This window comes from Nocardioides ferulae, assembly GCF_003660455.1.
Taxonomy (GTDB): Bacteria; Actinomycetota; Actinomycetes; order Propionibacteriales; family Nocardioidaceae; genus Nocardioides; species Nocardioides ferulae.
The window spans coordinates 338708-451009 of the sequence record NZ_QZVR01000001.1 but is presented as its reverse complement, the minus strand read 5'-3'; the positions used below and the strand labels follow the sequence as shown (position 1 = coordinate 451009).

Annotated in this window: 105 protein-coding genes, 1 tRNA gene and 1 pseudogene (2 of these 107 only partly in view); 43 read left to right on the top strand and 64 right to left on the bottom strand. The window is 72.3% G+C overall.

Going from position 1 to position 112302, the window contains the following annotated elements; genetic code table 11:
- From D6B71_RS02160 to metH, 4 genes are all read right to left on the bottom strand, one after another.
- Positions 1-583 carry the start of a sensor histidine kinase gene (locus D6B71_RS02160; RefSeq protein WP_164519499.1) on the bottom strand. It extends 722 nt beyond the left edge of the window, so 583 of the gene's 1305 nt are visible here — the first part of the coding sequence; it begins with the start codon at positions 581-583; the stop codon falls past the left edge of the window.
- Positions 584-657: 74 nt separating this feature from the next.
- Positions 658-1062, bottom strand: coding sequence for a hypothetical protein (locus D6B71_RS22560; protein WP_164519498.1), 405 nt, complete (start codon positions 1060-1062; stop codon positions 658-660).
- Positions 1063-1189: 127 nt separating this feature from the next.
- Positions 1190-1873, bottom strand: a complete 684-nt coding sequence (locus D6B71_RS02150) for an HAD family hydrolase (RefSeq protein WP_240640970.1) — start codon at positions 1871-1873, stop codon at positions 1190-1192.
- A gap of 2 nt (positions 1874-1875) precedes the next feature.
- Positions 1876-5616, bottom strand: a complete 3741-nt coding sequence (gene metH / locus D6B71_RS02145; RefSeq protein ID WP_121251887.1) for a methionine synthase — start codon at positions 5614-5616, stop codon at positions 1876-1878.
- A 211-nt stretch (positions 5617-5827) separates the two neighbouring features.
- Between metH and D6B71_RS02140 the strand changes: the two genes are divergently transcribed.
- Positions 5828-6682: a PAC2 family protein gene (locus tag D6B71_RS02140; RefSeq protein WP_121251885.1), complete on the top strand. Its 855-nt coding sequence runs from the start codon at positions 5828-5830 to the stop codon at positions 6680-6682.
- A 7-nt stretch (positions 6683-6689) separates the two neighbouring features.
- On the opposite strand, the gene D6B71_RS02135 is transcribed toward D6B71_RS02140, so the two are convergent.
- The 5 genes from D6B71_RS02135 to D6B71_RS02115 form a co-directional block, all read right to left on the bottom strand.
- Entirely contained in the window at positions 6690-7109 is a 420-nt protein-coding gene (locus D6B71_RS02135) for a VOC family protein (protein ID WP_121251504.1), read from the bottom strand.
- A gap of 77 nt (positions 7110-7186) precedes the next feature.
- Positions 7187-8425, bottom strand: a complete 1239-nt coding sequence (gene mshC, locus D6B71_RS02130; protein WP_121251502.1) for a cysteine--1-D-myo-inosityl 2-amino-2-deoxy-alpha-D-glucopyranoside ligase — start codon at positions 8423-8425, stop codon at positions 7187-7189.
- A 34-nt stretch (positions 8426-8459) separates the two neighbouring features.
- On the bottom strand, positions 8460-9239 hold the full coding sequence (locus D6B71_RS02125; RefSeq protein WP_121251500.1) for an SCO1664 family protein: 780 nt from the start codon (positions 9237-9239) through the stop codon (positions 8460-8462).
- Between the two features lie 7 nt (positions 9240-9246).
- Positions 9247-9825: a DUF3090 domain-containing protein gene (locus D6B71_RS02120; RefSeq protein ID WP_121251498.1), complete on the bottom strand. Its 579-nt coding sequence runs from the start codon at positions 9823-9825 to the stop codon at positions 9247-9249.
- 114 nt (positions 9826-9939) lie between these two features.
- Positions 9940-10659, bottom strand: a complete 720-nt coding sequence (locus D6B71_RS02115; RefSeq protein WP_121251496.1) for an MSMEG_4193 family putative phosphomutase — start codon at positions 10657-10659, stop codon at positions 9940-9942.
- Positions 10660-10728: 69 nt separating this feature from the next.
- Here D6B71_RS02115 and corA point away from each other — a divergent pair, with 69 nt between their 5' ends.
- Positions 10729-11709, top strand: a complete 981-nt coding sequence (gene corA, locus D6B71_RS02110; protein ID WP_121251494.1) for a magnesium/cobalt transporter CorA — start codon at positions 10729-10731, stop codon at positions 11707-11709.
- 15 nt (positions 11710-11724) lie between these two features.
- Here corA and D6B71_RS02105 read toward each other — a convergent pair whose 3' ends face one another.
- Positions 11725-12549: an undecaprenyl-diphosphate phosphatase gene (locus D6B71_RS02105; RefSeq protein WP_121251492.1), complete on the bottom strand. Its 825-nt coding sequence runs from the start codon at positions 12547-12549 to the stop codon at positions 11725-11727.
- Positions 12550-12611: 62 nt separating this feature from the next.
- Here D6B71_RS02105 and D6B71_RS02100 point away from each other — a divergent pair, with 62 nt between their 5' ends.
- Positions 12612-13559 carry an aldo/keto reductase gene (locus tag D6B71_RS02100; RefSeq protein WP_121251490.1) on the top strand — a complete coding sequence of 316 codons (948 nt, stop codon included), beginning with the start codon at positions 12612-12614 and terminating at the stop codon, positions 13557-13559.
- A 2-nt stretch (positions 13560-13561) separates the two neighbouring features.
- Entirely contained in the window at positions 13562-13780 is a 219-nt protein-coding gene (locus D6B71_RS02095; protein ID WP_240640958.1) for a DUF5703 family protein, read from the top strand.
- Between the two features lie 79 nt (positions 13781-13859).
- Here D6B71_RS02095 and D6B71_RS02090 read toward each other — a convergent pair whose 3' ends face one another.
- The gene (locus D6B71_RS02090) at positions 13860-14144 is read right to left on the bottom strand and encodes a TM2 domain-containing protein (protein ID WP_206051503.1); all 285 of its coding nucleotides are present in this window, start codon (positions 14142-14144) and stop codon (positions 13860-13862) included.
- 165 nt (positions 14145-14309) lie between these two features.
- Positions 14310-15662: a M20/M25/M40 family metallo-hydrolase gene (locus D6B71_RS02085; protein ID WP_240640948.1), complete on the bottom strand. Its 1353-nt coding sequence runs from the start codon at positions 15660-15662 to the stop codon at positions 14310-14312.
- A 105-nt stretch (positions 15663-15767) separates the two neighbouring features.
- Between D6B71_RS02085 and D6B71_RS02080 the strand changes: the two genes are divergently transcribed.
- Positions 15768-15853 (top strand) — tRNA-Leu (locus tag D6B71_RS02080).
- A gap of 80 nt (positions 15854-15933) precedes the next feature.
- On the opposite strand, the gene D6B71_RS02075 is transcribed toward D6B71_RS02080, so the two are convergent.
- The gene (locus D6B71_RS02075) at positions 15934-16911 is read right to left on the bottom strand and encodes a 5'-3' exonuclease (RefSeq protein ID WP_121251484.1); all 978 of its coding nucleotides are present in this window, start codon (positions 16909-16911) and stop codon (positions 15934-15936) included.
- Positions 16912-17044: 133 nt separating this feature from the next.
- Between D6B71_RS02075 and D6B71_RS02070 the strand changes: the two genes are divergently transcribed.
- Entirely contained in the window at positions 17045-18001 is a 957-nt protein-coding gene (locus D6B71_RS02070; RefSeq protein WP_121251482.1) for a hypothetical protein, read from the top strand.
- Between the two features lie 64 nt (positions 18002-18065).
- Here the strand turns inward: D6B71_RS02070 and D6B71_RS02065 are convergent, their stop codons facing one another.
- Together D6B71_RS02065 and D6B71_RS02060 are read right to left on the bottom strand one after the other, a co-directional pair.
- Positions 18066-18479 carry a hypothetical protein gene (locus D6B71_RS02065; RefSeq protein WP_126688177.1) on the bottom strand — a complete coding sequence of 138 codons (414 nt, stop codon included), beginning with the start codon at positions 18477-18479 and terminating at the stop codon, positions 18066-18068.
- Between the two features lie 104 nt (positions 18480-18583).
- Complete coding sequence (locus D6B71_RS02060; protein WP_121251478.1) at positions 18584-20419, bottom strand: AMP-dependent synthetase/ligase; 1836 nt, start codon at positions 20417-20419, stop codon at positions 18584-18586.
- A gap of 370 nt (positions 20420-20789) precedes the next feature.
- On the opposite strand from D6B71_RS02060, the gene D6B71_RS02055 reads away from it, so the two are divergent.
- On the top strand, positions 20790-21836 hold the full coding sequence (locus D6B71_RS02055; protein ID WP_240640947.1) for a zinc-dependent alcohol dehydrogenase family protein: 1047 nt from the start codon (positions 20790-20792) through the stop codon (positions 21834-21836).
- A 15-nt stretch (positions 21837-21851) separates the two neighbouring features.
- On the opposite strand, the gene D6B71_RS02050 is transcribed toward D6B71_RS02055, so the two are convergent.
- The gene (locus tag D6B71_RS02050; RefSeq protein WP_164519497.1) at positions 21852-22775 is read right to left on the bottom strand and encodes a universal stress protein; all 924 of its coding nucleotides are present in this window, start codon (positions 22773-22775) and stop codon (positions 21852-21854) included.
- A 229-nt stretch (positions 22776-23004) separates the two neighbouring features.
- Between D6B71_RS02050 and D6B71_RS02045 the strand changes: the two genes are divergently transcribed.
- Both D6B71_RS02045 and D6B71_RS02040 read left to right on the top strand, forming a co-directional pair.
- Positions 23005-23709: a hypothetical protein gene (locus tag D6B71_RS02045; protein ID WP_126688176.1), complete on the top strand. Its 705-nt coding sequence runs from the start codon at positions 23005-23007 to the stop codon at positions 23707-23709.
- A gap of 221 nt (positions 23710-23930) precedes the next feature.
- On the top strand, positions 23931-24848 hold the full coding sequence (locus D6B71_RS02040; protein ID WP_121251473.1) for a universal stress protein: 918 nt from the start codon (positions 23931-23933) through the stop codon (positions 24846-24848).
- A gap of 22 nt (positions 24849-24870) precedes the next feature.
- Here the strand turns inward: D6B71_RS02040 and D6B71_RS02035 are convergent, their stop codons facing one another.
- Complete coding sequence (locus tag D6B71_RS02035) at positions 24871-26943, bottom strand: acyltransferase family protein (RefSeq protein ID WP_121251471.1); 2073 nt, start codon at positions 26941-26943, stop codon at positions 24871-24873.
- Positions 26944-27011: 68 nt separating this feature from the next.
- Here D6B71_RS02035 and D6B71_RS02030 point away from each other — a divergent pair, with 68 nt between their 5' ends.
- The gene (locus D6B71_RS02030) at positions 27012-27674 is read left to right on the top strand and encodes an HAD family hydrolase (RefSeq protein ID WP_121251469.1); all 663 of its coding nucleotides are present in this window, start codon (positions 27012-27014) and stop codon (positions 27672-27674) included.
- Between the two features lie 97 nt (positions 27675-27771).
- On the opposite strand, the gene D6B71_RS02025 is transcribed toward D6B71_RS02030, so the two are convergent.
- Positions 27772-29298: a YfcC family protein gene (locus D6B71_RS02025; protein ID WP_121251467.1), complete on the bottom strand. Its 1527-nt coding sequence runs from the start codon at positions 29296-29298 to the stop codon at positions 27772-27774.
- Positions 29299-29469: 171 nt separating this feature from the next.
- Here D6B71_RS02025 and D6B71_RS02020 point away from each other — a divergent pair, with 171 nt between their 5' ends.
- Genes D6B71_RS02020 through arcC form a run of 3 tightly spaced genes read left to right on the top strand, consistent with a single transcriptional unit; the run spans position 29470 to position 32657 of the window.
- Positions 29470-30696, top strand: coding sequence for an arginine deiminase (locus D6B71_RS02020; protein WP_121251465.1), 1227 nt, complete (start codon positions 29470-29472; stop codon positions 30694-30696).
- Positions 30697-30700: 4 nt separating this feature from the next.
- A complete protein-coding gene (argF, locus tag D6B71_RS02015) occupies positions 30701-31702 on the top strand; it encodes an ornithine carbamoyltransferase (protein ID WP_121251463.1) in 1002 nt (333 codons plus the stop codon).
- Between the two features lies 1 nt (position 31703).
- On the top strand, positions 31704-32657 hold the full coding sequence (arcC, locus tag D6B71_RS02010) for a carbamate kinase (protein WP_121251461.1): 954 nt from the start codon (positions 31704-31706) through the stop codon (positions 32655-32657).
- 78 nt (positions 32658-32735) lie between these two features.
- Here the strand turns inward: arcC and D6B71_RS02005 are convergent, their stop codons facing one another.
- From D6B71_RS02005 to D6B71_RS01995, 3 genes are all read right to left on the bottom strand, one after another.
- The gene (locus D6B71_RS02005) at positions 32736-33245 is read right to left on the bottom strand and encodes a universal stress protein (protein ID WP_121251459.1); all 510 of its coding nucleotides are present in this window, start codon (positions 33243-33245) and stop codon (positions 32736-32738) included.
- Between the two features lie 126 nt (positions 33246-33371).
- Positions 33372-35141, bottom strand: coding sequence for a sensor histidine kinase (locus D6B71_RS02000; RefSeq protein ID WP_240640946.1), 1770 nt, complete (start codon positions 35139-35141; stop codon positions 33372-33374).
- Between the two features lie 134 nt (positions 35142-35275).
- The gene (locus D6B71_RS01995; protein WP_121251457.1) at positions 35276-35950 is read right to left on the bottom strand and encodes a response regulator; all 675 of its coding nucleotides are present in this window, start codon (positions 35948-35950) and stop codon (positions 35276-35278) included.
- A 239-nt stretch (positions 35951-36189) separates the two neighbouring features.
- Between D6B71_RS01995 and D6B71_RS01990 the strand changes: the two genes are divergently transcribed.
- The 5 genes from D6B71_RS01990 (at position 36190) to cydD (ending at position 44154) form a co-directional block, all read left to right on the top strand.
- Entirely contained in the window at positions 36190-36786 is a 597-nt protein-coding gene (locus D6B71_RS01990; RefSeq protein WP_121251455.1) for a CBS domain-containing protein, read from the top strand.
- 271 nt (positions 36787-37057) lie between these two features.
- On the top strand, positions 37058-38044 hold the full coding sequence (locus tag D6B71_RS01985; RefSeq protein ID WP_121251453.1) for an Acg family FMN-binding oxidoreductase: 987 nt from the start codon (positions 37058-37060) through the stop codon (positions 38042-38044).
- A gap of 207 nt (positions 38045-38251) precedes the next feature.
- A complete protein-coding gene (locus D6B71_RS01980; RefSeq protein WP_121251451.1) occupies positions 38252-39700 on the top strand; it encodes a cytochrome ubiquinol oxidase subunit I in 1449 nt (482 codons plus the stop codon).
- Positions 39701-39718: 18 nt separating this feature from the next.
- Positions 39719-40735 carry a cytochrome d ubiquinol oxidase subunit II gene (gene cydB / locus D6B71_RS01975; RefSeq protein WP_121251449.1) on the top strand — a complete coding sequence of 339 codons (1017 nt, stop codon included), beginning with the start codon at positions 39719-39721 and terminating at the stop codon, positions 40733-40735.
- Positions 40736-40764: 29 nt separating this feature from the next.
- Positions 40765-44154 carry a thiol reductant ABC exporter subunit CydD gene (cydD, locus tag D6B71_RS01970; protein ID WP_121251447.1) on the top strand — a complete coding sequence of 1130 codons (3390 nt, stop codon included), beginning with the start codon at positions 40765-40767 and terminating at the stop codon, positions 44152-44154.
- Here cydD and D6B71_RS01965 read toward each other — a convergent pair.
- Together D6B71_RS01965 and D6B71_RS01960 are read right to left on the bottom strand one after the other, a co-directional pair.
- Entirely contained in the window at positions 44124-47072 is a 2949-nt protein-coding gene (locus D6B71_RS01965) for a bifunctional acetate--CoA ligase family protein/GNAT family N-acetyltransferase (RefSeq protein ID WP_121251445.1), read from the bottom strand. The genes cydD and D6B71_RS01965 overlap by 31 nt on opposite strands.
- 5 nt (positions 47073-47077) lie before the next feature.
- Entirely contained in the window at positions 47078-47518 is a 441-nt protein-coding gene (locus D6B71_RS01960) for a pyridoxamine 5'-phosphate oxidase family protein (RefSeq protein ID WP_121251444.1), read from the bottom strand.
- A gap of 239 nt (positions 47519-47757) precedes the next feature.
- On the opposite strand from D6B71_RS01960, the gene D6B71_RS01955 reads away from it, so the two are divergent.
- On the top strand, positions 47758-48654 hold the full coding sequence (locus D6B71_RS01955; RefSeq protein ID WP_121251442.1) for a universal stress protein: 897 nt from the start codon (positions 47758-47760) through the stop codon (positions 48652-48654).
- 30 nt (positions 48655-48684) lie between these two features.
- Here D6B71_RS01955 and D6B71_RS01950 read toward each other — a convergent pair whose 3' ends face one another.
- Together D6B71_RS01950 and D6B71_RS01945 are read right to left on the bottom strand one after the other, a co-directional pair.
- Positions 48685-51177 carry a phosphoketolase family protein gene (locus D6B71_RS01950; protein ID WP_121251440.1) on the bottom strand — a complete coding sequence of 831 codons (2493 nt, stop codon included), beginning with the start codon at positions 51175-51177 and terminating at the stop codon, positions 48685-48687.
- Positions 51178-51316: 139 nt separating this feature from the next.
- Positions 51317-52237 carry a universal stress protein gene (locus tag D6B71_RS01945; protein ID WP_164519496.1) on the bottom strand — a complete coding sequence of 307 codons (921 nt, stop codon included), beginning with the start codon at positions 52235-52237 and terminating at the stop codon, positions 51317-51319.
- Between the two features lie 424 nt (positions 52238-52661).
- Here D6B71_RS01945 and D6B71_RS01940 point away from each other — a divergent pair, with 424 nt between their 5' ends.
- Both D6B71_RS01940 and D6B71_RS01935 read left to right on the top strand, forming a co-directional pair.
- Positions 52662-53894 carry a hypothetical protein gene (locus tag D6B71_RS01940; RefSeq protein WP_121251436.1) on the top strand — a complete coding sequence of 411 codons (1233 nt, stop codon included), beginning with the start codon at positions 52662-52664 and terminating at the stop codon, positions 53892-53894.
- Positions 53895-53977: 83 nt separating this feature from the next.
- Positions 53978-54574, top strand: a complete 597-nt coding sequence (locus tag D6B71_RS01935) for a LysR family substrate-binding domain-containing protein (RefSeq protein WP_121251434.1) — start codon at positions 53978-53980, stop codon at positions 54572-54574.
- Between the two features lie 79 nt (positions 54575-54653).
- On the opposite strand, the gene D6B71_RS01930 is transcribed toward D6B71_RS01935, so the two are convergent.
- Positions 54654-56090, bottom strand: a complete 1437-nt coding sequence (locus D6B71_RS01930) for a GuaB1 family IMP dehydrogenase-related protein (protein WP_121251432.1) — start codon at positions 56088-56090, stop codon at positions 54654-54656.
- A gap of 136 nt (positions 56091-56226) precedes the next feature.
- Here D6B71_RS01930 and galK point away from each other — a divergent pair, with 136 nt between their 5' ends.
- Both galK and D6B71_RS01920 read left to right on the top strand, forming a co-directional pair.
- Positions 56227-57402: a galactokinase gene (gene galK / locus D6B71_RS01925; RefSeq protein ID WP_121251879.1), complete on the top strand. Its 1176-nt coding sequence runs from the start codon at positions 56227-56229 to the stop codon at positions 57400-57402.
- Between the two features lie 35 nt (positions 57403-57437).
- Positions 57438-58142, top strand: coding sequence for a M23 family metallopeptidase (locus D6B71_RS01920; RefSeq protein ID WP_121251430.1), 705 nt, complete (start codon positions 57438-57440; stop codon positions 58140-58142).
- A 15-nt stretch (positions 58143-58157) separates the two neighbouring features.
- Here D6B71_RS01920 and D6B71_RS01915 read toward each other — a convergent pair whose 3' ends face one another.
- Positions 58158-59501 carry a DUF2252 domain-containing protein gene (locus D6B71_RS01915; protein WP_240640945.1) on the bottom strand — a complete coding sequence of 448 codons (1344 nt, stop codon included), beginning with the start codon at positions 59499-59501 and terminating at the stop codon, positions 58158-58160.
- 201 nt (positions 59502-59702) lie between these two features.
- On the opposite strand from D6B71_RS01915, the gene D6B71_RS01910 reads away from it, so the two are divergent.
- Both D6B71_RS01910 and D6B71_RS23010 read left to right on the top strand, forming a co-directional pair.
- Positions 59703-59990: a YiaA/YiaB family inner membrane protein gene (locus D6B71_RS01910; protein WP_121251875.1), complete on the top strand. Its 288-nt coding sequence runs from the start codon at positions 59703-59705 to the stop codon at positions 59988-59990.
- Positions 59991-60171: 181 nt separating this feature from the next.
- Positions 60172-61131: a hypothetical protein gene (locus D6B71_RS23010; protein WP_206051502.1), complete on the top strand. Its 960-nt coding sequence runs from the start codon at positions 60172-60174 to the stop codon at positions 61129-61131.
- 70 nt (positions 61132-61201) lie between these two features.
- Here D6B71_RS23010 and D6B71_RS01900 read toward each other — a convergent pair whose 3' ends face one another.
- Positions 61202-62416 carry an acyl-CoA dehydrogenase family protein gene (locus tag D6B71_RS01900; RefSeq protein ID WP_121251428.1) on the bottom strand — a complete coding sequence of 405 codons (1215 nt, stop codon included), beginning with the start codon at positions 62414-62416 and terminating at the stop codon, positions 61202-61204.
- 67 nt (positions 62417-62483) lie between these two features.
- Positions 62484-63863, bottom strand: a complete 1380-nt coding sequence (locus tag D6B71_RS01895) for an acyl-CoA dehydrogenase family protein (protein WP_121251426.1) — start codon at positions 63861-63863, stop codon at positions 62484-62486.
- 122 nt (positions 63864-63985) lie between these two features.
- On the opposite strand from D6B71_RS01895, the gene def reads away from it, so the two are divergent.
- From def to D6B71_RS01880, 3 genes are all read left to right on the top strand, one after another.
- Complete coding sequence (gene def / locus D6B71_RS01890) at positions 63986-64570, top strand: peptide deformylase (protein WP_121251424.1); 585 nt, start codon at positions 63986-63988, stop codon at positions 64568-64570.
- 5 nt (positions 64571-64575) lie between these two features.
- Positions 64576-65025, top strand: coding sequence for an NUDIX domain-containing protein (locus D6B71_RS01885; RefSeq protein ID WP_121251422.1), 450 nt, complete (start codon positions 64576-64578; stop codon positions 65023-65025).
- A 176-nt stretch (positions 65026-65201) separates the two neighbouring features.
- Entirely contained in the window at positions 65202-65795 is a 594-nt protein-coding gene (locus D6B71_RS01880) for a CueP family metal-binding protein (protein WP_121251420.1), read from the top strand.
- 36 nt (positions 65796-65831) lie between these two features.
- On the opposite strand, the gene D6B71_RS01875 is transcribed toward D6B71_RS01880, so the two are convergent.
- Positions 65832-66635, bottom strand: coding sequence for a TrmH family RNA methyltransferase (locus D6B71_RS01875; protein WP_121251418.1), 804 nt, complete (start codon positions 66633-66635; stop codon positions 65832-65834).
- Positions 66635-67861, bottom strand: a complete 1227-nt coding sequence (gene cobA / locus D6B71_RS01870) for a uroporphyrinogen-III C-methyltransferase (protein WP_121251416.1) — start codon at positions 67859-67861, stop codon at positions 66635-66637. The genes D6B71_RS01875 and cobA overlap by 1 nt, the downstream gene beginning before the upstream one ends.
- 180 nt (positions 67862-68041) lie before the next feature.
- Between cobA and D6B71_RS01865 the strand changes: the two genes are divergently transcribed.
- Complete coding sequence (locus D6B71_RS01865) at positions 68042-68572, top strand: YbhB/YbcL family Raf kinase inhibitor-like protein (protein WP_121251415.1); 531 nt, start codon at positions 68042-68044, stop codon at positions 68570-68572.
- 13 nt (positions 68573-68585) lie between these two features.
- Entirely contained in the window at positions 68586-69005 is a 420-nt protein-coding gene (locus D6B71_RS01860; RefSeq protein WP_121251413.1) for a hypothetical protein, read from the top strand.
- 49 nt (positions 69006-69054) lie between these two features.
- Here D6B71_RS01860 and D6B71_RS01855 read toward each other — a convergent pair whose 3' ends face one another.
- The 7 genes from D6B71_RS01855 to D6B71_RS01825 all read right to left on the bottom strand — a co-directional run bounded on the left by D6B71_RS01855 (position 69055) and on the right by D6B71_RS01825 (position 75193).
- Positions 69055-69546, bottom strand: a complete 492-nt coding sequence (locus D6B71_RS01855) for a DUF427 domain-containing protein (RefSeq protein ID WP_240640939.1) — start codon at positions 69544-69546, stop codon at positions 69055-69057.
- Between the two features lie 327 nt (positions 69547-69873).
- Complete coding sequence (gene lepB / locus D6B71_RS01850) at positions 69874-70269, bottom strand: signal peptidase I (protein ID WP_121251411.1); 396 nt, start codon at positions 70267-70269, stop codon at positions 69874-69876.
- A complete protein-coding gene (locus tag D6B71_RS01845) occupies positions 70269-70820 on the bottom strand; it encodes a DUF6448 family protein (protein ID WP_121251409.1) in 552 nt (183 codons plus the stop codon). The genes lepB and D6B71_RS01845 overlap by 1 nt, the downstream gene beginning before the upstream one ends.
- A gap of 65 nt (positions 70821-70885) precedes the next feature.
- Positions 70886-71548 (bottom strand): Crp/Fnr family transcriptional regulator, encoded by a 663-nt coding sequence (locus D6B71_RS01840; RefSeq protein WP_206051501.1) that lies wholly within the window; start codon positions 71546-71548, stop codon positions 70886-70888.
- A 290-nt stretch (positions 71549-71838) separates the two neighbouring features.
- Positions 71839-73110, bottom strand: a complete 1272-nt coding sequence (locus D6B71_RS01835; protein ID WP_121251405.1) for an HNH endonuclease signature motif containing protein — start codon at positions 73108-73110, stop codon at positions 71839-71841.
- Between the two features lie 281 nt (positions 73111-73391).
- Entirely contained in the window at positions 73392-74048 is a 657-nt protein-coding gene (locus D6B71_RS01830; protein WP_121251403.1) for a CE1759 family FMN reductase, read from the bottom strand.
- Positions 74045-75193 (bottom strand): LLM class flavin-dependent oxidoreductase, encoded by a 1149-nt coding sequence (locus D6B71_RS01825; protein ID WP_121251401.1) that lies wholly within the window; start codon positions 75191-75193, stop codon positions 74045-74047. The genes D6B71_RS01830 and D6B71_RS01825 overlap by 4 nt, the downstream gene beginning before the upstream one ends.
- Before the next feature lie 127 nt (positions 75194-75320).
- Between D6B71_RS01825 and D6B71_RS01820 the strand changes: the two genes are divergently transcribed.
- Positions 75321-75962 (top strand): DUF2238 domain-containing protein, encoded by a 642-nt coding sequence (locus D6B71_RS01820; protein WP_206051500.1) that lies wholly within the window; start codon positions 75321-75323, stop codon positions 75960-75962.
- A 43-nt stretch (positions 75963-76005) separates the two neighbouring features.
- On the opposite strand, the pseudogene D6B71_RS01815 reads toward D6B71_RS01820, so the two are convergent.
- The 3 genes and pseudogenes from D6B71_RS01815 to D6B71_RS01805 all read right to left on the bottom strand — a co-directional run.
- Positions 76006-76431: pseudogene (locus tag D6B71_RS01815) on the bottom strand (class F sortase); the annotation flags it as partial.
- A 151-nt stretch (positions 76432-76582) separates the two neighbouring features.
- Positions 76583-77719 (bottom strand): hypothetical protein, encoded by a 1137-nt coding sequence (locus D6B71_RS01810; protein WP_121251397.1) that lies wholly within the window; start codon positions 77717-77719, stop codon positions 76583-76585.
- Positions 77720-77988: 269 nt separating this feature from the next.
- Positions 77989-79548, bottom strand: a complete 1560-nt coding sequence (locus D6B71_RS01805; protein WP_121251395.1) for an amino acid permease — start codon at positions 79546-79548, stop codon at positions 77989-77991.
- Between the two features lie 186 nt (positions 79549-79734).
- On the opposite strand from D6B71_RS01805, the gene D6B71_RS01800 reads away from it, so the two are divergent.
- The 6 genes from D6B71_RS01800 to D6B71_RS01775 all read left to right on the top strand — a co-directional run bounded on the left by D6B71_RS01800 (position 79735) and on the right by D6B71_RS01775 (position 85847).
- Positions 79735-80481, top strand: a complete 747-nt coding sequence (locus D6B71_RS01800) for a FadR/GntR family transcriptional regulator (RefSeq protein ID WP_240640933.1) — start codon at positions 79735-79737, stop codon at positions 80479-80481.
- Positions 80482-80495: 14 nt separating this feature from the next.
- Positions 80496-81863 carry a glutamine synthetase family protein gene (locus D6B71_RS01795; protein ID WP_121251391.1) on the top strand — a complete coding sequence of 456 codons (1368 nt, stop codon included), beginning with the start codon at positions 80496-80498 and terminating at the stop codon, positions 81861-81863.
- Positions 81864-81894: 31 nt separating this feature from the next.
- The gene (locus tag D6B71_RS01790) at positions 81895-83253 is read left to right on the top strand and encodes an aldehyde dehydrogenase family protein (protein WP_121251389.1); all 1359 of its coding nucleotides are present in this window, start codon (positions 81895-81897) and stop codon (positions 83251-83253) included.
- Between the two features lie 90 nt (positions 83254-83343).
- On the top strand, positions 83344-84123 hold the full coding sequence (locus tag D6B71_RS01785) for a 3-oxoacyl-ACP reductase (RefSeq protein ID WP_121251387.1): 780 nt from the start codon (positions 83344-83346) through the stop codon (positions 84121-84123).
- Positions 84124-84130: 7 nt separating this feature from the next.
- Positions 84131-84862 carry a gamma-glutamyl-gamma-aminobutyrate hydrolase family protein gene (locus D6B71_RS01780; RefSeq protein WP_121251386.1) on the top strand — a complete coding sequence of 244 codons (732 nt, stop codon included), beginning with the start codon at positions 84131-84133 and terminating at the stop codon, positions 84860-84862.
- 34 nt (positions 84863-84896) lie between these two features.
- A complete protein-coding gene (locus tag D6B71_RS01775; protein ID WP_121251384.1) occupies positions 84897-85847 on the top strand; it encodes an alpha/beta hydrolase in 951 nt (316 codons plus the stop codon).
- Positions 85848-85899: 52 nt separating this feature from the next.
- On the opposite strand, the gene D6B71_RS01770 is transcribed toward D6B71_RS01775, so the two are convergent.
- From D6B71_RS01770 to D6B71_RS01750, 5 genes are all read right to left on the bottom strand, one after another.
- On the bottom strand, positions 85900-86256 hold the full coding sequence (locus tag D6B71_RS01770) for a hypothetical protein (RefSeq protein WP_121251382.1): 357 nt from the start codon (positions 86254-86256) through the stop codon (positions 85900-85902).
- Between the two features lie 125 nt (positions 86257-86381).
- Entirely contained in the window at positions 86382-87149 is a 768-nt protein-coding gene (locus D6B71_RS01765) for a sulfite exporter TauE/SafE family protein (protein WP_121251380.1), read from the bottom strand.
- 2 nt (positions 87150-87151) lie between these two features.
- The gene (locus D6B71_RS01760) at positions 87152-88294 is read right to left on the bottom strand and encodes an SPFH domain-containing protein (protein WP_121251378.1); all 1143 of its coding nucleotides are present in this window, start codon (positions 88292-88294) and stop codon (positions 87152-87154) included.
- 57 nt (positions 88295-88351) lie between these two features.
- Positions 88352-88813 carry an NfeD family protein gene (locus tag D6B71_RS01755; protein ID WP_121251376.1) on the bottom strand — a complete coding sequence of 154 codons (462 nt, stop codon included), beginning with the start codon at positions 88811-88813 and terminating at the stop codon, positions 88352-88354.
- Between the two features lie 111 nt (positions 88814-88924).
- Positions 88925-89719, bottom strand: a complete 795-nt coding sequence (locus D6B71_RS01750) for an ABC transporter ATP-binding protein (RefSeq protein ID WP_121251375.1) — start codon at positions 89717-89719, stop codon at positions 88925-88927.
- 54 nt (positions 89720-89773) lie between these two features.
- On the opposite strand from D6B71_RS01750, the gene D6B71_RS01745 reads away from it, so the two are divergent.
- Both D6B71_RS01745 and serB read left to right on the top strand, forming a co-directional pair.
- The gene (locus D6B71_RS01745) at positions 89774-90562 is read left to right on the top strand and encodes a hypothetical protein (protein WP_240640930.1); all 789 of its coding nucleotides are present in this window, start codon (positions 89774-89776) and stop codon (positions 90560-90562) included.
- 34 nt (positions 90563-90596) lie between these two features.
- Positions 90597-91817, top strand: coding sequence for a phosphoserine phosphatase SerB (gene serB / locus D6B71_RS01740; RefSeq protein ID WP_121251373.1), 1221 nt, complete (start codon positions 90597-90599; stop codon positions 91815-91817).
- 509 nt (positions 91818-92326) lie between these two features.
- On the opposite strand, the gene D6B71_RS01735 is transcribed toward serB, so the two are convergent.
- From D6B71_RS01735 to D6B71_RS01720, 4 genes are all read right to left on the bottom strand, one after another.
- Positions 92327-92845: a SixA phosphatase family protein gene (locus D6B71_RS01735; RefSeq protein ID WP_240640925.1), complete on the bottom strand. Its 519-nt coding sequence runs from the start codon at positions 92843-92845 to the stop codon at positions 92327-92329.
- A gap of 68 nt (positions 92846-92913) precedes the next feature.
- On the bottom strand, positions 92914-93684 hold the full coding sequence (fabI, locus tag D6B71_RS01730; protein WP_121251369.1) for an enoyl-ACP reductase FabI: 771 nt from the start codon (positions 93682-93684) through the stop codon (positions 92914-92916).
- A 69-nt stretch (positions 93685-93753) separates the two neighbouring features.
- The gene (gene fabG / locus D6B71_RS01725; RefSeq protein WP_164519494.1) at positions 93754-94497 is read right to left on the bottom strand and encodes a 3-oxoacyl-ACP reductase FabG; all 744 of its coding nucleotides are present in this window, start codon (positions 94495-94497) and stop codon (positions 93754-93756) included.
- Positions 94498-94590: 93 nt separating this feature from the next.
- The gene (locus D6B71_RS01720) at positions 94591-94806 is read right to left on the bottom strand and encodes a dodecin (protein WP_121251365.1); all 216 of its coding nucleotides are present in this window, start codon (positions 94804-94806) and stop codon (positions 94591-94593) included.
- Between the two features lie 69 nt (positions 94807-94875).
- Here D6B71_RS01720 and D6B71_RS01715 point away from each other — a divergent pair, with 69 nt between their 5' ends.
- On the top strand, positions 94876-95268 hold the full coding sequence (locus tag D6B71_RS01715; protein WP_121251363.1) for a DUF3099 domain-containing protein: 393 nt from the start codon (positions 94876-94878) through the stop codon (positions 95266-95268).
- A complete protein-coding gene (locus tag D6B71_RS01710; protein WP_121251361.1) occupies positions 95265-95480 on the top strand; it encodes an acetone carboxylase in 216 nt (71 codons plus the stop codon). Before D6B71_RS01715 ends, D6B71_RS01710 begins: the two co-directional genes overlap by 4 nt.
- Before the next feature lie 120 nt (positions 95481-95600).
- Here D6B71_RS01710 and moaA read toward each other — a convergent pair whose 3' ends face one another.
- Complete coding sequence (moaA, locus tag D6B71_RS01705; RefSeq protein WP_206051499.1) at positions 95601-96599, bottom strand: GTP 3',8-cyclase MoaA; 999 nt, start codon at positions 96597-96599, stop codon at positions 95601-95603.
- Positions 96600-96663: 64 nt separating this feature from the next.
- Between moaA and D6B71_RS01700 the strand changes: the two genes are divergently transcribed.
- The gene (locus D6B71_RS01700; protein ID WP_121251359.1) at positions 96664-97533 is read left to right on the top strand and encodes an SURF1 family cytochrome oxidase biogenesis protein; all 870 of its coding nucleotides are present in this window, start codon (positions 96664-96666) and stop codon (positions 97531-97533) included.
- Here the strand turns inward: D6B71_RS01700 and D6B71_RS01695 are convergent.
- From D6B71_RS01695 to D6B71_RS01675, 5 genes are all read right to left on the bottom strand, one after another.
- The gene (locus D6B71_RS01695; protein WP_121251357.1) at positions 97419-98174 is read right to left on the bottom strand and encodes an SDR family oxidoreductase; all 756 of its coding nucleotides are present in this window, start codon (positions 98172-98174) and stop codon (positions 97419-97421) included. The genes D6B71_RS01700 and D6B71_RS01695 overlap by 115 nt on opposite strands.
- Positions 98175-98193: 19 nt before the next feature.
- Positions 98194-100071: an ABC transporter ATP-binding protein gene (locus D6B71_RS01690; protein ID WP_121251868.1), complete on the bottom strand. Its 1878-nt coding sequence runs from the start codon at positions 100069-100071 to the stop codon at positions 98194-98196.
- Positions 100072-100104: 33 nt separating this feature from the next.
- Positions 100105-100896, bottom strand: coding sequence for an enoyl-CoA hydratase/isomerase family protein (locus D6B71_RS01685; protein WP_121251355.1), 792 nt, complete (start codon positions 100894-100896; stop codon positions 100105-100107).
- Positions 100897-100965: 69 nt separating this feature from the next.
- Positions 100966-102126 carry a glycoside hydrolase family 6 protein gene (locus D6B71_RS01680; protein ID WP_164519493.1) on the bottom strand — a complete coding sequence of 387 codons (1161 nt, stop codon included), beginning with the start codon at positions 102124-102126 and terminating at the stop codon, positions 100966-100968.
- 243 nt (positions 102127-102369) lie between these two features.
- Entirely contained in the window at positions 102370-103968 is a 1599-nt protein-coding gene (locus D6B71_RS01675; RefSeq protein WP_121251352.1) for an ABC-F family ATP-binding cassette domain-containing protein, read from the bottom strand.
- 119 nt (positions 103969-104087) lie between these two features.
- Here D6B71_RS01675 and ypfJ point away from each other — a divergent pair, with 119 nt between their 5' ends.
- Entirely contained in the window at positions 104088-105008 is a 921-nt protein-coding gene (gene ypfJ / locus D6B71_RS01670) for a KPN_02809 family neutral zinc metallopeptidase (protein WP_121251350.1), read from the top strand.
- A 598-nt stretch (positions 105009-105606) separates the two neighbouring features.
- Here ypfJ and D6B71_RS01665 read toward each other — a convergent pair.
- The 8 genes from D6B71_RS01665 to D6B71_RS01630 all read right to left on the bottom strand — a co-directional run.
- The gene (locus D6B71_RS01665) at positions 105607-106509 is read right to left on the bottom strand and encodes a phosphotransferase (protein WP_121251348.1); all 903 of its coding nucleotides are present in this window, start codon (positions 106507-106509) and stop codon (positions 105607-105609) included.
- A gap of 53 nt (positions 106510-106562) precedes the next feature.
- Positions 106563-108134 carry an ABC transporter permease gene (locus D6B71_RS01660; RefSeq protein ID WP_121251346.1) on the bottom strand — a complete coding sequence of 524 codons (1572 nt, stop codon included), beginning with the start codon at positions 108132-108134 and terminating at the stop codon, positions 106563-106565.
- Entirely contained in the window at positions 108131-109057 is a 927-nt protein-coding gene (locus tag D6B71_RS01655) for an ABC transporter ATP-binding protein (RefSeq protein WP_206051498.1), read from the bottom strand. The genes D6B71_RS01660 and D6B71_RS01655 overlap by 4 nt, the downstream gene beginning before the upstream one ends.
- Before the next feature lie 55 nt (positions 109058-109112).
- Positions 109113-109736 (bottom strand): acVLRF1 family peptidyl-tRNA hydrolase, encoded by a 624-nt coding sequence (locus D6B71_RS01650; RefSeq protein ID WP_240640924.1) that lies wholly within the window; start codon positions 109734-109736, stop codon positions 109113-109115.
- A gap of 4 nt (positions 109737-109740) precedes the next feature.
- The gene (locus tag D6B71_RS01645) at positions 109741-110133 is read right to left on the bottom strand and encodes an ASCH domain-containing protein (protein ID WP_121251344.1); all 393 of its coding nucleotides are present in this window, start codon (positions 110131-110133) and stop codon (positions 109741-109743) included.
- Between the two features lie 242 nt (positions 110134-110375).
- A complete protein-coding gene (locus tag D6B71_RS01640) occupies positions 110376-110762 on the bottom strand; it encodes a metal-sulfur cluster assembly factor (RefSeq protein WP_121251342.1) in 387 nt (128 codons plus the stop codon).
- On the bottom strand, positions 110759-111256 hold the full coding sequence (gene sufU / locus D6B71_RS01635; RefSeq protein WP_121251340.1) for a Fe-S cluster assembly sulfur transfer protein SufU: 498 nt from the start codon (positions 111254-111256) through the stop codon (positions 110759-110761). The genes D6B71_RS01640 and sufU overlap by 4 nt, the downstream gene beginning before the upstream one ends.
- Before the next feature lie 2 nt (positions 111257-111258).
- Positions 111259-112302: the 3' portion of a cysteine desulfurase gene (locus D6B71_RS01630; protein WP_121251338.1), read on the bottom strand. 216 nt of this gene lie beyond the right edge of the window; only the last 1044 of its 1260 coding nucleotides appear in the window; its start codon lies beyond the right edge, outside the window — the gene reads right to left on this strand; it ends in the stop codon at positions 111259-111261.

Here is a 112302-nt window from a genome sequence, read left to right as displayed (position 1 = left end):
TCCACCTGAAGGATGCGTAGATCTCCTCGCGCCGCTGCTCGATCTCGGAGAGGGAGTAGTCCGCCTCGAACAAGATCAGCTCCCCGCTGGGGATGCGGGTCCGGGTGTAGATCCGCACCCACTCCTCGTCGCTGGGCACGTCGCTGTTCAGGGCCAGGGCCGGGTCGACGTACTCGAACGCAGTCCTTGACTCGGGGTCGCGTCCGCGCAGCACCTCCTCCTGCACGTCGGTGAAGCCGAACTGCTGCCCGTAGACGTCGAGGTCGTAGGGGAAGGAGTAGATGACCGTGCCGTCGTCGCGCCAGAGCAGAAGGCGGGTCACCTCGGGTTCCTTAAGCCGCAGGCGCGGTGTCACCAGCCGCAGGAACTGGTCGGCGGCGCCGACGTCGAGTTGCAGCAGCGAAGCCGGGATGTCCGGGCGGGCGACCGAACGGGCCAGCACCTCGTTCGTAGCCTGGGCCTCGGCCAAAGCCTCTTGCTCGGCCGCGTGCTCCGCTAGCCGGTTGGCCGTGATCACGAGTGCGATGAGCGTGACGACGCCGATGAGCAGAAACTGCACGACGGGGTTGCGGAGCGCGCGCACGCGTGAGTCGCCTTTCCCTCGGGGTGGAAAGGATAGGCGATCGGGAGCCGGCGGCCGGGGATCGGCCCGCGGCCTCAGTAGACAGCCGAGGCCCGGCAGACCTCGCCGGTGCTCAGATTCTCGGCTCGGAAGGTCGCCGAGTCCGTGCCGGGCACGTTGAACATCGAGCGCACGATCTTGAAGGACTTGTCGGCATCCTTGGCCTTGACCACGCCGTCGTCGGACAGGTCGCCCTCGTGCTTGAGCTTCCACGCCCACATGTCCGAGTCGTCACTCCATACCGTGGCGATGGCCGTGAGACGGCCGTTGCTCTCCTCGGTGAGGCGGAGGCGCACCACGCTGGACTCCTTGCACTCCTTGGTGGTGGTGTCGTCCTTCGCAGCCCCGCCATCACTCGCCTGCGCCGTGGGCGCGATCGCGAGGGCCGCTGCACTCAGCGCCAGGCTGAGCACGATGGCGGGGCCGCGTCGGACGGACATGTGGACCTGCTTCCTGTGTTCTCAGGAGGCATGTCCCCCGAGTTGTCTCAATCTTGAGGGTCGCGACGTGCAGCCCGCCATTGTCCGGTGGTACTAGGACCTCGGCCGGCTCGGAGTAGTCACTCGACTAGTCACCCCGGGTGGTGCCGACGACCGGGCGGCCGGACTCCGCCCAGACCGCAGAGACATCGACCCCGGCGAGCGTCTCGACGAACGCCCGTCCGGGCGCCGCCGGCACCGGCACGTGGTGCGGGACGACCAGGACGTGGCAGCCGGCGCTCTCGGCCGACCTGGTGCCGGTGTCGGAGTCCTCGATGGCCAGGCACTGGTCGGCGTCGACGCCCAGCAGCCGGGCCGCGGTCAGGTAGGGCTCCGGGTGCGGCTTGCCGTTGGCGACGGCATCGCCGGTGACCACCACGTCGAACACTCCGTCGGGCAGCGCGGCGAGCACCGGGTCGACGAACCGCTGGTAGGACATCGTCACCAGCGCGCACGGCACACCGGCCGCACCCAGGCCGGTCAGCAGCTCCACAGCCCCCGGGCGCCACGGCACCTCCTGCTCCACGCGGGCGACCACGCCGTCGAGCAGCAGCTCCACGATCACCTCGGGCGCCAGGTCGATGCCCATGTGCTCGCGGATGTAGCGCCCCGACGACAGCAGGTCGTTGCCGACCAGGTTCATCGCGTGCTCGTGGCTCCAGACCCCTCCGAACCGCTCGGCGAGCTCGTACTCGGTGGCGATCCAGTAGGGCTCGGTGTCGACCAGGGTGCCGTCCATGTCCCACAGGACGGCGGCCGGCCCGGAGGTCACGCTCAGTCCTCCGGGTCGTAGGCGAGGTTCGACGACAGCCACCGCTCGGCCTCGGCCAGGGTCCAGCCCTTGCGGCGGGCGTAGTCCTCGACCTGGTCGCGTCCGACGCGGCCGACCACGAAGTACTGCGACTGGGGATGGGAGAAGTACCAGCCGGAGACCGCCGCGCCCGGCCACATCGCCATGCCGTCGGTGAGCTCGATCCCGGTGTTGGCCTCGACGTCGAGCAGCTCCCACAGCGTCCGCTTCTCGGTGTGCTCGGGGCAGGCCGGGTAGCCGGGGGCCGGACGGATGCCGACGTACTCCTCCGCGATCAGCGCGTCGTTGTCGAGCGACTCGTCGGGGGCATGGCCCCAGAACTCCTTGCGCACTCTCTCGTGCAGCCGCTCGGCGAAGGCCTCGGCGAGCCGGTCCGCGAGCGACTCGAGCAGGATCGCCGAGTAGTCGTCGTGCTGCTCCTTGAAGGCCAGGATCCGCTCCTGGCCGCCCAGGCCGGCGGTCACCGCGAAGGCGCCCACGTGGTCGGGCAGCCCGGTCTCGCGGGGCGCCACGAAGTCGCCCAGCGAGCGGTTCGGCACGCCGTCCCGGTGGTCGCCCTGCTGACGCAGGTTGTGCAGCGTCCGCAGCACCTGCGTGCGCGACTCGTCGGTGTAGAGCTCGATGTCGTCGCCGACGGCGTTGGCCGGGAAGAACCCGAGGACCGCGTTCGCGGTGAGCCACTGCTCCGCGATGATCCGGTCGAGCATCGCCTGCGCGTCGTCGTAGAGAGCGCGCGCGGTCTCGCCGGTCGCCGGGTTGTTCAAGATGTCGGGGAACCGTCCCTTCATCTCCCAGGCGTTGAAGAACGGCTGCCAGTCGATGTAGTCGCGCAGCTCGGCCAGGTCGTAGCCCGACAGCACGTGCACGCCGGGCCGTCGCGGCGCGGGCGGCTGGTAGCCGGCCCAGTCGATCGGGGTCCGGTTGGCCCGGGCCTGCTCGAGGGAGACCATCGGCCGGTCGTGCCTGGCTGCGTAGCGGGTGCGCAGCGCGTCGTAGTCCGCTGTGAGGTCGGCCAGCAGCTTGGGCCGCTGGGCGTCGCTGAGCAGGGCGGCCAGCACGGGGACCGAGCGCGAGGCGTCCTTGACCCAGACCACCGGGCCGTCGTACTTGCCGTCGACCTTGACCGCGGTGTGCGCCCGGGACGTCGTCGCACCGCCCACCAGCAGCGGGATGTCGAGTCCTCGCCGCTGCATCTCGGCGGCGACGTTGACCATCTCGTCCAACGACGGCGTGATCAGGCCGGAGAGACCGACCGCGTCGGCGCCCACCTCCACCGCCGTGTCGAGGATCTTCTGGGCCGGCACCATCACGCCGAGGTCGATCACCTCGAAGTTGTTGCACTGCAGCACCACGCCGACGATGTTCTTGCCGATGTCGTGCACGTCGCCCTTCACGGTGGCCATCACGATCGTGCCGTTGGTGTCCTTGGCGGTGGCGAACTCCGGCTTGTCGAGCTTCTCCTGCTCGATGAACGGGATCAGGTAGGCCACGGCCTTCTTCATCACCCGGGCCGACTTCACCACCTGGGGCAGGAACATCTTGCCTGCCCCGAACAGGTCGCCGACGACGTTCATGCCGTCCATCAGCGGCCCCTCGATGACCTCGATCGGCCGGCCGCCCCGTGCCTCGATCAGGGCCCGCAGCTCCTCGGTGTCGGACTCGGCGTAGGCGTCGATGCCCTTCACCAGCGCATGGGTGATCCGCTCCCCCACCGGCAGCGAGCGCCACTCCTCGGTGGCGGCCTCGGTGCGGCCGGCGGCACGGTTGTGCTCCTCGGCGATCTCGAGCAGCCGCTCGGCGGCGTCGGGGCGCCGGTTGAGCACGACGTCCTCGATGCGCTCGCGCAGCAGCGGGTCGACCTCGTCGTAGACGACGAGGGCCCCGGCGTTGACGATGCCCATGTCGAGGCCGGCCTCGATCGCGTGGTAGAGGAAGACCGCGTGGATGGCCTCGCGCACGGGGTTGTTGCCCCGGAACGAGAACGACACGTTGGAGACGCCGCCCGAGACCTTGGCGCCCGGCAGGTTCTGCTTGATCCAGCGGGTGGCCTCGATGAAGTCCAGGCCGTAGGAGGCGTGCTCCTCGATGCCGGTCGCCACCGCGAACACGTTCGGGTCGAAGATGATGTCCTCGGCCGGGAAGCCGACCTCCTCGGTGAGGATCCGGTAGGCCCGCTCGCAGATCGCGGTACGCCGCTCGAGGTTGTCGGCCTGGCCGTCCTCGTCGAAGGCCATCACCACCGCCGCCGCGCCGTACTTGCGGCACAGCCGGGCCTGCTCGACGAACTTCTCCTCGCCCTCCTTCATCGAGATGGAGTTGACGATCGGCTTGCCCTGGACGCACCGCAGGCCGGCCTCGATCACCTCCCACTTGGAGGAGTCGATCATCACCGGGACCCGGCTGATGTCGGGCTCGCCCGCGACCAGCTTGAGGAAGCGGTCCATCGCGGCGACGCCGTCGATCATGCCTTCGTCCATGTTGACGTCGATGACCTGCGCGCCGTTCTCGACCTGCTGGGCCGCCACCGACAGGGCTGCGTCGTAGTCGGCGTCCTTGATCAGCTTGCGGAAGCGCGCCGAGCCGGTGATGTTGGTGCGCTCGCCGACGTTGACGAACAGGCTCTCGGCGGTCACGTTGAACGGCTCCAGCCCGGAGAGCCGCAGTGCGGGCTCCGGGCGGGCCGGCACCCGCGGCGCCACCTCGGCGACCGCCGCGCCGATCGCGGCGATGTGCTCGGGCGTGGTCCCGCAGCAGCCGCCGACGACGTTGACCAGTCCGCTGGTGGCGAACTCCCCCACCGTGGCCGCCATCTGCGCGGCCGACTCGTCGTACTCGCCGAACGCGTTCGGCAGCCCGGCGTTGGGGTGGGCGGAGACGAAGCAGTCGGCGACCCGGCTCAGCTCGGCGACGTACTGGCGCAGCTCGGCGGCCCCGAGCGCACAGTTCAGCCCGATCGTGAGCGGCCGGGCGTGGCGCACCGAGTTCCAGAACGCCTCGGTGGTCTGGCCGGACAGCGTGCGACCCGAGGCGTCGGTGATCGTGCCGGAGATCATCACCGGCCAGCGGCGTCCCTGCTGTTCGAAGAGCGTCTCGAGCGCGAAGATCGCCGCCCGTGCGTTCAGCGTGTCGAAGACCGTCTCGATCAGCAGCAGGTCGGCCCCGCCGTCGACCAGGCCCCGCGCCTGCTCGAGGTACGCCGCGACCAGCTGCTCGTAGGAGACGTTGCGGGCACCGGGGTCGTTGACGTCCGGCGAGATCGACGCGGTGCGGTTGGTCGGTCCGAGGGAGCCGGCGACGAAGCGGGGGCGTTCGGCGGTCGCGACCGCGTCGCACGCCTCCCGGGCGACCCGGGCGCCGGCCAGGTTCAGCTCGTAGGCCAGCGCCTCCATGCCGTAGTCGGCCTGGGCGATCGAGGTCGCGGTGAAGGTGTTGGTCTCGACGATGTCGGCACCGGCGTCGAGATACCGGCGGTGGATCGAGCGCACCATCTCGGGCTGGGTGAGGTTGAGCAGGTCGCTGTTGCCCTTGACGTCGTGGCTCCAGTCGGCGAACCGGTCGCCGCGGAACTCGGCCTCTCCGGGCGCGAAGCCCTGGATGAGGGTGCCCATGCCGCCGTCGAGGACCAGGATCCGCTCGCCCAGCATCCGGGTCAGCTGCTCGGTGGCGTCCGGGCGGTGGCCGCTCGGCGGCACGTGCGTCGGCATGGTCGTCGGGGCCGGCTCCGGTGCGGGCTGGCTCACTGGCACTCCTCTCCGGCCGTGGGCCGGCAGCGGTCGTCGCCTCCAGCGTAGGAGGACGTCCACAGCGTGGACAGGCTGCCCGCATCGTGACATTCCAGCGGCGGACGGGCCGAATCGCCGCGGGTGTGCCCTCCTGCACACGGTGGGCGTCGGGCGCGGTGACTACGCTGGGGAGGTGATCGAGATCGACGACGTCCCGGACCTGGTGGATCCCGTGGTCATCGCGGCCTTCGAGGGCTGGAACGACGCCGCCGACGGGGCGTCCTCGGTGATCGACCACCTGATGACGGTCTGGGGCGGCCGCGTCGTGGCGGCCCTGGACCCCGAGGACTTCTACGACTTCCAGGTGAACCGGCCGATCGTCGGCACCGACGCCCGCGGCCACCGCAGCATCACCTGGCCCAGCACCCAGATCGCCGTGGCCTCGCCCCCGGGGCTGGACCGCGACGTCATCCTGGTGCGCGGCATCGAGCCGAACCTGCGCTGGCGCCAGTTCTGCGCCGAGCTGCTGGCCACCATCGACGACCTGGGCGGGCAGCTGGTCGTGACGCTCGGCGCGCTGCTGGCCGACACCCCGCACACCCGCCCCATCCCGGTCTCCGGCACCGCCACCGAGCCCGATCTCGTCGATCGGCTCAAGCTCGAGACGTCCTCCTACGAGGGCCCCACCGGCATCGTCGGCGTCTTCCAGGACGCCTGCGGCAAGCTCGACATCCCCGCGGTGTCCTACTGGGCCGCGGTCCCCCACTACGTCGCCCAGCCGCCGTGCCCCAAGGCCACGCTGGCGCTGCTCGGCCAGCTCGAGGACCTCCTCGAGGTGTCGATCCCGCTCGGCGACCTCCCCGAGGACGCCAAGGCGTGGGAGCGGGGCGTCGACGAGCTCGCCGAGGAGGACGAGGACGTCGCCGACTATGTGCGCAGCCTCGAGGAGACCCGCGACACCGCCGACCTGCCCGAGGCGTCCGGCGAGGCGATCGCCCGCGAGTTCGAGCGCTACCTGCGACGCCGGGGCGAGGGCGGGCCCCTGTAGGGCTGGTTCAGTCCCCGGTCATCCCGAGCTCCTCGGGGCCGAGCGTGACCGGGGTCTGCAGGAGCCACTGGACGCCGAAGGGGTCGCGCACCCGGCCGCCGCGGGCGCCGTACGGCTGGTCCTGCACCGCGAAGACCGTCTCCGCGCCGGCCGCCACCATCGCGGCCGCCAGCGCGTCCGGCGCGTCGGTCACCACGTCGAGGATCGGCCCCGGGCGGCCCGGGCCGGGTGCCGGGTCGTGCTCGTCGGCGTCCTTGAGGGTGAGCCGGGTGCCGAGCACGTCGACCTCGGCGAAGACGATCCGGTCGCCGGCGGCGTAGCGCACCACCTCGGTGGCGCCCAGGGTGGCGGTGTAGAAGGCGATCGCCCGGCCGGCCCCGTCGACCGCGAGCTTCGGACGGACCGCGTTGCTTGGCGTGTCGTTCATGGGTCCACCGTGGCACGAGCGCCCGCGCCCGCTCTTGAACGATTGGGAGATGGGCCTGGCCACCCGCCCGGGCAGGGTCAGACGGTCAGGCCCAGCGCCGCGTCGAGCGCCGGGAGCAGCGCGGCCGCGGCCTGCGGGTCGCTGGTGTCGGCCAGCCCGCCGGAGCCGAGCGTCGCCGCGGCCCACCGGTCCACCGCCGCGACCGCTCGCGGGGCGTCCAGGTCGTCGGCGAGGGCGGCCAGCACCTCCTCGACCACGGGCGCCGCGGGAGCCCCCGCCCCGAGCGAGAGCGCCTTGCGCCAGGTCGCCAGGTCGTCGACCGAGCGCCACAGCTCGGTGTCGGTCCACTCCCAGTCGTCGCGGTAGTGGTGGCGCAGCAGCGTCAGCCGGATCGCCATCGGGTCGACGTCGCTGTTGCGCAGCGCCGAGACGAAGACCAGGTTGCCCCGCGACTTCGACATCTTCTCGCCGTCGTAGCCGACCATGCCGCCGTGGGAGTAGACCCGGGCGAACGGGGTGCCGGGCTCGACGACCTGGGCATGGCCCGCGCACATCTCGTGGTGCGGGAAGACCAGGTCGCTGCCCCCGCCCTGGACGTCGAACGCGCCACCGAGGTGGTGTCGCGCGATCGCCGCGCACTCCACGTGCCAGCCGGGCCGGCCGGGGCCGAAGGGGCTCGGCCAGGACGGCTCGCCCGGCCGCTCGCCCCGCCAGACCACGCAGTCGAGCGGGTCTCGCTTGCCGGGCCGGTCGGGGTCGCCGCCGCGGTCGGGGAAGATCCGCAGCATCGCGTCACGGTCGAGGTTGGACGCAGCCCCGAAGTCGGGGTCGGCGGTGACCGAGAAGTAGAGGTCGGTCTCGACCTGGTAGACCGCGCCCTGGGCCTGGAGCTGCTCGATCAGCTCCACCGCCAGCGGGATCGACTCGACCGCCCCCACGTAGTGGTCCGGCGGCAGCACCCGCAGCGCGGTCATGTCCTGGCGGAACAGCTCGGTCTCCCGCTCGGCCAGCGCCGTCCAGTCGACCTTCACCTTCGCGGCCCGCTCCAGCAGCGGGTCGTCGACGTCGGTGACGTTCTGCACGTAGGTCACGTCGTGCCCGGCACTGCGCCAGGCCCGGTTGAGCAGGTCGAACGCGACGTAGGTCGCGGCGTGCCCCATGTGGGTGGCGTCGTAGGGGGTGATCCCGCAGACGTAGAGACGGGCGGTGCCACCGGGATCGGTGGTCACCCGGCTGCCGCTGGCGGTGTCGTGGAGCACCACCTGGGGTCCGGTCACGGGGAGGGAAGGGATCTCCGGGGACGGCCAGGCACGCATGTCCGCAGCCTAGTGGTGGCCTCCAGGACGCCGGTCAGAAGGGCGGCCAGGGAATGGCCGGGTAGTCGCCGCGCGGGTGCGGCAGGGCCCCCCGCGTCAGCAGCCGCTCGAGCCGGCCGACCAGCGCCTCCAGCTCGACGTCGGTCAGGTGCTCGGCGAGCCCGTCGTACGCCGCTCCGGTCACCGCGGCGCTCACGCGCTGGAGCGCGGCGAGCTCGTCGTCGGTCAACGGCTCTCCCGACCACCCCCACAACACGGTGCGCAGCTTGTGCTCGGCGTGGAAGGTGAGCCCGTGGTCGACGCCGTAGCGGTGACCCCCGGGCATCTCCAGGACGTGCCCACCCTTGCGGTCGGCGTTGTTCACCACCACGTCGAAGACGGCCATCCGGCGCAGCGCGGGGGTGTCCTCGTGCACCAGCGACACGGGCTGGTCGTGGTTGTCGACCCCGTCGAAGACGTGCCGATAGCCGGCCGGCAGCTCACCGCCCGGCACCAGCGTCACCGCGGCCTGGGTCTCGTCGGGCTCCTGCCACCGTTGCACCATGCCGACGCCGTGCGGGCCGTCGCGCAGCCACGTCTCGGGGACCACGTCCCAGCCGAACAGCTGCGAGAGCAGGTAGGCGGCGACCTCGCGGCGCGCCAGGTTGCCGTCGGGGAAGTCCCATAGGGGGCGCTCCCCCGCCACCGGCTTGTAGACGACCCGGAGGTCGCCGATCTGGCCGAGGAAGGTCGCGTTGGAGGCCGGCATGATCCGCCCGTGCAGCACCAGCTCGCCCTCGAGGAGCTCGCCGTCGCCTGTGGCGGTGTCGCTCACCGACGGCTCACGGATCGCGTCGGCGGAACCCGTTGGCGCGCACGCACAGGTGGCCGTCGGGGTCGATCGGGTTGCCGCAGAACGGGCAGCTCGGACGGCCGGCCTCGAGCACGCGCTCGGCGCGCTTGGCGAAGGAGCGGGCGTGCCCGGCGTCGAGCCGGACCAGCAGCACCTCGTCGGGCTCGGGCTCCTCGAAGTCCTCGTCGATCTGTTCCGGGGAGACGACCGCGGCCTCGGTGTAGGGGAACACCTCGATGACGATGCGTTCGTCGGTGGGGTCCCACGACAGCGTCATGGTGCCGGCCCGGAACTCCTCCTCGATGGGCTGCTCGAGCGGTGCGTCGTCGTCGAGGCCGAGGGGGGCGACCGCCGGGATCAGCGCGTCGGGCTCGCCGCTGGCCATGACCTCGTCGAGCAGCTCGTCGACGCGCTCGGCGAGGGCGGCCACCTGCTGCTTCTCGAGGGCGACCGTGACGAGCCGGGTGCCGGAGCGCGCCTGCAGGAAGAAGGTGCGGGAGCCGGGCGGGCCGACGGTGCCCGCGACGAAGCGCTCGGGCGGGTCGAATCCGTGGACCAGGGGTGCCATGGACCCCACCTTAGGGCCGCGGCCGAAGGCGCCCGATCCGAGCCCGGCTGCGGACCGGCTGGGGATCGGCTGGGGATCGGTGGACCCGCTCACCGCCGGCGGGCGGGTGATCGCTCAGGCTGTCGGCTCGGGACCGGCACCCCCTCCGACGACCGCGTCGACGTTGCGGCGCGGTGCCCGCCGCCCCCGGCTCGGCTTGGGCGCGAGCCAGGCGAGGTCGCCGGCATGGCTGTTGGTCGCGAGCACGTAGGGCCGGGCGCCGGTGTAGCGAACGATGGAGGCCGAGGCGGGGTCGACGTGGAGCCGCTGGAAGAGGTCGAGGTGCATGCCGAGGGCGTCGGCCAGCACCGCCTTGATGATGTCGCCGTGGCTGACGGCCACCCAGACCGCGCCGGCACCGTGCGCGGTCTCCACGGCGGCGTCGTGGCGGCGTACGGCGGCGACCGCGCGGGCCTGCATGGCGGCCAGCGACTCGCCGCCGGGGAAGGCGGCCGCCGAGGGCTGGGACTGCACGGTGGCCCACAGCTTCTCGCGGGCCAGGTCCTTCAGGGCGCGGCCCTGCCACTCGCCGTAGTCGCACTCGGTGATGCCCCGCTCGCTGGCGATGGCCAGGGGCCCGGCCTGGGCCCGCATGATCGCCTTGGCGGTCTGCCGGCACCGTTCGAGCGGGCTGCTCACGATCGCCGACAGCGGCACCGCCGCGATCCGCTCCGCCGTCCGGTCGGCCTGCGCCTGGCCCGTGGCGTCGAGCCGGACGCCGGGCAGACGACCCGCCAGGGTGCCCGACGCGTTCGCGGTCGTCCGGCCGTGGCGCACCAGGATCACCGTTGCCATGCTCGGAGCCTAGTGGCATCCGCCAGCGCGTCGGCGCCGCCGGCAGCGCAGAGGCACTAGCCTGCGAGCGTGATCGTGGACGGTGCGCTCTACCGGGGCGGTGCCCGGGTGGCCACCGACTGCGGCGCCCGCGACTACCGGACCCTGCGCTCCCTGGCCGACCAGCCCGGCGACTTCGTCTGGGTCGGCCTGCACGAGCCGACCCATGCCGAGCTCACCGACGTCGCCGAGGCCTTCGACCTGCACCCGCTGGCGGTCGAGGACGCGGTCAAGGCGCACCAGCGGCCCAAGCAGGAGCACTACGGGCAGAGCCTGTTCGTGATCCTCAAGACCCTCTGGTACGTCGACGAGGAGGACGCCGTCGAGACCGGCGAGATCGGCCTGTTCGTCGGCCACGACTTCGTGGTGACGGTCCGGCACGGGCAGGGATCGGAGCTCGGCAGCGCGCGCCGGCGACTCGAGGCGGATCCGGCGGTGCTCACCCACGGCCCGTCGGCGGTGCTCTACACGGTCAGCGACGTCGTCGTCGACCAGTACGCCGAGGTGATCGACGCGCTCGAGGTCGACGTCGACGAGGTGGAGGCCTCGGTCTTCTCCGAGGACCGCACCGACGACGCGGCGCGCATCTACCGCCTCAAGCGCGAGATCGCCGAGGTGCGCCGGGCGGTGCTGCCCCTCCGGGAGCCGATGAGCCGCCTCGCCGGCGGTGAGCTGCGCGGCATCGACGGCGAGGCGGGGCCGTTCTTCCGCGACGTCGCCGACCACCTGCACCGGGCGTCCGAGGTGGTGGACACCCTCGACGGGTTGCTGTCGACGGCGTTCGACGCCCACCTGGCCCAGATCTCCATCCGCCAGAACGACGACATGCGCAAGATCTCCGCCGGGGTCGGGCTGGTGGCCGCGCCGACGCTCATCGCCGCCGTCTACGGCATGAACTTCACCCACATGCCGGAGCTGCATTGGCTCTTCGGCTACCCGTTCGCGCTGCTGCTGATGGCGCTGGCTTCGAGCACCGTGTGGGTGTTCTTCAAGCGTTCCGGGTGGCTGTAGCCGCTCGGTGAGAGGTCAGGCCGTCAGCACGCCGGTGCCGACCAGCAGCAGGGTGGCCGAGCCGAGCAGCACCCGGTAGACCACGAACGGTGCGTAGGAGCGCGTCGAGACGTAGCGCAGCAGCCACGCGATCGCCGCGTAGCCGACCAGGAACGAGACCAGGGTGGCGACGATCGTGGGTCCCCACCCGTAGGTGTTGTCGCCGTGCGGGATCTCCTTGAGCTCGAACAGGCCTGCCCCCACCACCGCGGGGATCGCGAGCAGGAACGCGTAGCGGGTGGCGGCCTCGCGCTCGTAGCCGAGGAACCGGCCCATGGAGAGCGTGGCGCCGGACCGGGAGACGCCGGGCACCAGCGCCATCGCCTGGGCGAAGCCCATCAGGATCGCGTCGCGCGGCCCGATCTGCTTGATCGTCTTGGTGCTCGACCCCAGCCGGTCGGCCAGGCCCAGCACGAGCCCGAGCACGATCAGTGTCGTGCCGATGATCCACAGGCTGCGGAAGTCCTCCTCGATGACGTCCTTGAGGGCGATGCCGAGCACCACGATCGGCAGCGAGCCGAAGATGATGAACCAGCCCATCCGGGCGTCGAGGTGACCGCGGTACTCGGGCCGGAACAGCGAGCGCAGCCAGGCGGTGGCGATCCGCCAGATGTCCTTGCGGAAGTAGAGCAGCACCGCCAGCTCCGTGCCGATCTGGATCACCGCGGTGAACGCCGCGCCCGGGTCTCCCCAGCCGAACAGCTCCGGGTAGATGCGCAGGTGCGCGCTGCTGGAGATGGGGAGGAACTCGGTCAGCCCCTGGATGGTGCCGAGCACGACGGCTTGGAGGAGATCCCACACGGGTGGCGATCCTACGGAGTGCCGTCGAGCGACGCGGCGGCGCGGGCGGATACCTTGTCGCCATGCAGCACAGGTCCCTCGGCCGCACCGGCCTTCAGGTCTCCCGGCTGGGGCTCGGCACGATGACGTGGGGCCGGGCCACCGACCAGCACGAGGCCCGCGACCAGCTGATCGCGTTCGCGGAGGCGGGGGGCACGCTGGTCGACACCGCCGCCGGCTACGGCGACGGGGCCTCCGAGGAGGTCCTCGGATCCCTGGTCGGCGACGTGGTCGCCCGTGACGAGGTGGTGCTGGCCACGAAGGCCGGCATCGTGCGGCGTGGCGACACCCGACGCCTCGACACCTCGCGCGGCCACCTGCTGCCGACGCTCGACGCGTCGCTGCGGCGGCTCGGCACCGACCACGTCGATCTGTGGCAGGTGCACGTGTGGAGCGACGGCGCCCCGCTGGAGGAGACCCTCTCCGCGCTGGACGTCGCGGTGTCGTCGGGCCGAGCGTCGTACGTCGGCATCTCCAACTACTGCGGCTGGCAGACGGCCCAGGCCGCGACCTGGCAGCGCGCCGTCCCGGGGCGCGCGGTGCTCGCCTCGACGCAGGTGCAGTACTCCCTCCTGCACCGCGACCCCGAGGACGAGGTGCTGCCCGCGGCCCAGGCTCTCGGGCTGGGGGTGCTGCCGTGGTCGCCGCTGGCGGGCGGGGTGCTGACCGGCAAGTACCGCACGGGCACGCCGGCCGACTCCCGCGCCGCCGACCCGGCGTTCGCGGGGCGGGTCGAGAGCTACCTCGACGACGACAGCCGTGGCGTGGTGGAGGCCGTGATCCGGGCCGCGGACGGGCTGGGCTGCACGCCGACCGAGGTCGCCCTGGCCTGGGTCCGCGACCGCCCGGGCGTGACCGCCCCGATCGTGGGCGCCCGCACCGCGGGACAGCTGCGCGCCGCCCTCGCGGTCGAGGAGATGACGCTGCCGCCCGAGATCGCCTCGGCCCTCGACGACGTCTCGGGAGGCTGAGGATGAGCCGAGCCCACCGGCGCCCGCCGAGCCCGGGGGTGGAGTGGGAGTACCACAAGGTGACCTTCTCGCGGGAGTTCTCCCGCAACGTCGTCACCAAGCTGCTCGTGGAGCGCGCCGAGCACGGCGGCTGGGAGCTGCACCAGGTGCGTATCGGCCCCGACGGCGTACGCCGGGTGGTGCTGCGGCGCAAGATCATCCGGCAGCTGCGGGCCTGCTGACCCACGGGCCATCCGGTCCGGAATGCAGCGGCGCGCCGGCCCCGAGGGGGCCGGCGCGCCGTCGTGCAGGGAGGACAGGTCAGCCCTGGAGCGTCCTGCCGTCGGCGTCGGTGGTCCAGCCGTCGGAGCCGATGAGGTAGAGGATGCCCTCGATGAAGCCCCAGATGGCGCCGATGCCGCAGGTCACGAGCGTGACCACCAGCTGGATCACGCCCTTCTTGGTGTTGCCGAGATAGAACTGGTGGACACCGAAGCCACCGAGGAAGATGCCGAGCAGACCGGCGACGATCTTGGACTTGTCCGACATCTGGCCCGGCTGCGGGACTCCAGGCTGCTGATTGGGGGGCGGGGTGGGGTAGGACACGAGCGCTCCTGGCAGGTGGCGAAGGAAGGTGCGGTTGCCGCACCGATGCCGTCCCGGTCGGGACGGCAGATGTGGGCCAGTCTGGCCCCACAGGTCGAGCTCCGGCAGCAGGATGGCAGATTCGGACCCGCGTTGCACGAAACCCGCACGGCGCGGCCGATCCGCCTACACCTGGTCGAGGAACCGGTCCAGCACCCGCGCCCCGAACTCGAGGGCGTCGACCGGGACCCGCTCGTCGACGCCGTGGAAGAGCGCGGTGAAGTCGAGGTCGTCGGGCAGCCGCAGCGGCGCGAAGCCGTAGGCGCGCAGACCGAGACGGTTGAAGTGCTTCGCGTCGGTGCCGCCGCTCATCAGGTAGGGCGCCACCACCGCGTCGGGGTCCTCGGCCAGCAGCGACCGGGTCATGGCGTCGACCAGCGCGCCGTCGTACGGCGTCTCCCATGGTGCCTGCTTGGAGACGTAGTCGATCGAGACGTCCTCGCCGCACAGCTCGGCCAGCGTCGCGAAGAACTCGTCCTCGAAGCCCGGCAGGAATCGCCCGTCCACGTGGGCGGTCGCCTCGGTCGGGATGACGTTCACCTTGTAGCCGGCGCCGAGCATCGTGGGGTTGGTGGTGTTGCGCAGCACCGCGCCGAGCATGCGGGCGGCTCCCCCGAACTCCGAGATCAGCGCCTCGGCGTTCTCAGGGGTGGCTTCGACGCCGGCGATCTCCCCCACCGCCGCGAGCAGCGTGCGCATCGTGGGGGTGAGGCGCACCGGCCAGTCGTGCGCGCCGATGCGGGCGACGGCGGCCGCGAGCGCGCTGACGGCGTTGTCGTCGTTGAGCATCGACCCGTGGCCGGCCCGGCCCCGGGCAGTGAGCCGCATCCAGGCCATGCCCTTCTCGGCCGCCTCGATCAGATAGACGCGCCGACCGCGCACCGTGGCGCTGAACCCGCCGACCTCACCCACGGCCTCGGTGACGCCCTCGAACTCGTCGCGATGACGATCCATCAGGACCTCGGCGCCGTGGTGGCCGCCGGCCTCCTCGTCGGCGGTGAAGCAGAGGACGACAGGGCGCTCCGGGGCGCGGCCGGCCCGGGCCCGGGCGCGCACCACCGAGAGCAGCATCGCGTCGAAGTCCTTCATGTCCACCGCACCGCGCCCCCAGACGTAGCCGTCGCGGACCTCCCCGGAGAACGGGTGCACCTGCCAGTCCTCGGCAGCGGCCGGGACGACGTCGAGGTGGCCGTGCAGCAGCAGCGAGCCCCGCTCGTGGGTGGCGCCGGGGGTGCCGCCCCAGTGCGCGACCACGTTGGTCCGGCCCGGACCGGACTCGTGCAGCCGGCACTCGATGCCGACCTCCTCGAGCAGCGCGGCGACGTGCTCGGCGGCCTTGCGCTCTCCGGGGCCCTCGTCGTCCCCGTAGTTGGAGGTGTCGATGCGGATCAGGTCGCGGCACAGCTCGACGACCTCGGCCGCCGGGTCGTGGGCACCGCGATCGGCGGGGAGGCTGCTGACGGGCTCGGCTGGCGTCACGGCTGGCTTCTCGGCTGGCTCCCTCATGGGGCCAGCATGACACTCGGGGTGAGGGCTCCCGATGTGAGGATTCGGCCCGCGCTTTGCTACAGTTCCGACGCACTCGTCCGGGTGGCGGAATTGGCAGACGCGCTAGCTTGAGGTGCTAGTGCCCGTATTAGGGCGTGGGGGTTCAAGTCCCCCCTCGGACACCGGGAAACACCCGCTTGACCAGCGGAAACGCACCGAGACCCCCGGCCCACAGGGCCGGGGGTCTCGTGCGTCGCGGCCGTTACTCCCGTTGCGGCTCCTGGGTGAGCACGCGCAGCGCCAGGTCCGTGGTCGCCGGGACGCCGAGGTAGCCCACGACCTGGGAGATCCGGTCGGGATCGAGCGGCAGCAGGCCCGGGCTGCCCGGCACGTCCGGGGTCAGCCCGAGGTCGAGGTCGGTGCGGCCCGACATCATCGCCAGGTTGAAGTCGAACCGCTCCCGGACCCCCGGCGCGAGCAGCTTCTTCAGCACGCTCGCCCCCATGCGCGGGCGACCGGCCTCCTCGCACCAGGAGTCGAGCGTGGCGACCAGCGTCGCGCCGTCGCAGTGCTCGATGTCGGCCCACACCGCGTCCATCGACCCCATCTGCTCCAGCAGGACCGCCGCTGTCTTCTCGCCGAAGCCGGGCACGCCCGGCAGGTTGTCGCTGGCGTCACCGCGGAGCACGGCGTACTCCAGGTAGTGCTCGGCCCGGATGCCGTACATCGTCCGCAGCCGGGCCGGGTTCAGCAGCGGTGAGCCGTCGATGCCACCGTTGATGAGCCGCAGCACCTGGGTGTGCTCGCTGATATGGGCGAAGGCGTCGCGGTCGGAGGTGACGAGCACGCAGCGCCAGTCGTGCTCGACGGCCCACGTGGCCGCCGTCGCGTTGACGTCGTCGGCCTCCAGCCCTCTCGGCGTCACCGTGAGCATGCCGAGCGCGTCGAGCAGCGCGCCGGCGCGCTCGAGCTGGTCGACGAGCGCGTGGTCCTTCTCGGCCCGGCCTGCCTTGTAGGCCGGATAGCGGTCCTCGCGCACCGACGACGTCCGGTCGTCGAGCCCGAAGAGCACAGCGTCCGGGGCGAACCGGTCGATCGCCTGCAGGATCTGGCGCAGCATCCCGTGCAGCGCCCACGCCGGTCGGCCGCCGCGGTCGCGCAGTCCGGACTCGGCGCGGGCATGGTGGTTGCGATGGAGCAGCGACGGCGCGTCGACGGCCAGCAGCAGCGGGCGGGTCATCGCGGCAGCCTCCGGTGCAGGGCCGGTATCTCGCCCGCGGCGCGGTCGTGACGCCGGTGCGCGCCGACCTGGTGCTCCGCGCCGACGAGCGCATTCTGCCTCCGACCCACGGCGACCAACCTAGTCTGGGCGGATGCGTCTGCTTCTCGGTGCCTTCCTGCTGGCTCTCGTCGCTCTCACCGGGTGCGGCGCTGACGAGACCGCACCGTCGCCGGACCCGGCGGCTGCGCGGCCGCTGGACCAGGCCTGGGAGCACGACCTGGTGCTCCCGCCGAACTCCTACACCGACCCCCTCGCGGTGGCCAAACGGCACTGGCTCGCGTCCGGGTCGTTCGACAACTCGCCGGGGACGACCAACCCCACCCCGAACGTGCCGCTCCCCTACACGATCGGCGACAGCCGCACCGGCGACGTCACCCCCCTGCCGTCGCTCGGCCTCGGCCCGGTCCAGGCCATCCCCGGCACCCGGTTCTTCGTGGCCGTGGCCGACGGCAAGGTTGCGGTCATCGACCCGGCGAAGCCGGCGTTCGTGTGGACGAAGCCGGCCTCGATCGGCACCGAGGTCGTCGACATGTCCGCGACGCGGATCTGGATGGGCCGCACGACCGACGACGGCCACCCGATCTGCTTCACCGTCGCCACCGGCCGCGTCGTCGAGCAGGACGCCCAATGCCTGGCCGCCGACATCGACCCGCCGAACGTCATCGACGGGGTGAGCTGGTGGCCGAACCCGCGGATCGTGGAGGTCCCCGGCGGGGGCCGACTGGAAGTCCCGGTGGTCGACGCCCACGACGTCGAGACCAGGCAGCCGCTGTGGTCCTTCGGAGATGTCGACGTGCGGGTCGAGGACGACACCGCCGCCCTGGCGTACTCCGCGTTCGCCGGCTCCGCCCTCGGGCTGGCGCGGATCGACTACGCCGCCGACCGCGCGACACTGCGCCTGGTCGACGTCCGGACCGGCGACGTGACCCAGACCCTCGGCCGCGTCGACGCGGGCACGCTGGTCGGCTTCTCCGGCAAGGTCGCGGTCTTCGAGGAACGCCACCCCGACCGCGCGCCGCGGATCACGGGATACGTCGTCCGGCGCTGAATCGTCGCCGCCGTGTCGGTGCGCTCGGCTCTCGTGCGTCTGATCGGGGCGCTCCCCCGCCCGATCAGCGGGCGTCGAGCAGGTGCGCGGAGAGCGTGGCGGCGAAGCTGCGTGACTGGTCCTCGCTGGTGAAGTCGAGAGTCACCGGACCGCCACGCAGCACCTCGGTGAGCAGCGCCACCCGGTGGCCGTGCAGCCGGACACCGTCGATCAGCCGCCAGGGCAGCACGAAGACCTGAGGGTTGTCCGCGTCGCCGGACCTCTCGAGGTCGAGCACGACCACGCCGCGCGGCGAGGCCTCGACCACCAGCACCGCTTGGCCGGCGTGGTTGGACCTCCGCGCCCCGACGCGTCCCTCGCCGCCCAGGGCGCTGTCGAAGAAGCCGGGAAGCCAGTCCGGGAGCTCGTCGGCGTCGGTCATGGTCACCACCCGTTCTGGTCGCTGGTCACGCTGGCCCGCGGTTGCCGGCCTGGTCATCGTGCCCGATCCCCTATCGGCCGCACAGCACCCGCCGCTGAGGAACCCCGGCGCAGCGGGACCCGGCGCACGCGTCCCGGCCTCGAGCCGAAGGGCCGTCGCGGTCAGCGCCGCGGCCCCGGCCCGGCGTACATCGACTCCAACAGCGAGTGGTGCTTGCTCTCCACGACGTTGCGCCGCACCTTCATGCTGGGGGTGAGCTCGCCGGACTCGACCGAGAGATCGTGGTCGAGGATGCGGAAGTCCTTCACGGTCTCCCACCTGTTCAGCCGCCCGTTCACCTGGTCGAGTGAGGACCTGACGTAGTCGTGGACCGCGGGGTGGGCTGCGAGCGAGCGATAGTCGGAGGCGTCGAGCTGTCGGGCGGCGCCCCACTGGGTCAGCGCGTCCGGGTCGAGGGTCACCAGCGCGGTCGCGTAGTGCCGCCCCTCGGCGTGGACGACCATCTGGCTGGCGAGCGGGCACAGCGCCTTGAACAGGGTCTCGATGGCCTGCGGGGCGATGTACTTGCCGCCGGAGGTCTTCACCAGGTCCTTCTTGCGGTCGGTGATCCGCAGCTGCTCGCGATCGTCGAGCTCGCCGATGTCGCCGGTGGCGAACCAGCCGTCGGCGTCCAGCACCTCGGCGGTCGCCTCGGGCAGGTTGTGGTAGCCGCGCATCACACCGGGGCCGCGCACGAGGATCTCGCCGTCGGGTGCGATCCGCACCTCGGTTCCCGGAAGCGGCGGGCCCACCCGGCCGAACACCGGGTCGCCGGGTCGCACGATGCACACACCCGCGCTGGTCTCGGTCAGGCCGTAGCCCTCGAGGACCAGCAGTCCGGCGCTGTGGAACCAGCGGGCCACGTCCGGTGAGAGCGCCGCGCTGCCGGAGAGCATGAAGCGGATCCGGCCACCCAGCCTCGCCCGGATCTTCCTGAGCACCAGGCGGTCGGCCAGCGCGTGCTCCACCAGGTCCCGGCGCGAGACCTCGCGCCCCTCCAACCGGGCGGTGGCGACCTGCTCCCCCACGGTGAAGGCCCAGGCGAAGAGCCGGCTCTTCACTCCGCCCTCCTCCTCGATGGTCTGCACGATCTTGCCGTGCACCTTCTCGAAGATCCGGGGAGGTCCGGCCATGAAGGTGGGGCGCACCACGGCGAGGTTCTCGACGATCTTCTCCATCCGGCCGTCGACGGCCGTGGTGAACCCGATCTGGAGCTGGACCGCCTGGAGCATCTTGCCGAACGAGTGGGACAGGGGCAGCCAGAGGTACTGCAGGTCGTCGATGGAGAGGATGTCCAGCGACTCGGCGCCCACGCCGATGTAGGTCCAGCAGCGGTGCGGCAGCTCGACGCCCTTCGGCTGCCCGGTCGTACCGGAGGTGTACATCAACGTGGCCAGGTGCTCCGGCCCGATCCGCGCGACCGACTCGTCCACCGCGTCCGGGTGCTCGGCGAGGTGGGCGCGACCACGCTCTCGGAGGTCGTCGAGCCCCAGCACCCAGTCACCGTCGGCCGCGCCGTCGAAGGTGACCACCCGGGTCACGTCGGGCAGCCGGTCGCGGTGCGCGCGCAACTTGGCGACCTGGGCGTCGTCCTCGGCGAACACCACCCGAGAGCCGCTGTCGCCGAGGATGTACGCGACGTCCTCACTCCCGGTCGTCGGATAGACCGCCGTGGTGGCTGCCCCGGCACAGACCACGGCGAGGTCGGCATGGATCCACTCGATGCGGGTGCTGCTGGCGATCGCCACCCTGTCCTCGGGCCCGACACCGAGCGACAGCAGGCCGGCGGCCAGGACACGCACCGTCTCGCCTGTCTCTCTCCAGGTCTCCGACTCCCACTCCGTCCCCGATGGGTAGCGGTAGGCCTCGCGGTCGGGTGTGGCGGCGACCCGGTCCCAGAACATGCGCGCCAGCGATACGGCGGCGGTCGGGGCGAGCTCCGGCTGGACGGTGGACATGTGAGACCCCCTCGTGGACAACGTGTCCACACTCCCGCCGCCACCGCCGCGTCGCTAGAGAACTAGGTCCCGGGGTTCGGGCGCGGAGACCCCGGTCCGTCGGCTCCGGGTGGCCGTGGCGGTGCCGGCCACGGCCACCCGGTGCGTCCGCCGCGGCGGTCCTGGTCGCGAAGCGTGTTCGCGAACCCCTGTGCTGCTTGACGATCGGGGATTCATCAGGAGCCCGTCCAAATGCGTGGACGCAGCCAGGGTCGCCGTCCCGCTGCGCCGCCGCCAGGGACTTTCGCCCCGGTCCAGTCGGGACCTTCGACGAGGCGGCCGGACCGTCGATCGGTGGGCAGAATGGGCGGCAGCGACCCGGGAGGACCACATGGACGCACCGCTGACGCCCGGAACCACCATGCGCGCCTGGGCCGTCGAGCGGCCCGCGCCCATCTCCCACCGGCCCCTGGTCGAGGTCGTCCGACGGGTGCCCGCACCGGGACCCGGCGAGGTGCTGGTCCGGGTGCGCACCTGCGGCGTGTGCCGCACCGACCTGCACCTGGCGGAGGGCGACCTCGCCCCGCGGCACGCCGGCATCGTCCCGGGCCATCAGGTCGTCGGGGAGGTCGTCGCCCGCGGCCGGCGCGCCGAGCGGTTCCAGATCGGGGACCGGGTGGGCATCGCCTGGCTCCGCTCGACCTGCGGCCAGTGCCGCTGGTGCCGCTCCGGAGCCGAGAACCTGTGCCCGGCCTCGAGCTACACCGGCTGGGACGCCGACGGCGGGTTCGCCGAGTACGCCGTGGTCCCCGCCGCGTTCGCCTACTCCCTGCCGGCCGGTGTCGACGACGTGAGCGCGGCGCCGCTGCTCTGCGCGGGGATCATCGGCTACCGGGCGCTGCGGCGGGCCGCCCTCCCTCCGGGCGGGCGCCTGGGCATCTACGGATTCGGATCGAGTGCCCACCTGACCGCGCAGATCGCCCTCGCCGAGGGCGCCGAGCTGTACGTCATGACCCGGGGCACGGCGGCCCGTGCCCTCGCCGAGGAGCTGGGAGCCGCCTGGGTGGGGCCAGCGGACGCTGCGCCACCGCAGCAGCTCGACGCCGCCGTCGTCTTCGCTCCCGCGGGCGAGCTGGTCCCGGTCGCCCTCGAGGCCCTGGACCGCGGCGGCACCCTCGCTCTCGCGGGCATCCACATGTCACAGGTGCCGGCACTGGACTACGAGCGGCACCTCTTCTACGAGCGCGACCTGCGCTCGGTCACCAGCAACACCCGGGCCGACGGCGAGGAGCTGCTCCGCCTGGCGGCGCGGCTGCGCCTCGACGTCCGCACCACCGTGCACCCGTTCGGGCAGACCGACACGGCCCTGGCCGCCGTCGCGGCAGGTCAGGTCGCCGGTTCGGCGGTGGTCCGGGTGTCGGAGTCCTCGCGGGAGTGAGCCTCGCCGGTCGGGCTACTTCTGCATCGTCCCTTCGTCCTCGAGGACCAGGCCGGGGGTCTCGGCGGCGACGGCCTGTGGCGGCACGATCGCCACCGGGCACACCGAGTCGCGCAGCAGGGTCCGCGCCACCGATCCCAGGTGGACCGCGGCCGGGAAGCCGTGGCTCTTGCGCACCAGCACCATCAGGTCGGCCTCCTTGGAGGCCTCGCGGAGCGCATGCGCCGGGTGGTCGTGCAGCACCCGGACCTCCACCTCGACGTCGGGGTAGCTGCGGTGCCAGTCCTCGAGCAGCGGGTCGATCTCCTCGTGCGCGGCCCGCGCCCATTCCTCGGCGTGCACGCGCCCCTCGACCACGTCGTCGTACGCCGTCGGCAGCCGCCAGGCGTGCATGACCACCAGCTTCGCCTTGCGCGCCGACGCCGCGGCGAACGCACGCGCCAGCAGTTCGCCGGAGTGAGCGGCACCCTTGAAGCCGGCGATGACCAGCCCGTGCTCGACCTCGGGGTTCCAGGTCGCGGGGACCGAGACCACCGGGGCGGTCGCCCGCGCCGCGACCCCGGTGGTGGTGGTGCCGGTGCTGAGCCGGGTCATCATCGACGCGTGCCGGTGCCCGAGCACGATCATCCGGGCTCCCCTGCCCGCCTCGCTCACCGCGCCGACCCGACGGCCGACCCGCAGCAGGGACTGCACGGGGGCGTCCGGCGCCCAGCGGCGCAGGGTCTCGGCCGACTGGTCGAGGATGTAACGGCCCTGTTGCTCCATCTCGCTCATCGCCACCGGGTACATCGCCGCGATCGGCACGTAGTCCGGGGTGACGTGGACGAGCGTGATGCCGCAGCCGGCTCGCGCGGCCTCCAGCGCTCCGTAGTGCAGGGCCCGTTCGCTGTCGGGCGAGCCATCGGTGCCGATGACGACGGTGGGCACATGACCGGACATGGCAGGTCCTCTCGTCGGTGCGGCGGCCCGTGGGGTCGGCGGGTCCGCTCCACCTCGAGTCTGCTGACCAGGGACCGCGGCGACGAGGGCCTTTCCTCCCCGGGGACCGGGTCCAGGGGCCCGGAAACGCGCACCCTGCCGGGCAGGTGGGTGGGCGGGGACGCAGGGCCCGGCCGCTGGTGACCTGGGTCCCTGCCGCGGGGGCCGACGCCTCCGCTTGCCTGGTGGCATGAGGATCTACCGTCGCTGCTGGCTCGTGGTCGCCGGCGCCGTGCTCGGCGTGGGCGTGGCCGCCGGCCTGTCCACGCTGACCTGGCAGTCCGGTCTCGCGCTGGTGCTCCCGTTGGCCGGTCTCGGCGCGCTCTACGGCTTCTTGTGGGCTCCGTTCCTGCCGGGCATCCGCCGCCCGGCCCTGGACGGCGCGCTGCTGGGCGCCACCGCCGGGCCCGCCCTGGTCGGGATCTTCGGCCTGCTCGGTCCGATCGCGGCACTGCTCCTGGGCATGCTGTTCCTCGCCCACCCGGCCTCGCTGCCCTGGCTGACCGGACGCGGCCGACGCGCCGCGAACCCGGCCGGCGCGATCGCCGATCGCTCCACCACCGGGGTGCCCGCCCGGGCAGCGACGGCGGACCGCCGGGCGGCGCCTGTCGCGGCCGGGCGCATCGACTTCGGCAAGGACGCCGACAGCGTCCGCGCGGCGCTCCGGTCGGCCAGCGACGACGAACTGCGCCAAGCGTGGCTCACCACCAACGACTCCCTCGGCTTCTCACGCAGCCCCGACCGGGCCATGGAGCTGGCGCAGGTGCGCGCTCTCGTGCTCGACGAGTTCGAGATCCGCGACCCGGCGTCGTTCCAAAACTGGCTGTGGGCGGCCCCACGCCCCTCGGCCGGACCCGCGCTGCACGGTCGCCACCGTCACTCCTCGGGCCGCTGAGCTCGTGCGCCTCCGTTGCCACGCCGACGGGCGACCCAGGTCGTGGGACTGCGGTCGGTGCCGGCTGCGTGCCACCTCGATCCTGATCCGATCGGGGCCTTCGACCCTGCCGGTGAGCGGCGGTGCACGCCAGACTGGCAGGCGAGCCGGGCGCCGCGCCGCCGCCGGCAGGCCGACGGTGGGGCGTTCCGGGCCGATGCGCACTCCGAGGAGGTCCGCACATGTCCGACCGACCGACCCGGATCGTCGTCGCCGTCGGTGACGGGGACGCCGAGCCGCTGCTGCGCTTCGCCGCCGGCGAGGCACTGAGAAGCGGCAGCCCCCTGCACCTGGTGCACGTCCTGCACATGCCCCCGAGCGGCCCGGAGTCGTTCGTGATGGCCTTCGAGGCCGCCCGAGAGATCGGCACCCGGCTGCTGTCCCGGCACGGGGCTCGGGCCCGCGAGCTGGTCGGGGGCCGACTCGCGGTCACCACCGAGCTGCTCGAGCACAGCAACGGCACCGTCGGCGACATCCTCGAGCTCAGCTCCGATGCCCGCCTGGTCTGCCTCGAGCACCGCCAGCTGCACTGGCTGCGGCGGCTCGCGTCGGGGTCGACCACGCTGGGAGTCGCAGCCCGCTCCCTGGTGCCGGTGGTCTCCGTCCCGGAGGGGTGGGACGCGACGCAGGAGGCCCGTGGCCTGGTCAGCGTCGGTGTCGACGACCCCGTGAACTCCGACCCGGTGCTGCGCGCCGCCTTCGAGAACGCCGCCGAGCGGGGGGCTCGCCTCTGCGTGCTGCATGCCTGGTGGCTGGCCAACGGCTACGACGACGTGGTCGTGGACAACCGGATGCGCGAGGACTGGAGCCGCCGCCTCGAGGCCGCCATCGAGCCGGCCCTGGACAAGCTGCGCGTGGAGTTCCCGCAGGTCGCGGTCGAGCTGGTCGTGCGGCACGCGCCGATCGCGCTCGCCCTGACCGAGCTGTCCGCCGAGTCCGACCTGCTCGTGCTCGGCCGACGCCACGCCCACCTGCCCTTCGGCAGCCACCTCGGTCCGGTGGTGCGCACCCTGGTCCGCGACAGCGCCTGCCCGGTCATCGTGGTCGAGCCGGTGGACCCACCGCCCCTGACGCGGCGGGACCTCGCCACCCCCGAGTGAGAACGCGGCGGCTCAACCTGGATCAGCCGAACGCCCCGGCCTTTCGCAACGTTCGCCAGAGATGGTCACGTCGCGCGTGGGCGTACGTGGCCGTCACATGTGCCTGGTCGGCCCACACGATCTCGCCGTCGACGACCGGCGCGGCCACCGGGAAGTCCGGGAACAGAGCCTGGTTCAGATCCACGGAGTGCACCCCGTCCAGGTCAGCCGCGAGGGAGTCGAAGAAGCCGTTGCTGACCGCCGGCTCGCTGGGCATCGCGACCACGCACTCGACCAGCCGCTCCGCCTCCGCGAGGCACTCGAGCGGATCCCAGCTCTCGGCCATGGCGATCTGCTTCACCAGAACGGCCTCGGCCCCGGCCGCTCGGACCTTCTCGACCGTATCCCTGGTCGCGCGGAGCGTGGCCCGCTCCAACGACTGTTCGCGGCTGTCACGTCGGGTCACGTGGCGCGCCCAGTCCTGACCGTCACGCGGACGCGCGATCAACACCACGACATCGGGGTCCAGCTCGGGAAGGACCTCGTCGTACCACCCGACCCGGGCCCGCTCGCACTGAGCCTGCAGGGTCTCGCCGAACTTGGCGTTGCGCAGTCCCTCCTGCCACGGGCACGACGCGACGACGTTCATCGACAGCGTCCAGTCGTGTTCCTCGGCCAACGCCTCGAACGCCTCCGAGAGCATCATGGCGTGGCTGTCGCCGACCACCACGACATGGCGGCCCGCCCCTCGGGCCACCACGCAGTCGCGCACGTCGTCGCGGGTGCACTTCACGGAGAAGCCGGTGTCTTCCTCGACGGCCTTCCAGTCGACGTTCTTCGGCGGGCGCTCACGCTGGAGCCGCGCCCGGACCCCGCCGGCCCCGGCACGCCCGGTGCGCTGCCGCTCGGCCTCGTCGGCAACCAGGGTGGCGTCGACCTCCGAGGCCGTCTGCCGGCTGGCCGCGAGCACCGGCCGGCGGTCGCTCTCGAGGATCCTCGGGACGACGACCGCGGCGGCGACCAGGCAGCCGGCCACGCCGACGGCGACGACCGGCCAGGCGAAGGCGTCCAGCCGCCGGGCCCGGCGGACCGGAAGCTCGACCAGCTCGTTCGAGGCCGCGGCGAGCGCCGTGGCGAGCACGGCCACGAGCACCGCCAGCACCTCCGGCCGGACCACGAGGATCTGGGCCAGCACCAACACCAGCGGCCAGTGCCACAGGTAGGTCGCGTAGGTGATCTTGCCCAGATAGACCGGTAGTGGCCGGGCGAGCAACCGGCCCAGTGGCTGCCGCTCGGCAGCCATCAGCCCGGCGATCATCGCCAGGATCGCGGCGGTGGCGACGAACCCACGAGCGGACTGCGACACGGTCACCAGCGACGTGGGGGTGAGCGCGAGGAAGACGACGAGCCCGCCGCTGGCCAGGGCGACCGCCCAGGGGCGGGGGATCGACCGTCCGGTGGCGGCCAGACGCCGGAAGGCCAGGGCCAGCAGTGCCCCGGCGAGCAGCTGGTAGGCCCGGGCGTCGGTGCCGTAGTAGGCGTGGATCGGGTCGACGAACCCCCAGTACGTCTGCGCGGCCACCGACAGGACGAACAGCCCGGCCAGGCCAGCGGGCAGGGCCCAGCGGCGTCCGGTCCGCACCAGCAGCAGCACCACGAGGGGGAACAGGATGTAGAACTGCTCCTCGATCGACAGCGTCCAGTAGTGCAGGAACGGGCTGGGATCGTCACCGACCGCGAAGTAGTCCTCGGCCTCGGCGATGTAGCCCCAGTTCGCGACGTAGAGCAGCGCGGCCTGTGCGTCGCCGACGACCGCGGCGCGGCGCACCGCGGACGCGACCAGCAGGAACACCAGACTGGTGCCCACGATGGCGACCAGGGCGGCCGGCAGCAACCGGCGCACCCGTCGGGCGTAGAAGCGGCGCAGGCTGAGCCGGCCGGTGCGTTCGAGCTCCTCGAGGATCACCTGGGTGACCAGGAAGCCCGACAGGACGAAGAAGAGGTCGACTGCGACGAACGAGCCGCGCAGCCAGGGAACGCCGGCGTGGAACAGCACGATGAGGTACATCGAGAGCATCCGCAGGCCGTCGAGCGAGGGCCGGTAGGTCCACGTCATGTGAGGCGAGTCTAGGCCTCGCCCGCCGGGAGCTCAGATCCCGGCCCTCACCGGCCGAAGAGAACGGCATGGACGCGGTGCTGTTCGACTTCGACGGGACCCTCGTGGACTCCGCCCCGGTCTGGCTCGCCGCACGGCAGTGGCTGGCCCGCCGGATCCAGATCCCCTGGGCCGACGAGCTGGCCACCGTCGGCATGTGCGGGAGCCAGCGCGACGCCGTCGAGGCCTTCGTCGCCGCGTCGGGGCGCTCCGTGGCCGACGAGCAGCCCTGGGTGGACCGGCTGACGCGGGAGTACGTCGTCGCGGCGTGCGAGCTGCTGCGTGAGCACGGTCCCCGGCTGGTGCTACCCGGCGTCCGGGAGCTGCTCGTCGAGCTCAGCGAACGCGGCGTACCGACCGCCCTGGTCTCCGCGTCGACCCGAGCGTTCGTCGAGACCGGGGCCGCGGTCCTGGCCGACCTGGGTCTGCCCCCCTTCGAGCTCGTGCTGGCCAGCGACGACGTGACCGTCGCCAAGCCCGACCCCGAATGCTATCTGCGGGCCGCCGCCGCGCTCGCGGTCGAACCGGGGCGCTGCCTGGTCGTCGAGGACTCCTGGCACGGCGCCCGGGCCGGCTGGGCCGCCGGCTGCTCGGTCGCTCTGGTGGGCCCGCACGGCACCGGGGCGCCGGTGCCCCCGCCCGGCCGCTTCTCCGACATGCACGCGGTGGCCGGCCTCCTGTTCGCCGCCTGACGCCGCCGCGATCGACACGACGCAGCGCGAAGGGCCCGAGCCGATCGGCTCGGGCCCCTCGCCCGCTTCGTCCGTCGGTGGACGTCTCCGGATGCCCTTAGAGGGCCGAGCCCACCGCGATGAACGCGGTGCAGAGCACCAGCAGGATGCCCACCAGCGGCAGCACGAACTTCAGGTACTGGTCGTAGCGGACCTTGGCCAGGGCCAGGCCACCCATCACGACCGCCGAGGTCGGGGTGATCAGGTTGATGATGCCGGAGGCCGACTGGAACGCGGTGACGACCATCGCCCGCTCGACGCCGGCGAAGTCCGCCAGCGGCGCCAGGATCGGCATCGCCAGAGCCGCGTGACCCGACGTCGACGGCACCAGGAACGCCAGCGGCAGGTTGATCAGGAACATGACCGCGCCGAACACCCCGGACGAGGTGTCGTTGACGATGCTCTCCATCGAGTTGAGGATCGTGTCGGTGATCTCCGCGTTGTTCATGATCACGGTGACGCCACGCGCCAGGACGATGATCAGGCCGACGCCGATGAAGTCGCCCGCACCCTTGACCAGGGTGTCGGTCATGCCCTTCTCCCCCAGTCCGCCGATCAGGCCGACGACGAGCGACATGACCAGGAACAGGGCGGCGAGCTCGGGGAAGTACCAGTCGAGCTGCCATCCGTAGGACGCCGCGTCAGGGCCGTTGATGACCTGCGCCCACGGGACGATCGCGTAGATCATGAACGCGAACGTGACGCCGACGATGGACAGCACGGTCTTCTCGCGGCCGGTGAGGGCCTGCACGTCGCGCAGCCCCTGCAGCTTCAGCTCGTCGTCACCCTCGACGTGTCCGACCATCGAGCGGCTCGGGTCGGCCTTCACCTTGCGGGCGTAGCGGGTGACCCACCAGATGCCGACCGGGACCAGCACCAGGTACATCAGGAACCGGAAGGCGATGCCGTCGCCGATCGAGATGTCGGAGGCGCCGGAGGCGACGCCGGTGGCGAACGGGTTCACGGTGGAGGCCAGCACGCCGATGCCGGCGCCGACCAGGATCGTGGCCGCGGCGACCATGCGGTCGTAGCCGAGGGCCAGCATCAGCGGGATCACCAGAGCGTAGAAGCCCAGGGTCTCCTCGGCCATCCCCTCGGTGGTGCCGCCGATCGAGAACAGCACCATCAGGACCACGATCAGCATCGTGCCCTTGGCGCTCATCCGGTGGGCGATACGGGCGATGCCGTTGTCGATCGCGCCGGTCTGCATCGACATCGTGATGAAGATGCCGATCGCGATGACGAACATGAACACGCCGGCTGCGCCGTAGAGGTCACCGGTCTCGTAGGGGCCGATGAAGCCGGTCTCGCCGCTCATCACACCGTAGAGGCCGTTGATCGGCGACAGGAACAGGTCCATGACCCGGTCGCCGAACGACATCGCGCTGTCGGTTCCCTCGTAGCTGCCCGGGATCGGGCGACCTGACTCTGCGTCGGTCTGGTAGCTGCCGGTGGGGATGATGAAGGCCAGGAGCCAGACGCCGATGGTGACGGCGAACAGCACCGAGAAGGCGCTCGGGAACCGGAAGCCCTTCTTCTCGCTCTTCCGAGCCGCGGGTCTCGCGGCTGCTTGGTGGTTGGCCATGGGTGGTTGCCTCTTTCACGTTGGTGTCACAGCGGGCCGATCCCAAGGAACCATCTGGCGCTCCCCTGGCAGATGTGCCAATGGGCACCTGGTCAGAGGACTTTCTCCCCCTGCTTCTATACCGCGCGCGCGAGGCACACTGAGGTCACCTAGAGAAAGGCGGAACATGACATGACCACCCTTCATGTCGACTCCGAGGTCGGCCGTCTGCGACAGGCGATCCTGCACAGGCCCGACCTCGAGCTGAAGAGACTGACCCCGACGAACAAGGACGAGTTCCTCTTCGACGACGTCTTGTGGGTCAAGCGGGCCAAGCAGGAACACGATGCCTTCGCAGAGACCCTGCGGGACCTCGGCGTCCAGGTCCACCTCCTCGACGAGCTGCTCCGCGACACCGTGGCGATCCCCGAGGCACGCAAGCACATCCTCACCGAGTCGCTCGACGAGCGCGTCTACGGCCCGATGGCCATGGACGCCCTCTACGAGCTGTTCGCCAACATGGACGACGCCGAGCTGACCGAGTTCCTCATCGGCGGCATGACCAAGCGTGAGCTGCTCGAGTACATCGAGGAGCCGCCGTCCGTCGTCGTGCACGCCCTCGGCCTCGACGACCTGCTGCTTCCGCCGTTGCCCAACCACCTGTTCACGCGGGACACCTCCGCGTGGGTCTTCGACGGCGTGTCGATCAACTCGATGCGCAAGCGCGCCCGGATGCGCGAGACGATCCACTACGAGGCGATCTACCGCTGGCACCCCTACTTCACCGGCACCGAGTTCAACGTCTGGGGAGACGGCTCCGCCAACGGCTACGCCACCACCGAAGGCGGTGACATCCTGGTCCTCGGCCGCGGCGCGGTCCTGGTCGGGATGAGCGAGCGCACCACCCCCGCGGGTGTCGAGCGCCTCGCCCGCCGGCTCTTCGCCTCCGGCAGCGCCACCAAGATCGTGGCCCTGTCGATGCCGCAGAAGCGCGCCTTCATGCACCTCGACACCGTGATGACGATGGTCAACGAGGACACCTTCACCAAGTACGTCGGCCTCGGCATGCTGCCGTCGTACACGATCGAGCCCAACGGCAGCGAGTACGAGCTGAAGGTCACCGCCCACGCGCCCGAGCAGATGCACCAGGCCATCGCGGACGCACTCGGCATCGACCACATCAACGTGCTCACACCCACCCAGGACGTGCACGCCGCCGAGCGCGAGCAGTGGGACGACGGCAACAACGTGCTGGCGGTCAGCCCCGGCGTGGTCGTGGCCTACGAGCGCAACGTCACCTCCAACACCTTCCTGCGGAAGAATGGCATCGAGGTCGTCACCATCCAGGGCAACGAGCTCGGACGCGGCCGCGGCGGCCCGCGCTGCATGAGCTGCCCCATCGAGCGGGAAGGGATCTAGAGCCGTGGCGTTCAACCTGCGCAACCGCAGCTTCGTCAAGGAGGTCGACTTCACCCCCCAGGAGTGGAAGTTCCTGCTCGACCTCTCCGCGGACCTGAAGTCCGCCAAGTACGCCGGCATCGAGCGGCCCCGCCTGAGCGGCAAGAACATCGCCCTCATCTTCGAGAAGACCTCGACCCGGACGCGCTGCGCGTTCGAGGTCGCGGCCTACGACCAGGGCGCCCAGGTGACCTACCTCGACCCGAGCGGCTCGCAGATCGGCCACAAGGAGTCGATGGCCGACACCGCCCGCGTCCTCGGCCGGATGTACGACGGCATCGAGTACCGCGGCTCGGCCCAGACCAACGTCGAAACCCTGGCCGAGTACGCCGGCGTCCCGGTGTGGAACGGCCTGACCGACGAGTGGCACCCGACCCAGATGCTGTGCGACATGCTCACGATGCGCGAGCACAGCGGCAAGCGCGACGAGGACATCGCCTTCGCCTACCTCGGCGACGCTCGCAACAACGTCGGCAACTCGCTGCTCATCTCGGGCGCGATGATGGGCATGGACGTGCGGATCGTGGCTCCCAAGGAGCTGTGGAACGACGAGCAGGTCATCGCCCAGGCCCGGGAGATCGCCGACCGCACCGGTGCGCGCATCACCCACACCGAGTCGGTCGCCGACGGGGTCGCGGGCGTGGACTTCCTCTACACCGACGTGTGGGTCTCGATGGGTGAGCCCAAGGAGGTCTGGGACCAGCGCATCGAGCAGCTCAAGCCCTACCAGGTCAACATGGACGTCGTGAAGGCGACCGGCAACCCGCAGGTCAAGTTCATGCACTGCCTCCCCGCCTTCCACGACCGCAACACCAAGGTCGGCGAGGACATCTTCCAGAAGACCGGCATGGAGTCGCTCGAGGTCACCGACGAGGTCTTCGAGTCGCCGCACTCGATCGTCTTCGACCAGGCCGAGAACCGGATGCACACGATCAAGGCCGTGCTCGTGGCCACGCTGGGCGCCTGAGATGCGGATCGTCGTCGCCCTCGGCGGCAACGCCCTGCTCGAACGCGGGCAGAAGCCGGACGCCGAGGTGCAGGAGGCGAACGTCGACCGCGCGGTCAAGGCGTTGGCACCACTGGCCGAGAAGCACCAGCTGGTGATCACCCACGGCAACGGGCCGCAGGTGGGGGTGCTGGCGCTGCAGAGCGCCTCGGACCCCAACCTGACCACGCCGTACCCCTTCGACGTGCTCGGGGCACAGACCCAGGGGATGATCGGCTACTGGCTGCTGCAGTCGCTGCAGAACGCGATCCCGGGCAGCCAGGTCGCGGCCATCGTCAACCAGACCCTCGTGGAGGCCAGTGACCCGGCCTTCGACAACCCCACCAAGTTCGTGGGCGAGGTCTATGACGAGGAGACCGCGAAGCGGCTGGCCGCCGAGCGCGGTTGGGTGGTCAAGCCCGACGGGCAGCACTGGCGTCGGGTGGTGGGTTCGCCGGTCCCCCGACGGGTCGTCGAGACGCGCCTGATCCGGCAGCTCCTCAACCTCGGCGCGATCGTGGTCTGCGCCGGCGGCGGTGGGGTGCCGGTCATCCGCAACGAGGACGGACACCTCGAGGGCGTCGAGGCGGTGGTCGACAAGGACATGACCGCCTCGGTGCTCGCCGAGACGCTCGAGGCGGACGCGCTGCTGGTGCTCACCGACGTCCCGCAGGTCGTGCGGGGCTTCGGGACACCGGACGCGGAGCCGATCCCGCGGGCCACCCCCGCCGCGCTGCGCCGGGAGGACTTCCCGGCCGGCTCCATGGGGCCGAAGGTGGAGGCGGTGTGCCGGTTCGTCGAGCTCACGGGCGACATGGCCGCGATCGGCCGCCTCGAGGACGCGCTGGCGATCCTCGAGGGCAAGGCCGGCACGATCGTCACCCCCGGTGGCGACTACGGCGGTCCGGGCGACCTGAGCCCGCGGCACGAAGGCTGATCAGGATCCACGAGGCCGGTCCCGCAGGGGGCCGGCCTCGTGGCATGCCGAGGACCGGACCGGCAGCCTCGTCCCGGCTCAGTCGGGCATCTCCACCAGGACGTCGTGGGCGGCCTCGTCGCCGTGCGCCGCGCCCGAGTCCGTCTCGGCCTGCCAGCCCTCGGGCACCGAGACCACCGGGGCGTGTGCTCGGGCCACCAGGCCGTGGGTCACCGAGGCGGAGATCAGCCGCTCCAGCGGTCGGTGCGAGCGGCGCTGCAGCACGACCATCGAGGCCCGTGCCGACATCTCCGCCAGCGTGCGGACCACCGGCCCGAACACGAGCTCGGTGGTGACCGGCAGCTCCGCGGGCAGCTGGTGTTCCAGGCGACGCGCGGCGTCGGCCAGCACCCGGTAGCCGGTGTTGGAGAGCTGGTCGTCGGTGATCCGGACCTCACCGGCCGCATCGCCGACCAGCTTCGACACCACGTGCACCAGATGCACGCCGCAGCCACGGCGGCCCGCCTCCTGGGCCGCGAATGCGGTCGCGGCCACCGCGTCGTTCGGGCCGAGCGCCACGAGGATCTTGCGGGGCTTGGTGGTCAGCATGGCGAGCTCCTCTCCCGTCGCCTCTCCTCCCACGATCCCGCGGCAAGGCCCGGACCAACAGGGACTTTCGGCCCGTGCGGACAGCCTGTACCGGCGGCCGCGGTCGAGCCGCAGAGGTCGCGCCGGTCAGGACAGCGGAACAGCCCAGCGGACGACGGTGCCCTCGCCGGTGCCCGACTCCACCTCGCAGTGCCCACCGAGTGCCTCGGCGCGGCGCCGCATGTTGCGCAGGCCGCTCTCGGCGACCTCCTCGGGGATGCCCCGCCCGTCGTCGGCGACGGTCAGGACGACCTCGTCGTCGACCGAGAGCTCCACCTCGACGGTGTCGGCCTCCGCGTGGCGCGACGCGTTCGACAGCGCCTCACCGAGCACGGCCAGGATGTCGGGGGCCACGGCGGGGCTGATCCGGCTCCGGACCGGGCCCTCGAACCGCAGGCTCGGCCGGAACTTCAAGGTGCCGGCAGCGCGGTCCACCATGCGGGTGACCTCGGCCTGGATGTCGGCCGCGTGGTCCATCGAGCCCAGCGCGAAGATCGTTCGCCGGATGTCCTTGATCGTCGCGTCGAGGTCGTCGACCGCGGCGGTCAGCCGCTGTCCGACCTCCTCGACCTGCACGTGCCGCACCGCCCCCTGCAGCGAGAGGCCCACGGCGAAGAGCCGCTGGATCACCAGGTCGTGGAGGTCGCGGCCGATCCGGTCGCGGTCCTCGAAGACCGCGAGCCGCTGTTGGTCCTCGCGGGCGCGCGCGACCTGCAACGCCAGGGCGGCCTGCTCGGCGAAGCTCGCCGGCAGGCTCGCGTCGACCGCGTGGAACGAGTCGACCCGATCGGGTGTCCAGGCCAGGGCGAGGACGCCCTCGGTGCCCGAGGCGTTGCGCAGCGGGACCACGATCGCCGGCCCGAGCTCGGGGCCGTCCCAGCCGCTGTCGAGCAGCCCGCTGGCCAGGCGCTCCACCGAGATCGGGGTGCCGGTGCGGATCACCCCGCGCACCTGGGACCCGTCGAGGGGGATCTGCCGACCGCGACGCAGGTCGGCGGTCGTCCCGGCCACGACCTGTACCTCGAGATCGCCCTCGGGAGCGCCGGTCATGATCCACGCGACGTCGGCTCCGGCCACCTCGCGTGCCCGGTCCGCCACCGCCTGCAGCGCCTCGTGCCCGGCGGCGGAGCCGGAGAGCAGGCCGGTGATCTCGGCCGTGGCGGCCAACCAGCGCTCACGCCTGGCCGCCTCCTCGTAGAGCCGGGCGTTCTCGATCGCGACGCCGGCGGCCGCAGCGAGGGCCACCACGATCCGCTCGTCCTCGGCGGTGAAGTCGCCGCCACCCAGCTTCTCGGTGAGGTAGAGGTTGCCGAAGACCTTGTCGCGGGTGCGCACGGGCACCCCCAGGAACGAGCTCATCGGCGGGTGATTGGCCGGGAACCCGACCGAGGCGGGGTGCTCGGCGATGTCGTGCAGACGGAGCGGCTCGGGTCGGTCGATGATGAGCCCGAGCAGGCCGAAACCGTGCGGAAGGTCGCCGATGTCGAGGACCTTCTCGGTGGTGATGCCGTGGTGGATGAAGGTGCGAAGCCGGCGCTGCGGCCCCACGCCGAGGACGCCGAGCGCGGCGTACTTCGCGCCGGCGAGGTCGGTGGCGATCTCCACGATCCGGGCCAGGAGGCCGTCGAGGGAGAGGTCGGCGGCCATCGTCACCACGGCCTCGAGCAGGAGCTCCCAGCGCTGGCGCTCGTCGAGCACCCCGTGGACCCGGTTGAGCACCTCGCGCAGCAACGCGTCGAAGTCGGTCTCGGCCAGCGTCTGCTCGCTCTCGGACCCAGGCCCGGTCACCGAGTGCGATCGCACCAGGGGGTCGGCCTGCTCGGCCGGGCCGTCGGCCCGCCTCGGGGGCATGCTCATCCTTCGACTCCTCGTCGTCCGCCCGGGGGCATCGCGGACGACCATGACGCTAGCAACTCAGGCACCCGTCCGGGACCAAAGTCCCGGGTCAGACGTCCCACCGTAGGCCCACTGTCGGTGAGCGGCCCCGGGCGTCAGTCTTTCAGGTGCTTGTTCGCGAAGATGGCGGCCTGGGTGCGGGACTCCAAGTTGAGCTTGGAGAGCATCGAGGAGACGTAGTTCTTCACGGTCTTCTCGGCCAGGAACAGCGTCTCGGCGATCTGCCGGTTGGTCATGCCCTGCCCGATCAGCTCCAGGATCTTGTGCTCCTGGGAGGTCAGCTGCTTCAGCGAGGGGTCGACCTTGGGGCCGCTGCGCAGTCGCTCGAGCACCTGGGCGGTGACCGCCGGGTCGAGCATCGACTGGCCGGCGGCGACCCGGCGCACCGTGTCGATGAAGTCGTTGCCCCGCACCTGCTTGAGGATGTAGCCCGCCGCTCCCGCCATGATCGCCGAGAACAGCGCCTCGTCGTCGTCGTAGGAGGTGAGGATCAGCGCGGCGATCTTGGGATCGCGCGAGCGCACCTCACGGCACACGTCGATGCCGGAGCCGTCGGGGAGCCGGCCGTCGAGGATCGCGACGTCGGGGCGCAGGGCGGGGATCCGCCTCGCGGCCTCCTCCGCGAGACCCGACTCACCGATCACGGTGATGTCGCCCTCGCTCTCGAGCAGCTCCTTGATGCCCCGGCGCACGATCTCGTGGTCGTCGAGGAGGAACACGCGGATCGGTCCGGTCGCGCCCTCGGCCTCTGCGGGTCCCTGGTCTGACATGGGCACCAAGGTACCCGGTCCGCGCCCGTGCGGCGGCAACGACTCGGCCCTTCCGCGTCGAGGGCGGGCCCCCGCCCGGCCGGCGCCGGTCGCCCGCCCCGCCGAGACGCTGCCGCTCGCGCGTGCGCCGCCCGGTACCCGGCCTGCGCGACGCGGGACTTTCGTCCCTGCCCCCGGACCAGCCTCAGGCCGCACGCTGACCCCAAGAGCTACTGGGGCCGTCGAGGAGGAGAGCCACCATGCTGGTGCAGGACGTGATGACACCGCATCCGGTAACCGTGCGCACCGGGACGACGATCAAGCAGGCGCTCACGCTCATGGCGCGCTACCGCGTGACCTCGCTCCCGGTCGTCAACGGCGCCGGCCGGATCCAGGGCGTGGTCAGCGAAGCGGACCTGATCCGCGACTCGGTCGCGCCGGATGCACGCTCGGCCGCCCCCGGAGCCGATGCCGACGTCGACTCGATCACCCCGCCGCGCGTCGTCGACGAGGTGCTCACCCGGCACGCCGTCACGGTGGAACCGCACACCGACCTCGCCGTGGCCGTCGACGTGATGACCTCCACGAGCGTGAAGAGCCTGCCGGTCGTCGACCGCCACGAGCGGGTGCTCGGCATGGTCAGCCGCAGCGACGTCGTCCAACTGCTGGCGCGGGCCGACAGCACGCTGGAGCACGAGATCGACCAGCTCCTCAACCAGCTCGGCCACGCCGACTGGCTCGTCGAGGTCCGCGAGGGGGTCGTCGAGGTCAACGGCCCTGCCTCCCACGAGGACCGCTCGCTCGCCCAGGTCGCGGTCAGCACCGTCCCCGGCGTCGTCGGGGTCCGCATCACCTGACCGGTCGCGCCGCCACCCGCGCCTCGGCGATGGCGACGCCGTCGCGGCCGGGGACCTCCACCGCGCGGCGCGGCACGGTCATCTGGGCTCCCGGCCGCTGGCGCCATTGGTCACCCGGCCAACAGGACGTACGGCCCTTGGGCGACACGCCGCCGGGAGCGACCGTGGACGTGACCAGGCACTGCACAGACACCGCACAGGCAGATCCGACCAGGCAGATGTGACCAGGCGGTCCGGCTCCGGCCGGACGCACATTCAGCGAAGGAAACCGATGAACGTCCAGTCGATGCCCGTCGAGCACGTGCTCACCGAGCAGGCTCGCCGCGTGGTCGAGCTCGCCTGCCTGGCCCCGAGCATCCACAACACCCAGCCCTGGCTGTGGCGGATCGACGGTGACCGCCTGACGCTGCGTGCCGACCGCAGCCGGCAACTGCCGGTCGCCGACCCGCAGGGCCGGAACCTGATGATCAGCTGCGGGACCGCGCTGCACCACGTCCAGGTCGCCGCGGCCGGACTGGGCCTGGCGGCCGAGGTGACCCGGCTCCCCGACCCGGACGACGAGGACCTGCTGGCTGTCATCGATCTCTCGCCCGGCCACCGGACGCCCGCGGCCGTGGATCGGCTCGCCGCCCTGGAGCAGCGCTGCACCGATCGCCGCCGGTTCACCTCGTGGCCGGTGCCCGTCGAGCGGCTCGACCGTCTCGCCGCAGCGGGCGAGGACTGGGGCGCCGAGGTGCTCCCGCTGACCGATGTGACCTCGCGGTTCCGCGTCGAGCTCCTGGTCAGCCGGGCGATGACCCGGCAGGAGGCCGACGAGCGCTACGCCGCCGAGGAGGGCCTGTGGATCGACCACAGCCGCGAGGACGGCATCCCCTCCGGTGCGGTCCCCCGGGTCGACTACTACCCCCGCAACCGACGGGCGCGCTTCGGCCACGGTCTCTACCCCGACGCCCACCAGGAGTTGGTCGAGAGCTCCGACGGACTGCTCGCGATCTGCACCGGATCCGACACCCCGCTGGCGTGGCTGCGTGCCGGGGAGACGCTCAGCGCCGTCTGGCTGCAGGCGACCTACGACGGACTGTCGGTGGTGCCGCTGAGCCAGGTGATCGAGGTCGAGGAGACCCGGCTCGCCCTCTACCACGAGGTCTTCCGCAGCATGAACGCCCCGCAGATCCTGGTCCGCATCGGGTGGCAGGCGATCGGCAGGAGCACCCTGCCACGCACCCCGCGGCGACCGGTCGACAGCGTCTTGGCCTGACCCGGGACGCCCTCACCAAGGCGCGTCCCACCTGCGTTCCCGGGGGCGCTGTGAGCGACACCACGACGGCGCCGGGTTCGCCCGGGCCGAAGGTCCCGGCCCGCGGGACGTTGGTCCTGCGGGCTTCGGGTCGGCGGACCGTGCCCGCCCTCCGCGAACTCTCTTAGCGTCAAGACATCTGAGCAATCCCTGCTGTCAGGAGACTCCGTGGACCCCCTCGACATCGCCCGGTGGCAGTTCGCCATCACGACCGTGTACCACTTCATGTTCGTGCCGATCAGCATCGGGCTCTCGGCGATCGTGGCCGGCTACGAGATCGCCTGGCTCCGCACCCGCAACCCCATGTGGCTCCGGCTCACCAAGTTCTTCGGCAAGCTGTTCTTGATCAACTTCGCCATCGGTGTCGTCACCGGCATCGTGCAGGAGTTCCAGTTCGGCATGAACTGGAGCGACTACTCCCGCTTCGTCGGCGACATCTTCGGCGCACCTCTGGCCATCGAGGGCCTCCTCGCGTTCTTCCTCGAGTCGACGTTCCTCGGCCTGTGGATCTTCGGCTGGGACCGACTGCCGGGCAAGCTGCACGCGGCCTGCATGGCCATCGTGCACGTCGGCACCCTCTTCTCCGCCTACTTCATCCTGGCGGCGAACTCCTGGATGCAGAACCCGGTGGGCTACGAGTTCAACCCCGAGACCGGACGCGCGGAGATGAACGACTTCGCGGCGGTGCTGTTCAACAAGGTGCAGCTCGTGACGTTCCCGCACACCGTCCTCGCGGCGTACATGACCGGCGCCGCGTTCGTGATCGGCTTCTCCTACTGGCACCTGGTGCGGCAGAAGACCAAGCCCACCGACAAGCCCATGTACCGCACCGCGGTGCGCACGGCCGCGTGGATCGTGCTGGTGTCGGGGCTCGGCGTCGCGGTCTCCGGCGACGTGCAGGGCAAGATCATGACCGACGTGCAGCCGATGAAGATGGCCGCCGCGGAGGCGCTCTACGACACCGAGGAGTCCGCGCCGTTCTCGATCTTCACCTACGGGACCCCCGACGGGAAGACCGAGAAGTTCTCCATCGAGGTGCCGAACCTGCTGTCGTTCCTGGCCACGGGCACCACCGACGGCGAGGTGCAGGGCATCAACGACCTGCGCGAGAAGTACCAGGAGACCTACGGGCAGGACCCGGGCGAGAAGTACTACTCCCCCGGTGACTACACGCCCTACATCCCGCTGACCTACTGGACCTTCCGGCTGATGATGGGCCTCGGCTTCGTGGCCGCGTTCGCCGCCGCCTGGATCCTGTGGGCCACGCGCAAGGGGCGGACGCCGACCAGCACGGTCCTCTTCTGGCTCGCGGTCACGCTGCCGTTCATGCCGTTGTTCGCGAACTCCTTCGGGTGGATCTTCACCGAGATGGGCCGCCAGCCGTGGGCCGTGTTCGGGCTGATGACGACCGCGTCGGCAGTCTCCCCCGGGGTCAGCGCCACCGAGATGATGATCTCGCTGATCTCGCTCACGGCGGTCTACGGCGTGCTCGCGGTGGTCGAGGTGAAGCTGATCCTGCACTTCGGCCGCAAGGGCGCCGACGAGATCGCCGACGAGGACCTCCCACCGGACCGTCCGGACAACGACCCCGACCGCCCGCTGGCGTTCGCCTACTGAGCGACCGGAGACCCCATCATGGAACTCACCACCGTCTGGTTCATCCTGATCGCCGTCCTCTGGATCGGCTACTTCACCCTCGAGGGGTTCGACTTCGGGGTCGGCATGCTGCTGCCCGTGCTCGGCAAGAACGAGCGCGAGCGGCGCGTCATGATCAACACGATCGGCCCGGTCTGGGACGGCAACGAGGTGTGGGTGCTGGTCGCCGGCGGCGCCACGTTCGCGGCCTTCCCCGAGTGGTACGCCACGCTGTTCAGCGGGTTCTACCTCCCACTGCTGCTGATCCTGCTCGCGCTGATCGTCCGCGGCCTGGCCTTCGAGTACCGCGCCAAGCGGGACGACGACACCTGGCGCGCACGCTGGGACGCGGCGATCATCGTCGGCTCGTTCGTGCCCGCGCTGCTGTGGGGCGTGGCCTTCGGCAACATCCTGCGCGGCGTCGCGATCGACGCGGACATGGAGTACACCGGCGGCTTCTTCAACCTGCTGAACCCCTACGCCCTGCTCGGTGGCGCGACCACGCTGCTGCTCTTCCTGACCCACGGCGCGATGTTCATCGCCCTCAAGACCGACGGCCCGATCCGCCGGGAGGCCCGTGCCCTCGCCGGTCGCATCGGTCTGGTGGCCGCCGGCGTCACCGTGGTGTTCCTGGGCTGGACCCAGTACTCCACCGGTGACGCCTGGTCCGCGGTGGCGTTCCTGCTGGCCGCCGTGGCGCTGGTCGGCGGACTGGTGGCGGTGGCCGCCGGTCGCGAGGGCTGGGGCTTCCTCGGCACCTTCGTGGCGATCGCTCTCGGGGTCGCCGGCCTGTTCCTGGCCCTCTTCCCCGACGTGATGCCCACGACGCTCGCCGACGGCGTCAGCCTGACCACGACCAACGCGTCGGCGACCGACTACACCCTGAAGATCATGACCGTGACCGCGGTCATCTTCACCCCGATCGTCCTGCTCTACCAGGGTTGGACCTACTGGGTGTTCCGCCGCCGCATCTCGGTGCACCACATCCCCGAGCCGGTGCTCGCGGGAGATCGCTGAGCGCCCGCGGTGAGATCTCGGGAGGCCGCGTGAAGCCCACCGACCCACGGCTTCGCGAGCAGCTGGCGCCTGCCTGGCGCCAGCTGCTCGGCGTCGGTGCCGCCGGCGTCGTCGGCGCCGTGCTGGTGATCGTCCAGGCGTGGGTCGTCACCGGCCTGGTCGTGGCGGTCGTCGAGCAGCGGCCCTTCGAGGACTGGGCCGGTCTGGTGCTGATCGTCTTCGCCGCCCGCGCCGCCGTGGGCTGGGTCGGCGACGTGCTGGCCGCCCAGGCCGCCGCGCGGGTCGGCACCCGGATGCGCCGCCGGATCATCGCGGCCATCCTGCGCAACGGCGCCGGCGGCAGGTCGGCGTCCACAGGGGAGCTGTCGGTGCTCGCCACGCGCGGGGTCACCGCCGCCGAGCCCTACCTGACCCGCTATCTGCCGGCCCTGGTCCTGGCGGGGGTGCTGCCGCTCCTGACGCTGGCGGTGATCGCGAGCCAGGATCTGCTCAGCTTCGTGATCGTCGCCTCCACCCTGCCCCTGGTGCCGGTCTTCGGGGCGCTGGTCGGGCTGGCCACCCGGGACCGCGCCGAGGAGCAGTGGCGGGCGATGGCGTCGCTGTCGGGCCACTTCGTCGACGTCGTCCGCGGGCTACCGACGCTGGTCGCGCATCGGCGCGCCGGCCACCAGTCACGCACGATCCGCGACATCACCGACCGCTATCGCATCGCCACGCTCCGCACCCTGCGCATCGCGTTCGCCTCCTCCGCGGTGCTGGAGCTGGTGGCGACGCTCAGCGTGGCCCTGGTCGCCGTCGTCGTCGGCGTCCGCCTCGCCGACGGCGGCCTCGACCTGCAGACCGCCCTGCTCGTGCTCCTCCTCGCCCCAGAGGCCTACTGGCCGCTGCGCCGGGTCGGCGCGGAGTTCCACGCCGCCGCCGAGGGCATCGCGACCTTCGAGGCGGTCGACGCACTGGCCGTGGGGGGACCCGACCTCGCCGGGCCGGGAGGAGCGGCGCGGGCGGCCGGGGGCCGTCCGGACGTGGACGCCCCGCTGGTGGTCCGCGATCTCACCGTGACCTATCCGGGCCGCACCAGCCCCGCCGTCGAGAAGGTCGACGCGCTCGTGCTCCCGCGCGGCGTCACCGTGCTCACCGGGCCGTCCGGCTGCGGGAAGTCCACCCTGCTGGCCGCGTTGGCAGACCTCCTCCCCCACGACGGCACGGTCAGCGTCGACGGGGTCGAGGTCGCGGGCGACGCCTGGCGCCGCCGGATCGGCTGGTTGCCCCAGCGCCCGGTCTTCGTCGCCGGCAGCATCGCGGCGAACCTCCGGCTGGCCGCGCCCGACGCCTCGGAGCAGCGACTGTGGTCGGCACTCCGGGCCGTGGCGCTGGAGGAGCGGGTGCGCGGCCTCGACGGTGGTCTCGAGGCGCCCCTGGGCGAGGACGGCGCCTCGCTGTCCGCCGGCGAACGGGCTCGGCTCGCCCTGGCCCGGGTGGTGCTGGCCGACCGGCCCTGGGTCTTCCTGGACGAGCCCACCGCGCACCTCGACGAGCTGACCGAGCGCGTGATCGCCGACACGATCGTCGAGCTCGGGCGCACCCGCGGGGTGCTGGTCGTCGCCCACCGTCCCACGATCGTCGACCTGGCCGACCACGTCGTCGAGCTGCCCGGCAGGGGCACTCCCGCGGTGCCTGCCCCAGCGGTCCACCCGACGGCGTCCACGGTGACGCGGCGCGCCGTGGCCGCCGAGTCGGTCGACACGCCCGGGCCCGCGCGGTCGACCACCTCCTCGCGCTCCCTGTGGGGCAGCACCGCGGTGGGCGCCCTGGCCTCCGCGTCCGGCGTCGCGCTCACCGCCACCGCCGGCTGGCTCATCGTGCAGGCCTCCACCCACCCGCCCGTGCTCACGCTGATGGTCGCGATCGTCGGGGTCCGCACCTTCGGCCTGGCCCGGCCCGTGCTGCGCTACGCCGAACGGCTGCGCTCCCACGACGTGGCCCTGCGGATGCTCGCCGACCGGCGCGTCGAGGTGTACGACGCGGTGGTGCCGCTCACGCCCGGCCGACTGGGCCGGCGCCGGGGCGACGTGCTGGCCTCGATCGTCGACGACGTCGACAGCGTCGTCGACCGTGAGCTCCGGGTGCGGATGCCGGTCCGCCAGCTCGCGATCGTCGCCCTGCTCGCCTCGCTGGTCGCCGCGATGCTGCTGCCGGCGGCGGCACCCGTGATCGGCGGCGGCGCGGCCCTCGGCGGTCTGGCCGCCTTCGTGCTGGCCAGGATCGGTGCCGGACGGGCCGAGCGTGCCGCGGTCGAGACCCGTGGGCGGCTGTCGGCGGTGGTGCTCGAGACCGCCCAGACCGCGCAGGAGCTGCTCATGTGGCAGGCCGACGCCTCCACGACGGACCGCGTGGCGACGATCAGCGACCGGATGGGGGCGGCCGCCGTCCGCGCGGCCGCCTGGCTGGCGACGGCGCGAGCCCTGGTGCTGCTCGTCGCCGGCGCCGGGGTGGCCCTCGTCGCGCACGTGGCCGATCCGCGTGTGGGCGACGGCACCCTCAGCGGGCCGTTGATGGCGCTGCTCGTGCTGATGCCGCTGGCGCTCGGCGACGTGATCACCCCGGCCGCCGACGCCGGCGCGCTCTCCGCCCGCACCTCGGCGGCCGCCGACCGCCTGCACGCGCTCGAAGCGACCGCCCCCGCGGTGCGCGACACGGTCACCACGACACCGCCGCACGGCAGTCTGGTGGAGGTCGACGACGTCACCGGGGGCTGGGGCCTGGACGAGCCGGCGCTACGCGGCCTCTCCATGCAGGTCCGGCCCGGTGAGCGGGTGGGCGTGATCGGCCCGTCCGGGTGTGGCAAGAGCACGCTCGCCGCGATGCTGCTGCGCTTCCTCGACCCCGCCGGCGGCGAGGTGCGTCTCGGTGGCGCCCCCCTGGACGCGCTGTCCTTCGACGACGTGCGCGGCCGCGTCGGGCTGGTCGACGACGACCCGCACGTCTTCGCCAGCACCCTCGTCGAGAACGTCCGCTTCGCCCGGCCGGGCGCGAGCGACGCCGAGGTCGAGACAGCGCTGCGGCAGGCCCGGCTCGGCGGCTGGCTCGACACCCTCCCCGCCGGCCTGCACACCTGGCTCGGTGACGGTCACGCCCATGTCTCCGGGGGCGAACGCGCCCGGATAGCGGTGGCCCGGTCGCTGCTGGCCGACCAGCCGGTCCTGGTGCTCGACGAGCCGACCGCGCACCTCGACCACGCCACCGCCACCGAGCTGGCCGCCGAGCTGCTGGCACGCGACGCCGGCTCCGGCCCGGCGCGCAGCATCGTCTGGATCACCCACAGCCCCGTCGGGCTGGACCTCGTCGACCGGGTCATCGACCTGGCGCCTCCAGCCGCGAGCGGCGTGGGTCACCGCACCGGCAGGCTCCGCCGCAGCTGACGCGGCACCCCGAGATCGAGCTGGTCCAGGGGCCCGAGCCGCACGTTGACGTCGACCAGGCAGGCGCATCCGTCGCCGACGATCACCGGGTTGACGTCGAGCTCGGCGATCTGCGGCACCTCCTCGGCCAGCTGCCCCACCTGCACGACCAGTCGCTCGAGTGCCTCCAGCTCCAGGTCCCGCTGCGGGCTGGCGTCGAGGGCCGGCCACGCGCGCAACGCCCGCAACGCACGCGAGGCATCGCCGCGGGTCACCGGTGGCACCAGCCGCACCCGGTCGTCCCACAGCTCGCTGGACAGGCCGCCGCCCGAGACCGTCACCAGCGGTCCGAAGACGGGGTCCCTGCGCACCGACAGCGCCACCTCGGTGCCCGCGACCACCGGCTGCACCCGGACCGCGATGTCCTCGTGGCCGAGCTCGCGCTCGAAGGCCCGGACCGCGGTGACCACCTCGGCGGCGGAGCGCAGCCCCACCCGGACCAGACCCCGCTCGGTCTTGTGGACGATGTCCCGACCGGCCACCTTCACCGCCACGGGGAACCCGATCTCCGTCGACGACTGGGCAGCGGTCACCGGGTCCTGCACGACGGGGCCGATCGGCGCCAGTCCGTAGTCGCCCAGCAGCCGCTCGGTCGCCTCCGGCCCGAGCCAGGAGCCCGAGTCCGGGAAGCCCAGCAGGTCGTCGGCGAGCGCGCGCGCCCGCGATCCGCGCTCGGCGTCGACGCCGGCCAGGGGCTCGCGGGCGACGCTCAGCCACTCGGCGTACCTCCAGGCACGGCCCAGCGCCCGGGCCGCGGCGCGTGCCGAGCCGAACCTCGTGACGCCGTCGAGCGGCGTCGGCACCGCCTGCAGGCCACCGATCGGCACGATCAGCACCGGAAGCTCCGGGTGGCGGCGCCGGATGCGTGGCGCCTCCTCGACGGCCGCCGCGACGTCGATGACCTGGGTCGAGACCAGCACCACGATCATGGCGTCGATCTCCCCGGAGGCGACCAGCTCCTCGGCGATCGCCGCGATCTGGCCGGCACCGGCACTGATCCCGGCGTCGACGGGGTTGCGGCTGGTGCCGAAGCCGACGGCGTCGCGCGTGATCCGCTGCCACAGCTCCTCGGAGAGCTCCGGGACCACCAGGCCCCACTCCTCGGCCGCGTCGGCGGCGAGATTGCCCAGGCCCTGGGCGTTGGACAGGATGCCGACGCGGGGGCCCCGAGGCAGCGGCTGCTGGGTCAGCAGCAGCGCGGCCTCGACCATCTCCTCGGCGCTCTGACAGGAGATCACCCCGCTCTGGGCGAACAGCGCGTCGACGCCGACGTGCTGCTTCGCCTCGACACCACCGCGCCGCACGGAGCGGCTGCCGAGCACCGCGAGGAGGGGCTTGCGCTCGGAGAACCTGCGCGCGAACCGCACGAACTTCGGCGCGTTTCCGAAGGACTCCAGGTAGAGCGCGGCGGCGGCCACGTGCTCGTCGTCGCGCCAGGCGGCCAGCAGGTCGTTGCTCGAGACGTCGACCTTGTCGCCCAGGGAGACCAGCGCGCCGACGCCGAGGCCGAGCTCACGGGCGAGGTCGTCGATGACGATCCCGACGCCTCCGGACTGGGTGGCCACCGCGAGCCCGCCCACCGGAGGCTCCTCGCCGCTGAAGGTGGCGTTGAGGCGCAGGTCGACGTGGTTGGCGATGACACCCAGGGAGTTCGGGCCGACGATCCGCATGCTGCTGGCTCGGGCCAGGTCGAGCATCCGGGCCTGCAGGCGCGCCCCCTCCTCCCCCATCTCGGCGAAGCCGGACGTCACCACCACGGCCGCTCCCACGCCCGCCGCGGCCGCGTCCTCGAGGGCGGCGATGACGTTCGCGGCCGGCACGGCCACCACCACGAGGTCGACGTGCTCGGGGATCTTCGTCACGGAGCGGTACGCCGGGACGCCGGCGATCCGACGCCCCCTCGCGGCCCGCGGGTGCACGACATAGACGGGTCCGCCGAAGCCCGATCCCGCGATCGTGCGCAGGGCTGCCGCACCGACCCCGCTGCCGTCGGCGCGGACTCCCGCCACGGCGACCGACCGGGGGTAGAGCAGCGGCCGGAGCGACCGGGTCTCGGCTCGCGCCTCGCGCTCGTCCGCCGCCGCGACCGCCCGGGCCGAGGCCACGGTGTCCATCTCGACGTGGACCTCACCGGCCTCGGGATGACGTGTGGTGGTGAAGCCGGCGGCGAGGAACACCCCGAGCATCGCGTGGTTCTCGGCCAGCACCTCGGCCTCGAAGCGACGGATCCCGTGAGCACGGCCGAGCGCGGCGAGGTGTTCGAGCAGCAGGCTGCCCAGGCCACGACCGTGGTTGGAGTCGTCGACGAGGAACGCGATCTCGGCGACCTCGGGGCCGATCGGCTCGGCGGTGCCCAGGGCGACGATCTCGCGGCCGGAGTCGCCGGCTGCCCGGGCCTCGGCGACCAGCACTAGCGGCCCCTCGTCGCGCAGCAGGTGGTCGACGTAGTCGCGCGAGGCCTTGCGGCTGGCCGAGAAGAAGCGAAGCCGCAGGTTCTCGTCGGAGACCCGGTCGTGCAGTCGGTCGAGCGCCTCCTCGTCGTCGGGGCGCAGTGCGCGGATGCGGCCGACCGAGCCGTCGCTGAGGAGCACGTCGGCGGTGGTCGACGGGTCGCCGAGCCCCTCGGCGTCGTGGGGGGCGTCCTGGGTCCTCGCCTGCTCGGCCGAGATGTCCGCGGCGATGTCGGCGGCCGACCCGGGAGCCGTCCCGGCGGGGTGATCCGGCTGTTCGGTGGGCTGGTCGGTGGCCTGGTCGACTGCCTGCTCGGTCGGCTCTTCAGCGGGCGCTGTCGCGTCGACCTGGCGGCCGGCGGCCTTGCGCTGGCCGGTCCTGGATCGCTTGGCCGTGGCCTTCCTGCGGGGTGCCTCGGGCGGGGTCATCGCGCTCAGCCGATCCGTCGGGCCGGCATCGAGGAGGCGGGGTCCCAGCCGTGGCCGATGCGGCGGCCGCTGATCCTGGTCCAGGGCAGCCGCAGCAGTCGGTCGCGGGTGCCCGACACCCACGGGCGGGGCGACCACCCGTGCCTTAGCTGCTCCAACTCACCGGGGTCGGTCACCCACTCGCCGGTGCCGTGCACGACCACGCTCCAACCACGCTGGTTCTCGTGGTCGATCTGGTCGACCTCGAACGCCAGGGGTGCGTGGTGGGCCCGGCTGCCGAGCACGCTGTCGGGGGCGGTGCGCATGAAGACCGCCTCGCCGAGCACCACGTAGTTCATCGGGAAGATCTCGGGACCGGCGGCGGTCGAGAGCGCGACCCGGCCCACGACCCCCGCGCGCAGCAGCGTCTCGCACTCGGCAGGGCTGAGCTCGCACGATTCCTGCACCGACGATCCTCCTCCTTGCCGGGCTCGCCCCGGGACGGGCCGTTGGCCCCGAGCCTAGGCGTCCGAGCCCGTCCGCGTCCCGGGTTCCCCGGCCCTGTCCGGCCTCGCACTTGAGCGCGCTCCGGTGGTCGAGCGTGCCGAGAACCCCGCCCGGGCTCTCACCCCGGCTGGACCAAGGGCCCGGCACCTGAGGACCCGAGCCGGTGGGCCGGCCCGCCGGGGCGCGCGACGATGAGCACATGGAGACCTCGCAGATCCCTGCCGGCGCTGTCGTCGTCGGCGTCGACGGCTCGTCCGGCTCGCGGCACGCTCTGGAGTGGGCCGCGGCGCAGGCCCAGCTAGAGAACCGCCCGCTGGTGCTGGTGCACGCCCTGGGGGTGCTCCCGCTGGTCGGCAGTGCCTGGATGGACCGGGCGGGCATCGACCACGGGCGGCTGATCGAGGAGGAGCGAGCCGCGGGGCACTCCGTGCTCGCCGAGGCCGCCGCCCAGGTCCTCGCCGGCCGGCCGGACCTCGCCGTCCACCAGGTGCTGCGGCAGGTCGACGCCCGTGAGGCGCTGTTGGGCGTGGCCGACGACGCAGCGTTGCTCGCCGTCGGCTCCCGTGGCCGCGGGCCGGTGGCCAGCCTGCTGCTCGGCTCGGTCAGCGTCGCGGTGTCCAAGCACGCACCCTGCCCCGTCGTCGTGGTGCGCCCGACCGACGGGGCGGAGCGCCGCGGCGTGGTGGTCGGCACCGACGGCACGGAGCGGTCCGCTCCGGCGGTGGAGTTCGCGTTCCGCGTGGCCGACGCCAGGGGCGTGCCGCTCACGGTGCTGCACTGCTTCTGGGACGCCGTCGCGGTGGTCGAGGGCACTCTCGACGTCGCCGACGACGAGACGGACTGCGACGACATGCGCGCGATGCTCGCCCAGGCCGTCGCCGGCCATCGGGAGCGCCACCCCGACGTAGAGCTGCGGCTCCAGCTGACCCGCGGCTTCGCCGACCAGCGTCTCCTCGAGGCCTCGCACGACGCCGAGCTGGTGGTGGTCGGCTCGCATCCGCGCAAGGTGCTCCAGCAGATCGTCTACGGCTCGCTCACTCCCGCCGTGGTCGAACACGCCCGCTGCCCCGTGGCCGTGGTGCCCTTCCACCCCTGAGCCTCGCCGACCCCTCTCCCGGAGGCCGGATCAGCCGGCCTCGCCCGCGTCCGGCCGGGCGGTGGTCGACGGCGACCAGCCGTGGCCGGGGTGCGCCGACGGCGACCAGGCCCACTCGCGCACCTCGGGCAGGTCCTCACCGGTCTGCCGGGTCCACTGGCGGGCCCGGCGACGGGTGTCGACCATCAGTTGCCGCACGCCCGCTGCCCGGGAGCCCAGGCCCGGCACCCGGTCGATGACGTCCATGACCAGGTGGTAGCGGTCCAGGTCGTTCATCATCACCATGTCGAACGGCGTCGTGGTGGTGCCCTCCTCCTTGTAGCCGCGCACGTGGAGGTTGGCGTGGTTGGTGCGCCGGTAGGTCAGCCGGTGGATCAGCCACGGATAGCCGTGGTAGGCGAAGATGACCGGCTTGTCCGCGGTGAAGATCGTGTCGAAGTCTCGGTTCTTCAGCCCGTGCGGGTGCTCGACCTCGTCCTGCAGCCGCATCAGGTCGACGACGTTGACGAAACGGACCTTCAGCTCCGGCAGGTGCTCGCGCAGCAGTGACACCGCGGCCAGCGCCTCCAGGGTCGGCACGTCGCCCGCGCTGGCGAGGACCACGTCGGGCTCGCCGTCGTCGTTGGAGGCCCAGTCCCAGATGCCGAGGCCGCGGGCGCAGTGCAGGTCGGCCTCCTCCGCGGTGAGCCAGTCGAACTGAGGCTGCTTGCCGGCCACGACGACGTTGACGTAGTGCTGGCTGGCCAGGCAGTGCCGCATGGTGGAGAGCAGGGTGTTGGCGTCCGGCGGCAGGTAGACGCGGACCACCTCGGCCTTCTTGTTGACCACGTGGTCGATGAAGCCGGGGTCCTGGTGGGAGAACCCGTTGTGGTCCTGGCGCCACACGTGGGAGGTCAGCAGGTAGTTCAGCGAGGCGATCGGCGGCCGCCAGTCGATCTCGCGGGTGGTCTTGAGCCACTTCGCGTGCTGGTTGAGCATCGAGTCGACCAGGTGGATGAACGCCTCGTAGCAGCTGAACAGGCCGTGCCGGCCGGTCAGCAGGTAGCCCTCGAGCCAGCCCTGGCAGGTGTGCTCGGAGAGCATCTCGACGACCCGCCCGCTCCGGCCGAGGTGCTCGTCGACTGGCAGCAGGTCGCCGGCGAAGACCTTGTCGGTCACCTCGTAGACGGCGTCGAGGCGGTTGGAGGCGTTCTCGTCGGGCCCGAAGATGCGGAAGTTGTCGGGGTTCTGCCGGACCACGTCGACGAGGTACTGGCCCAGGACCCGGGTGGCCTCGTGGATGGACCCGCCCGGCTCGGCGACGTCCACCGCGTGGGTGCGGAAGTCGGGGAGCCGCAGCGGACGCCGCAGCAGGCCGCCGTTGGCGTGCGGGTTGGCGCTCATCCGGCGGGCGCCGCTCGGCGCCAGGGCGCACAGCTCGGGCAGCAGGCGACCGTCGGCGTCGAAGAGCTCCTCGGGGCGATAGGAGCGCAGCCACTGCTCGAGCTGGGCCCGATGGCCGTCGTCGTGGCGAGTGCCCGACAACGGGACCTGGTGGGAGCGCCAGGTGCCCTCGACCAGCTTGCCGTCGACCTCCCGCGGTCCGGTCCAGCCCTTCGGCGTGACCATCAGGATCATCGGCCAGGGACGACGCTCGGTGTCGCCGTCCTCGCGAGCGGCGCGCTGGATCTCCCGGATCCGATCGTGCGCGGCGTCCATGGCCGCGGCCATCTGCTGGTGCACCGACTCGGGGTCGTCGCCCTCCACGGTGAGGACCTCGTGGCCGTAGCCGCGCAGCAGGCTCTCGAGCTCCTCGCGCGGGATCCGCGCCGGGATCGTCGGGTTGGCGATCTTGTAGCCGTTGAGGTGCAGGATCGGCAGCACCGCGCCGTCGTTGACCGGGTCGACGAACTTGTTGGCGTGCCAGGAGGTGGCCAGCGGACCGGTCTCGAACTCGCCGTCACCGACCACTGCCGCCACCAGCAGGTCGGGGTTGTCCATCGCGGCGCCGTACGCGTGGGAGAGCACGTAGCCGAGCTCGCCGCCCTCGTGGATGGAGCCGGGCGTCTCGGGCGCGACGTGGCTCGGGACCCCGCCGGGGAAGGAGAACTGGCGGAACAGCGCGCCCAACCCCTCCTCGTCGGGGCCGACGTGGGGGTAGACCTCGCTGTAGGTGCCCTCGAGCCAGGCGTTGGCGACCGCGGCCGGGCCGCCGTGTCCGGGGCCGGCGAGGAAGATCGCGTCGACGTCGCGCTGCCTGATCAGCCGATTGAGGTGGGTGTAGACGAGGTTCAGGCCCGGGGTGGTGCCCCAGTGGCCGAGCAGCCGGGGCTTGATGTCCGCGGGCTCCAGCCCGCGGCGCAGCAGCGGGTTGTCGAGCAGATAGATCTGGCCGACCGAGACGTAGTTGGACGCGCGCCACCAGGCGTCGAGGAGCCTGAGCTCGTTCTCGTCGAGCGGCGTGGGGTGTGGGTCGTCGGGCGGGGTGGTGCTGGTGGTCGAGCTGATGGGGCCGGTGCTGGTGCTGGTGTCGGTGCTGGACATGCTGCTCCTTCGGGGCGCGGGTCTCCTCGGACGGGCTGCCGACTCCTACGGTGCCCGCTGTGAGGGGAGACACACCAGGGCCACCGGTCGGTAACCCCGATCGGTGGCCTCGGTGCTGCCCCGTTCCCCCGGGTTCGTCTCACACCGCCTGGACCGGCCGGTTGTGGTCACCGCGGCCCCACGTCGCCATCCGGTGCGCCTGCGTGGGCGCGACCAGCAGCACCGGGCAGTCGGCGTCGCGCAGCACGGCGCGGGCCACCGGGCCCAGGTGGGAGCCGAGCGGGATGACCGGGTCGTGGCGTCCGACCACGATCAGGTCCGAGCGGTGGGAGGCCTCGATCAGGGCGTCGGCAGGCTTGCCGTGCCGGACGTCGATCTCGACCGGCACGTCGTAGTCGCCCTGGAGCTTGCTCAGCACCCCCTCGATCTCGTGGCGGGCCCGGGCCGACCACTCCTCCTGGACCGCGGGGCTCGGCACCTCGTCGTAGCCGGAGGGGATCCACCAGGTGTGCACGATGTTGACCGTCGCGCCGCGGGAGCGGCCGGCGTGCAGCGCCTTGCGCAGGATCGAGCGGCTGTGGTCGGGCACGTCGAGTCCGACGGTCACCCGCTTGTCGCCGAACTCGGTCCACCCGTCGGGCACCGAGACCACCGGCACGTGAGCCCGGGCGGCCACGCCGCTGGAGATCGACCGGGTGACGACCCGGCGCAGCACGTTGCTGGGCCGGCGCCCCAGCACGACCAGGCCGGCGTCGATGCTCGCGTCGACGACCGCGTCGACCGCCGATCCGTGCACGAGCGAGCTGGTCACCAGGGCCGCCCCGTCCAGCATCACCTCAGCTCGCGCGGCCGCCAGCCGCAGCGTCGCCGTGCCCAGGTGGTCGGCCCGGTCCAGTTCTTTCGGGTCCGGGCGGGGGCCACTCGGCGTCACGTCGACCGCGTGCACCAGGTGCAGGCCGCAACCTCCGCGACGGGCCTCCGTCGCGGCGAACCTCAGGGCGGACTCGGAGCCGTCACGGGCGACCGCGACGACGACAGGTCGGGGCGTGTGGTCGATCATGGTTCCTCCCGGATTGGTGCTCTCACGCTCCCGCATCGCCGAGACCGGGCGTAGGGACCAAAGTGCCCGGGTCGCGGGTCGCGGGTCACTGGGGCCGGCGCCCCTCACCAGGGGGCCACCGGGCTGCTCGCGGGCGGCAGCATGGCCATCGACCGCCGGTCCTCGGCGCCCGCCACCGGTCTAGCGCATCGCCTGTTCCACTGCGGTCGACGTCGGGTGGATCTCCCGTTTGCCCAGGTCACCACGGGCTATCCGACCCGAGGGAGAAGTTTTACTTTCTTTGTGCATAAAACCTCTCAGGTGGACTTAGGTTAAGGCGCGGATACATCCAACAGACTGCGGTGCGTGCTCGGGATCGCACCCTTCGGGGGAGGGGAACCACGTGCAAACGCGACGCGTGCACAGTAGGAAGTTCACAGGGCTGGTGGCCCTGGCTGCCGCAGTCGGCGCCATGGCCCTGCCAGGTATGACCATCAGCAGCGCCTCGGCGGCGGGGGCGCACAGCCACAACGTGATCAGCAAGGTCGAGCAGAAGTCCCTCACGATCGCCGGGCTGACGTCGAGCGGGGAACTCACGGTCGGCTGCCCGACCAACTACTACGCCATCGACGGCGGCTTCGTGCTCGACTCCGTCGACACCGGCGGCGAAGTCAGCGACGTGAACGTTCGACTCAGCGCACCGACGACGGGTTTCTCGGGTTGGCGCGTCGACGTCGTCAACGACAACCCCGTGCCCGCCCAGGGCAAGGTACAAGTCACTTGCGTCAGCAAGACCACCGCGAAGGCCGGACCGGACGGCCACGTGCACACGATGAGCATTCCGGTGCAGCAGACCTCCACGTTCTCGAGTGCATCTGTTTGGGGCCACAGCGATCCCGAGGGGACCTTCACGACGAACTGTCCGGCCAACACCATCGCCACCGGTCCGGTCTTCGAGTTCCACCAGGGTTCCGCCACTCTTAACCGGCTGAGCCTGGACGGTGCGAAGCTCACGATGTCAATGCTCGCGAACGAGGCGTCCAAGACCTTCACCGGCGCTGTCTGCGTCGACCCGGCCCTCGCGCCAGATCAGTACCTGGTCTTCGAGAATCTCGTCGTGCAGGACACGCTCACAGTTCCTGAGAACCGGTTCGCCGACATGACTCTGACCTGCCCCGATGGCGGCACCGCCGCCAGCATCGAGTTCTCCACCGAACCGGGCGTGCTCTACGTCGGCAACGACCACCGGATCAACGCCCGAGCCCCTCGGTACTACAACGACACCGATGACACGGATGTCGTCAAGGACTTCGGTGTCCTCTGCATCGGGGCCCGCACAGGCACCAGTCCCACGCCGCTGACCTTCGCGGTGTCGCCCACGGTGACCAAGGCGTCGTCGGGCAAGTACATCATCGCCAGCGTCGAATGCTCCTCGGGCTGCAAGATCAAGGCGCGCCTCAAGGGCAACCAGACCGTCGGCAACGCCGGCCCGGGCCGCTTCTACAAGGGCACCACCATCGCCTACGGCAAGGGCAAGACGACCGCCGGTGGCACCGCCACCGTGCGCCTGGTCGTGAAGTCCAGGTTCCGTGACACCGTCAAGAACAACGCGTTCTCGGCGGTCCTGCACGTCACTGTCGCCGGCGAGACGATCACCCAGACCGTGAATGTTCCCTGATCAACCGCACCACAGCGGGCCCATCCCTCCGGGGGTGGGCCCGCTGTCGCATTCCGGGCCTGTCCGCCGGATACCGTGACCCGGTGACCACTCCCCCGTCCTCACCGGCGTTCCGGGTCGGCTTCGTCACCGGCGCCACCCCCGACAAGTGGGCCGGGGTGTGGCGGGAGCGGCGGCGCGAGCCGCTCGAGCTGGTGCCGGTCGACCAGGAGCATCAGGAGGCCGGGCTGCGCGACGGCAGCCTCGACATGTGCCTGGTGCGGCTGCCGGTCGACCGCGACGGGCTGCACCTGATCCCGCTCTACGAGGAGCAGCCGGTCGTGGTGGTCGGCAAGGAGCACCTGGTCACGGCGGCCGACGAGGTCGCCCTCGACGACCTGAGCGAGGAGCAGTTGGTGCTCCCCCACCCGTCCGGGTGGACGCCGTCGGTGCCGCAGTTGGACTGGCCGGCGATGTCGGCCAAGGACGCCGTCGAGGTGGTCGCGAGCGGCACCGGGGTGGCGATCGTGCCGATGTCGGTGGCCCGGCTCTACTCCCGCAAGGACGTCACCTACCGGCCGGTGACCGACCTCCCGCCGACCACCGTCGGCCTGGCCTGGCTGGTCGAGCACGACGACGAGCGCACCCAGGCGTTTGTCGGGGTCGTCCGCGGACGCACCGCCCGCAGCTCCCGAGGCTGACCGCTCCCGGGGTTCCGCCGACCCGTCACCGATTCCCGCCGTCTCTCGGCGTGTCGGTGAACGATCGACGGCTCGGCGATCACCAGGACGTCGACAGCGGCCGGCCCTCGTGGAACCCGGCCGCGGACTGGACCCCGACCACCGCGCGCTCGTGCAGCTCACCGAGCGTGCGGGCTCCGGCGTACGTGCACGCCGAGCGGAGGCCCGAGCAGATCTGGTCGATGAGGTCCTCGACACCGGGGCGCTGCGGGTCGAGGTACATCCGCGAGGACGAGATGCCCTCCTCGTAGAGGCCCTTGCGGGCCCGCTCGTAGGCCGATTCGGTGGTGGTGCGGTTCGCGACGGCACGGGCCGAGGCCATGCCGAACGAGACCTTGAACGCCTTGCCGGACGGGTCCTGCATCAGGTCGCCGGGCGACTCGTGGGTGCCGGCGAACCACGACCCGACCATCACCGCCGAGGCGCCGGCGGCCAGGGCCAGCGCCACGTCGCGCGGGTGCCGGACGCCGCCGTCGGCCCAGACGTGCTTGCCGAGCTTCCGCGCCGCCGCGGCGCACTCGAGCACCGCGGAGAACTGCGGGCGGCCGACCCCGGTCATCATCCGGGTGGTGCACATCGCGCCCGGTCCGACACCGACCTTGACGATGTCGGCCCCGGCCTCGACCAGCGCCCGCACCCCCTCGGCCGAGACCACGTTGCCGGCCACCACGGGGACCGCGGGGTCGACCGACCGCACCGCGGCGAGCGCCTCCAGCATCCGGTCCTGGTGCCCGTGCGCGGTGTCCACGACCAGCAGGTCGATGCCGGACTCCACCAGCGCGGCGGTCTTCGCCGCGACGTCGCCGTTGACGCCGACCGCCGCCGCGATGCGCAACCGGCCCTGCTCGTCCACCGCCGGGCCGTAGAGCGTGGCCCGGAGCGCCGCGGTGCGGGTCAGCACCCCCACCAGCGAGCCGTCCGAGGCGACCGCCACGGCCAGCGGCGCCTTCGCGGAGTCCAGTGCGTCGAAGGCGATGCGGGGATCGGTGTCGGCGGCGATCGTGACCGGGGCGGGGTTCATCACCTGACGCACCTGCGCGAACCGGTCGACGTCAGCGCAGTCGTCCTCGGTCACCACGCCGACCGGCCGGCCCCCGTCGACCACCACGGCGGCCCGATGAGCGCGCTTGGGGATCAGCGCCAGGGCCTCGGCGACGGTCTGGTGCGGGTGCAGCTCGATGGGCGTGTCGTGCACCAGGTGGCGCGACTTCACCCACCGCACCACGTCTGCCACCACCGGCAGCGGGATGTCCTGCGGCACCACCACCAGGCCGCCGCGGCGGGCGACGGTCTCGGCCATCCGCTTGCCCGCGATCGCGGTCATGTTGGCCACGACGAGCGGGATCGTGGTGCCGGAGCCGTCGGCGGTGGCGAGGTCGACGTCGTGCCGGCTGCCGATGCCGGAGTGCCGCGGCACCATGAAGACGTCGTCGTAGGTCAGGTCGTGCGCGGGCGCCGCGCCGTGGAGGAACTGCACGTGGGCCGAATCTACGCGTCCGGGCACGATCGCGCCGAACCCCGGAGCAACCCGACAGTCGATGACTCCGATCACGGCAGGGGTCCGACCGGCCTGTCCCGACACCTGGCTCTCCTGGTTCTCCTACGGTGGTCCCATGGCCTTCTTGGACCCCGGTGACCCCGTCGAGCTCAGCTCCGCCACCCGCGCCGGATTCCGCGCCCGCTACGGCGCCGACGCCGCGCTCGTGGCCCGGGCCCCCGGCCGGGTGAACCTGATCGGCGAACACACCGACTACAACGCCGGGCTCTGCCTCCCGGTCGCGCTCCCCCACGCCACGTACGCCGCGGTGGCGCGCCGCGCCGACGACCGGGTGCGGGTGGCCTCGCTCGAGGCCGACGACACCTGGGAGGGCACCATCGCCGGAGCCGGGCCGGGCGGCGCCACCGGCTGGGCGGCCTACGCCGCGGGCGTGTTGTGGGCGATGCGGGAGGCCGGCCACGACGTGCCGGGCGTCGACGTGCTGGTGCACGGCACCGTGCCGCTCGGCGCCGGGCTCTCCAGCTCGGCGGCACTGGAGTGCTCGGTCGCCGTGGCCGTCGCCGCGCTGACCGGGCGCGAGCTCGACCTCGAGACCCGCCGCGCGCTGGTGCCGCTGTGCATGCGCGCCGAGTCCGAGGTCGCGGGCGCCCCCACCGGCGGCATGGACCAGACCGTGGCCCTGCTGGCGGAGCCCGGCACCGCGCTGCTGCTCGACTTCGGCGACGACTCGAACCGGGCCGTGCCGCTCGGACTCGAGGACGCCGAGCTGACACTGCTGGTCACCGACACCCGGGTCTCGCACGCGCTGCACGACGGCGGGTACGGCGACCGGCGCGCGGAGTGCGAGGCCGCCGCCGCCGCCCTGGGCGTCGCGTCGCTACGCGAGGCCGAACTGTCCGCCGTGGAGGCGCTCGACGACGATCTGCTCCGCCGCCGGGCCCGGCACATCGTCACCGAGAACGACCGGGTCGCGGCCACCGTGACGGCGTTGGGCGAAGGAGACTGGAACGCCGTGGGCCGGCTCCTGCTGGCCTCGCACGTCTCGATGCGCGACGACTTCGAGATCTCCTGCGACGAGCTCGACACGGTCGTCACCACCGCGGTCGAGGCGGGAGCGCTCGGCTCCCGGATGACCGGAGGCGGGTTCGGCGGGTCCGCGGTGTCGCTGGTGCCGCTGGCCCGGCTGGACGCCGTGATGAGAGCCGTCGACACGGCCTTCGTCGCCGCGGGCTTCCGGCCTCCGGCCCACCTGCAGGTGGACCCGGCCGCACGCGCCGAGCTGGTGCCGTAGGGGGTCCCGGCCTCGGCGCCTCCTAGAGTGGGTCCGTGCCCGAGAGGCCGCTCTCCCGTCCCGATGCCGCACCGGTCCTGCTGGCGCTGCCCTTCACCGGCCGCTGGCGGTCGATCAACAGTCCCGCACGGCGGGTACCCAGCCACGGCACCGACCTGTGGGGTGAGCGCTACGCCATCGACTTCGTCGCCGTGGACGAGGCCGGGCGCAGCGCGGCCCGCGACTGGCGCAGCAGGTGGGGCTCCGAGCCCGCCGACCGCTTCGTCGGCTTCGGCCGCCCGGTCCTGGCACCGGCCGACGGCGTCGTCGCCTCGGTCCACGACGGGGAGTCCGACCACGAGGCCCGGCGGTCCCAGCTCGCCCTGCTGCGGTACGCCGCGGGCCAGCGGGCCCGGCTGCGGCTGGGGGTCGCCGCGATCGCCGGGAACCACGTCGTCCTGGCGTTGCCCGGTCAGGCCGGCTTCGTGGCGCTGGCCCACCTGCGCGCCAGCTCACTCCTGGTGCGCCCCGGTGACCGAGTGGCTGTCGGCCAGCCGATCGCCGAGTGCGGCAACTCGGGCAACTCCACCGAGCCTCATCTGCACCTCCAGGTCATGGACGCCGTCGATCCGACCGTCGCCCGGGGGCTGCCGATCGCCTTCGCATGCTTCGTCGAGTGGCCGGCTCGACGAGGGGCCCCTGCGAATCGGTTGGCGGGGCTCCCCGGTGAAGGGTCCGTCGTCGCACCGATGTCGGGCTGAGCCTGCCGACGTGGGTCAGCCGCTGGTCGCGGCCACGCCGATCCGGCCGCTGCGGAACGCCTCGACGAAGAGCGCGTGGTCGGCGCGCACGCGCTCGGCGTACTCCACGGCGAAGTCGGCCAGCCAGTCGCGCAACTCGGCCTGCCGCTCCCCCACGGCCTCGACGATCGCGTCCTCGACCTGGAAGTCGACCAGGTCCTCCTCGCTGTCCTCGTCGGAGGCGCAGTGGACCTTGGCGGTCGCCCGGCCGAGCAGCCCGACCACCTGCCGGATCTGCTCGGGCTCGATGAGCGCGCTCCAGTCGAGGTCCACCTCGTAGGGCGACAGCTCCGAGACCAGGTAGCCGACACCGTCGATCTCGGTGTGGCCCAGGAGCGGGTCGGTGTGCGCCTGCAGCGCGCGCTGGCTCACGACGGTGCGGTGAGCCTGGTTGTCGAAGTGCTCGTCGACGGTCGTGGTGTCGACGAACCGGCTCACCGCGGGCACGCCTGCCTGCTTCATCGACAGCACCACGTCGTCGTCGAGGGCCTGGCTGTAGCCCTCGATGAGCAGGTTGAAGGCAGGCAGGCCGGCGCTGCCGATGCCGAACCCGGACTTGCCGACCACGTCGCGCAGGTCGTAGAAGAGCTCGCGCCGCATCCGCTTGGGCTCGGGGATGCTCTCGACGAAGCGTGCGTACGCCGCGACGACGGCCTCGCGCTCCTCGTCGTCGAGCCTGCGGGTGCTGCCGTCGTCGCGAAGCCTGCGAACTCCGTCGACCGGCACCGTCAGGTCGTCCAACAGGTCGGCGCGGCGCCGGCCGCGGGCCTGCACCAGCGCCTCGTGCACCGGCCCCTCGGTGTTGTCGAGGTGGAGCGCGAACTCCTGCCCGATGTCGCGGGAGGCACCGTCCGTCTCCGCCGCCGCCCGTCGGTACGCCGCCACCTGGTCGAGGTAGGCATCGACGTAGACGCCGACCAGGTCGCGGACGTCGTCTTCGGGCAGCGCCTTCTGCCAGCCCAGCACCGCCAGCGAGGCCACGAATCGCTGGAGGTCCCAGGTGAAGCGTCCCAGGTAGGCCTCGTCGAAGTCGTTGACGTCGAACACGAGCCGCCCGTCGGAGGCGAGGTAGGTGCCGAAGTTCTCGGCGTGCAGGTCGCCGTGCACCCAGATCCGGCCGGCGCGACCGGTGGCGAACGGGTCCTCACGGCCCGTGACGTCGGCGTAGAAGACGCAGGCGGTGCCCCGGTAGAACGAGTGGGGGTCGGCGGCCATCTTGCGGTACTTGCCGCGGAACGCCACCGGATCGGCCTCCTGCAGCGCGGCGAACGCCTCGGTGATCGCGGCGACCAGGAGGTCGGCGCGGTCGGTGGCGCTCACCGGGCCACCCCGCCGGTGGTCCGCCGTCGGGATCGCCGTCCCCCGGGGGCTGCTCGGTGGGTCACCGGAGACGTCCGCGTCACTCGCATGCCGCTCAGGTACCCAGGCCGGGCCGACAGGTGCGGTCTGGGTGCGGATACTCAGCCGGAGTTGGGCCGACGCACGGATCCGCCGCCGGCCGTGGCCCGGCAGGCTCGAGCCATGAGCACTCCAAACCTTCCCAAGAACACCACCGCCTTCTACGCCCAGGCCGGCATCTCCTTCGCCATCGCCCTGGTGACCCTGCTGTTCGCGATCCTCTACCTGCCGGTGGATCCGTGGATCCGGGCCTTCCTCGCGGTCAGCACCCTGTTCCTGACCACGTCGAGCTTCACGCTGGCCAAGTGCGTGCGCGACGCGCAGGAGAGCACGTCTGTGGCCAGCCGGCTCGACCAGGCACGCGTCGACAAGCTGCTCGCCGAGCACGACCCCTTCCGGGCGGTCTCCTGATCGGGCCCGACGGCCGGGCCCGGACCGTCGGGGTGCGGCGGGTCACGGCGTGCCCACGCCGGTATCGGGGTACGGACCACCGGGCGGTCGCGCACCACCGGTGCGTGCTTGACTGCATCATCGGAGCAGAACCTCCCCGGAGCCGCCCGGCCCGACAGCCGGCGGAACCCGACCCCCGCTGGTGACCTCCACGACCGAAGGGAAGCACGACGTGGCCCGCAAGAACCCGCTCGGCAAGATCAAGGACGCGGCTCTCGAGACGCTCAGGGACCCCATCGGCACCGCCGGGAAGGCGGTGGGTCAGGCCCGAGAGACCGCCGAGCTGGGCAAGTTGGTCGCCGGGCAGGTGACCAAGTCCGCCGCCGGCACCGCCGCCAAGAGCGCCGGGGTGGTCACCTCGCTGGTCCCCGGCCGCAAGCCGTCCCCCGCGCCGAGGCCGGCCGCGCCCACGCCGGCAGCCCCCAAGCCCGCGGTCCCCACCGAGGGCTCGCGCAAGGTGCACGGCGACCCGCTCGAGCCGGCCGCGCGCGCGGCGGTCGCCGACGCCGCGCCGGCCGCGGCCACGAGCAAGAAGGCCACCGCCAAGAAGGCCCCGGCCAAGAAGACGCCGCCGGCCAAGAAGGCCGCTGCGACCAAGGCGCCGGCCAAGAAGGCGACCAAGGCTCCGGAACCGGTGAACGTGACCCGCGAGTTGGGCCTCGACGAGGCGCCGGTCCAGAAGAACCCGGCCGCCAAGAAGGCCGCGAAGACCCCCGCCGAGCCCGCGACCGGCATCGACGCCGCCGCGACCGCGGTCGAGGTCGACGTGACGCCTGCCGACGTCGCCGAGCAGGTCGCCAAGAAGGCTCCCGCGAAGAAGGCACCTGCCAAGAAGGCACCCGCGAAGAAGGCTCCCGCCAAGAAGGCGGCTGCTCCGAGCAAGGCATCGACGAAGGCTCCGGCCAAGAAGTCTGCGCCCGGCGCGAAGCTGCCGCCTCGGAAGGCACCGGCCCAGCCGCCCGCCTCGCCGGCCGGCCAGCCGACGGAGCCGGCCGCCGCGGCCGGCGGCTCCACCGAGCCGCTGGTGGACCCCGCGACCACCAAGGCGGTCGCCAGCGAGCAGGCCCAGCTCAGCGCCGCGGCCGACACCGAGAAGGGCTGACCCGCCCGCACGACACACGACGAGGGCCCGGGAGCATCGCTCCCGGGCCCTCTTCGCGTCTGTTGCCGACCTACCTCAGCTCGGCGCTGGTGAGACCCAGCACCCGGCGGGCCACGATCAGCTGCTGAATCTGCTGGGTGCCCTCGAAGATGTCGAGGATCTTGGAGTCCCGGGCCCACTTCTCGAGCAGCTCGCCCTCCCGGTAGCCCACCGACCCGGCGAGCTCCACGCAACCCAGGGTGATGTCGCTGCCGACCCGGCCCGCCTTCGCCTTGGCCATCGACGCCTCCAGCGAGTTGGGCTTGCGGTTGTCGGCCATCCAGGCGGCCTGCAGCATCAGCAGCCGCGCACCCTCCCAGTCGGCCTCCATCTGCAGCAGCCGGGCGGCTGCCGCCGACTGGGTGTGTGCCGGGCGGTCGTAGTCGACGACGACCCCGGCCTGCTCGAGCAGGTCGCGGGTCAGGTCGAGCGACGCCCGGGCGCAGCCGACGGCCATCGACGCGACGAGGGGACGGGTGTTGTCGAAGGTCGCCATCGCGCCCGCGAAGCCCTGCTTGGTGTCGATCTCCGGCGACCCGAGCAGGTTCTCGGCCGGCACCCGGCAGTCCTCGAAGATGATGGTGGCGGTGTCGGAGGAGCGGATGCCCAGCTTGTGCTCCAACCGCTCCACCCGCATGCCGGGCGTGCCCTTGGGCACCACGAACGACTTGATGGCGGCGCGCCCGAGGTCACGGTCGAGGGTCGCCCACACCACGACGGCGTCGCAGCGGTCGCCGGCGGTGACGAAGATCTTCTCGCCGTTGAGGACGTAGGCGTCGCCGTCCTTGACCGCGGTGGTCTTGATGTTCGCGGAGTCGGAGCCGGTGCCGGGCTCGGTGATCGCCATCCCGGCCCAGACGCCCTCGAACCTCTTCGCCTGCTCCTCGTTGGCCACGCTGGCGATGGCCGAGTTCCCGAGCCCCTGCCGGGGCATCGAGAGCAGCAGGCCGACGTCGCCCCAGCACATCTCGGCGATCGACATGACCGAGGCCAGGTTCGAGCCGTTGCGGACGCCGCCGGCCTCGCGCTCGTCCTCTTCACGCCGCACGCCGGCCGCACCGGCCCCCTCGGCGGCGCCGGACTCGGACAGCCCGTCGATCATCGCCGCCAGCATGTCGAGCTCCTTGGGATAGGCGTGCTCGGCCTGGTCGTACTTGCGCGAGATCGGGCGCAGCATGTTCATCGCGACCTGGTGGGCCTGGCCCGCCAGCGCACGGAACTTCTTCGGGTCGTCGAGGTTGATCATGCGTGGTCCTCACGGTGTGGTGAGCGGAAGCCGCGGAGCGGCGGAAGCGGGCAGCAGCGTGGGGTGTTCACACCAGCACCGTCCCTTCCATCACGCCGATGGCCCGCAGGTCGCGGTACCACCGCTCGACCGGGTGCTCCTTGACGAAGCCGTGGCCGCCGAGCAGCTGCACGCCGTCGAGGCCGATCTGCATGCCCTTGTCGGCGCAGAGCTTGCGGGCCAGGGCCACCTCGCGGGCGAACTCCTTGCCCTGTGCTGCCCGGGACGCGGCCTTGTAGGTCAGCAGCCGCATCGCCTGCAGCTCGATGGCGATGTTGGCGACCATGAACGCCACCGACTGGCGGTGGGCGATCGGCTCGCCGAACGCCTCCCGCTCCTTGACGTAGGGCGTGACGTAGTCGAGGACGGCCTGGCCGGTGCCGACGGCCAGCGCACACCAGGCCAGGCGGGACAGCCGCACGCACTCGGCGTACGTCGTGCCGTCGGCCGCGCCGAGCAGCGCGTCGGCCGGCACGGTGGCTCCCTCGAGGCGCAGCGTGGTCATCGAGGCGGCGCGCACGCCCATCGCGGGGTCGGCCTCGACGGTCAGCCCCGGGGTCGACGACTCGACCAGGAGCAGCACGGGGTTGCCCTCGAGCTCGGCGCCGACCACGAACAGTTCGGCCTCGGCGCCACGGGGGACCAGGCCCTTCACCCCGTCGATCACGAAGCCGTCGTCGGTGCGCCGGGCCGTGGTGCTGGGGCGGAGGACGTCGAAGAGCACGGTGGGCTCGTTGAGCGCCAGCGCCGCGGCGGGGACGCCCTCGCCGCCTGGCCCGTCGCCGGTGAACGCCGGCAGGTAGGTCTGCTGCTGCTGTTCGGAGCCCCACAGCGCGATCGCGGTGGCCACCGAGCCGGGGGCCAGGATCGCGATCGCGAGGCCCATGTCGCCGCGGGCGAGCGCCTCGGCGACCAGCGTGCCGGCCATGGCCGAGCGCTCCTCGGAGATGCCACCGAGCGCCTCCGGGACCCCGAGCGAGGGCAGGCCGACCTCGAGCGCGGCCTTGAGCACGGCCTCGGGGGCGGCGCAGGCCTCGTCGGCCTCCGCGGCGGCCGGCCGGACCAGCTCGTCGGCGAGCTCGGTGACCACGTCGACGAGCATCTGCTCGTCCTCGGTGGGGGTCAGGTCGAACACGCCGCTCTTCGGCGCGGGTGCCACGCGCTCGCCCGGGGCACCGGAGCGTCCGCGCTTCGAGAACGCCCGGCTCGCCCGGGTGGCGGTGGCGAACCCGCCGCGGGTGACGGTGAAGACCGCCTGCTCGGTCTGCTTGCGCAGCCCGATCCGGTCGAGCACGTCGCTCTGGGCGAGTCGGTTCAGGGCGGCGACCGCGAGCCCGATCGGGTCGCGGCTCTCCTTGGAGGACAGGCCGTGCCGGCCTCCTGGTCTGAGGCTGCTGGTCAAGGACATGGGAGAAAATGTAACTCCTAGTTACACCATGCGCTACAGGCAGTCTCGTGGGCCGGGTCACAGCCCGTCGTTCCCGCGCCCGACCGCGGAGTCCGGCATGGGGACTTCGTTAGGCTTCCCTCATGCCGGCCCAGCCCCCTCACGCGCCCCACGGCCCGCTGCCCACCGGCGGACGCGTCCGCCCGATGACCCGCTGGGGCACCCCGGTGATGCACCGCCCGCAGCAGCGCGTGACGGCGTACGACGCGCAGCTGCGCGAGCTGGTCGCCGACATGGTGGCGACGATGTACGCCGCCGACGGGGTCGGCCTGGCCGCCTGCCAGATCGGCGTCGACCTGGCGGTGTTCGTCTTCGACTGCCCCGACGCCACCGGGGCGCACACGGTCGGGGTGGTGTGCAACCCCGAGCTGACGCTGCCCGAGGTCAGGGAGCGGCGGCTCGACGAGGACGAGGAGGGGTGCCTGTCGTTCCCGGGCGCCTTCATCGCCTGCGCGCGTCCCGACACGGCCACGGTCACCGGGACCGGCCTCAACGGCGAGCCGGTCACGTTCACCGGCGACGGGCTGCTCGCGCGCTGCCTGCAGCACGAGACCGACCACACTCACGGCGTGGTCTTCGGCGACCGGCTGCCGACCAAGGCCCGCAAGAAGCTGCAGAAGCAGCACGACAAGCTGGCCGAGGACTACCCCGCCGACTGGCCGGCCTGAGCGTCATGTGGGCCAGCTGCGACGCGGGGCACACGCATTGGGGGCGGCACGGCGCGGCCGGCGTCCTGGTGCGCCACGCGCCTGAGACCGGCCCGGCCCGCTACCTGCTGCAGCATCGCGCTCGCGGGGTGCACCACGGCGGCACGTGGGGCGTGCCGGGCGGCGCCGTCGAGCGCGGCGAGACCCCCGAGCAGGCGGCCTGGCGGGAGGCCTGGGAGGAGCTCGGGCTGCGACCCGACGGGCTCCGGCCGGTGGGCAGCCACCTCGACGACCACGGCGGCTGGAGCTACCACACGCTCGTGGTCGACTCCCCCACCGCGTTCCCGGCCCGCGGGCTCAACTTCGAGACCGGCCCCGACGGCTGCCGCTGGTTCACCGCCCACGAGGTCGGCGCCGTCACGCTGCACCCCGGTCTGGCCGCCGCCTGGCCGCACCTCATGCGCCTCGCCCCCTGACGCCGAGGAGTCACTGATTCCCGCCGTTTCGCGGCGTGTCGATGAACCGTTGACGCCTCGGTGGCACAGGACACACTCCCGGCCCATTGGGGACCTTGGTCCCCCCGTGATCCGGCACCGGGCTGCCTAGCATCGACGCGTCGGGCGCCGGGCCCGGCGAGAGAGAGGAGCCCGCCATGCGCAGACTCATAGCCGCATCCGCCCTGTTCACCCTGCCTGCGCTCGTCCTCCTGGCCGGTTGCTCCGGCGAGGAGGACGAGCCGGCCGCCGGCGCACCGCCGGCGAGCGCCGCCGACCAGGTGCTGGCCGACTACGACCTCGACGGCCTGCCCGGCGACGAGGTCGTCGACCGGCTGGACCGGATGCCGGTGAGCGAGCGACCGGGCGACCTGATGGCATCGGTGCGCGACGACCAGCTGCTCCTCAACGAGGGCGGTGACGACGAGGCGACGGTGGACCTGCCCGACGACAAGTTCTACCTCTCGGTCGCGCCCTACGTCGACCAGACCCACGACTGCTACTTCCACAGCCTGACCACCTGCAAGGGCGAGCTGGGTGGCGAGGAGGTCACGGTGACGATCACCGACGACGCCGGCGAGGTGCTCGTCGAGGAGACCACCGAGGTCTTCGACAACGGGTTCGTGGGCTTCTGGCTGCCCGACGACGTCACGGGCACCGTCGAGGTCACCTACGAGGGCCGCACCGGCGAGGTCCCGTTCGCGACCGGCGACGAGGACCCCACCTGCCTGACCACGCTGCAGCTCGCGTAGCACCCGGGCCGTACGCCGCGCCGCGGAGGCGCTGGGTCAGCGCCGGGCGGTGACGTAGCAGGCGACCGCGGTGGCGGCCGCGACGTTGAGTGAGTCGATCCCCTCGGCCATCGGGATGATCGCCCGGCGATCGGCCGACTGCTCCCAGCGTGGCGAGAGCCCGTGGCCCTCCGAGCCGAGCACGAGCGCGACCCGGTCGAGCCCGGCGACGGCCTCCTCGACGGGGGTGGCGTCGTCGGCGAGCGTGAGGGCCACGGTGGTGAAGCCGGCCGCCGACAGCGCCGGGAGCGCGTCGTACCAGTCGGGCAGGCGGGTCCACGGCAGTCGGAACACGGCGCCCATCGCGACCTTGATCGAGCGACGGTAGAGCGGGTCGGCGCAGCGCGGTGAGAGCAGCACGGCGTCGAAGCCGAGCGCGGCTCCGGAGCGGAGGATCGCGCCGACGTTGGTGTGGTCGACGACGTCCTCGAGCACGAGCACCGATCGGGCGCCGGCGAGCACGGACTCGACCGACGGGAGCGGGCGGCGTTCGAGCGAGGCGAGCGCGCCGCGGTGCACGTGGAAGCCGGTGACCTGCTCGGCCATCGCCTCGGAGAGCACGTAGCAGGGGGCGTCGGTGCCGGCCAGGACGTCGGCGAGTCCGTCGAGCCACCGGGGTGCCATCAGGAACGAGCGGGGGCTGAAGCCGGCCTCGACGGCGCGGCGTACGACCTTCTCGCCCTCGGCGAGGAAGAGTCCGTGCTCGGCCTCGAGGGTCTTGCGCAGCTCGACGTCGCGCAGGTCACGGTAGTCGGCGAGACGCGGGTCGGTGGGGTCGGTGATCTCGACCAGGTCGGCCATCAGCGGCCGTAGTGGTCGGGGTGGGCGACCGCGACCACGCCGCCGACGACGATGATCGCCGGTGGCTTCACGGCCTCGCGTTCGAGGTCGGCGGCCAGGGTGCCGAGCGTGGAGAGCACGGTGCGCTGGGTCGCCATGGTGCCGTCGCAGACGACGGCGACCGGGGTGTCGGCGGGACGCCCCCCGTCGACCAGCGCCGCCGCGATGGCGGGGGCGTTCTGCACGGCCATCATCAGCACCAGGGTGCCCTGGAGACCGGCGACGGAGGGCCAGTGGGTCAGCGACTCGGGGTGCCCGGGCGGCAGGTGACCGGAGATGACGGTGAACTCGTGGGCCACGCCGCGGTGGGTGACGGGGATGCCGGCGACGGCGGGAACGGCGACGGGGCTGGTCAGCCCCGGGATGATCGTGACCGGCACCCCCGCCTCCCGGCAGGCCTGCACCTCTTCGAAGCCGCGGCCGAACACGAAGTTGTCGCCGCCCTTGAAGCGGACCACGCGCTTGCCTGCTTGGGCGCGGGCGACGATGACCCGGTTGATCTCCTCCTGCTGGGCCGAGCGGCCGCGGGGCAGCTTCGCCACGTCGATCAGCTCGACGTCGCTGGAGAGGTCGCCGAGCAGCTCGCGGGGGGCGAGTCGGTCGGCGACGACGACGTCGGCGGCCATCAGGGCCTTGCGGCCGGCGATCGACATCAGGTCGGGGTGCCCGGGGCCGCCGCCGACGAGCACGACGCCGGGAGTGGCGTCCCGGTCGTCGTGGTCGGCGAGCTTGCCCTCCCGGAGGCACTCGACGATCTCGTCGCGGAGCCGGGCGGAGCGGCGCGGGTCGCGGCTGCCGAGGACGGCGACGGTGACACCCTCGTGGCGGCCGACGGCCGGCGTCCAGGCTGTGGCGGCCGTGGCGTCGTCGGCGCGGACGCAGAAGGTACGACGGCGCTCGGCGCCGGCGCTGACCTGCTCGTTGACCCAGGGGTCGTTGGTGGCGGCGATGACGTACCACGCGTCGTCGAGGTCGGCGTCGTCGAAGCCCCTGGCGTGCCAGGTGATCTCGCCCGCACCGGCGAGCCCCTCGATGGCGGGGGTGACCTTCGGCGAGACCACGACGACGTCGGCGCCGCAGGCCAGCAGACCTGGCACGCGGCGCTGAGAGACGTGACCACCGCCGACCACGAGCACGCGTCGGCCGGCGAGCCGGAGTCCGGAGGGGTACGGCGGGAAGTCGTCCACGCGAGCATTCTTCCCGGTCGGCGCGGGTGGGCGATGGCGCCGGACCAGGGACCGGACTAGGTTGAGCGACGCGCCTCGGGCGGGTTAGGGCACCACCGTCCGGGGCACCGTCGGATCGCTCCCGCAGCGCGGGGCACCCCGACCTCCCGACCACCGAAGCATCCGCAGCGAAGGAGCACGATGAGCACCCTCGACCGGCCGGTCCACCCGAACCCCTACGACCTGCTCCCCCAGGTCCCGTCGTTCACGGTCACCAGCGACGACGTCGCGGACGGCCAGCCGCTGAAGGGCGACCAGGTCGCCGCCGAGGGCAACACCTCCCCGCAGCTGTCGTGGTCGGGCGCACCGGAGGGCACGAAGAGCTACACGGTGACCTGCTTCGACCCCGACGCCCCGACGCCCAGCGGCTTCTGGCACTGGGTCCTGGTCGACCTGCCGGCCGACTGCACCTCGCTGCCGGCCGGTGCCGGCGCCGCGGACGCCGAGCTGCCGGGCAGCGCGTTCATGTGCCGCAACGACGGCGGCGGCAAGGCGTTCATGGGCGCCGCTCCCCCGCCCGGCGACCAGGTGCACCGCTACTTCTTCGTCGTCCACGCGGTCACCGAGGACAGCCTCGGCGTCGACTCCGACGCCTCTGCCGCGGTCGTCTCGTTCAACCTGGCGTTCAAGACCGCCGGTCGGGCGATCCTGCACGGCACGTTCCAGCACTGACCCGGGCCTGCCCGTGACGCAGCCACCGGCCGTCCCCTACGTCGACCAGCACGCGGGACCCAAGCGGGTGCTCGAGCTGGTCTGTCGACGCGGCCTGATGTCCGGCGCCGGCGTCGAGGTCTCCATCGACGGGCGGGCCTACCCGATGCCGTGGGGCACGACGCGCTTCGAGGTGCCCGCCGACCGGCCGGTGAGCGTCGGCGTCAGGCAGACGATCCGTGGCGGGGCGGGGCAGGCGCACAAGGTGCTGGCCCCACAGGAGCCTCCGGTGCTGGAGTACCGCGGTCCGGCCCACCTCTCCCAGCCGGGTGACCTGGGCGCCCCGGGGACGACCCGGAGCCGGGGCCTGGGTTGCCAGATCGCGCTGCTGGTCGTGCTCGCCTTCCTGCTGCTCCTGCTGGTCGGCATCGGCTTCGTCCTCTTCATGCGCTAGCCCACCGGCCGCTCCGGCGGCGTTGAGCGCGCGTGACAACCGACGGCGGCTACCAGCCGCGGGTGCCGGGCGCGCCCTTGAACGGGCCGGTGACCCAGCTGGTGATCCAGCCGCCGTAGAAGTCGCCCTCCTGGGCCTGCACCGTCTCGTCTTCGACCGTGCACCGGTCCATCCGCCCGGGGTAGAAGGCGACGTGAGCGACGAGCGCCTCGAAGCCGGCCGTGGGCTCCGGATAGTGCCAGGCCGCCCGTGGGAGCACCCGTCCGTCCGGCGCGACGACGTCGAAGTACGCCGCCGCCCCCTTGAACTCGCACCACGTCGCGCCGGGCACCGCGCGCAACAGGCCGGCCGCCACGTCCGCGCGCGGCACGTAGTAGACCGGCGGGTGGCTGGTCTCCAGCACCCGCAGCGAGCGCCGGGTGTCGACGACGATCTCACCGCCGAGCTCGATCACCACGTGCTCACTCGACGGCAGCACGACTGGAGGCCGGGGGTAGTCCCAGACCGACTCGGTGCCGGTGCGCTCGGCCTCGTCGTTCACCGGTCCATCATTGCTCGCACCGCGGCACGCGACTCTCGACGCCGTGGCCGGGGGACTTCGATGTCGTCGCGGCACACCGCCCAGGATGGCGCCCGCACTTTTCATCGAGCCGGTCTTCAATCGTCCTCGTGCGGGTCCTTCGGGACCCACTGGTTTCCGCTGCCCGCCAGCGTCGGCACCGAAGTCCCCGCTGGGTTCTGACGCCTGATGCAGCGGCCCGCCGACCGTTCTCCAGGACTCGCAGTCGTGACGAGCCCCGAACGACGCCCGACCAGAAGTGCACAGCCATTCCGCCGTGCGGCGTGGTTCCTCGAGGGATCGGACGGTTCAGCGCCGCACCAGCCGTCCGCGTATGGCGGCTCGGGGGGTGTAGGGGCGGCTCCAGGAGCGGCTGTCGCTGGAGCGGTCCCGGTTGTCGCCGAGGACGAGGAAGTGCCCGAGCGGCACGTCGTACGCACCGCGGAACATCGATTGGCTTGCGTAGAGCTCCGGCAGGGGCCGGCCGTCGATGCTCACACGGCCTGCGTCGAAGGTGATCTTCTCGCCAGGCAGCCCGACGACTCGCTTGACGACGAGTTGGTCCGGGTCGACCGGGGAGTCCAGGACGACAAGGTCACCCCGGCCGACTGCGTGAGCCGGTCGGAGCGATCTCGTGAGCACGAGCTGACCGTCGGTAAGGGTGGGCGCCATTGAGTCCGAGCGCACCCGTGTGAGCCACCACATCAGTGCGCGTGGGCGTACTGGTGGTCGTGGTCGTGGCCTTCGGCGTACTTGAAGAACGAGACGTACGCCTCCATGTACTCCCGCGCGGCAGCCAGGTCGTCGACGGCGAAGCCCTTGAGCGCCACCGCACGGTCGAACCTGCGCTCCAACTCGTCCCACCGCTCGTCATCCACGAGCCCGCGCAGCGGGTCGATGCGGCCCAGCGACAGCGCCTCGTCGGCGGCGACGACCTGCGGGGGCACGTCCGCGCCGGTGGGCTTGATACCGTCGAAACTGGCGCCCTCGCCGGCGCGATGGACCCGGATCAGGACGTCGAGGAAGTAGCGGTCGGCCACATCGCGTGCCTCCGGCGACAGATCACGTACGGCGACAGCGCGAGTGAACGCGGCCCGCACGTCCTCCTCTTCGTCCTGGTGGACCCACTTGAGAGCGATGTTGACGTTGCCGGTCTCCAGGGCACGACGGCCGTCGGTGACCGCGGGACCGTCCTCGGTGTCGCAGTGGGCGGACGCGGTGCGGACGAGCAAGCGGAGCAGCTTGGCGATGTTCATGGTTCCTCCTCGATCAGTGGTAGTTCGAAGGTAGGAGGAGGACCGCCGCGCCGCCTTGACGTGCGTCAAGCGCCGCGAGCACGCAGGTCGAGTCCGACTGGATCCCGAATGTCGACGTCCATACCGCGCACCCGGATGAGGCCCTCGTGCTCGAAGGCTTTGAGTCGCCGACTGACGGTCTCGGGCGAGGTTCCGAGGAAGGTCGCGATGTCCTTCTTTGCCATCGGCAGGTGCGCTGTCGCGGCGCCACGAGCGCGCCCAGTGGTGGGGCAGTCCAGGAGGTAGGCCGCCAGTCGCGCGCCCACGTCGGCGAGGGTCCTGGCCGTGAGCATCCGCTCAGCGGAATGCAGCCGGAGCGCCAGTGACCGCAACAGGGCGATCCCGACGCTCGGGAACTCTCTGACGATGGTCTCCAGCGCAGCCGGCTCGAAGACGCACATCCGCGCATCCTCCAGGGCAACCACGTCGTTCTCGGGCCGCTCGCCGGTGATGAGCCACGTCTCCCCACCCACCTCGCCCGGGCCGAGGACCTGCAAGGTCGTGCTCCTGCCGTCAGGGGTCGTGCGAGAGAGCTTCACCATCCCCGAGTGCACCACGAACAGGGGCGCCCGCCGCGCCCCGGCCCGGACGAAAGTCTCGCCGACTCCCACGGTCACCGGGCGGGCGAGGGTCGCCACATCTGCCTGCTGCTCCCGCGTCAGCCCCGCGAAGAGCGGGACCAACGACACGCAGGGCTCATCTGCCGACGACTGACCGTGGGCCATAACCCCAGTATCGCGTTCAGCCGGTCGGACTAGGGCCCGGCTGTCAATGGGGCGCTGATCTCGTATGCCCGCTTGGGCTAGGTCCAGTCGGACGTCCTCGACTCCTGCTGTGCGGTCACATCGCCCATCAGCAGGCGCCGAAGCACTCACGGTGCGTGACCGCCACCATTGGGCGGGCGCGACGAAGGGTCGCGAAGATGGCCTCCGGGTGGCAAGCCATGCGGACGCGGAATGGGGCGGAGTGGCAGGTCGAATCATCTGCGGAGTCGGGTGAAGGTGACGGTGCCGTCGGGTGCCCAGGCCTGGTCGTAGTCGCGGCCGTGGGCGCGGTGGTGGTGCCAGGGGCAGAGGAGGGCTCCGTCGGCGAGGTCGGTGTTGCCGCCTTGGGCCCAGGGGTTCTTGTGGTGGGCTTCGCACCAGGCGGCGGGGACGGTGCAGCCGCGTGCTTGGCATTGGTGGTGGACCAGGCCCATCGCGATCCGCTGCGGGCCGGTGAAGAGCCGCTGGCTGCGGCCCAGGTCGAGGACCTGGGACTCGCCGTCCAGCACTGCGGGCAGGAGGCTGTGTTCGCAGGCAAGGCGGCGGAGCTGGCTGATGGAGATCTGGTCGCCGGTCGACAAGCCCGCGGCGCCGAGGTCGTGACGCAGTTTGTCGTGGTCGATGGCGGCGACGATCTTGACCGGGGTCCGGCCTTGGGTGGGGAGCCTGTCGGTGGGGATGTGCTCCACGAGGGCGCAGAAGGCGAGCCCCAGCAGCTGGTCGTGGGGGATCCGTTCGCCGGTGTCGGGGTCGAGCCGGGGTAGTCCGTCGACGACTTCGGCGTGGTTGTCGCGGCGGGGGCTGGTGTGGGCGTGCAGCGCGCTCTTGAAGATCGCGGCGATGGCGTCGGGGATGTCGGCGACGATGCGTGTGCGGCCGTCACCGAGGGGCTTGAACACCAGCCGGGTCTTGGCTCGCGCGTGGCGTTCTTCGTCTTCGAGGCGTTTGCGTTCTTCGTCGTCGGCGACCTCGGGGGCGACGACCTCGAGGATCCGGCGGCCCAGGATCCGCAGGTCGCGGGGGTTGTGGAAGCCGGCCAACCTGACCAGCTCGGCCTCCGCGGCCCCGATGACCTCGGCGCCCAGCCGCCGCGGTAGTTCGTCGAGGGCTCGGGCGATCACGGTGACCTGGTTGCGGTTCACGCCACCGGTGGCCCAGGCGGCGGCCAGGGTGGGGTACTTGCGGTCGAGGGTCTTGGCGAGCTTCTCCTCGGCCGCGCAGCAGGCGGCCTCGTCGCGGGTCTCGACCGCCAGCCAGGAGGCCACCGACCGGGCGCCGCGGTCCTCGGCGAGGTCACCGGAGGCGGCGATGACGCGGGCCTTGAGGGCACCGAGTTGTTCGTGGGCGCGGTGGAGGTCGAGGAGGAGGTTGGCTTTGGTGTCGACGGGCAGCCAGGTGGGGTCGAGGTCGACGACGTCGGCCAGCGCCTGGGTGATCGCGGTGGCGCATGCCCGGAGCGGATGCTCCCGGGTGCTGGTTGTCGTCATGGCACTACGTTAGAGGCGACCACCGACAGCCGGGTTCGAACAGGTGTGCGCCTGTGGACGATGTTGTGTGGTCGTCGAATGTGCACAACAGGGGCGCAATGCGGGGGTCTCGGCAAGCTCGACCACCGGGCCGGCTCGACCACCGCGGACGGCCGGGTCTCGGCAGGCTCAACCACCGGGGGCGCTCGACCACCGAGTCTCGGCAGGCTCGACCACCGGGGCCGCTCGACCACCGGGTCTCGGCAGGCTCGACCACCGGGCCGGCTCGACCAGCGGAGGGCTCAGTTGCCGCCGGACGCCTCGCGCAGCAGCTCCTCGAACGGCGTGGGCTCGGCGAACTCCTGCTCGGTGGTACGCCGGGGGCGCACCGCCGCGGGCTGCTCGCCGCGACCGGCGGCCGGGCCGACGACCAGTGCGGCCAGCTCGGCGGCCGCGCGCGCGATCCGCTCCCCCAGCCCGCCGTCGCCGCCCGCGCCGAAGTCGTCGGTGGCGGCGAAGACGCCGGTCGGCAGCACGACCGCGTGGAGGTAGGAGAACAGCGGCCGCAGCGCGTGGTCGAGCACCAGCGAGTGCCGGGCGGTGCCGGCCGTCGCGGCGACCAGAACCGGCGTGCCCTCGAGCGCGCCCGGCTCGAGCACGTCGAAGAACGTCTTGAACAGGCCGCTGTACGAGGCCGAGAAGACCGGCGTCACCGCCACCACCGCGTCGGCGCGGCGGACGGCGTCGAGCACCTCGTCGAGCTCCAGCGGTGCGAAGCCGGTGAGCAGGTGGTCGGTGAGCTGGTGCGCCAGGTCGCGCAGCTCGACGAGCCGCACCTCGACCTGCTCACCACGGGCGTCGAACGCCTCGACGACCGCAGCCGAGAGCCGGTCGGCCAGCAGCCGAGTCGACGACGGGACACTCAGCCCGGCCGAGACCACCACGACCTGCCGGGTCACGCGGTCACCTCGGCGTCCTCGGCCCGGTGGCCGGTCGCGGCGTCGGCGGGGGCGTAGACGGTGGAGTCCACGGCGCCGCCGGCGGCGGCCGCGAGCGAGCCGTGCGTCGGGGCGTCCGGCACGTGCGCCGGCCGGCCCTCGGCGAACCCCGCCCGCATCGCGGGCAGGATCTCTCCGAGCAGGTCGAGCTGCTCCAGCACGGTCTTCAGGGGCAGGCCCGCGTGGTCGATCAGGAACAGCTGGCGCTGGTAGTGGCCGACGTAGTCGCGGAACGACAGCGTGCGCTCGAGCACCTGCTGCGGCGACCCGACGGTCAGTGGCGTGGCCTCGGTGAAGTCCTCGAGCGACGGGCCGTGCCCGTAGACCGGGGCGTTGTCGAAGTAGGGCCGGAACTCGTTCCAGGCGTCCTGGCTGTTGCGCCGCATGAAGAACTGCCCGCCCAGGCCGACGATCGCGGTGTCGGCCGGGCCGTGGCCGTAGTGCTCGAACCGGCGCCGGTAGAGCTCGACCATCTGCTGGGTGTGCGAGGCCGGCCAGAAGATGTGGTTGTGGAAGAACCCGTCGCCGTAGTACGCCGCCTGTTCGGCGATCTCGGGGCTGCGGATCGAGCCGTGCCAGACGAACGGCGGTACGCCGTCGAGCGGACGCGGCGTCGAGGTGTAGCCCTGCAGCGGCGTGCGGAACCGGCCCTGCCAGTCGACGACGTCCTCGCGCCAGAGGCGGTGCAGCAGCGCGTAGTTCTCGATGGCCAAGTTGATGCCCTGACGGATGTCCTTGCCGAACCAGGGGTAGACCGGACCGGTGTTGCCGCGGCCCATCATCAGGTCGACGCGGCCGTCGGTGAGGTGCTGGATCTTGGCGTAGTCCTCGGCGATCAGCACCGGGTCGGTGGTGGTGATCAGCGTGGTGGCCGTGGAGAGGATGATCCGCTCGGTCTGCGCGCCGATGTAGGCCAGCGTCGCGGTCGGGTTGGACGAGATGAACGGCGGGTTGTGGTGCTCCCCGGTGGCGAACACGTCGAGCCCGACCTCTTCGGCCTTCTTGGCGATCGCGACCGTGGCCTTGATCCGCTCGTGCTCGGTCGGCGTCCGCCCGGTGGTGGGGTCGGTGGTGACGTCGCCGACGCTGAAGATGCCGATCTGCATGGCGGGCTCTCCCTCTCTGGTCTCTGCTCACTGCCTCGGCCCCTGCCTGGGCCGGACACCGACAGAACCGGACCATGGTCCGGATTATTCCGGACCCGCCGGCACGAAGTCTGACAGCATGCGCCCCGTGACCCGACGCCCCGCATCCCGGCAGGTGCCCTGGCTGGTGCCCGCCCTCGTGCTGCTGCTCACGGTCGGCCAGCTGCTGGTCGCCGAGTACGTGCCTGGCATCGACCGCTTCGCCGACAAGGCGTTCGGCGCCCGGCTGATCGCCTACCCGTTGCTGATGCTGACCGCGCCGACCTGCTGGTGGCTGGCCAACCGGCGCCGGCCCCGTCGCGACGCTCCCCCGTGGGGTGCGTTCGCCCTGGTCATGGCGCCGTTCCTCGTCGACGTGACCGGCAACAGCCTCGACCTCTACGACGCGGTCGTCTGGTGGGACGACCTCAACCACTTCGCCAACTGGGCGCTGCTCTGCGCCGGCCTCGGCCTGCTGCTCGGCACGAGGGTGCGGCCCGACTGGGCCCTGGTCACGCTCGTGACAGGACTGGGGGCCGTCCTCGCCATCGGCTGGGAGCTGGGCGAGTGGTTCACGTTCATCCGGCACGGGACCGAACTCGACACCGCCTACGAAGACACCCTCGCCGACGAGGCGCTGGGCACACTCGGCGCGCTGGCGGCCGGCCTGGTCGTGGCCTCGCTCCGACGGCGTACGCCGGCGCCGGAGGACCCGGCCGCCGCGGGCGTCAGCGCACCGGCCTCGCGGTGACGACCACGTTGCTGAGGTAGCGGCTGCCGTCCCAGTCCTCGCAGGTGATCAGCACCAACCGGCCGGCCACGTCCTGGCTGAACAACCGCTCGGCGTGCCGGGCGAGCCCGCCCTTGGTGTAGATCTCCACCCGGCGTACGACGTAGGGCACCGTGCCGGCATCGGTGCGCACCGAGACACGCTCGCCGCTGCGCAGCGTCTCCAGGTCGTCGAGGGCACCGTCACCGTCGTGCACCGTGTGACCGGTGACCAGCACGCTGCCGCGTCGCTCCCCGGGCCGGGCCCCGTCGGCCCACCAGCCCAGCCGCATCGGGTCGGCCGGTGGGACCAGGGTCCGGTCGGGAGCCCTCACCGGCAGGATCGGCGCGTCGACCCCCAGAGCGGGGATGCGTACGCGCTCCGGAGCCCCGGGCACCCGGGGAGCCCGGACCGGCTTCGCGGTGGTGCCGACCGTCGGCTTCGTCGCCATCCCCGCGGGCCTGCCTGCTCCCCCGTCGGCGCTGCGGGCCGCGCCGTCGGGCGCCTGTGCGACCCAGACCGCGCCGCTGGCGAGCACCGCCGCAAGCGCCACGGCGGCCACCGACCGGAGTCGACGGCCGCCGTGCGCCTGCGCGGTGGGGTCAGACACGGTTGCGGCGCAGCCCCAGCGCGAGCGCGAGCGCCGCGAGGAGGCCGAGACCCAGGGCCATCAGGCTCATCGGGGAGCCCATGTCGCCGAGGAGCGAGCCGTCGTCCCCGGCGTCCACCGCCGTCGGGACCGCGACCTCGTCGACCCCGGCCGCCTGAGTGGAGGCATCCTCGGCCTCATCCTCAGCGTCGGCCTGCGTGCCCAGGACCTCGGCGCTCTGACTGCTGGCCGACCCGCCCTGACCCGCCTGGGGCTCGACGCCCGGCTCCAGCTCGGCACCGGGCTCGTCCGCCGGCGCGGAGGTCTCGCACGGCTCGACCCAGAAGACCTTGCTCTTGGTGTCGTTGCCCAGCGAACGCGGAGTGCTCACCACCAGCTTCACGTGGTAGCCCTGCTTGGGGTGCGGCTCGCCGTCGAAGGTCAGCGTGTAGGCCTCGCGGCCGTCGAGGTCGGTGCCCCCGCCCGCCGCGTCGCCGCCCACGGGCACGCTGGTCTCGCCGGCCACGGTGAGCCCGACGTCGGAGGTGGGCGCGTGCGGGGTGAACGACACCGTGGAGACCACGTCGTCGCCTTCGTCGAAGCCGTACCACTCGACCTGGAAGGTGCAGCCAGGGTGCGGCACGTTGTTCGGGATCGAGTCGAGGTCGCCGAGCCCGGCGATCTTCACGCTGCCGTTGTTGCCGGGAGGCGAGCCCTGCGGCGCGCCCGGTGCGGGGTTGCCCTGGCCGGGGTTCGGGTTGCCGGGGTTCGGGTTCCCCTGACCCGGGTTCGGGCTCCCCTGGCCCGGGTTCGGGCTCCCCTGGCCGGGGTTCGGGTTCCCCTGACCGGGCTTCGGGCCGCCGGGGTTCGGGTCCCCCTGCCCGGGGTTCGGGCTCCCCTGGCCCGGGTTCGGGTTCCCTTGACCGGGCTTGTCGGGCTTGCCCTGGCCGGGGTTGTCCGGCTTCCCAGGCTTGTCGGGCTTCCCCTCCCCGGGGTTCGGGTTGCCCTGGCTCGGGTGCGGCTTCCCGTCGCCGGGCTTGCCGTGACCCTGGCCCGGGTCGGCGAGCGCGGGGCCGGCAGCGAGGGCCAGCCCGGTCAGGGCGGCTGCGGCGGAGGTCGCAAGGGCGCGCTTCAGCGACGTGTGAGACATCTCGTGTACTCCCAAGGATCGGCCGGGATCACCGGCGGTCGGCTGCTCGTGTCCAGGTGGTGCGCCAGGAGGACCTGGCCGTCCCGGCCCAACGACCCTCGGACCCCCGTCGAGAGCCACCGCCGAGCACGGGACTCACTGCACAACGCCGCTGACCTGGGAAGGTCACAGAACCGCACGACTGTCTAGTAGTGGACTAGACCTTTCGGGAAAGTTTTGCCTGTGGCAGGTTTAGACGAGCCCGAGAACGGCCACGATTCTCGGCCCCGTCAGCGCTCCTCGGGAGTGAAGTCCTCCGGCGGCAGCTCGGCCTCCAGGTCGGCGCCGTAGTGCTCCACCGCGGGGTCGCGATGGAGACCTCCGCTCATGGCGTACTCCTCCTCCGGCGAGAGCACCAGGTGGTGCCGCCCGACGACGGCGAACAGCAGCAGCCCCACGGCGTACACCACAGCGATCGCGACCACCGCCGGCCGATAGGTCTCGTTGAGCAGCACGCCCACGAACGTGACCGCGGCGATCACCCCGGCGACCACCGCCCCCGCCACCCCGGTCGGGCTGCGGTAGGGCCGCAGCGCGTTGGGGAACTTCTGCCGGAGCAGCACGAACGAGACCATCTGCAGCATGTAGGCGATCACCGCGCCCCACACGGCGATGTTCAGCACGATGTCGCCGGCCGAGCCGCCGACCTGGTCGACCAGGATCAGCGCGACGAAGCCGATCACCGCACCCGCCACCAGGGAGACCCAGGGCGTCTGCCGGGATCCGGTGAGCGACAGGAACTTCGGGTAGTAGCCGGCCCGGGAGAGCGAGTACATGTTGCGGCCGTAGGCGAACATGATGCCCTGGAGGCTGGCGAGCAGGCCGACCAGCGCGAACGCCGACAGCACCGCCGCCCAGTCGTCGGAGAGGAACGAGCGGAAGCCGTCCAGCAGCGGCTCGTCCGCGGCACCGAGCGCCGCGGAGCCGGTCACCGCCGGGTTCAGGAACAGCACCAGCGCCGCGCACGCGACCAGGGTGAGCAGGCCGATGATCCCGGCCCGGGGGATGTCCTTGGCCGGGTCGTGCGCCTCCTCCGCCGCCAGCGGCAGCTCCTCGATGCCCAGGAAGAACCACATCGCGAACGGCAGCGCGTAGAGGACGCCCTCCCACCCGAACGGCAGGAAGTCGCTGTTGCCGGCCTCGGGCTCGATGTCGAGCAGGTTGCCGAAGTCGATCGCGCCGTTGGCCACCGCCAGCACCGCGAAGAGGGCGAGGATCGCCACCGACAGTGACGCCACGACGATCGCGAACTTGAACGACAGCTCGGCGCCCAGCGAGTTGAGCCCGACGAACGCGACGTACAGCACCAGCCACCAGACCCACATGCTGCCCGAGAGGTCGAGGCCGACCAGCTCGTCGGTGACGGCGTTGGCGTAGCCGGCCGAGAAGTAGACGATCACCCCGGTGGTGAAGACGTACTCGATGGTCTCCGCGAGGCCCGTCACGAAGCCGCCCCACGGCCCCATCGAGGCCCGGGCGAACGAGTAGGCCCCGCCGGTGTGCGGCATCGCGGCCGACATCTCGCCGATCGAGAACAGCATCCCGAAGTACATGACCACGATGACGCCGGTGGCGATCAGCAGGCCACCCCAGCCGGCCTCGCCGATCCCGAAGTTCCAGCCCGAGAAGTCGCCGGAGATGACGGCGCCGACGCCGATCCCCCACAGCCCCCAGAACCCGGCGGCCCGCTTGAGCTGCCGCTTGTCGAAGTAGCCCTCCACGGCGTGGGAGTACGTCGCCCCGCCTCCGGGCCGCCGCCCCGCCGTCCTCGCCGTCGTCTCGTCAGCCACGCTGGCCTCCAGGTGCTCGTCCCCGGCCTCGAGCCGGGTCCTCCGGTCCTGGCGAGCGAACGTAGACCCGCGAAGATCACCGTGTCGATACCTCTGTGTGAATCCCCGGGAAATTGGTCTGAACTCAGGCCATTGGCGCGGCCGGACCGTTGACAGCCGACGACCTGGCTCCACAGGATGAGCCGGGTGAGCGCGTCACCCTCCGAGGCCGCAGGTCTCGACCTCCCCGAAGCGGTGCTCCGACCCGTGCGCGGGCACCACGCCTTCGAGGCCTGCGTGGAACAGCTCGCGGTGGCGATCCGGCTCGGGGTCTACCCCCGCGGCTCGACACTGCCGCCCGAGCGGGCCCTCGCCGCACAGCTGCGCGTCTCCCGGGCCACGCTGCGCGAAGCGATGGCGGCCCTGCGCCAGGCCGGGCTGGTCGAGACCCGGCGGGGGCGCGGCGGCGGCACCGTGGTCACCCTCAAGCCGCGTACGCCGTCGGCCCGGGCGGCAGCGCGCGTCTCACCGCAGCGGCGGGCGGAGTGGCTCGACGCGCTCGAGTTCCGCAGGATCGTCGAGCCCGGCGGAGCCTGGCTGGCCGCCGAGACCGACCTCGGCCCCGAGCGCCGCGAGCAGCTGGAGCGGGCCCTCGCCGACGTCACCGCCGCCCGGCGGCCCGCCGAGCACCGCCAGGCCGACTCGCGCTTCCACCTGACGGTCGCGGCGCTCTCCGGGTCGGCGCGGGTGGTGGAGGCGGTCACCTCGGTCCAGGCCACGTTGCACGAGATGCTGCTGGCCATCCCGGTGCTCGACGCCAACATCGCCCACTCCGACCGGCAGCACGCCTCGCTGGTGCGGGCCCTGCTCGCCGGCCGGCCCGACCAGGCCCGCACCGTGATGGAGCAGCACTGCGACGACACCGCGGCACTCCTGCGCGGCCTGGTCGCCTGAGGAGGAGCCGACACATGGAGCTGCGCAACAAGCGCCACCTGACGATGGGCCAGCTGGTCAACGACATCGAGACCGGCTCGATCGACACCGTCGTGCTGGCGTTCACCGACATGCAGGGCCGGCTCCAGGGCAAGCGCCTGCACGGCCGCTACTTCGTCGACCACGTGCTCGAGCACGGCGCCGAGGGCTGCAACTACCTGCTCGCCGTCGACGTCGACATGAACACGGTCGCCGGCTACGACATCTCATCGTGGGAGACCGGCTACGGCGACATGGAATTCGTGCTCGACCACCGCACCATCCGGCTGCTGACCCATCTGCCCGCCACCGCGATGGTGCAGTGCGACCTGGTCTGGCTCGACCACTCCCCCGTGCGGCAGTCCCCGCGCACCGTGCTGCAGGGCCAGCTCGCCCGGCTCGCCGACCACGACTGGGTCGCGATGGCGGGCACCGAGCTGGAGTTCATCGCCTTCGAGGACACCTACGAGGACGCCTGGCGCCGCGGCTACCGCGAGCTCGAGCCGGTCAACCAGTACAACGTCGACTACTCGATCCTCGGCACCACCCGCATCGAGCCGCTGCTGCGCGCGATCCGCAACCACATGTACGCCGCCGGGCTCGACGTCGAGGGCGCCAAGGGCGAGTGCAACCCGGGGCAGCACGAGGTCGGGTTCCTCTACGCCGACGCCCTGACGACGGCCGACAACCACGCGGTCTACAAGACCGCCGCCAAGGAGATCGCCGCCCAGCAGGGCAAGTCGATCACGTTCCTGGCCAAGTACAACGAGCGCGAGGGCAGCAGCTGCCACATCCACCTCTCGCTGCGCGGCCGCGACGGCTCGCTGGTCTTCTGGGACGCCGAGCGGGGTGAGCGCACCGCCCTCTACGACCACTTCGTGGCGGGGGTGCTCGCGACCGCGGCCGACTTCACGCTGCTCTACGCACCCAACGTCAACTCCTACAAGCGCTTCGCCGAGGGGTCTTTCGCCCCCACCGCCATCGCCTGGGGACAGGACAACCGCACCTGCGCGGTGCGGCTGGTCGGGTCCGGCTCCGCAGCCCGGATGGAGAACCGGCTGCCCGGCGCCGACGTGAACCCCTACCTCGCGCTGGCGGCGATGGTCGCCGGCGGCCTGCACGGCATCGAGCAGGAGCTGGCGCTGCCCGACGAGCTGGTCGGCAACGCCTACGCCTCCGAGGCGCCGCGGGTCCCGACCACGCTGGCCGCCGCCCGGGAGGCGTTCACCGCCTCCGCGGTGGCCCGCGCCGCGCTGGGCGACGACGTAGTCGACCACTACGTGAACATGGCCGACGTCGAGCTGGCGGCGTTCAACTCCGCGGTGACCGACTGGGAGCTGAGACGGGGGTTCGAGCGGATGTGACCGCCCCCGACCCCGTAGCCGAGAGGACCCGATGACCGACACGTTCACCGTCGTCAACCCCGCGACCGCCCGGCCGCTGACCGAGGTGCCCGCCACGACGCTGGCGCAGACCGACGCGGCCATCGAGCGGGCGGCGGCCGCCTTCCCCGCCTGGCGGGCCGTCTCCCCGGGCGACCGGGCGAGCCTGCTGCGGCGCATCGCCGCGGTCGTCGACGCCCACGTCGACGAGCTCGCCGAGCTCGAGGTGCGCAACGCCGGCCACACCTGGGGCAACGCCCGGTGGGAGGCCGGCAACGTCCGCGACTGCCTCAACTACTACGCCGGCGCACCCGAGCGCCTCTTCGGCCGCCAGATCCCCGTGCCGGGCGGCACCGATCTCACCTTCCACGAGCCGCTCGGCGTGGTCGGGGTGATCGTGCCGTGGAACTTCCCGATGCCGATCGCCGGGTGGGGCTTCGCCCCCGCGCTGGCCGCGGGCAACACGGTCGTGCTCAAGCCCGCGGAGCTCACCCCGCTCACCGCGCTCCGGCTGGCCGAGCTCGCACTCGAGGCCGGGATCCCCGAGGGCGTGCTGACCGTGCTGCCCGGCCAGGGCGCCGTGGTCGGCGAGCGGTTCGTCACCCACCCGCTGGTCCGCAAGGTGTGCTTCACCGGCTCCACGGCGGTCGGCAAGCAGGTGATGGCCGGCTGCGCCGAGCAGGTCAAGCGGGTCACCCTCGAGCTGGGCGGCAAGAGCGCCAACATCGTCTTCGCCGACGCCGACCTCGCCGCGGCCGCCGCCGCTGCGCCGGCCGCGGTCTTCGACAACGCCGGCCAGGACTGCTGCGCGCGCTCGCGCATCCTCGTCGAGCGCTCGGCGTACGACGAGTTCCTGGCGCTGCTCGAGCCGGCCGTGCGGGCGCTGCGGGTGCTGGACCCCGAGGACGAGACCAGCGAGATGGGCCCGCTCATCTCGGCGCGACAGCAGCGCAGGGTGCAGGGGTACGTCGAAGGGGCGCGGGTGGCGTTCACCGGCACGGCCCCCGAGGGTGCCGGTTTCTGGGTGCCGCCGACCGTGGTGACCTGCGACGACCCGGGCGAGACGATCTGGCGCGAGGAGGTGTTCGGGCCGGTGGTGGCGGTGATGCCGTTCGACGACGAGGCCGACGCCGTGGCGTTGGCCAACGACACCGACTACGGGCTGTCCGGGTCGATCTACACCGGCGACGTCGGCCGCGCGCTGCGGGTCGCCCGGGCGGTCGAGGCCGGCAACCTCAGCGTCAACTCCCACGCCTCGGTGCGCTACTGGACGCCGTTCGGCGGCTACAAGCAGTCGGGGCTGGGCCGTGAGCTCGGGCCCGACGCCCCGATGGCGTTCACCGAGGAGAAGAACGTGTTCATCGCGCACTGACCCACCGACCGCAGCCCGAGCCCGGTGGATCGGGCCCGCTGCGACCGGTGGTCGAGCTTGCCGAGACCCACGAGAGGAAGAGATCCGACCATGGCAGGACGTCTGCAAGGCAAGGTCGCCGTCGTCACCGGCGGCTGCTCGGGGATCGGCCTGGCCACGGTGCGCCGGTTCGCCCAGGAGGGCGCCCGGGTGGTGATCGGCGACATCGACGACGCCGCCGGTGAAGCCCTCGTCGACGAGCTCGGCGGCCCGGCCACCGCGACGTACGTCCACGTCGACGTCACCGACAAGGACCAGGTGGAGGTGCTGTTCGCCACCGCCCACCAGGGCTACGGGTCGGTCGACGTCGCGTTCAACAACGCCGGGATCTCCCCACCCGAGGACGACTCGATCCTCGACACCGACCTCGACGCGTGGCGCCGCGTGCAGGAGGTCAACCTGACCAGCGTCTACCTGTGCTGCAAGACCGCGCTGCCCTACATGCTGGAGCAGGGCCGGGGCTCGATCATCAACACCGCCTCGTTCGTCGCGGTGATGGGCGCCGCGACCTCGCAGATCTCCTACTCCGCCTCGAAGGGCGGGGTGCTGTCGATGTCACGTGAGCTCGGCGTGCAGTTCGCCCGCCAGGGGGTGCGGGTCAACGCCTTGTGTCCCGGACCGGTGAACACCCCGCTGCTGCAGGAGCTGTTCGCCAGCGACCCCGATCGGGCCGCGCGCCGGCTCGTGCACGTGCCGATGGGCCGCTTCGCCGAGCCCGAGGAGATCGCGAACGCCGTGCTCTTCCTCGCCTCCGACGAGTCCAGCTTCATCACCGCGAACGCCTTCCTCGTCGACGGCGGCATCTCCGGCGCCTACGTCACCCCCGTGTGAGCCGTCGATGACGGCGCCGGTCATCGGGCTCACCACCTATCGCGAGCAGGCGGCGTGGGGGGTGTGGCACCAGCGCGCCGACCTGCTGCCGACCCAGTACGCCGTCGCGGTCGAGGCCACCGGTGGGCTCCCGGTGCTGCTGCCTCCGGTGGGGCAGGTCGGGGCAGCGGACACGGTGGTGGCCCGGCTCGACGGGCTCGTGGTCAGCGGCGGCGCCGACGTCGACCCCGCCCGTTACGGCGCCGAGCCGCACGCCCGCACCGCCGGCTGGCGCCCGGACCGCGACGCGTGGGAGGCGGCGCTGCTCGACGCCGCCGCGGCGTCCGGCCTGCCGGTGCTCGGTGTGTGCCGCGGCATGCAGCTGATGGCCGTGCACGCGGGCGGCACCCTCGACCAGCACACCCCCGACGTGGTGGGGCACGACGGCCACTCCCCCGGCGGCGACGCGTTCGGGCACGTCGAGGTGCACACCCGAGCCGGCTCCCGGGTCGCCGGGCTGGTCGGCGAGCGCCTCAGGGTCAGCTGCCACCACCACCAGTCGGTGCGCCGACACCCCGGCTTCGTGGCGGCCGCGCGGGCCGACGACGGCACGCTGGAGGCGATCGAGGCGCCGGGTGACCGGTTCTGTGTCGCGGTCCAGTGGCATCCCGAGACCGCCGACGACGTCGGCCTGCTGGCCGGGCTGGTGCGCGCCGCCGCGGCGTACGCCGAGCAGCGGGGTGCGGCGGGAGCCGGTTGAGCCGGTGCCACCCGGCGGCTGAGAGGATCTGCCCATGAGCCAGCAGGTGACCGACGTGCTCGGTGAGCCCTACCTCGCCGAGACCCTCGAGCTCCCCGCGGACGCGGAGGGCGACGTGGTGGCCACGCTGGTCTGCCGCCGTGCCGAGACGCCGACGAACCGGGCGGTGCTGCACGTGCACGGCTTCGCCGACTACTTCTTCCAGACCGAGTACGCCGAGTGGTGGACGCGGCGGGGCTACGACTTCTACGCGCTCGACCTGCGCAAGTACGGCCGGTCGATCCGCGACCACCACACCCCCAACTACGTCACCGACCTGCACGACTACTTCCCCGAGCTCGACGAGGCGTGGCAGCGGGTGGTGCGCCGCGACGGCCACGACCACGTGGTCGTCTCGGCCCACTCGACGGGGGGCCTGACGCTGCCGCTGTGGGTGCACGACCGGCGGCTGCCGGAGCTGGCCGGCATGGTGTTGAACTCGCCGTGGTTCGACCTGCACGGCCACCCGCTGCTGCGCACGGTCGGCACCGCCGCGATCCACGGCGTCGGTCGACACCTGCCGATGCGTGAGATCCCGCGGAGGGTCAGCGGCTTCTACACCCGCAGCCTGCACCGCGACCACGACGGCGAGTGGGAGTTCGACCTGAAGTGGAAGCCGGTCGAGTCGTTCACGGTCTATGCGGGGTGGCTTCGTGCGATCCGGCGCGGGCACGCCGAGCTGCACCGGGGGCTCGACGTGCGGTGTCCGGTGCTGGTGCTCTCGAGCGGCGCGAGCGCGCGCCCGATGGAGATGGGCCCCGAGGTGCACACCCACGACATCGTGCTCGAGGTCGCCGACATCCGCCGCTGGGCGACCGCGGTGGGCCCGCACGTGACCTACGTGGCGGTGCCCGGCGCCCGGCACGACGTCGTGCTCTCCCAGCCCGAGCCCCGCGCGCGCGTCTACGCCGAGCTCGACCGGTGGTGCTCGACGTACGTCGGCTGAGGCGCCGGCTCGACGCCCCCCGACCGGCCCAAGCGCCGACTCGAGGTCGTGCTCAGCGCTGGCGCAGGCCCCGCAGCCCACTGACGACGGCGCCGAGGGCCGGCGCCACGAGGCCGGCCGCGGCCTGCTTGGAGACCTGGCCCTCGCGGGCACCGAGCACCCCGGTGGCGGCATCGGCGGCGTCGACGAGGATGCCGGCCAGCACCAGGTTGCGGCGGGCGCTGCCGGTGGCCAGCAGGGTCAGCGTGCCGAGCACCACCTCGCGCGAGCCGAACAGCCGGGAGAGGTAGGGCAGCTGCGGGTTGGCCGCGGCGTCCAGCTGAAGTGCCTTCGCGGCCAGGTCCGGGCGGGCGAGGGCGACGGCGCCGACCGCGATGCGGCCCAGGGAGAGTCCGGTGACGGGGTTCATGGGCCGGACCCTAGCGAGCCCGTCTCACACCCCGCGCGCGGGTGTCCCAGCAGCGTCGTCGGCCGAGTCGGCGCTACTGCAGACCCAGCCCCCACCGACCCGGCGCACGTGCAGGCGGCCGTCCCTCAGCCGAGCAGGAACGCGACGAGCGCGACCGTGCCCACGAGCACGATGACCGCCCGCAGCACCGGGCCGGGGAGCCGGCGTCCGACGGTGGCCCCGATCTGCCCGCCGATGACCGAGCCGACCCCGATCAGCAGCACCACGAGCCAGTCGACGTCGGCGACGACCGCGAACAGCACCCCCGAGACGGCGTTGACCATGGCGGCCAGGATGTTCTTGGTGGCGTTGAGCCGCTGCAGCGACTCCGAGATGCCGATGCCCATCACCGCCATCAGCAGCACGCCCTGCGCGGCGCCGAAGTAGCCGCCGTACACGCCGGTGAGCAGCACCGCCGGCCACACCCACCAGGCACCGTGCACGGCCCGCTGCTCGCTGACCTCGTCGTGCCGCCGGGCCACCCACGCGGAGATCCGCGGCTGGAAGACCACCAGGACCAGGCCGAGCAGGATCAGCGCCGGCACGATGGCCGCGAAGGCGTCCTCGGGGAGCACCAGGAGCAGCAGTCCGCCGGCCAGGCCGCCGAGCAGCGACGCCGAGGCCAGCCGCACGACCCGGGCCCGCTGGCCGGCCAGCTCCCGACGGTAGCCCCACGCTCCGGAGAGCGAGCCCGGCACCAGGCCGATCGTGTTCGACACGTTCGCGGTCACCGGCGGCACCCCGAACGCCAGCAGGGTCGGGAACGTCACCAGCGTCCCCGACCCCACCACGGTGTTGATCGTGCCGGCTCCCACTCCGGCGAGCAGGATGGCGGCGGCTTCGAGCGTCGTCACGCTCACATCGTCGCGGGCGGCTCCTGCGGAGGCGTCGGCGGGGTCGACCGCGGGGTCGACGGCGGGGCATCGCGCCGCTCGCTGGGACCGGTCGTCGCCGCGGCGGAGGACGCCTCGGCGATCGCGGCCTGCACGGCGGCATGCGCGTCACTGGACGCGCGGTCCCAGCTGGGCCTCTCCGGTTCGCGGGAGCCCATGTCGACCCGGGTGCGCGGGCCCTCGACGTCCTGCGGGATGCCCTGCAGCTGGTTCATCGTCGACCCGAGGCCCTCCAGCGCCTTGCCGATCTCGCTGGGCACGATCCACACCTTGTTGGCGTCGCCCTCGGCGATCTTCGGCATCATCTGGAGGTACTGGTAGGCCAGGAGCGCCTGGTCCGGCTGGCCGTCGTGGATGGCCTGGAACACCGTCTGGATGGCCTGGCCCTCGCCCTGTGCGCGCAGGATCGCCGACTCGCGGTCGGCCTGGGCGCGCAGGATCTGCGACTCCCGGTCGCCCTCGGCGTTGAGGATCGCCGACTGCTTGTTGCCCTCCGCGGTGAGGATCGCGGACTGTCGCTGGCCCTCGGCGGTGAGGATGAGCGCGCGCTTGTCACGGTCGGCGCGCATCTGCTTCTCCATCGCGTCCTTGATCGAGGGCGGCGGGTCGATGCCCTTGATCTCCACCCGGTTGACCCGGATGCCCCACTTGCCGGTGGCCTCGTCGAGCACCCCGCGAAGACCGCTGTTGATCTCCTCGCGGCTGGTCAGCGTCTGCTCGAGGTCCATGCCGCCGACGATGTTGCGCAGCGTGGTCATGGTCAGCTGCTCGACCGCCTGGATGTAGTTGGCGATCTCGTAGGTGGCCGCGACGGGGTCGGTGACCTGGAAGTAGATGACGGTGTCGATGGAGACCACCAGGTTGTCCTCGGTGATCACCGGCTGCGGCGGGAAGCTCACCACCTGCTCGCGCAGGTCGATCAGGTAGCGCACCTTGTCGACGAACGGCACGACGAAGTTCAGACCGGCGGGCAGGGTCTGCTTGTACTTGCCGAACCGCTCGACGATGCCGGCCCGGGCCTGCGGCACGATGCGCACCGTCTTCGCGAGCACGACGACGACGAACAGCAGCGCGAGCGCGAGCAGGACGAGGATGACGACGCCCATGGGTTCTCCTTTGCCTGAGGCGGGTGGTGCAAGCTCGATGGGACGGCCGGAGGAGACTCAGGGCTCCAGCCGCTGGACGGGGTGGACGTAGGCGGTGGCGCCCTTGATCTGCAGCACCTCGACGGTCTCGCCGGCGGCGATGGTCAGCGACTCGTCGTACGGCGCGGCCGACCAGATCTCGCCGGCGAGCTTCACCCGGCCGTGCTCGAGCCCGCTGATCTGCTGGGTCACCAGGCCCTGCTGGCCGACCAGCTTCCCGTGGCCGAGCATCAGTTCGGGGCCGCCGTGCAGCCGCTTGGCCAGCGCTGGGCGGACCACGGCCAGCGTCGCGACCGAGGCCCCCGCGGCGACCAGCACCTGCAGCACCAGCCCGGCCCCGAGCGCGGCCGTGGTCATGCCCGCGATGGCGCCGAAGGCGAGCATCAGCAGGATCAGGTCGAGGCTGAACATCTCGAGCACGCCCAGCGTCATCGCCAGACCGAGCCAGGCCGCCCATGCATGGTCGCTGAGCCAGTCCATGTCCGAAACCCTAGCCCTCGGCCGCGCACGGCGGGGCGGGCCCGGGGGCACTCGGGCCGGATCCACCGATACGCGGCGTGCGCGCAGCAGGCGAAGGTCGGTGGATGCGGCTCAGCGGTGCCGCGTCTGTCTGCGAGCCGCCCAGCGGCCGTCGGTGTGAGTGAGCGCCAAGGGCATCCCGAAGGTGGCCGAGAGGTTCTCCTCGGTGAGGGTGTGGTCCAGCAGCCCACCGGCGACCACCCGCCCCTGCCGCAGCAGGAGAGCGTGGGTGAACCCGGGCGGGATCTCCTCGACGTGGTGCGAGACCAGCACCGTCGCCGGCGACTCGGCGTCCATGGCCAGCACCGACAGCGTCGACACCAGATCCTCCCGGCCGCCGAGGTCGAGCCCCGCCGCCGGCTCGTCGAGCAGCAGCAGCTCGGGGTCGACCATCAAGGCCCGGGCGATCTGCACCCGCTTCCGCTCCCCCTCGCTCAGCGTGCCGAAGGTGCGGTCGGACAGGTGGCCGGCGCCCAGCTCGGTCAGCAATGACGCGGCCCGGTCGTGGTCGAGGTCGTCGTACTCCTCGCGCCAGCGGCCGACCACGCCGTACGACGCGGAGACGACCACGTCGTGCACCCGCTCGCCGCGCGGGATGCGCTCGGCGAGCGCGGCGCTGGTCAGCCCGATGCGCGGGCGCAGCTCGAAGACGTCGACGGTCCCGAGGACCTCCTCGAGGATGCCCGCCACGCCGGACGTCGGGTGCAGCTGGGCCGAGGCGACCTGCAGCAGGGTCGTCTTGCCGGCCCCGTTGGGGCCGAGGATCACCCAGCGTTCGTCCTCCTCGACCACCCAGTCGACGCCGTCGAGCAAGGTGGCCTGGCCGCGTCGGACGGTGACACCGGCGAACTCCAGGACTGCGGCCATGCCCGTCACCCTAGCGAGCGACCCGGAGGCCGGCCGCGCGTATCCTCACCGCCCGTGACCGATGCCGCACCCGACGCCCTGCCCGACGCCGGACGTCTCGCCTGGTGGGGCACCGCCTGGCTGCGCGGACACGTGGTCGCCGACCTCATGGTCGACGCGGTGATCGGCGGTGACGCGACCCACACGGTGGTCGGGCTGGCCGCTCTGCTCGGCGGTGACCCGACCGCCGAGCCGGTCGCCGAGCCGCTCGTGACCGGGCTCGGCCGGCTCCGGGTCGAGGGGGCGCGGTCTCTCGGTGCCTCGTTCCCCGTCGAGGGTGACCCGGTGGGGCTGGGTGGGCCCCCGGCCTTCAACCACGCCGCGCTCGAGGAGGGCCGCGCCATCGTGGCGCTGCTCGACGGCGGTCTCGAGGTGGGCGGTGTGGGTCTGGTTCCGGTGCGCACCGGCGCGGCCGTCGCCTGGGTGGCCCACCGGGCCGAGCGCCGGCAGCTGCCCGACGTCGGCGAGGCCGACCGCGCGCTCCGCGCCGCGCTGCTCCAGACCGCCGACGAGCTGGCCGCCCTCGACGTCGCCCGTTGGCGGCCCGAGGTCGCCGACCGGCTGATGGACCTGCGCCACCGCGACCGGCTCACCGCCCCCGAGGGCGTGCCGGCGCGCTGCGTGGAGCTGGCGGCCCGCGGGCTGCAGGCCCTGGAGATCGCCGAGCTCGCGCTCGAGGACGACGGCGGCGCCGTCACGGCGCAAGAGATGGAGCGGCGGCGCTCCGCGCTGGTCCCCCTGGAGCGAGCCGGACGACGGGCGCTCACCGCGGCCTGCTCGCCCGAGGTCTGGCCGCCGGACTGAGCGCCACGGTGCCAGCGATAGCCTTCGGGGCGAGATGACCCAGACCACGTCGCGGCCCGAGACCCTGCTGATCACGCTCACCGGCAAGGACCGGCCGGGCGTGACCTCCTCGATCTTCGCCACGCTCGCCCACGCCGGCGTCGAGGTGGTCGACATCGAGCAGATCGTGCTCCGCGGGCGCCTGATCCTCGGGCTCCTCGTCACCGCGCCGCGCGACTGGCGACGGCTCGCCGAGGAGGTGCACCAGACGGGGCGCACGCTGGGCATGAGCGTCGACGTCGAGCGAGGTGTCGGCGATAACAGCCGCCGCTCCGACGGGCGCTCCCACGTCACGATGATCGGCAGCCCGTTGAGCGCGCGGGCGGTCGCGGCGATCGCCGGGCGGGTCGCCGACCTGGGCGCCAACATCGACCGCATCGAGCGGATGGCGCGCTACCCGGTCACCGCGATCGACCTGCACGTCTCCGGCGTCGACACGGCCGCGCTGCGCACCGCGCTCGCCGCCGAGGCCGCCCAGCACCGCGTCGACCTCGCCGTGCAGCCCGCCACGCTGATGCGGCGCGGCATGCGGCTGATCGTGATGGACGTCGACTCGACCCTGATCCAGGGTGAGGTGATCGAGATGCTCGCCGCACACGCCGGCTGCGAGGCGCAGGTCGCCGAGATCACCGAGGCGGCGATGCGCGGCGAGCTCGACTTCGAGGCCTCGCTGCGGGCCCGGGTCAAGCTGCTGGCCGGCCTGGACGCGGCCGTGCTCGACGAGGTGTACGACGAGATCGTGCTGTCCCCGGGCGCCCGGACGATGGTGCGCACGCTGGCCCGGCTCGGCTATCGCTTCGCGATCGTCTCGGGCGGCTTCAGCCAGATCACCGATCGGCTCGCCGCGGATCTGGGCATCCACTTCGCCCGCGCCAACGAGCTCGAGATCGTCGACGGCACGATCACCGGTGAGATCGTCGGTGCGGTCGTCGACCGGGCCGGCAAGGCCGCCGCCCTGCGCGAGTTCGCCGCCGAGTCGGGGGTGCCCGAGGCCGCGGTGATCGCGATCGGCGACGGCGCCAACGACCTCGACATGCTCAACGCCGCCGGGCTCGGCATCGCCTTCAACGCCAAGCCGGTGGTGCGCGACGCGGCCGACACCTCCGTCAACGTGCCCTACCTCGACACGATCGTCTATCTGCTCGGCATCTCCCGCGAGGAGGTCGAGGCGGCCGACGCCGAGGCCGGCTTCATCACTCCCGCTCCCCCGCTCTGACCCCGACCCGCCATTCGTGGTCGGTGGATCCGCGCTGACCCGCCATTCGTGGTCGGTGGATCCACGCTGACCCGCCACTCGTGGTCGGTGGATCCACGCTGACCTGCCACTCGTGGTCGGTGGATCCACGCTGACCCGTCACTCGTGGTCGGTGGGTCCACGCTGACCCGCCACTCATGGTCGGTGGGTCCGCGCTGACCCGCCACTCGTGGTCGGTGGATCCACGCTGACCCGCCACTCATGGTCGGTGGATCCACGCTGACCCGCCACTCATGGTCGGTGGGTCCGCGCTGACCCGCCACTCGTGGTCGGTGGGTCCGCGCTGACCTGCCATCTCAGGGTGTGCCGTCGACCGTCCGGCCCCGGGACGGCACGCGGGAGGTTGTCCCCGTCCCACCACCGCAAACGGCAGGTCACCGACCTCCCGACCACCACAAACGGCAGGTCACCGGCCTCCCGACCACCACGAGCGGCAGGTCAGCGCCCAGACAACCACCAAAGGTGACGGGTCAGCCGCGCGGCACGTGGAAGGCAGTCAGACTCGCCGAGCCCGACCCGAGGTCGGCCCAAGGACCCTCGAGGCGGAACACGCTGATCGCCCCGGTCGGATAGCCCATCGCCAGCTGGTTGCCGGCCTCGGCGTCGCCTTCGCCGTCGTCGAGCAACTGGGCCAGCAGGGCGACGGTCGGGTTGTGCCCCAAGAGCAGCAACGTCGAGACCTCGTCGGGCACCGCCCGCACGAGATCGAGCGCGCTCTCCGGCCCGGCGGAGTAGAGGCCACGGTCGAGGTCGGGGGTGAGCTCCCAGCCGGCGCCGTGCGCGAGGCGCGCCCAGGTCTCGCTGGCGCGGGCGGCCGCCGAGACCAGCGCGTGGTCGACGACGGTGCCGTGCGCGCGCAGCCACTGGCCGGCGGCCTGAGCGTCGCGGCGTCCGCGGTCGGTGAGCCGCCGCTCGAAGTCGCTGGCCGCGGTGTCCTCGGCCTGGGCGTGCCGCATCACCACGATCACCCGCGACTGTGGCTGCTGCACGGGATCCAGTTTCTCAGTCGCGGCCACGGGATCCGGCGCCGGGTCGGTCATCGGGCGTGTCGGGCCGGTCAGGCGCCCATGGCGTGGAAGCCGCCGTCGACGTGCACGATCTCACCCGTCGTGGCCGGGAAGAAGTCCGACAGCAGCGCGCAGACCGCTCGTGCGGTGGGCTCCTGGTCGGTGTTGTCCCACCCCAGCGGCGACCGGCTCGACCACATCGCGTCGAGCTCCTCGAAGCCGGGGATGGCCTTGGCTGCGAGCGTGCGCAGGGGCCCGGCCGAGACCAGGTTCACCCGCACCCCCTCCGGTCCGAGGTCGCGAGCGAGGTAGCGGGCGCAGGACTCCAGCCCGGCCTTCGCCACGCCCATCCAGTCGTAGGCGGGCCAGGCCACCGTGGCGTCGAAGGTGAGCCCGACGACGCCCGACCCGGGCGTGAGCAGGGGACGGCAGGCGGTCGCCAGCGACTTCAGGGAGTACGCCGAGACCTGGACCGCCTGGGCCACGTCGGGCCAGGGGCCGTCGAGGAACCTGCCGCCGAGCAGCGTCTCGGGGTTGCCGTAGGCGATCGAGTGCACGACGCCGTCGAGGCCGTCGACATGCTCGCGCACCAGATCGGGGAGGCGGCCCAGGTGCTCCTCGTCGGTCACGTCGAGCTCGAGCACCGGCGGCTCGACGGGGAGCCGCTTGGCGATCCGGCGGGTGATGCCGAGCGCCCGCCCGAAGTTGGAGATCAGCACCGTCGCGCCCTGCTCCTGCGCGACCTTCGCGGTCGCGAAGCCGATCGAGGAGTCCATGGTCACGCCGGCGACCAGGATCCGCTTGCCCTCGAGGATGCCCATGCTCGTCTCCCTCTGCTCCCTCTGTCTGTGGTCGATGGTCGGGAGCGCTCGCGCTCCCCGCTGCGAGCGCTAGTGGCCCATGCCGAGCCCGCCGTCGACCGGGATCACCGCGCCGGTGACGTAGCCGCCGCCCTCCCCGGCGAGCCAGGTGACCGCGGCGGCCACCTCGCCCGGCGCGGCGTAGCGGCCCAGCGGCACCTGCGCCTTGATGGCGGCGCGCTGGTCGTCGGTGAGCACCGCGGTCATGTCGGTCTCGACGAAGCCGGGGGCGACCACGTTCGCGGTGATCGAGCGCGAGCCCAGCTCGCGCGCCAACGACCGGGCCATGCCGACCAGGCCCGCCTTGGAGGCCGCGTAGTTGACCTGACCGGCCGAGCCGAGCAGCCCCACGACGGAGGAGATGAACACGATCCGGCCCCGGCGCAGCCGCAGCATGCCCTTGGCGGCGCGTTTGGCGACCCGGAACGAGCCGGTGAGGTTGGTCTCGACGACGCTCGACCAGTCCTCCTCCGACATCCGCAGGACGAGCGTGTCGGCGGTGATGCCGGCGTTGGCGACCAGCACCTCCACCGGGCCGTGCGCGGCCTCGACCTCGGCGAAGGCGGCCTCGACGGACCCGGGGTCGGTGACGTCGCAGCGTACGTCGAGGGCGCCGTCGGGTGCGCCGCCGCTGCGGGTGGTGACCGCGACCCGGTCGCCCTGGGCCAGGAACGCCTCGGCGACCGCCCGGCCGATGCCGCGGTTGCCGCCGGTGACCAGCACCGAGCGGCCGTGCGGTGCTTCGGGGCTCGTCGGGGGTGTCGTCTCGCTCACGTTCGGTGACGCTAGCGATTACCGCAGGGTACGCCGAACGCGCGCGCCGGGCGCCCGGGTCACGGCCGCCGGCGCCGGCTCACTCGTGGGTGCTCACTCGTCGTCCTCGAGCCGGAAGCCGACCTTCATGCCGACCTGGAAGTGCTCGACCTCGCCGTCCTTGATCTGGCCACGGACCTGGGTGACCTCGAACCAGTCGAGGTGGCGCAGCGTCTGGCTGGCCCGCGACAGGCCGTTGCGGATCGCGGCGTCGACGCCGTCGGGCGAGGTGCCGACGATCTCGGTGACGCGGTAGGTGCGGTTGGTCATGGTGGTCTCCGTCGGCTGCTGGGGTGGGAGCCCGATCGTAGCCACGGGGGCCGACGTACGATGGCACCCATGGCCCGCGACCAGCGCCGGGACGACGCCATCCGCATCACGACCGCGGCGTCGAGCCGCAACGACAGCATTGCCGCGCGGCAGCGCCGCTACGTGTGGTCGATGATGCTGCGCACCGCGTGCTTCGTGGGGGCCGTGGTCGCCGGCGCCGGGTTCGGGCTGTGGTGGCTGTGCTGGATCCTGATCGTGGGCGCGGTGGGGCTGCCCTACGTCGCGGTGGTCGTCGCGAACGTGCACTTCCATGGCACCGACGCGGTCGACCTGCCCGACACCGCCTACCGGCCCGAGCTCGGGGCGACAGGTCCCGTCGGCGGCCCGGCAGACACCCGGGCAGACACCCCGGCAGACACCCCGGTCGAGCATGCGGCGGAGCCGCGCGCGGGGCATCGATGACCGCGGCCGAGGGCGAGGGGCCCGAGGTGGCGGTCTGCTCCGCGAAGGGGTGTCAGGCGCCGGCCACCTGGCAGCTGCTGTGGAACAACCCGAAGCTGCACACCCCCGACCGACGCAAGGTGTGGCTGGCCTGCGACGACCACCGTGAGTCGCTCTCGGACTTCCTGGGTGCCCGGGGCTTCCTCAAGGACGTCGTCGCGCACGGCGGTTGACCGCGACCGGTCACTGATTCACGCCGTTCGTCGGCGTGTCGGGGAACGATCGACTCCTCGAGCCGCATCGCTCACCATCGACGTCCCCGCTGACGCGGTGGACGGTCTCGACACGCTCCGTCAGCCGCCGATGGCCGACATCGGCCGGTCCGGCTGCAGGAAGGTCGGGTCGTCGATGCCGTGGCCGGCGGCCTTGCCGCGCATCGCGACCACCCAGCGCTCGGCGATCTCGTCGTCGGACGCGCCGGCGCGCAGCGCACCACGCAGGTCGGACTCCTCGCGGGCGAACAGGCAGTTGCGCACCTGGCCGTCGGCGGTGAGCCGCACCCGGTCGCAGTCGCCGCAGAACGGCCGGGTCACCGACCCGATGACGCCGACGGTGGCCGGGCCGCCGTCGACGAGGAACAGCTCGGCGGGGGCGCTCCCCCGCGGCTCGGTCGCCGGCGCGAGGTCGAACTCGCGCTCCAGCCCGGCCAGGATCTCGTCGGCGGTGATCATCGTCTCGCGCGACCAGCCGTGCTGGGCGTCGAGCGGCATCTGCTCGATGAACCGCAGCTGATAGCCGCGCGCCAGGCACCAGCGCAGCAGCTCGGGGCCCTGGTCGTGGTTGAGACCACGCAGCAGCACCGCGTTCACCTTCACCGGCCCCAGGCCCGCCTCGTGCGCGGCAGCCAGGCCGTCGACCACGTCGCCCAGCCGGTCACGGCGGGTGATCGCGGCGAACGTCTCGGCGCGGACCGTGTCGAGGCTGACGTTGACCCGGTCGAGCCCGGCCTCGGCGAGCCCCCGAGCGGTGCGGGTGAGCCCCAGGGCGTTGGTGGTCAGCGAGATCTCGACCTCGGGCCCGACCTCGCGGGTGCGCCGCACGATGTCGACGAGCCCGCGGCGTACCAGGGGCTCGCCACCGGTGAACCGGACCTCGCGGATGCCCAGCTGTCGGACGCCGATGCCGATCAGCCGGACCACCTCGTCGTCGGTGAGCACGGAGTCGTCGGGCAGCCAGTCCAGGCCCTCGGGCGGCATGCAGTAGGAGCAGCGCAGGTTGCAGCGGTCGGTGAGAGAGACCCGAAGGTCGCTCGCCACCCTGCCGTAGCGGTCCTCCAGCAGCCGAGTCGTCACCGCGCCAGCATAGGCGCCCGCCCCTCACATCGGGCATCCCCCGTGCGCCGGATAACCTCGAGCGGTGCGCTCCCTGGGTTTCCTGCTCAGCCGGCGCTGGGCCCTGTTCGCGGTCGCGATCGGTGTCGTGGCCTACGGCACCTGGTGGCTCGGCGAGTGGCAGTTCGGCCGTCTCGAGGACCGCAAGGCCGACAACGCGGTGATCCGGGCGAACGAGGACAAGCCCCCCGCGCCCGTCGCCGAGGTGCTCGCGCCCGGCGAGCCGGTCTCCGAGGACGACGAGTGGCGGGTCGTCTCCGCCACCGGCAGCTACGCGCCCGAGGACACCGTCATCGTGCGCTACCGCACCCGCGACAGCGCCTCGGGCATCGACGTCGTGGTGCCGCTGGTGACCACCGACGGCACCACCCTGCTGGTCGACCGCGGCTGGCTGGCCACCGACAACCGCGGTGGCGACGAGGCCGACATCCCCGATCCCCCGGCCGGCGAGGTCACCGTGACCGGCTACGTCCGCGCCGACGGCACCGGGGCCAGCACCGAGGTCGACGACATGTCCACCCGGGCGGTGAACAGCGAGGTCATCGGCGAGGCCATCGGCCGCGAGGTGTTCACCGGGTGGGTCGAGCTGCGCTCGGAGGACCCACCCCCGGCGCAGCCGCTCGAGCCGGTCGAGCTGCCCGAGCTCGACAACGGCCCGCACTTCTTCTACGGGCTGCAGTGGTGGTTCTTCGGTGTCTTGGGCCTCGGCGGCTTCGGCTATCTGATCTGGGACGAGTGGCGTCGTACGACGGGTCGCAAGCGGGGCAGGCCGGCGCCGGGTCAGAGCACCCGCAGCATGCCGCCGTCGACCGGGAGCATCACACCGGAAACGAACGAGGCGGCCGGCGAGAGCAGGAAGGCCGCCACCCGGCCGAACTCCTCGGGCTCGCCGTAGCGGCCCAGGGGGATCGTGGCGATCGCCCGGGCCCGGGAGGCAGCCGCGTCGCCGGTGGCGGCGTCGAGCTCGTCGATGCGCTCGGTGGCGATGCGTCCGGGCAGCAGCCCGTTGACGCGGACGCCGCGCGGGCCGAGCTCGTCGGCGAGGGTCTTGGCGACCATCGCGAGGCCGGGGCGCAGCCCGTTGGAGATCGCGAGGTCGGCGATGGGGGCTCGGACGCTGGAGGAGAGCACCAGCGCCAGGGAGCCGCCGTCGCCCAGCTCGGCCCCGATCTCGCGGCACAGCCGCACCGCGCCCAGGAAGACGCTGTGGAACGCGGAGGTCCACTGCTCGTCGGTGGCCGCGGTCACCGGTCCGGGCGGCGGGCCGCCGACGCTGACCAGGGCGCCGTCGAGGCGTCCCCACCGCTCCCGGGCGGCGGCGATCAGCCGGCCGGGGGTGGCCGGGTCGGCGTTGTCGGCGACGACGGTGGTCACCGCGTCGCCGAGGGAGTCCTGGGCCGCGGCGAGCGACGCGGCGGAGCGCCCGGAGACCACCACCCGCGCGCCCTCGACGACCAGCCGCTCGACGGTGGCCCGGCCGAGCCCGCGAGCCCCTCCGGTGACGACGTAGACACGCTCGCGCAGCTGCAGGTCCATGGGGGCGACTCTAGGACGATCAGCTCGTGGTCACTACGGCCGTGTCGTCGATGAACTGGGTGCGGTAGAGGTCGGCGTAGAGCCCGCCGGCGGCCAGCAGCTCGGCGTGGGTGCCGGACTGCACGATCCGGCCCCGGTCGAGCACCAGGATGCGGTCGGCGCCGCGAACCGTGGACAGCCGGTGGGCGATGACGAGTGAAGTGCGGCCCTCGAGCGCGGCGTCGAGGGCCTGCTGCACGGCCGCCTCGGACTCGCTGTCGAGGTGGGCGGTGGCCTCGTCGAGGACGACGATCGCGGGAGCCTTCAGCAGCAGCCGGGCGATCGCGAGCCGCTGCCGCTCCCCGCCCGAGAGCCGGTAGCCACGGTCGCCGACGACCGTGTCGAGCCCGTCGGGCAGTCCGCGCACCAGCGTGGCCACCTGCGCGGCCTCCAGCGCCGCCCAGACCTCGTCGTCGCCGGCCTCGGGGCGGGCGTAGAGCAGGTTGGCCCGGATCGTGTCGTGGAACATGTGGGCGTCCTGGGTGACGTAGCCCACCGCGTCCTCGAGCGACTGCAGCGTCACCTCGCGCACGTCATGCCCTCCGACGCGCACGGCGCCCTCGTCGACGTCGTACAGCCGGGCGACCAGGTGGGTGACCGTGGTCTTGCCGGCACCGGAGGGGCCGACCAGCGCGATCATCTGGCCCGGCTCGGCGTGGAAGGTGATGTCGTGGAGCACCGGGCCGGAGTCACGCGACTCGGTGCGGGCGACCACCTCGAGCGAGGCCAGCGACACCTCGTCGGCGCGTGGGTAGGAGAACGACACATGGTCGAACTCCAGGCTCGCCGCGGACGCCGGCAAGGCCGCGGCGTCGGGCGACTCCTGGATCAACGAGGGCAGGTCGAGCACCTCGAAGACCCGCTCGAAGCTAACCAGGGCGGTCATCACGTCGATGCGCACGTTGGAGAGCCCCTGCAGCGGGCCGAGCAGCCGCAGCAGCAGCGTGGCGAGCGCGAGCAGGGTGCCGACGGTGAGTGCGTCGCTGATCGCCAGCTGGCCGCCGACGCCGTAGACAAGCGCGGTCGCGATCGCGGGGACCGCCATCATCGCGGCGGTGAAGATGCGGGTGACCAGCGAGATCCGGATGCCGAGGTCGCGCACGACCGCCGCCTTGGTCGCGAAGAGCCGGTCCTCGTCGGCGCGGCGTCCGAAGAGCTTGAGCAGCATCGCGCCGCCGACGTTGAACCGCTCGGTCATCGCGTTGCCGAGGTCGGCGTTGCCGTCCATCTGCTGCCGGGTGAGCCCGGCCAGGCGGGCGCTGACGAACCGGGAGACCAGCAGCAGGAGCGGGAACAGCGAGAGGCACAGCAGGGTGACCTGCCAGCTGAGCGCGAACATCGCCACCCCGACGACGACCACCGAGATCGAGTTGGAGACGGTGCTGGAGAGCGTCGAGGTGAAGGCGCGCTGGGCGCCGATCACGTCGTTGTTCAGCCGGGAGACCAGGGCCCCGGTCTGGGTGCGGGTGAAGAAGGCCAGCGACTGGCGCTGCACGTGGCCGAAGACCTGGGTGCGCAGGTCGAAGATGAGTCCCTCGCCGATGCGGGAGGAGAGGTAGCCGGTCACCACCGCGAGGAGCGCGTTGAAGACGGCCACCCCCGCCATCGCGAACGCCAGCACGGTGACCAGGCCCCGGTCGCCGTCCAGGATGCCGTCGTCGACGATGCGCTGCACCAGCAGCGGGACGACCACGACCATGGCCGCGTCGACCACGGTGAGCGCGAGGAACGCGGTGATCAACCGCCGGTGGGGCGCGGCGAAGCCGAGGATGCGCTTGACCGTGCCCCGCTCGAGCCGGCTGTTCACCACGCTGCGGTCCTGGCGCATGGTGCGCATCATCGGGCCCATGCCCTGCATGCCGGACACGTCCTCTCCTCTCGCGAAGGCCGGTCAGCCACCGGCCATCAGGGCCGCCACCTCCCGGAACCTGCGGATCTGAGCCTCCCGTTCGAGCCGCCGCTGCTCGTCGAGGGGCCGTTGGTCCGCTCCCAGGAGCAGCGCCTTGGTCTCTCGGACCGCGCCGGGCAGCGCGGCGGTCAAGGCCCCGGCGAGCTCGGCGACGGCGGTCTCCAGGTCGGCGGCCGGCACCGCAGTGTGTGCCAGGCCGATCCGGACTGCCTCCTCCGCACCGACCATGCGTGCGGTGGCGCAGATCTCGAGGGCCCTGGCGTAGCCAACGCACTCGACCAGCGGCTTTGTTCCCGTGAGGTCGGGCACCAGACCGAGCGCGGACTCCTTCATGGAGAACTGCGCATCGTCGCTGACCACCCGCAGGTCGCACGAGAGCGCGAGCTGGAAGCCGGCGCCGATCGCGTAGCCCTGGACGGCCGCGATCGAGACGAACCGCGAGTCGCGCAGCCAGGTGAAGCCGCGCTGGTAGTCGTCGATGGTGGCGGAGAACTCGGCGTCGTCGAGGCGCAGCAGGCCGGCGACCGTCTCGGTGCCGTCGCTGCCGGTGGCGTCGAGCATGGCCCGGTCCAGGCCGGCGGAGAAGCTGTGCCCGGAGCCGCGGAGCACGACGACGCGGACGTCGTCGCCCACCTGCTCCCCCAGCGCGGCGAGCGCCCGCCACATCGTCGGGGTCTGTGCGTTGCGCACCTCGGGTCGGTCCAGGGTCACGGTCGCCACGGCGCCGTTCACGTCGTACCGCAGTCCGGCCGCGGCGAGCTCGTCGGGGGTCATGCCGAGGAGTGTAGGAAGCGCCACCCCCACTCGTCGCCCCGGGCTACCCGTGGGTAACCCGTGGTGGGCTCAGTACGGCGTCGTCCGAGCCACCGCCAGGGCCCGCTTCATCGAGAACGGGTCAGTCTGCATGTGGAGCCACGGCCGGCCGAACCACAGGTAGCCGTCGACGTGCTCCCGGGCCCGACGGCGGTTCTCGGCGCTGAGCCCCCAGCGCTCGGCGGCCACCGCCGTCGTGGGCGGGATGCCGAGCGTGACGCACTTGCGCTCGCGCTTGGTCGCGCACACCTTGGCGTTGTTGGGGTGGGAGCCGCGGGCCTCGCCGAACAGGAACGGCCGGCCGTTCTGGGCGGTGTTGACCACGAAGTGCTTGCCGGGATGCCCGCGCCGGGCGAGCTCGTCGACCACCCTGGCGCCGTGCTCGATGTCGTCGGCCACCGAGACGTAGTGGGTGGCGTTCAGCGCGAACCCGCGGGCGTGCTCGATGCCGCCCCGGACCAGGATGGTCGCCGCGGTCTCGGGGTCGTCCTTGGGCCAGTCGGAGGCCCCGACGTCGATGTAGACACTGCTGTTCGCCGGGCGGCTGAGCTCCTCGGCGGCGTAGGCCACCAGCCGCGACGGCACCTTGGACCCGCCCGGCGCACACAGCGCGAACGGCCCGTCGGGCTGCAGGATGATCGCGGTGTGGGTGTCGTCGATCGCGCTCGCGAAGCGCCGGATCCAGTGCTTGTAGGCACGGCGCTCCTTGCGGGTGGGCAGCCGCTGGCAGGTCTCCTGCTCCCAGGGCACCATCCGGAACACGGTCATCTGGACCAGCACGTCCGGGTCCCCGCCGGTGGAGTTCTCGATGTAGTCGCGGACCTTCCCGGCGATGTCGCGGGCGGGGATCCAGGCGCCGAACCACTTGGCCTTGGGGCGCAGCGCGATCTTGGCCAGCAGCCGCTTCTTCTTGCCGCTGGCGCGCTGGTAGGGCTCCCAGGCCTGTTCCATCGGGCCCTTGTAGACCCCCATCCGGTGGCCGGCCAGCGGGTTGTCCCCGGCCCGCGCGCGACGCTCGTCCGGGGCGCTCGCCTCACTGGCTGAGGGCGCCGTCGACGCTCGGGAGGCGCCGGCCGACGAAGGCGCCGTGGTGAGTACGCCGATCGCGAGCGCCCCGGCGGCGAGCGCGGCGGCCAGGCGGTGCGGGCGGCGCCGGTCACGGCGTGGGTGGTGACTGTTCCCGAGATGCATGTGGTCCTCCTCCGCCGCTCGGTGCCCGGCTGCTGCCCCGAGCATGTCAGGACCGGTCCGGCTGCTCCATCGGCCGGCGGGGCCACCTGCCTGAGCCGAGCGGGCTCGTCCGGCGCCCGAGGCCGGGACTTCACCCGCGCTGTTGGCGCTTCACACGCGCTGCAACCCGTGTGAAGCGCGGGGATCACCGGATATCCGGTGATCCTCCGTCCTCGGCCGCTCGACCCCCGCGACGCCGCGCGGTCAGGCGAGGCTGACCAGGTCGGCGTACTCGGGGCTCCAGAGGTCCTCGACGCCGTCGGGGAGGATCAGCACCCGGTCGGGCTCGAGGGCGTGCACGGCGCCCTCGTCGTGGGTGACCAGGATGATCGCGCCCTCGTAGCTGCGGATCGCGGCCAGCACCTCCTCGCGCGAGGCCGGGTCGAGGTTGTTGGTGGGCTCGTCGAGCAGCAGCACGTTGGCGCTGGAGACCACCAGGCTGGCCAGCGCGAGCCGGGTCTTCTCGCCACCGGAGAGCACCTTCGCCGGCTTGTGCACGTCGTCGCCGGAGAACAGGAACGAGCCGAGCACCGAGCGGGCCTCGGTGTCGGTGAGCTGCGGCGCCGCGCTGTGCATGTTCTCCAGCACCGACCGGCCGGTGTCGAGGGTCTCGTGCTCCTGGGCGTAGTAGCCGACCTTCAGCCCGTGGCCGGGCAGCACCTGCCCGGTGTCGGGCTCGTCGACGCCCGCGAGGATGCGCAGCAGCGTGGTCTTGCCGGCGCCGTTGAGACCGAGGATCACCACCCGCGAGCCCCGGTCGATGGCCAGGTCGACGTCGGTGAAGACCTCCAGCGAGCCGTAGGACTTCGACAGTTCGCGGGCGGTCAGCGGGGTCTTGCCGCAGGGGGCGGGGGCGGGGAACTTGATGTGCGCGACCTTGTCGGCGGCCCGCTCCCCCTCGACGCCGGCGAGCAGCTTCTCGGCCCGCTTCAGCATCGACTGAGCGGCCTGTGCCTTGGTGGCCTTGGCCCGCATCTTGTTGGCCTGGTCGGTGAGCGTCTTGGCCTTGTTCTCGGCGTTCATCCGCTCACGCTTGCGACGCTTCTCGTCGGTCTCGCGCTGCAGCAGGTAGGGCCGCCATCCCATGTTGTAGACGTCGATCACGGCGCGGTTCGCGTCGAGGTGCAGCACCTTCGTGACCGTGTTCTCCAGCAGGCCGGTGTCGTGGCTGATCACGATCAGCCCGCCCTTGTGGCTCTTGAGGAACTCACGCAGCCACACGATCGAGTCGGCGTCGAGGTGGTTGGTCGGCTCGTCGAGGATCAGCGTGTCGGCGCCCGAGAAGAGGATCCGGGCCAGCTCGACCCGGCGCCGCTGTCCGCCGGAGAGCGTCTTGAGCTGCTGGCCCAGGATGCGCTCCTCGATGCCGAGGCTGGAGGCGATCTGCGCGGCCTCGGACTCCGCGGAGTAGCCCCCGCCCGCGTGCAGCTCGGAGTCGGCCCGCGAGTAGCGCTTCATCGCCCGCTCGCGCACCTTGGGGTCGTCGCTGCCCATCTCGGCCTCGGCCTCGCGCAGCCGGCGTACGACGTCGTCGAGGCCGCGGGCGGAGAGGATCCGGTCGCGAGCCAGCACCTCGGGGTCGCCGGTGCGCGGGTCCTGCGGCAGGTAGCCGACGTCGCCGGTGGCGTGCACGGATCCGGCTGCGGGCTGGGCCTCGCCGGAGAGGATCTTGGTCAGCGTGGTCTTGCCGGCGCCGTTGCGACCGACCAGGCCCACCTTGTCGCCGGGCCCGACGCGGAAGCTGACGTTCTCCATGAGGAGTCGCGCGCCGGCACGGACCTCGAGCTGGTGAGCGGTGATCATGAGGTACCTCATCCTAGGTGCGCGCCGGGTCGCGACAGAATTGTGGGTACCGTCGCTGCGTCCCGCGGTCCGGCCACGGGGTCGCCGGAGAGCGCCCGGACTCAGCACGAGGAGCAGCGATGAGGTTCAACCCGAAGGCCCGGCTCGACACCAGCCGGGTGCGCCAGAGCGGACGTGGGGGCGGGAGTCGCGCCGGGGGCATGCCGATCCCCGCGGGAGTCGGCGTCGGCGGTGGCATCGGCGGCATCGTGCTGGTGGTGATCTTCATCGTCGCCACCCAGTTCCTCGGCGGCGGCGGGGCGGACGGCGCGGCGCTCGACACCAGCCGGATGGACGACAGCGACCGGTACGCCGAGTGCGAGACCGGCGAGGACGCCAACAACAGCGCGGACTGCGCGCGCGTCGCGGTCGAGAACTCGCTCTTCGACTACTGGTCCGAGGCTCTCCCCGACCAGGGCGACCGCCAGTTCCGGGCCGCGGAGTCGATCACCACCTTCTCCGGCTCCGTCGCCACCTCGTGCGGCAACGCCAGCTCCGACGTCGGACCGTTCTACTGCCCGGCCGACGAGACCATCTATCTCGACACGACCTTCTTCGAGGCGGTGCTCGAGCGCCAGCTCGGCGGGCCGGGCGGGGACTTCGTCGAGCCGTACGTCCTCGCGCACGAGTACGGCCACCACATCCAGAACCTGCTCGGCGCGATGGGCCGGGTGAAGACCCAGCAGGGCCCCACCAGCGACGCGGTGCGCCTGGAGCTGCAGGCCGACTGCTACGCCGGCATGTGGACCGCCGCCGCGACCCGCACCGAGGACGACGGAGGTCAGGAGCTCTTCGCCGAGCTGGATCAGGCCGACATCACCGAGGCCCTCGACGCCGCCGCGGCGGTCGGCGATGACCGGATCCAGCAGAAGACCGGCGGCCAGGTGACCGAGGAGTCGTGGACCCATGGCTCGGCGAGGTCCCGGATGCGGTGGTTCCAGACCGGGTTCGACGAGGGCACGCTCGCCGCGTGCGACACCTGGGCCACCAACGACCTGTGACCTGAGGGTGCCCGTGGGCGGGTCGAGACCGACCGTGTTGTCGAGAGCGTCGACCGGGTGATCGCGGCGCAGCCGCGAAATCCACCCCCACCCCGGGTCGGCGGTGCGCCCGGCGCCTGCGCGAGGCGGGACGGCGGAGACGGAGGGGGCCCCCGGACGGTCGTGGATGGGCCTGGCCGACCACCCCGAGTCATCGCGACGCAGCCGCGAAACCCACCCCCACCCCGGGGCTGCGGTGAGCCCGGCGCCGAGCGCGGGGTGGGGCGGCGGAGACGGAGGGGGCCCCCGGACGGCCGTGGATGGGCCTGGCCCCGCTCCGTGAGGAACGAGCGGAGCGGGTGGTTGGCCGGCCGGGGCCCCCTCCGACGCAGCCGACCCACCCCACCCACACACGCCACCGGACTCACCAGCACCACGAAGCCCCGCGCAGCGGAAAGCCCGCCGCGCAGCGGCGGCCACACCAACCACGAGCGACAGGTCAGCGCGCAAACCCCCACCACGAGCGACAGGTCACCGCGCCACCACCCACCACGAGCGACAGGTCACCGCGCAAACACCCACCACGAGCGACAGGTCAGCGTGCCACCACCGACCCGGATCAACCGAGGAGCGACTCGATCTGCGGGAAGTGCCGCTGCAGCGCCCGCAGGTGCGGGGCGACGGCAGGATGGCGGTACTTCCCGGCTAGCGCCCCCTCCCCCATCGCAGCGCGGGCCAGCGCCCACTCCGCACGACTGAGCACCGTGTAGACCGTGGTGATCCGCGCACCGAGCAGCACCTGCTCGCGGTCGGCCACACCGGGCGGCAGCCCGCCGCAGTAGGCGTCGACCAGCGGGTCGTACTCCTCGCGCGCCGACAGCGCCCAGTAGCCCAGGTCGGCGCCCACCGGGCCGGTGCCGACCGTGGACCAGTCGATCGCCAGCACGTCGTCACCCAGACGGCCGCGCAGGTTGTCCGGCACCGGGTCGCCGTGCTGCGGCACCTGCGGGAGTGCGTCCAGGGCGGCCATCAGCACCGGGCGGCGCTCCCAGATCCGGAAGGCGAGGTCGGCGACGGTGGTGCGGGCCAGCGTCGGCCACCCTCCCAGCCGTTCGGTGCGCGCCAGCCGCTGCCGGAGCTGGTCGCCGGCCAGCCACGGCACGTCGCCAAGGTCGGCCCCGGCGAACCGGGCCAGGTTGTGCGCCACGAACAGCCCGCCGTTGGATGCCGCGTCGACCTCCGGCTGCACCAGCGTGACCCCCTCGGCGTCCTCCTGCACCTCGACATGCGGCGCCCGGAGCCCGGGGGTGTCGGTCACGGCGCCGGACCTGGCGACGTCCGCCGCTCGCCGCCAGTACGCCGAGTGGTGGGGGTCGGCGAGCTCGTGCGGGTCACCGGGACGTGGCGGCTCCAACCGCTTGACGACGTAGCCCCGGCCACCGGACTCGTAGCGCCACACGCCGACGGTCGACGGACCGGTGCCGCCGGGCACCGGCTCCCACGCGGCCTCGGGCTGCCACATGGCGTCATCCTGGCAGACCGCGGCCGCTCCGCCGTGGCGACGCGGCCGGTCGATCAGCGCAGGTCGCGCCGGGCGAACGCCAGCTGGCCGGCGGCGCTGAGCGCGACGGCGACCAGGCTCAGCAGGCCCAGCGGCAGCCAGGCGACGTCCTCGGCGGGGAGCAGCGGTTGATGCTGGAACGGCGAGAGATCGCGCAACCAGCCGGGCATCTGCAGCACCTCACCGAACATCAGCACGACGAGGCAGTACAGCAGCAGGAGCCAGGCGCCGAAGCCCGCCCGGGGCTCGATGCCGGAGAGCAGCCGGGCGAAGGCCGCCAGCAGCAGCACCGACGGCAGGTGGCTGAGCGTCGGCAGCAGGTAGTCGAGCACGGCACCCTGGTCGCCGGTGACCAGCGCGTAGCCGAGCCCGACGCCGAGGCCCGCGACCGCGAGCATCGCCGCGGAGCCGAGCACGGTGACGGCCACGTGACCCAGCAACCAGTCGCGCCGGCGCAGGCCCGTCGCGAGCAGCGCCTCGACGCGGCCCGCCTCCTCCTCGGCACGAGGCCGCAGCGCCGAGGAGATGGAGAAGCCCGCCCCGATCACCGCGAGCATCAGGATCATCGTCGCGTAGAAAGCGTCGACGAGGGTGCCGCCGCTCTGCACGAACATCTCCTGGGCCAGGTCGGAGTCGCCCAGCAGCGAGTCGACGTCCTCGCCGAGCGTGCCGTAGCCGACCCCGCCGAGGAACATGCCCCCCAGCCAGCCCAGCACCGTGCCGCGCTGCAGCCGCCAGGCCAGCCCGGCCGGCCGGTGCAGCCGGGCCGCGGCCCGCGGCGGGCCAGGACGTGCCGCGATGACGCCGGCGCCGTAGTCGCGACGCTGGAACACCACGGACGCTGCCACCAGCGTCACCGCGGTGGCGGCGACCAGCAGCAGCGCCGGCCACCAGCGCAGACCGGAGAACGCGTGCATCGCCTGATACCAGCCGATCGGCGAGAGCCAGCTGAGGGCCGGCGTGCCGACGTCGCCGATCGCGCGCAGCGCGTAGGCCAGCGCGATCACGCCCCCGGTCACGCCGTAGGTGGCACGCGAGGTCGAGGTGAGCTGCGCCGCCGCGAGCGCCACAGCGCCGAACCAGGCGCCACACAGCCCGACCCCGACTCCGAGCGCCACCGAGTCGGCGGTCGCGAGCGGGTAGAGCGCCAGGCTGAGCGCCACGGCCGCGCCCACCGCGGCGTTGGCGATCACCATCACGAAAGTGGCCGCGACCGTGGTCGCGAGGCGGCCCACCGCCGCGGCGCGCAGCAGCTCGTCGCGGCCGGTCTCCTCCTCGGTGCGGGTGTGCCGGGCGACCAGGAACATGCTCATCAGCCCGGCCATCACGGCCCCGAACGCGGCGGACTGCCAGGCAACCTGCCCGCCGACGGTATTGAGCGCGCGGGCCGGTCCAGCCATCGCCACGAACCCCGCGTTGCTGCTCATGCTGGCGGCGGCCCGGTCGAACTCCTCCTGCGTCTCGTAGAGCCCGTCGACGCTGATCGCCTGACTCCAGTAGAGGAACGCGATGCCGAGGCTCCACCACAGCAGGAGCCACCGGTCCCGGCGCAGGAACGCGCGGACGAACAGCCAGGTGCCGGTCATGGCGCCGCGCTGCCCTCCTCGGCCGGCGCCAGCTCCTCGCCGTAGTGGCGCAAGAACAGCTCCTCGAGACTCGGCGGCTGAGCGCTGAGCGAGCGCACGCCCGCGGCCTGCAGCGTGTCGAGGGCGGCGTCCATCGCCTTCCCCTCCACCTGGAAGTGCACCCGCAGGCCGTCGACGTCGAGGTCGTGCAGCCCGTCGATGCCCTCGAGCCCCACCGCCGGGCGGCTCAGCTCGGCCGAGATCGAGGTGCGGGTGAGGTGGCGCAGGTCGCCGAGGGTGCCGGTCTCCACGCGGCGTCCGGCGCGGATGATGCTCACCCGGTCGCACAGGTGCTCCACCTCGGCCAGGATGTGGCTGCTCAGCAGCACGGTGCCGCCGCCGTCCCGGAAGCGCTCCACCTCGTCACGGAAGACGCTCTCCATCAGCGGGTCCAGGCCGGACGTCGGTTCGTCGAGGAGCAGCAGCTCGACGTCGGAGGCCAGGGCCGCGACGAGCGCTACCTTCTGCCGGTTGCCCTTGGAGTAGCTGCGGCCCTTCTTGCGGGGGTCGAGCTCGAACCGCTCCAACAGCCGGGCGCGACGCACCTCGTCGACGCCGCCGCGCAGCCGGCCGAGCAGGTCGATCACCTCACCGCCGGTCAGGTTCGGCCACAGGTTCACGTCGCCGGGCACGTAGGCCAGCCGCCGGTGCAGCGCGGCGGCGTCGTGCCACGGGTCGCCGTCGAGCATCCGGACCTCGCCGGCGTCCTTGCGCAGCAACCCGAGCAGCACCCGGATCGTCGTCGACTTGCCGGCGCCGTTGGGGCCGAGGAACCCGTGCACCTCGCCGCGCCGGACCTCCAGGTCGAGCTCGTCCAGCGCTCGGAGCGAACCGAAGGTCTTGACCAGTCCCCGGATGCGGATCGGAGCCTCAGTGGTGCTCACATGCCCCACGCTAGACCTCGTGGGGCGCCTTTGCCGAGGTTCACGGAGCGGTGCCTCAGTCGGCGTTGTGGACCTCGACACGCAGCGCGGCGGCGTCGGACACGGCACGCTCCAGGACGCCGCGGCGGGGGTCCGGCACCGACAGGAACGGAGGCACGACCCGGTGCCGCCGCAGCCGCGGGTCCTCCAGCACCTCGGTCACCGCCGCGTGGTCGCCGCCGGTGACCAGGGGCCCGGCCAGCCCGTCGAGGATCCGCGCGGCGTGGTCGGCCGCCGCTTCGAACGCCTGCCTCGCCTGGTTGTCACGCCGCCTCGCGAACCGCTGCTGGCTCTGACCACCGGCCTTGGTCCGGCCCTGCACGTGCCGTTGCCCCACCTTCGAGTCGGTCGTCTGCTCCCCGGCCAGCCGCGCCACCGCGAACCCGCCCTTGCGCACGAGCAGCACTCCCCAGTCGTCGGGCGCCGCGGCGGCCGCGGCGAACGCGTCGGCGTCCGGCAGACCGGCGTACCGCTGCTCGAACGGCAGCCGCGCGCTGAACGAGGAGCCGTCCGCGGCGACTCCGGCGAGCGCGCCGTCGGTGACCGTCAGCGCGGTCGCGCCGTGCCGGCCCTGGAAGTTCAGCACCCACCGTGCCATCCGGGCGGCCGGGACCGGCACGCTCGCGGCGCCGGCGGTCACCTCGTCAGGCTCCGCGCTCGGGAGCCCAGAGCACCCGCAGGTGCTCCACCACGGCGTCGCCCTGCACCTCCACGGCGGTGGTGCTGACCAACGCCCGGGGGTGCCCGCCACCGTCGGCCACGATGCCCAACGCACCGACCTCGGGCAGCTCCTCGCCCCCGAACTCGATGAGGGGGACGGGCAGCTCGACACTCGCCGCGTCGAGCAGTCGGTCGACCAGCTCGTCGGCCTCGGCGGCGCTCTCCCCCAGCGACCAGACCGGCGGCGGGACCGCCTCGAGCGCGGTCGGGCCGAAGTAGCCCGGCAGCGAGTTCAGCTTCGCGTGGAAGCGGGCGAGGTTCCAGAACGCCGCCACCTCGGCGTGGTCGGGTTCACGATGCACGGCGCCGTCGGTCATGCGGAGACCCTACGGGAGGTCGGAGCCCGGTCGTGTGCCTGTGGACGCGCCATAGGGCGTTCGCGAGCACACGACCCACAGCGCAGCGGGGCTCGCCGACCTCTTCGCGTCGCGACGCCGCCCGTTCCTCGGAGGCGCGACCCAAGGTCTCGACCCGCCCGTCGCGGCCTCGCAAGCTCGCCCGCGGGGCTCGCTCGACCTCCTCGCCTGCTGACCCTCCTCGTTCCTCAGAGGGTCAGCGCTCAGACGTTGAAGCCGAGGGCGCGCAGCTGCTCGCGGCCGTCGGGGGTGATCTTGTCGGGGCCCCACGGCGGCATCCAGACCCAGTTGATCGCCACGTCGTTGGCCAGGCCCTCGAGCGCGGAGTTGGTCTGGTCCTCGATCACGTCGGTCAGCGGACAGGCCGCCGAGGTCAGCGTCATGTCGAGCACCACGCGGGTGCTCTCGTCGATGTGCACGTCGTAGACCAGGCCGAGGTCGACGACGTTGATGCCGAGCTCGGGGTCGACGACGTCCTTCATCGCCTCGGTGACGTCGTCCTTGGACAGCGTGCTCACGCCGCCACCGGTGGCCTGGGGCACCTCGGGCAGGTCGCCGTGGTCGACGGTGCTGGGCTGCTGCTCGGTCACTTGCTCTCCTCGGGGTTGGAAGCGTTGGGGTCGGCGAGGACCTGCGCGGCGGCGTCCTTGAACGCCATCCACGACAGCAGGGCGCACTTCACGCGGGCGGGGAACTTGGCGACGCCGGCGAAGGCGATGCCGTCCTCGAGGACGTCCTCGTCGGGCTCGACGGTGCCCTTGCCCTGCATCAGGGTCAGGAACGTCTGGTGGATCTCGAACGCCTCATCGGTGCTCTTGCCGATCACCAGGTCGGTGAGCACCGAGGTGGAGGCCTGCGAGATCGAGCATCCCACCGAGTCGTAGGACACGTCGGAGACGACGGTGCCCTCGGGGCCCTCGGTCAGGTGCACCCGCAGCGTCACCTCGTCGCCGCAGGTCGGGTTGACGTGGTGCACCTCGGCCTCGAACGGGTCGCGCAGGCCCTTGTGGTGCGGGTTCTTGTAGTGGTCGAGGATGATCTCCTGGTAGAGCGCATCCAGGTCCTGGTTGGCGGCAGAGGTCATCGTCAGCCCACCTTGAAGTAGGAGCGGGTGTAGAGGAGGCCCTCGACCAGGGCGTCGATCTCGGCCGGCGTCGTGTAGAGGTAGGACGACATCCGCGACGAGCTCTGCACCCCGAACCGGGCATGCGCGGGCTTGGCGCAGTGGTGGCCCGCGCGCACGGCGATGCCGCGCGAGTCGAGCACCTGCGCCACGTCGTGGGGGTGCACCCCGTCGATCTCGAAGGAGATCGCGCCGCCGCGGGAGGCGGCGTCCTGCGGGCCGAGCACGGTGAGTCCCGGCACCGTGGCCAGCCCCTCGAGGGCGTAGCCGGTGATCGCCTGCTCGTGGGCGTGCACCGCCTCCATGCCGACCGCCGCGAGGTAGTCGACCGCGGCACCGAGGCCGACGGCCTCGGCGATCGGCGGGGTGCCGGCCTCGAACTTGTGCGGGATGCCGGCGTACGTCGAGCGGTCCATGCGGACGGTCTCGATCATCTCGCCGCCACCGAGGAACGGCGGCAGCTGCTCGAGCACCCGCCGACTGCCCCACAGCACACCGATGCCGGTCGGCCCGACCACCTTGTGGCCGGTGAACGCCAGCAGGTCGGCGCCCACCTCGGTCACGTCGACCGGCAGCTGCGGCGCCGCCTGGGCGGCGTCGACGACGACGATCGCCCCGACCTCGTGGGCCCGCCGGGCGATCTCGGCGACCGGGTTGATCGTGCCGAGCATGTTCGACACCCAGGTCAGCGAGACGACCTTGGTGCGCTCGTTGATCAGCCGGTCGAGGTCCGACAGGTCGAGCCGGCCGTCGTCGGTGAGCCCGAACCAGCGCAGGGTCGCGCCCTTGCGCTCGGTCAGCAGCTGCCACGGCACGATGTTGGAGTGGTGCTCCATCTCGGTGATGACGACCTCGTCGCCGGGACCGATGGCGAGGTCGCCGGTGGCCCAGGCCAGCGTGTTCGCCACCAGGTTCAGCGCCTCGGAGGCGTTCTTGGTGAAGATCACCTCGTCGCGGCTGGGCGCCTTGATGAACGACGCCACCTTGTCGCGGGCGTCCTCGAACGC

What these genes read in the sequence shown, in the direction of transcription:
- D6B71_RS01965 (WP_121251445.1), bottom strand. Translation starts at nt 47,072, where the DNA reads ATGACCCCGCCCGAGGCACCCCGCAGGAAGGCCACGGCCAAGCGATCC.
- D6B71_RS01995 (WP_121251457.1), bottom strand. Translation starts at nt 35,950, where the DNA reads ATGTCAGACCAGGGACCCGCAGAGGCCGAGGGCGCGACCGGACCGATC.
- ypfJ (WP_121251350.1), top strand. Translation starts at nt 104,088, where the DNA reads ATGAGGTTCAACCCGAAGGCCCGGCTCGACACCAGCCGGGTGCGCCAG.
- serB (WP_121251373.1), top strand. Translation starts at nt 90,597, where the DNA reads ATGACCCAGACCACGTCGCGGCCCGAGACCCTGCTGATCACGCTCACC.
- D6B71_RS01845 (WP_121251409.1), bottom strand. Translation starts at nt 70,820, where the DNA reads ATGAACATCGCCAAGCTGCTCCGCTTGCTCGTCCGCACCGCGTCCGCC.
- D6B71_RS22560 (WP_164519498.1), bottom strand. Translation starts at nt 1,062, where the DNA reads ATGTCCGTCCGACGCGGCCCCGCCATCGTGCTCAGCCTGGCGCTGAGT.
- D6B71_RS01695 (WP_121251357.1), bottom strand. Translation starts at nt 98,174, where the DNA reads ATGGACCTGCAGCTGCGCGAGCGTGTCTACGTCGTCACCGGAGGGGCT.
- D6B71_RS01660 (WP_121251346.1), bottom strand. Translation starts at nt 108,134, where the DNA reads ATGACCGGCACCTGGCTGTTCGTCCGCGCGTTCCTGCGCCGGGACCGG.
- D6B71_RS01955 (WP_121251442.1), top strand. Translation starts at nt 47,758, where the DNA reads ATGGAGACCTCGCAGATCCCTGCCGGCGCTGTCGTCGTCGGCGTCGAC.
- D6B71_RS01750 (WP_121251375.1), bottom strand. Translation starts at nt 89,719, where the DNA reads ATGGCCGCAGTCCTGGAGTTCGCCGGTGTCACCGTCCGACGCGGCCAG.
- D6B71_RS01720 (WP_121251365.1), bottom strand. Translation starts at nt 94,806, where the DNA reads ATGACCAACCGCACCTACCGCGTCACCGAGATCGTCGGCACCTCGCCC.
- D6B71_RS01950 (WP_121251440.1), bottom strand. Translation starts at nt 51,177, where the DNA reads ATGTCCAGCACCGACACCAGCACCAGCACCGGCCCCATCAGCTCGACC.
- D6B71_RS01985 (WP_121251453.1), top strand. Translation starts at nt 37,058, where the DNA reads ATGAACGTCCAGTCGATGCCCGTCGAGCACGTGCTCACCGAGCAGGCT.
- metH (WP_121251887.1), bottom strand. Translation starts at nt 5,616, where the DNA reads ATGCCGACGCACGTGCCGCCGAGCGGCCACCGCCCGGACGCCACCGAG.
- def (WP_121251424.1), top strand. Translation starts at nt 63,986, where the DNA reads ATGCCGGCCCAGCCCCCTCACGCGCCCCACGGCCCGCTGCCCACCGGC.
- D6B71_RS02135 (WP_121251504.1), bottom strand. Translation starts at nt 7,109, where the DNA reads ATGAACGACACGCCAAGCAACGCGGTCCGTCCGAAGCTCGCGGTCGAC.
- D6B71_RS01665 (WP_121251348.1), bottom strand. Translation starts at nt 106,509, where the DNA reads ATGTGGCAGCCCGAGGCCGCGTGGGAGCCGGTGCCCGGCGGCACCGGT.
- D6B71_RS01760 (WP_121251378.1), bottom strand. Translation starts at nt 88,294, where the DNA reads ATGGGCGTCGTCATCCTCGTCCTGCTCGCGCTCGCGCTGCTGTTCGTC.
- D6B71_RS01835 (WP_121251405.1), bottom strand. Translation starts at nt 73,110, where the DNA reads ATGACGACAACCAGCACCCGGGAGCATCCGCTCCGGGCATGCGCCACC.
- D6B71_RS02095 (WP_240640958.1), top strand. Translation starts at nt 13,562, where the DNA reads ATGAGCCGAGCCCACCGGCGCCCGCCGAGCCCGGGGGTGGAGTGGGAG.
- D6B71_RS02035 (WP_121251471.1), bottom strand. Translation starts at nt 26,943, where the DNA reads ATGACGTGGACCTACCGGCCCTCGCTCGACGGCCTGCGGATGCTCTCG.
- D6B71_RS01780 (WP_121251386.1), top strand. Translation starts at nt 84,131, where the DNA reads ATGACGGCGCCGGTCATCGGGCTCACCACCTATCGCGAGCAGGCGGCG.
- D6B71_RS02005 (WP_121251459.1), bottom strand. Translation starts at nt 33,245, where the DNA reads ATGCTGACCACCAAGCCCCGCAAGATCCTCGTGGCGCTCGGCCCGAAC.
- D6B71_RS01690 (WP_121251868.1), bottom strand. Translation starts at nt 100,071, where the DNA reads ATGCAGGGCATGGGCCCGATGATGCGCACCATGCGCCAGGACCGCAGC.
- D6B71_RS02050 (WP_164519497.1), bottom strand. Translation starts at nt 22,775, where the DNA reads ATGTCCGGTCATGTGCCCACCGTCGTCATCGGCACCGATGGCTCGCCC.
- D6B71_RS01675 (WP_121251352.1), bottom strand. Translation starts at nt 103,968, where the DNA reads ATGATCACCGCTCACCAGCTCGAGGTCCGTGCCGGCGCGCGACTCCTC.
- D6B71_RS01785 (WP_121251387.1), top strand. Translation starts at nt 83,344, where the DNA reads ATGGCAGGACGTCTGCAAGGCAAGGTCGCCGTCGTCACCGGCGGCTGC.
- D6B71_RS01910 (WP_121251875.1), top strand. Translation starts at nt 59,703, where the DNA reads ATGAGCACTCCAAACCTTCCCAAGAACACCACCGCCTTCTACGCCCAG.
- D6B71_RS02060 (WP_121251478.1), bottom strand. Translation starts at nt 20,419, where the DNA reads ATGTCCACCGTCCAGCCGGAGCTCGCCCCGACCGCCGCCGTATCGCTG.
- D6B71_RS02065 (WP_126688177.1), bottom strand. Translation starts at nt 18,479, where the DNA reads ATGACCAGGCCGGCAACCGCGGGCCAGCGTGACCAGCGACCAGAACGG.
- D6B71_RS01875 (WP_121251418.1), bottom strand. Translation starts at nt 66,635, where the DNA reads ATGGCCGACCTGGTCGAGATCACCGACCCCACCGACCCGCGTCTCGCC.
- fabI (WP_121251369.1), bottom strand. Translation starts at nt 93,684, where the DNA reads ATGGGCATCCTCGAGGGCAAGCGGATCCTGGTCGCCGGCGTGACCATG.
- D6B71_RS01710 (WP_121251361.1), top strand. Translation starts at nt 95,265, where the DNA reads ATGACCGCGGCCGAGGGCGAGGGGCCCGAGGTGGCGGTCTGCTCCGCG.
- D6B71_RS01900 (WP_121251428.1), bottom strand. Translation starts at nt 62,416, where the DNA reads ATGATCAACCTCGACGACCCGAAGAAGTTCCGTGCGCTGGCGGGCCAG.
- D6B71_RS01895 (WP_121251426.1), bottom strand. Translation starts at nt 63,863, where the DNA reads ATGTCCTTGACCAGCAGCCTCAGACCAGGAGGCCGGCACGGCCTGTCC.
- D6B71_RS02055 (WP_240640947.1), top strand. Translation starts at nt 20,790, where the DNA reads ATGGACGCACCGCTGACGCCCGGAACCACCATGCGCGCCTGGGCCGTC.
- D6B71_RS02030 (WP_121251469.1), top strand. Translation starts at nt 27,012, where the DNA reads ATGGACGCGGTGCTGTTCGACTTCGACGGGACCCTCGTGGACTCCGCC.
- D6B71_RS01775 (WP_121251384.1), top strand. Translation starts at nt 84,897, where the DNA reads ATGAGCCAGCAGGTGACCGACGTGCTCGGTGAGCCCTACCTCGCCGAG.
- D6B71_RS01790 (WP_121251389.1), top strand. Translation starts at nt 81,895, where the DNA reads ATGACCGACACGTTCACCGTCGTCAACCCCGCGACCGCCCGGCCGCTG.
- D6B71_RS01645 (WP_121251344.1), bottom strand. Translation starts at nt 110,133, where the DNA reads ATGACCGACGGCGCCGTGCATCGTGAACCCGACCACGCCGAGGTGGCG.
- D6B71_RS01795 (WP_121251391.1), top strand. Translation starts at nt 80,496, where the DNA reads ATGGAGCTGCGCAACAAGCGCCACCTGACGATGGGCCAGCTGGTCAAC.
- D6B71_RS01685 (WP_121251355.1), bottom strand. Translation starts at nt 100,896, where the DNA reads ATGACCCCCGACGAGCTCGCCGCGGCCGGACTGCGGTACGACGTGAAC.
- D6B71_RS01990 (WP_121251455.1), top strand. Translation starts at nt 36,190, where the DNA reads ATGCTGGTGCAGGACGTGATGACACCGCATCCGGTAACCGTGCGCACC.
- arcC (WP_121251461.1), top strand. Translation starts at nt 31,704, where the DNA reads ATGCGGATCGTCGTCGCCCTCGGCGGCAACGCCCTGCTCGAACGCGGG.
- D6B71_RS02000 (WP_240640946.1), bottom strand. Translation starts at nt 35,141, where the DNA reads ATGAGCATGCCCCCGAGGCGGGCCGACGGCCCGGCCGAGCAGGCCGAC.
- D6B71_RS02020 (WP_121251465.1), top strand. Translation starts at nt 29,470, where the DNA reads ATGACCACCCTTCATGTCGACTCCGAGGTCGGCCGTCTGCGACAGGCG.
- D6B71_RS01865 (WP_121251415.1), top strand. Translation starts at nt 68,042, where the DNA reads ATGAGCACCCTCGACCGGCCGGTCCACCCGAACCCCTACGACCTGCTC.
- D6B71_RS02115 (WP_121251496.1), bottom strand. Translation starts at nt 10,659, where the DNA reads ATGGCAACGGTGATCCTGGTGCGCCACGGCCGGACGACCGCGAACGCG.
- galK (WP_121251879.1), top strand. Translation starts at nt 56,227, where the DNA reads ATGGCCTTCTTGGACCCCGGTGACCCCGTCGAGCTCAGCTCCGCCACC.
- sufU (WP_121251340.1), bottom strand. Translation starts at nt 111,256, where the DNA reads ATGACCTCTGCCGCCAACCAGGACCTGGATGCGCTCTACCAGGAGATC.
- D6B71_RS02075 (WP_121251484.1), bottom strand. Translation starts at nt 16,911, where the DNA reads ATGACCCGCCCGCTGCTGCTGGCCGTCGACGCGCCGTCGCTGCTCCAT.
- D6B71_RS01945 (WP_164519496.1), bottom strand. Translation starts at nt 52,237, where the DNA reads ATGATCGACCACACGCCCCGACCTGTCGTCGTCGCGGTCGCCCGTGAC.
- D6B71_RS02070 (WP_121251482.1), top strand. Translation starts at nt 17,045, where the DNA reads ATGCGTCTGCTTCTCGGTGCCTTCCTGCTGGCTCTCGTCGCTCTCACC.
- D6B71_RS01715 (WP_121251363.1), top strand. Translation starts at nt 94,876, where the DNA reads ATGGCCCGCGACCAGCGCCGGGACGACGCCATCCGCATCACGACCGCG.
- D6B71_RS01885 (WP_121251422.1), top strand. Translation starts at nt 64,576, where the DNA reads ATGTGGGCCAGCTGCGACGCGGGGCACACGCATTGGGGGCGGCACGGC.
- D6B71_RS01825 (WP_121251401.1), bottom strand. Translation starts at nt 75,193, where the DNA reads ATGCAGATCGGCATCTTCAGCGTCGGCGACGTCACCACCGACCCCACC.
- lepB (WP_121251411.1), bottom strand. Translation starts at nt 70,269, where the DNA reads ATGTGGTGGCTCACACGGGTGCGCTCGGACTCAATGGCGCCCACCCTT.
- D6B71_RS02045 (WP_126688176.1), top strand. Translation starts at nt 23,005, where the DNA reads ATGAGGATCTACCGTCGCTGCTGGCTCGTGGTCGCCGGCGCCGTGCTC.
- D6B71_RS01810 (WP_121251397.1), bottom strand. Translation starts at nt 77,719, where the DNA reads ATGTCTCACACGTCGCTGAAGCGCGCCCTTGCGACCTCCGCCGCAGCC.
- cydB (WP_121251449.1), top strand. Translation starts at nt 39,719, where the DNA reads ATGGAACTCACCACCGTCTGGTTCATCCTGATCGCCGTCCTCTGGATC.
- D6B71_RS02040 (WP_121251473.1), top strand. Translation starts at nt 23,931, where the DNA reads ATGTCCGACCGACCGACCCGGATCGTCGTCGCCGTCGGTGACGGGGAC.
- D6B71_RS01680 (WP_164519493.1), bottom strand. Translation starts at nt 102,126, where the DNA reads ATGCATCTCGGGAACAGTCACCACCCACGCCGTGACCGGCGCCGCCCG.
- D6B71_RS01880 (WP_121251420.1), top strand. Translation starts at nt 65,202, where the DNA reads ATGCGCAGACTCATAGCCGCATCCGCCCTGTTCACCCTGCCTGCGCTC.
- D6B71_RS02100 (WP_121251490.1), top strand. Translation starts at nt 12,612, where the DNA reads ATGCAGCACAGGTCCCTCGGCCGCACCGGCCTTCAGGTCTCCCGGCTG.
- D6B71_RS01770 (WP_121251382.1), bottom strand. Translation starts at nt 86,256, where the DNA reads ATGAACCCCGTCACCGGACTCTCCCTGGGCCGCATCGCGGTCGGCGCC.
- D6B71_RS02120 (WP_121251498.1), bottom strand. Translation starts at nt 9,825, where the DNA reads ATGGCACCCCTGGTCCACGGATTCGACCCGCCCGAGCGCTTCGTCGCG.
- D6B71_RS02025 (WP_121251467.1), bottom strand. Translation starts at nt 29,298, where the DNA reads ATGGCCAACCACCAAGCAGCCGCGAGACCCGCGGCTCGGAAGAGCGAG.
- mshC (WP_121251502.1), bottom strand. Translation starts at nt 8,425, where the DNA reads ATGCGTGCCTGGCCGTCCCCGGAGATCCCTTCCCTCCCCGTGACCGGA.
- D6B71_RS01755 (WP_121251376.1), bottom strand. Translation starts at nt 88,813, where the DNA reads ATGGACTGGCTCAGCGACCATGCATGGGCGGCCTGGCTCGGTCTGGCG.